Raw genomic sequence first — 115343 nt, forward strand, 5'->3', positions numbered from 1 at the left:
CGACGACGCCCTGCTCGCGGCACGGCTGCGCGGGCTCTCGCAGGTCGAGCTGACCGACCTGGCGGTGTACGTGACGACGATCGCCGCCGGGTGCGCCGACCGCGCCGCCGAGCGTTCGACGCCTGCCGACGACGACCGGCTGCGCGCCTGGGTGACGGCGGCGGATTTCTCCGACGCGGCCGAGGCCAGGCGCAACGCCGGCGGTTTCCTCCTGGAGCTCGCCGTGCTCAGCCAGTCCGCGCGGCTCGTGCGTGAGCAGCTGCGGCTGCAGGCGGAGTTCGGCCCGTTGCTGTGGCTCGGCATGCGCGACCCGGCGCTGCGTGCGGCCACCGCATCCGCCGCTCGGGAGGTCGTGGACGCGGTCGCTGCGCGTGAGGCTGCGACCGCTCGGGCACGGGTCAGCGGGCTGCTGGACGAGGTGGCCCGGTGGCTGCTCGCGGCGAAGGCGCGGATCGAGCGCGGAGGGACGATCGATGGCTGAATCGACGACGGAGGCCGCTGTGGAGGCCGTTACCGCTGCCGCGCGCGTCTCGGACCTGTTCGCGCGCATCCACGACACCCTCGGCGGCTGGCGGGAGGCGATCCTCGCCGCGGAGCCGTCGGGTGCGACCTCCCTCGACGATCGGATCGCCGCGCTGGTGCTGCCGGCCCTCGCCGAGGACGACCCGCTGCTCATCGGCGCCGGCTTCGTCGCCGCGCCCGAGCTGGCCGGCGGCTCCGACGTGCGGTTCTGCTGGTGGCTCGGCCCGCTCGACGAGAACCCGGTGTTCGGCGCGACGCGAGCGCCGTCGAAGCTCGACCTCGCCGCGCGCTCGTACTCGGACTACCTGCGCGACTTCCGGTCGCTGGAGTGGTACTGCGTCCCGCAGTCGACCCACCGCACGCACATCACCGGTCCGTACGTCGACCACCTGTGCGCGTGCGACTACATCGTCACGGTGACGTCGCCGGTCGAGTACGACGGGCGGATGCTCGGCGTCGTCGGCGTGGATGTGTACGTCAAGCGCCTCGAGCGGGAGCTGCTCCCGTCGATGCTCGCGAGCGGCCGGCCGCTGGCGCTCGTCAACGAGCAGGGTCGCGTGACGGTGTCGACGGACCCGGCCGTGCTGGTCGGGACGGTCATCCCCGTCGGCTCCGATGCGGAAGAGTGCGCGGGGACGACGTTCCGGCTGGTGGAGACCGGGGGAGTGTGAGCGGGGCCCGGGCGCATCAGCCTGCAAGCGTTGTGCCGCCGGGCTACACTCGCAACGACCGCGCACATGCGCGACCCGGCCGGCGACAGGCCCGGGACCAGACGACCAGGAGGAGCCGACGATGACTGGCGGCTTCATCCGGTACGCGCCGACGGCCGGTCCGTCGCGGTGGCTGCTCGTCGCGGGTCGCCGGTTCGTGGCCGCCGTCGAGAGCACGGTCTCCGACGAGATCGTCGACGCCGTGTACTGGCTGGCGGATTCCGACCTGGCGACCATCGAGTCCGTCGTCGGAGCCTTCCCGCTCGCCGGGCCGGACAGCGTCCGCTCGTTCGCGGTCGCGGAGATCGCCGAGCCCAATGCTGCGGGCGAGGTCACCGTGACGGCGGTGGTGCGTGGGTCGGCGGCCGTCGACGTCTTCTCGGTCGGCGGTGCGCGCCGGTTCTCGTCCGGCGGAGTCCAGCCATGGGTGCTGGCCGAGTTCCGCACGGTGACGGGCCTGGTGCTGCAGGGTGACGACGCACCGACCGGGCCGGTCGCCCGGCTCTCGATCGGCTCGCTGCCGCTGCGCGTCGGCGTCACCGACGGCGAACTCCTGACCTGGACGCTGCAGCCGATCGAGCGCGCCGAGCGCAGCCGAGAGGCCCCGGCCGCAGCCGAGGCGGTGACCGGTCCGGCAGCGGAAGAGACGATCATCCGCTCCCGCAACCAGAGTTCCAGCCTGTTCGGCGGCGCAGGAGCCGGCGCCGGTGACGCCGGTGCGGCGTCCGAGGTCGTGCCGCCCGCGGCGCATCCCGCCCCGCACGAGCTGCCGGGTGCCGTCGACATCGACGAACCCGCGCCGTCCTCGCCCGGCCTTGCTGCGCTCGCCCCGGCTCGCGACACGCCGGTCTCGCCCGCTGGGCCGCTGACGATCCGCACCGACGAGGTGTTCCCGCCGACCGAGCCGGTGGTGCTGCCGCCGCCCCCCGCGACCTTCGCCGCGCGCCTCCCGTCGGGGGACACGATCGCGCTCGACCTGCCCGTCCTGATCGGTCGACGGCCGGCCCCGCAGCGCGTCGACTCCGGCGTGGAGCCGCGTCTCGTCACCGTCCCGTCGCCCACCCAGGAGGTGTCGTCGACGCACGTCCGCATCGAGCAGTCGGGGGACGCGGTCGTCGTCACCGACCTCCGCTCGACGAACGGGACGGTGGTGACGGGTCCCACCGGCGCGCGGCGGCTGCGTCCGGGGGAGTCGTCCGTCGTGCTCGCCGGAGCGAGGGTGGAGATCGGCGACGGTAATATCATCGAGATCACCGCCCGCAGAGACGAAGGACGCGAGTGACCCAGATCGGTCGCAGCAGCAGACGCCACACCGTGGCTGTCCCCGGCGATCCCGACGCCCGCATCAGCCTCTCCTGGGCCGCCCTCAGCGACACCGGATACCGCCGCAGTGTGAACGAGGACAGCCTCCTCGCGCGGTCCCCGATCTTCGCCGTCGCCGACGGGATGGGCGGGCACACGGCAGGAGACTTCGCCAGCACGGCGGTGGTCACGCGTCTCGCCGAGAAGGTGAAGGCCGACTTCGTCGGAGAACTCGCCCTCACCGAGGCCCTCCGCTCGGCGGTGGACGACATGACCCGCGGCGTGGGCCAGACCGACCTCGGGACGGGCACGACGGTCACCGGCATCGCCCTCACCCTGGTCGACGGCAACCCGTACTGGCTGGTGTTCAACATCGGCGACTCCCGCGTCTACAGCTACCGCGACGGGACGCTGGAGCAGCTCACCGTCGACCACTCGATCGTGCAGGAGCTGCTGGACGCCGGCGCCATCACCCCGGCGGAGGCCGAGGTGCACCCGCACAGCAACGTCATCACACGCGCGGTCGGCTTCAACGAGGACCCGGTCCCCGACTACTTCCTTCTGCCGATCGTCGCCGGCTCCCGGCTGCTGGTGTGCTCGGACGGCCTGACGAAGGAGCTCACCGAGCACGGTATCCGCTACTTCCTCGGCGAGGGCTCCTCTCCGCTCGACGCGGCGCAGCAGCTGATGGATGCGGCACTCGGCAACGGCGGGCGCGACAACGTGACCGTCGTGGTCGTCGACGTGCTGGCGACCCCGGAGTCCGGAGCGCACCGCGAAGGCGTCTCCCGCAGGGCCGCTCGCCGCCACTGATTCTGCCCCCCGACTTGGGGGTAATCGAGTTGTCCCCAGTGCGGGTCCGGGCCGGTCGGCGGCGGTATCCGGCTGCCTACAATTGTCAGACGCCTCGCACCGGCGAAGGCGTGATCGACGAACGGGAGGAGCCGATGGCCCGGCGTTTGCCGTCCCAGCCGCCGAACCTCCCCGGTTTCTCCTACGTCCGGGTGCTGGGTTCCGGCGGCTTCGCCGACGTCTTCCTGTACGAGCAGAACATGCCGCGTCGTCAGGTGGCGGTCAAGGTGATGCTCGCCGAAGTGGTCACCAGCCAGGTCAAGCAGATGTTCCAGGCCGAGGCGAACCTGATGGCGCAGCTGAGCACGCATCCCTCGATCCTCACCGTCTATCAGGCCAGCGTCTCCTCCGACGGGCGGCCGTACCTGGTCATGGAGCTCTGCTCCGCGGCGATCGGCCAGCGGTACCGCACCGAGCCCCTGTCGGTGCCGGAGGCGCTCAGCACCGGCGTGCGCATCGCCAGCGCGGTCGAGACCGCCCACCGCGCCGGAGTGTTGCACCGCGACATCAAGCCGTCGAACATCCTGAGCACGGCGTACGGGCACCCGGTGCTGAGCGACTTCGGCATCGCGGCCACGCTGAGCGAGGCCGACGTCACCGAGGCGATCGGCCTCTCCATCCCGTGGTCGGCTCCCGAGGTGCTGCTCGACGAGACGAGCGGGACGATCGCGAGCGAGGTCTGGTCGCTCGGCGCGACCCTGTACTCGCTGCTCGCCGGGCGTTCGCCGTTCGAGGTGCCCGGCAAGGAGAACACGTCCGCCGAGCTCATCCAGCGCATCACCAAGAGCCGGCCGCTTCCCATCGGTCGGGCCGACGTCCCGCCGCGCCTCGAGCAGGTGCTGATGCGCGCGATGTCTCGCCGCCCCTCGCAGCGTCAGCGGAGCGCGCTGGAGTTCATCCGCGAGCTGCAGGCGGTGGAGAGCGAGCTCGGGCTGCCGCAGACGCCCATCGAGGTCGCCATGGACGACTGGGCCCTGGCGACGGCCGGCGATCCGGAGGACCGGACCCGGGTGAAGGGCGTCGTCGCCGTCGATCCGGGCGCGCGCCGCCGCCGACGCCGAGCGGCACCTGCCTCCGCGACGGTGACCCGCGCGCCGACCCGGACCGTCGTCCGCGAGAGCGGGAGCGCGCAGACGCCGCAGCAGGCCGCCCCGTCGAAGACTTCGCGCGCCCTCGTGCTCTCGCTCGTCGCGTGCGCGGTGCTTGTGGTCGTGCTCGCCGTGACGGCCTCGATCGTGCTCGTCCGGGCCGGGGCCAGCGACGACATCCCGACCGTCCGCGACCTCAGCGGCCGGGTGACCGGCAGCACCATCGTGTTCACCTGGACCGACCCAGGGCTCCAGGAGGGCGACACGTACCAGGTCACGGTTGACGACCAGCCGCCCAGCAGCCAGCACGCGACAGAGTTCCGCGTGGATGCGAAGTCCGGTCAGACCGTCTGCGTCACGGTCACGGTGAACCGCGACGGCAAGACCGGGACGCCGAGCGGGCAGAAGTGCGTCGAAGGGACGGGCGGGACGTGACCCGCCTCGGCGCCATCGGCTCGTGGCTCGCTGCGCACAAGTCCATCGCGGCGACAGCCGTGAGCGGCACGGCGGTGGCCGCCCTGGTGACGACGCTCGCCGTCGTCTCGGGCGGCTACAGCGCGCAGCACCTCCGGCTCGATGACGCCTCGGTCTGGGTCGCGAGCGACGCCAAGAAGTCGCTCGGGCGGGCGAACACCGAGATCGACAAGCTCAACTCGGTGGTGGCCGGCACGGGGGAGGCGCTCGACGTCGTCCAGGACGGCACCGACGTGCTCCTGCTCGACCGGGAGGCGAACACGGTCGCGGTGGTCGACCCGGCAACCGCGGAGGCCGGCAAGTCCGTCGCGCTCCCGCCGCGTGCACCGCAGGTGTCGCTCGCCGGCGGCCACGTCGCCCTGTTGTCCCAGACGACCGGCCAGCTGTGGCTCACCGGGGTCGACCAGCTGGAGGACTTCAACTCCGGCTCGGCGGCCACGATCGACCTCGGCGGCCGCGCGGTGTCGGCGATGGACCCGTCCGGCGTGCTGTTCGCGTACCAGCCGGCGACCCGTGCCCTGGTGCGCGTCGCCCTCGACGGCGCCGAGCCGTCCACGACGACCGAGACGCTGCGCACCCGGGGCGATGGAGCGGACGTGTCGCTCACCTCGGTGGGCGGCCACTGGGCGCTCCTCGACCCGTCGGCCCGCACGCTGTCGATGGAGGGCCGGACGGTCAGCCTCGCGTCCCTCCTTCCCGAAGGCGACGATCCGGTGCTGCAGCAGCCGTCGGCCGACGGGGACGCCGTGTTCGTCGCCTCCACCGCCGGACTGATCCGGGTGCCGCTCGACGGCGGATCGGCGAGCCGCGTGCTCGCGCGGCAGTCGGGTGCTCCGGCCGCGCCGGTCGCGGTCGACGGCTGCACCTACGCCGCCTGGAACGACGGGACGGCGTGGCGGTCGTGCTCGGCGAACGGCTCGGGCGAGAGGTCGACGTTGAAGGATGTGCCGTCGGGCGCCGTGCTCGGATTCCGCGTGAACGGCGACCGCGTCGTCCTGAACGACGGCCGCTCCGGCATCTCCTGGGCGGTGCAGAGCGGAAACGCCCGCATCGACAACTGGGACGAGCTGGTGTCGAAGAAGACCACACAGGAGCTCGTCAACCAGACCAAGCAGGATGACGCCCCGCAGTACGAGAAGCAGGAGCAGCCTCCCGTCGCCGTCGCCGACTCCTTCGGCGCCCGGCCGGGACGCGTGACGCCGCTGCCGGTGCTCCTCAACGACTACGACCCCAACGGCGACGTGCTGACGATCGACTCGTTCACCGCGGTGCCGGCGAACCAGGGCACGATCGAGCTCACCAACGCCGATCAGCAGCTCCAGCTCTCGCTCCCCGACACGGCCACCGGGACGATCGCCTTCGACTACACGATCTCCGACGGCCGCGGCGGGACGGCGAGCGCGCACGTGACTGTGGCAGTGCGGACGTCGGCGGAGAACAGCCCGCCGGTGTGCGTGCGCAACGCGAAGGCCGTGGTGCAGTCCGGCGGTCGTGTGTCGGCTCCCGTGCTGGGCGACTGCTACGACCCCGACGGCGACTCCTTCTACCTCGCCGGCGCCTCCGTCCCCGCTCCGGATACCGTGACCTTCACCCCGCAGGGCCAGGTCGCCTACTCCGACCATGGCGACGGCGAGGGAGTGAAGGATGTCGCCCTCACCCTCTCGGACGGGCGCGCGGAGGCCGCCGGCCTGCTCGCCGTGACTGTGCGCGCGCCGGGGCAGGTGCCGATCATCGCGGACCCCTTCGCCGTCGTGGCCTACCAGGGGCAGGAGGTGACGGTCGCGCCGCTCGACCACGTGCGGGGCGGCAACGGCACGGTGCGCCTGAGCACCGTCCCGACCAAGGCGGACGCGACGATCACGCCGGATTACCAGGGCGGCACCTTCCGCTTCGAGTCCGATCAGGCCGGGACGCACAACATCGAGTACTCGGTCACCGACGGCATCGTGACGGCGACGGGGGTCGTCCGGGTCGAGGTGAAGGCGCCGCCCGGGGCGAAGACCGCCCCGATCGCCGTGCCGCACACCGCATTCATCCGCGAGCAGTCGACGCAGGACGTCGATGTCCTCGCCACCGACATCGACCCGTCCGGCGGCGTGCTGCTCGTCACCGGGGTGACGGAGCCGGAGGCCGCGACCGGCGTCCGCGTGCAGGTGCTGCAGCAGCGCACCCTGCGCGTCACGCTGAGCCGACCGCTCGAGGGTCCCGTCGACTTCCACTACCGGCTCAGCAACGGCCTGGCCGACACGGTCGGCACCGTCACCGTCGTGCAGCTGCCGCCGCTGACCGTGCACCAGCCGCCGATCGCTGCCCCCGACAGCGTCTCGGTCCGGGTGAACGACGTGGTCGACATCCCGGTGCTCGCCAACGACGTGCAGCCAGACGGCGACAAGCTGACCCTCGACCCCACGCTGGCGACGCCGCTTCCGAGCGGCGCCGGACTGCTGTTCGCCAGCGGGGACCACCTGCGGTACCTCGCTCCGGCCAAGCCCGGCAACTACACGGCCGCGTACAAGGTCTACGGCGCCGACGGCCAGTGGGCGACGGCCGAGGTGACCATCGCGGTCCGCGAGCGCGACGCCGCCACCAACAACCCGCCTGTGCCCAAGACCGTCACCGCCCGCGTGCTCGCCGGTGACACGGTCCGCATCACCGTCCCGCTCTCCGGGATCGACCCCGACGGCGACTCGGTGCAGTTCATCGGGCAGGAGACGAACCCGCAGAAGGGCGCCGTGATCGCCTCCGGGCCCGATTGGATGGACTTCCAGGCCGGCGACTACGCGGCCGGCACCGACACCTTCACGTACGCGGTGGTCGACGCGCTCGGCGCCCGCGCCACCGGAACGGTCCGGGTCGGCATCGCGGCCCGGGTGGTGGGCGCGCGCAACCCGATCGCGGTCGAGGACGACGTGACGGCCCGGCCGGGCCGGACGCTCTCGGTGCAGGTGCTCGCCAACGACAGCGACCCCGACGGCAGCCCGCTCAGCGTCACGGCGGTAACCTCCCTCGACGGCAAGGCGAAGGCGAAGATCAGCGGCGATGTGGTGACCGTCACCGCGCCCCAGACCGAGGGCGCCTACGGCTTCCTCTACACGATCCAGAACGAGCGCGGGGGAACCAGCCAGGCGTTCCTGCGGCTCACCGTCGACACGAAGGCGCCGCCCGCGCGTCCCGTCGTGTCCGATACGACCCTGGGCCTCTCGGACATCCTCGGCAAGGACCGGGTGGATGTGAACGTGCTGGCCAACGTCTTCTTCGCCGACGGGCCGGTGTCCAGCCTGAAGCTGTCGCTCGTGCCCGGGTACACCAGCGATGCGCAGGTCACCTCGTCGAAGCGCATCCGGATCGCCATCGGGGCGAAGAGTCAGATCGTGCCCTTCCGGGTGGCGAACCCCGAAGACGAGGACGTCGTCGCCTACGGGTTCGTACGGGTGCCCGGCTACAACGACGCCCTGCCCCAGCTGAAGCGGGGTGCGCCCAAGCTGACGGTCGTGAGCGAAAAGACCCTGACCATCCACCTCAACGACTACATCGTGGCCGTTGGCGACCGGAAGGTGCGGCTGACCGATGCGGCGACCGTCCGTGCGACCCACGCGAACGGAGACGACCTGGTTGCCGGGAGCGACACCCTGCAGTTCACGTCATCGCCGCGGTACTTCGGGCCGGCGTCCATCTCGTTCCAGGTGACGGACGGCTCCAGCGCGACCGACCCGGACGGCAACGTCGCCACCATCGTGCTCCCGATCGAGGTGACGCCGCGCGAGAACCAGCCGCCGGTGTTCACGGGTGCGCTGATCGACTTCGAGCCGGGCCAGACGAAGACGATCGATCTGACCAAGGTGACCAAGTACCCGTACGCCAAGGATGTCGGCGAGCTGGTGTACTCCATCCAGGATCCGCGACCCGCCGGAGTCTCGGCGTCGCTGAACGGGCAGAAACTGACCGTGACCGTCGCCGCCGACGCCGAGAAGGGCACACGCCCGTCCCTCTCCATCGGGGTGAAGGATGCCGTGAACGCCGGGCAGGCCGGGCGCATCGACATCTCGGTCGTGCCATCGACGCGTCCGCTCGCGAGCCCGCAACCCGACCGCGTGATCGCGCCGCGCGGACAGGCGTCGACCGTGGATGTGCTGGCCAACGACGGCGCGACCAACCCGTTCCCGGGAAAGCCGCTGCGCGTCGTCGCTGTGCGCGGCCTCGGCGCCGGGCTGCCGGACGGCGTCAGCATCACGCCGAGCGCCGACAACTCGGAGCTCCAGATCACGGTCTCGCAGACCGCGGCGGCCGCCGACACGACGCTGCAGTACGAGGTCGCCGACGCGACCGGCGACCCGGACCGGTATGTCTGGGGCACGGTGACGGTCTCGGTGCAGGACCGCCCCGCCCCCGTGTCGAACGTCCAGGTCGGCGCCATCGCCGACCGCACCCTCACGCTCTCGTGGATCCCCGGCGCCTTCAACAACTCGCCGATCACCGGATTCGAGGTGACGATGGCGTCGGCGTCGACCGGCGCGGTGCTGTCCACCACACCGTGCGCGACGACGACCTGCGCGCTCACGACGCCGGGCAACGGGCCGTCCAACTCCGTCACCCTCAGCGTGCGGGCGAAGAACGCGCTCGGACTCTCCGACCCGACGACGTACGCCGAACCCGTGTGGTCCGATGTGATCCCGAACGCCCCGGCCGCCCTCTCGTCGACGCCGCTCGATCAGGGACTCCGGGTCACCTGGGCGAAGCCGGCCGACGCTCCGGGGGCGAGCCCGATCACCTCGTACGTGGTGTCGGTGGGCGGAGTGACCAAAGCCCTGCAGGTCATGGGCACGGACCCGGTCGGCACCCGCTACGCGCTGAACGTGACCGACCCGGGCATCGCGAACGGTGCGGCGATCGGCTTCACCGTCGCGTCGCGCAACGAGTTCTACCAGGGCCGGACGACGTGGAACCAGAGCCAGGGGAGCGGCGTGCCGGCCGGGGCGCCGACGACGACGGGAACCGCACCCGTCGCCACCCCGAGCACGACCGACGGCACGAGCGCCACGCTCAGCTGGTCGAACGTCTTCGGCGACAACGGCACGGCGATCACCGCCTACTACGTCGCCGTCTTCCAGGGCGGCAATCCCACATCGTGCCGGGTCGACGGCGTCGAGGACGGCCAGCCCACTCTCAGCACCGCTGGCCTCACCCGGGTCCAGGGCGGAAGCACCACCTTCGACGGGCTGAACCCGAACCGCACCTACAACTTCATCGTCTACGCCTACAACGGCCAGGGCTGCACGCCCGCCGCCGTCGTGAGTGCGACCCCGCGCCAGGCGCCGGGCGATGTCAGCCAGATCGCGGTCAACGGACGCGTGCAGGACGGCGACACGGCCGACTTCGCGGTCACCGTCTCGTACCGCGCGGGCGGCGGGTCCAACCCGGTGTTCGACTACCAGCTGGTCAGCGGCGGCGCCGTCGTCGACTCCGGTCAGCTCGCGGGCACTTCCGGAATCCTCACCGGCTCAGGCGGCAACCACTACGGCGTACCGCTCACTGTGCGGATCACCCGCGTCTGCGAGAGCTACACCGACAGCGCGCCCCTCTGCTCCACGCAGAGCGCGCAGCAGGACCTCGGTGTCGCGGTGAGCGTCGCGATCGGCGGAGCGCGGTTCGACCCGGCCAGCCACGTGTTCACCTGGACCAGCTGGCCGACCGGGCAGTACGACGCGGTCACCTACAGCTGCGACGGCACGACCCAGCTGCCCATGCCGGCCGCCGGCGATACCGCATCCTGCACCGCGCCGGCGAACGATCCGACGCCGACCCTGGTCGTCCGGGTGGTCAGCGGGTCCGACACGTACACCCGGCAGTACCCGGGATCGAGTCTGCAATGAGTGGAGGACGCCATACTGATGGGATGTGCCGCTCGCCGCGGCACGCATCCCCTTCCCAGCGGCCCGACCGGCCGCGCCCCGAACCGAAAGAGGCCGGAGCATGACGATGACCCCCGAGCAGGCAACCTGGTTCTCCGGAGTCTTCGATCGTCTCGTCGGGAACATCGACCGGGTGCTGCTGGGAAAGACCCACGTGATCCGGCTGGCCCTGACCGCGCTGTTCAGCGAGGGCCACCTGCTGCTGGAGGACTTCCCGGGCACCGGCAAGACCTCCCTCGCCCGCGCCATCGCCGAGAGCGTGCGCGGGACGACCAACCGCGTCCAGTTCACCCCCGACCTGCTCCCGGGCGACATCACCGGCGTCAACATCTACGACCAGCGGAGCGGCGCCTTCGAGTTCCACCGCGGTCCGGTCTTCGCGAACATCGTGCTCGCCGACGAGATCAACCGCGCCAGCCCGAAGACGCAGTCCGCCCTCTTGGAGGTAATGGAGGAGCAGCAGGTCACCGTCGACGGCGTCCGGCACTCCGTCGGCGCACCGTTCATGGTGATCGCCACCCAGAACCCGATCGAGCAGGCCGGCACGTACCGGCTGCCGGAGGCACAGCTCGACCGCTTCCTGATGAAGGCGTCGATCGGCTACCCGGATCACGAGGCGACCCTGCGCATCCTCGAAGGGTCCGAGCGGCGCGCGCACGAGGTCGTCGTGCCGGAGGTCATCTCCGCCTCCACGGTCGTCGAGATGGCCACGATGGCGCGAGGCGTCCACGTCGACCCGACGATCAACGACTACGTCTCCCGGCTGGTCGAGGCCAGCCGCACGGCCGACGAGATCCGGCTCGGCGTGAGCGTGCGCGGAGCCCTCGCCCTGCTGCGCGCGGCGAAGACCATGGCGGCCGCCTCCGGCAGGTACTACGTCACGCCGGATGACGTGAAGGCCCTCGCCGAGCCCGTGCTCGCCCACCGGCTCGTGCTCGACCCCGAAGCCGAGTTCGAGGGCGTCAGCGCGTCCAGCCTCATCGGCCAGCTGCTCATCGAGACCCCGCCGCCGAGCGATCGGGCCGCCGTGTGACCACCGTCACCCGTTCGCAGACCGAGCTCACCAACGCGCGCGCCCGCATCGTCGGCGAGCGCGATGGTTTCCTGGCCGACGCGATCGTGTGGGTCGTCCGCACGTCGGCGACGGCCGGACGCGCGGTCGCGACCCTCGCCCGGCGGATCAGCGCGGTGGTCACCGCGCTCGGCTGGTCGATGCTGCTGCTGGCTGTTCTCGCGCTGACCGCGGGCTACGTCTTCGGCTGGGTGGAGGCGGTGGTCGCGGGATGGACGGCGTTGGCGCTGCTCGTCGTCGCCTCGGGCTACCTGATCGGCCGCACGGCGTACGACGTCGGGCTCTCGCTTCCGGCGAACCGGGTCGTCGTGGGCGATCGGGCGCCCGGCGAGGTCGCTGTGCGCAACACTCTGCGCCGCGGGCTCCCCGGTGTCCGTGTCGAGGTGCCCGTCGGGCAGGGACTCGCCGAGTTCGCCGCGCCGCCGCTCGCGTCGGGCGAGGAGCACACCGACGTGTTCGTCGTGCCGACCACCCGGCGCGGGATCGTGCCGATCGGCCCGGTGCGAACGGTCCGTGCCGACCCGATCGGGATGCTCCGTCGCGAGGTCGTCTGGGCCGACTCCCTCGACCTGTTCGTGCATCCACGCACCATCGCCATCCCGAGCATGAGCACAGGCTTCGTCCGCGACCTCGAAGGGTCGCCGACCCGCGATCTCACGGCCAGCGACATCGCCTTCCACGCGCTCCGCGAGTACGTCCCCGGGGACGAGCGCCGCTACATACACTGGAAGTCGACCGCCAAGACCGGCAGCTACATGGTGCGCCAGTTCGAGGAGACCCGGCGGAGCCACCTCCTCGTCGCGCTGAGCCTGTCGGCGGCCGACTACGCCACCGAGGAGGAGTTCGAGCTCGCCGTCAGCGTCACCGGTTCGCTCGGCGTCCGCGCCATGCAGGACTCGCGGACCGTCTCGGTCGTCGCCAGCGCGGAGACACCGGACTTCGCGAAGCGGATGGTGTTCAGCGCCCGGCAACTCAGCACGGTCAATCGCGGGCGGCTCCTCGACGACCTGTCCGGGGTGGAGACCGCTGAGTCCGCACTCCGGCTCCCCGAGCTTGCGCAGGTGGCCTCCGACGGCTCCGCAGGCATCTCGATCGCCTTCCTGATCTGCGGTTCCACGCCGACGGCGGCGCAGCTGCGGGCGGCCGCCGGACACTTCCCGCTCGGCGTCGACGTCGTCGCGATCGTCTGCGACGAGGGGGCGGTGCCGTCGATGCGCCGGGTCGCCGACCTCAGCGTGCTCACCATCGGCTACCTGGAGGACCTCCAGCGCAGCCTCGCGAAAAGGCTGGCGCTCTGATGCCCGCCCGCCGCTCCGCCGCCGTCCTGATCGACGTCCTCTTCGCGCTCGTCGCCGTCACACTCGGCGCGTTGTCGTTCTGGCCGGTCTACCAGTCGCCCGAGTTCGTCCTGATGCTGGCCGTGACGCTGCTGGCGGGAGCCGCGGTGGCGGCGCTGGGATGGGCGTTCCGCCTCCCGAGCATCGCCGTCGCCGGACTGATCGCGGTCGTCTACCTGGGGCTCGGCGTCCAGCTCGCGGTCCCGTCCGAGGCGACCGCCGGGGGGCTGCTGCCGACCGGTGCCGGATTCGTCGACCTGGTGCAGGGCACGTGGCTCAGCTGGAAGCAGCTGGTGACCATCAGCATCCCGGTCGGGTCGTATCAGGCGCTGCTGGTTCCCGCGTTCCTGCTGACGCTGGTGGCCACCGTCCTGACCGTCACCATCGCCCTGCGGTCGTCGCGGCCGGAGCTCGCGGCGCTCCCGCCTGCGCTGCTGTTCGTCGCCGGGATCGTGCTCGGATCCTCGGTGTCGTCACTGCCGCTCCCGCTGCTGTTCGCGCTGTTCGTCGTGCTGCTCTCGTGGCTGATCCGTTTCCGGCTGCAGCGGCGCGCCGCATCCATCCGATCGTTGCGCGAGCAGAGCGGGCTGCTGGTCGAGTCGCGGAGCGAGCGGCGATCGACCGCCCTGCTGACCACCGCGGGCGCGACCGTGATGCTCATCACCGCCGCTGCTGCGGGCATCGCGGCGGCGGCGTTCATCCCGCCGGCGGGCGCACGGCAGGTCGCCCGGACTGCGGTGGAGCAGCCGTTCGACCCGCGCGAGTATCCGAGCCCGCTGAGCGGCTTCCGCTCCTACTTCGAGCCCGACCGCGCGGATCAGGCCATGCTGACCGTGACGGGTCTCCCGGCCGACCGACGCCTGCGGATCGCGACCCTCGACACGTACGACGGCGTCACCTATGCGGTCGGGAGCGGTGACGAGACCAGCGCATCCGGCTCGTTCACCCGCGTCCCGTACCGCATCGACCAGGGCGCGACGAAGGGCAAGCGGACGACGACGAGTGTCGTCGTGCGCGACTACCGCGGGCCGTGGCTCCCGGGCAGCGGCCAGCTGGAGCAGGTCCGGTTCAGCGGCGATGACGCGCAACGCCTCGCCGGTGCGTTCTTCTACAACGACGTGACCGGGACGGGAGCGGTGACCACCGCGCTGCGAAGCGGCGACACCTACACCGAGGAGACGGTCGTCAAGCCGCAGCTGACGGCGGACCAGCTCGAGAAGGTCGAGCCGGGGACCGACTCCGTGCCGCGGCCGCGGGTCATCCCCGACGAGCTCGCGTCCGTGCTGCAGAAGTACACCGCCGGGGTCGACGGCGCCGGCGCCAAGCTGGCGGCGGCCCTGCGCGGGCTCGCGCAGGACGGCTACATCAGCCACGGCGTCGGACCGAAGGAGCCGGCAAGCCGGTCGGGGCACGGTGCCGACCGGATCACCGAGCTTCTGACCGACGTGCCCATGCTCGGCGACCAGGAGCAGTACGCGGTCACGGCCGCGCTCATGGCCCGCCAGCTCGGGTTCCCGGCGCGGGTCGTCGTCGGGTTCGTGGCGCCGAAGGACGCGACCGGCTCCAACGTGACCTTCGTGGGATCGGACATCTCCGCCTGGATCGAAGTGCAGACCACCTCCGGCTGGGTGACCGTCGATCCGACCCCGCCGCTCCGCCCCGTCCCGCCGAAGCAGCCCGATCAGCCGACGCAGATCTCCCGGCCGCAGACCAACGTGCAGCCGCCGGTCGACGAGAACCCGCAGCGCAACGACGAACCGCCGCAGGCCCAGGTCGACCCGTCCAACCAGCCGCAGCCGAACCCAGTTCTGGAGACGCTGCTGGCCGTGCTGATGATCGTCGGCTGGACGCTGCTCATCCTCGCGCTGGTCGCGTCGCCGTTCCTCGCGGTGCTCGCGGCCAAGTGGCGACGGAGGGCGCTGCGCCGATCGGCGCCGACGGCGCGCGAGCGCATCGTCGGCGGATGGCGCGAATTCGCCGACGCGGCCGTCGACCACGGCTACGAACCGCCGCCGGCCGCGACGCGTGTGGAGTTCGCGGACACCATCGGCGGATCGCGCGCGAACGCGCTCGCGAAGGTCGCCGACCGGGCGACGTTCAGCGGCGTCGCGCCGACGCCCGCAGAGGCCGAAACGGTCTGGAAGGCGGTCGACGAGCTCCGCTCGCAGCTCGCGAAGCGCGACACGCGCTGGAAGCGGCTGCTGGCTGCCGTCTCGCTGCGATCGCTCGGCTACCGTGGAAGACGGAACGGGAAGGGACGGGAACGATGAACTGTCGGGTGTGCGGAGCGGAGCTGGCCGAAGGCACGCTGTTCTGCCCGCTGTGCGGCAGCTCGGTCACGTCATCTCGGGTGCGCGCGCCCGAGCTCGCCGATCCGCGGCCGTCCGACACGTCGATCATCTCCGACCGCCTCGCCGAGTCGCGGCCGTCGCCCGCTGTCGCCGGACGCTTCCCGGAGGACGTCCTGCTGGATGAGGACGGCCTCCCGCCGACCCAGGCCATGACGATCGTGCCCGTGGAGGAGGCGCCTCCCGCGCACAAGCCGGCCCAACGGGCGTACACGCTCAGCTTCTCGACCGGCGATGTCGTGGAGGTGTCCGGCTCCGGTCTCATCGGCCGCCGCCCGATCACGCAGCCGGGGGAGCACGTCGACCAGCTCGTGGTCGTCTCGGACCCCGGCCGCAGCGTCTCGAAGACCCACCTCGAGTTCGGGCTCGAGGGCGACGAACTGTGGATCTGCGACCGCTACTCCGGCAACGGCACCATCGCGCATCCTCTCGGCGGCGTCGCGCGCCAGTGCGAGGCCGGCCGCCGCTACCGGGTCACCCGCGGCACCCGCGTCGAAATCGGCGACCACTGGTTCGACGTCTCCTGACCCAAGCCAACAGCTCCGGAGTTTTTCACCCCGACACGCGGTCCGCGGCGGGAAAAACTCCGGAGCTGTTGGCGAGGGAACGTACTCTGCGTCAGGCGAGGGCGTCGGCGACGGGGAGGGAGTCGAGGCCGTGCGCCGAGGCGACGCCCTCGTTCGTGACGCGACCGTCGTGGACGTTGAGGCCGAGCGCGAGGGAGGCATCCGCACGCAGCGCATCCTGCCAGCCGCGGTTCGCGATCGCCCGGGCGTAGGGGAGCGTCGCGTTCGTCAGCGCATACGTGGAGGTGTGGGGGACCGCACCCGGCATGTTCGCGACGCAGTAGAACAGCGACTGGTGCACCGTGAACGTCGGGTCCGCGTGCGTGGTCGGGTGCGAGTCCTCGAAGCAGCCGCCCTGGTCGACCGCGATGTCGACGAGCACGCTGCCCGCCTTCATCCGCGACACCATCTCGTTGGTGACGAGCTTCGGCGCCTTCGCACCGGGCACGAGCACCGAGCCGATGACGAGGTCGGAGGCGACGACCGCCTTGTCGATCTCGAAGCTGTTCGACGCGATCGTCTTGATCCGGCCCGCGTAGAGGGCGTCGAGCTCGCGTAGGCGCTGGATGTTGGTGTCGAGCACCGTGACCTCAGCCCCGAGGCCGACGGCGACCGAGATGGCGTTCGTGCCGGCCACGCCTCCGCCGAGGACGGTCACGATGGCCGGGTGCGTGCCCGGGACGCCGGGGACGAGCAGGCCGGGGCCGCCGTTGGGCTTCAGCATGGTGTTTGCGCCCACAATGGGCGCGAGGCGTCCGGCGACCTCGCTCATCGGGGCGAGCAGCGGCAGCGCGCGCGTCGGCAGCTGCACCGTCTCGTAGGCGATGGCGGTGACTCCGCCGTCGATCAGCGCGCGGGTCAGGGCTTCGTCCGCCGCGAGGTGGAGGTACGTGAAGAGCACGAGTCCCGGCCGGAAGTAGCCGTACTCGCTCTCGATCGGCTCCTTGACCTTGAGGATGAGGTCGCCGGCAGCCCAGGTGGCGGCGGCGTCCGGCAGGATGGTCGCGCCGGCTCCGGCGTACAGCTCGTCCGGGATCGACGACCCGACGCCTGCACCGGTCTCGACGAAGACCTCGTGACCGGCGCCGACCAGGTCGTGCACACCGGCGGGCGTGATCGCCACCCGGAACTCGTTGTTCTTGATCTCGCGGGGGATCGCGACCTTCATGGGGCTCCTTCGACACTTCGACGTGGTGGTTCGCTCTCACCATAGCGGGGTTCACGGAGGATTTCGACTGAATTCTGGATGAAGCGGTGCTGATTTCGCGGAGGGATGGCGTTCTCGCAGACGGTTTCCGCAGCGCGGGCGGGCTTGCCGACGGCTCGGAACATCCCGCTGTCGCGGCAGAACACTCCGTCTGCGGTTTCCCGGGCGATTCGACCGATCCGGCACGGATTTCGTAAAGATTGTGTTTCCGAATGGACCATCCGGCCCTTTTCTGATGCGGATCGCGACGGTTGTGTGTCAGGATCGGGTCCACCGCGACGGCACATCGGTGTGCCGCCGAAGCGCCGTCGCCCGTGGTCCGTGTTCGATCCCCCAAGGAGCACTCCAGTGAAACCGAGCAACCTTCCGCAAGACCCGATGATCCGCCAGCTCGTGCAGTCGGCCCGTGCGTCGCAGCTCACGCGACGCGGCCTCCTCGCCGGTGCGGGAGCCGGTGCTGCGGCCCTCGCCCTCGCCGCCTGCTCCACGGGCGGAGCGAGCGGAAAGCCCACCCCGGCCAAGGACGAGTCGGCCACCGACAAGTCGCTCACCTGGGCGAACTGGCAGGCGTACCTCGACCAGGACGACGCGGGCAAGTACCCGACCCTCGAGGCGTTCGAGAAGCAGAGCGGCCTCAAGGTCAAGTACGACGTGGCCGTCGACGACAACAACACGTACTACGCGAAGGTGAAGGACCAGCTCGCCCTCGGCAAGGACATCGGCGCCGACACCGTCTGTCTCACCGACTGGATGATCGCCCGCTGGATCCGTCTCGGCTACGTCCAGTCGTTCGACGAGTCCGCCATCCCGAACAAGAAGAACCTGGTGGCGAACCTCCAGGACGTCGACTTCGACCCCGGACGCAAGAAGTCCCTCCCGTGGCAGAGCGGCTTCGCCGGCATCTGCTGGAACAAGGAGAAGCTCCCCGCCGGCCTCAAGTCGGTGGACGACCTCTGGAAGTCGGACCTCAAGGGCAAGGTCGGCGTGCTCAGCGAGATGCGCGACACGATGGGCCTCATCCTGATGCAGCAGGGCGTCGACATCTCGAAGGACTTCAGCGACGCGGACTTCGAGAAGGGGATCGACACCATCACCAAGCAGGTGAGCAACGGCCAGATCCGCAACATCAAGGGCAACTCGTACCTCAACGACCTCAAATCCGGCGACACTCTCGCCGCGATCTGCTGGTCGGGCGACATCACCCAGCTGAACGCCGAGGCCGGCGACAACTGGCAGTTCGCCATCCCCGAGGCCGGCGGCACCCTGTGGAGCGACAACTTCGTCATTCCGATCGGATCGTCGCAGAAGGCGAACGCCGAGAAGCTGATCGACTACTACTACCAGCCGGAGGTGGCGGCCGAGGTCGCCGCTTGGGTGAACTACATCACCCCGGTCGAGGGGGCCAAGGAAGCGGCCACCAAGATCGACCCGGAGCTCGCCGACAACCAGCTGATCTTCCCCGATGAGGAGACACTGTCGAAGGTGAAGATCTTCCGGTCGCTCACCCCGGCCGAGGAGCAGAAGTACCAGGCAGCGTTCCAGAAAGTGATCCTGGGGGCCTGATGCCGAAGGGAGTTTTCGCCGAGTCCGGCGCCGACCTGCGCCTGGAGGGCATCAAGAAGAGGTTCCCGGGCTTCACCGCCATCGAGGAGCTCGACCTCACCATCCCCGCCGGCTCGTTCTTCGCACTGCTCGGGCCGAGTGGATGCGGCAAGACGACGACCCTGCGCCTGGTCGCCGGGCTGGAGGAGCCGACCGAGGGACGCATCCTCATCGGCGGTCAGGATGTGACCCGCACCAAGCCGTTCCAGCGCCCGGTGAACACGGTGTTCCAGAGCTACGCGCTGTTCCCGCACATGACGATCCTCGAGAACGTCGCATTCGGGCTGCGCCGCCGCCGCATCGGCGACCCGGTCGCGAAGGCGCACGAGGCGCTGCGGCTGGTCGAGCTCGACCACCTGGCGGCCCGTCGCCCCGCGCAGCTCTCCGGCGGCCAGCAGCAGCGCGTCGCCCTCGCCCGCGCTGTCGTGAACCGGCCGGCGCTGCTCCTGCTCGACGAGCCCCTCGGGGCGCTGGACCTGAAGCTCCGCCGCCAGATGCAGCTCGAGCTGAAGTCGATCCAGACCGAGGTCGGTCTGACCTTCGTGCACGTCACGCACGACCAGGAGGAGGCCATGACCATGGCCGACACGGTCGCGGTGATGAACAAGGGCCGCATCGAGCAGATGGGGTCGCCCGAGATCCTGTACGAGCTCCCGGCGACCGTGTTCGTCGCGAACTTCCTCGGCCAGTCCAACCTGTTCGCGGGTCCGGTGCAGGAGTCCGGCGGCGAGACGATCGGCGTCGACGTGGGCGGGGAGCGCATTCAGGTACCCCGGTCGCGGGCGCAGCGCACGAGCGGTTACGTCACGGTCGGCGTCCGCCCGGAGAAGCTGACGCTGCATGAGACGCCGGAGACCATCCCGTCCGGCGCCAACCGCCTCGGGCCCGGCCGCGTCACCGACGTGTCGTTCAGCGGCGTGAGCACGCAGTACCTCGTCGACGTGCCCGGCATCGGGACGATCGTGGTCTTCGCGCAGAACACCACCAGCGGACCCGTCGCCGCCCTCGGCGCCGAGGTCTGGGTGGCGTGGGACGCCGGACACACGTTCGTGCTCGCGGACGAGCCGCCCGCCGACGGCCGGTTCTCGGACGACGCCGACACGCAGGCGATCGCGGCGCAGGCGCGCGAGCGGATGCTGACGGAGCTGGAGGAGGCGTAGATGGCCCTCGCCGCATTCACGGGGGCGCAGCCGACGAAGGACCAGGAGCCCGCTGTGCGCCGCAAGAGCGGTATCGCGCTCGTCCTGCTCCTCCCCGGCGTCCTCTACCTCGTCCTGTTCTTCCTCACGCCGCTGATCTCGCTGATCATCACGTCGTTCCAGGCGCCGGTGGTCGACGGCGACATCGGGCAGTACCAGACGGCGTTCCAGTGGAGCAACTACACCGACTCGCTCGCCGAGTACTGGCCGCAGGTGCTGCGCTCGTTCGTGTACGCGCTGATCGCGACCGCGGCGGCGCTGCTGATCAGCTACCCGCTGGCGTACTTCATCGGCGTGAAGATGCGCGGTCGTCCGGTGGTGCAGAACCTGCTGATGACCCTCGTCATCGCGCCGTTCTTCATCAGCTTCCTGCTGCGGACGCTCGCCTGGAAAGCCATCCTCAGCGACGACGGCTGGATCGCCAGCTCGCTCAAGGCGGTGTCGATCCTGCCCCCGGATGCGCACATCACGGGCACGCCGTTCTCGGTGATCTTCGGTCTGACCTACAACTTCATCCCGTTCATGTGCCTCCCGCTGTACTCGACGCTCGAGCGGCTGGACATCCGGCTGCTCGAGGCGGGACAGGACCTGTACGCGAGCCCGTGGACGACGTTCCGCAAGGTGACGGTGCCGCTGTCGATGCCGGGCATCGTCTCCGGGACGCTGCTCACGTTCATCCCGGCGGCCGGCGACTACATCAACGCATCGCAGGACTTCCTCGGCGCCGCGGACACCTCGATGATCGGAAACGTCATCGAGAGCAACTTCCTGGTGCTGCAGAACTATCCGACAGCGGCGGCGATGTCCGTCGTGCTGATGGCCGTCATCTTGGTGATCGTCGGCGTGTACGTGCGACGGAGTGGAACGGAGGAGCTGCTGTGACCACGATGGCGACACCCACCGACACGAGCACCCCGCCCAGCGCCACCAAGGGCCGCCGACGGTACAAGGGGATCGGGCTCGGCGTCTACGCGTTCCTCGCGCTCGCGTTCCTGCTCATCCCGATCATCTACACCTTTGTGTTCTCGTTCAACGACGCGATCAAGAACAACATCGCGTGGCGCGGATTCACTCTCCGCAACTGGACGAACGTGTGCGACGCGGCCGGGATCTGCGACGCGTTCATGGCGAGCATCATCATCGGCATCATCTCGACCGTGGTCGCGACAGTGCTCGGCACGATGATCGCCATCGCGCTGATGCGCTACCGGTTCCGCTTCCGGTCGCAGACCAGCCTCCTGCTGTTCCTGCCGATGGCGAGCCCGGAGGTCGTGCTCGGTGCCGGACTCGCGGCGCAGTTCCTCAGCCTCGGCGTCAACAAGGGCTTCATGACGATCATCATCGCGCACGTGATGTTCTGCATCAGCTTCGTCGTGGTGACGGTCAAGGCGCGCGTCGCGTCGCTCGACCCGGCGCTGGAGGAGGCGGGGCGCGACCTGTACGGGTCGCCGAACGCCGTGTTCTGGCGGATCACGTTCCCGCTGCTCCTCCCGGGCATCGCGTCGGCGGCGCTGCTGTCGTTCTCGCTCAGCTTCGACGACTTCATCATCACGAACTTCAACGCCGGTGCGGTGACGACGTTCCCGATGTACATCTACATCGCGGCTTCTCGTGGCATCCCGGCCCAGGCGAACGTGATCGCGAGCGCCGTCTTCATCCTGACGATCCTCGTGGTGCTGATCTCGCAGCTGACCGCCGCCGCCCGAGCCAAGCGCCTGGCCCGCCAATAGCCCGCGATCCAAGCCAACAGCTCCTGAGTTTTTCGCCCGTGCACCGGCGTGTCGGGCGGAAAAACTCAGGAGCTGTTGGCGTGGGGTCAGGCGTAGGAGGCGCGGATGGCGCCGACGGGCTCGCCGCGGCCGAGGACGGCGAGGTCGAGCTTCGGAGCGACGCGGTCGACATCGTCGTGCGAGAGGGCGCCGGCGTCGGCGAGCAGACGCAGGGCGACGATGGATGCGGCCCGCAGGCTCCCGTCGAGCACCTTGAGCGTCACGGTCGTCCCGTCGGGCGCGGCCATGACCATGACGCCCTCCGCCCCACCCTTCGCGAAGACGCCGAGCTCGTCGATGACGACGGTGTTCGCGCGTCCCGGCCCGTCGATCGCCCAGCCGTCCGCGAGCACCGCGTTCTTCAGCAGCGCCGCGTTGCGGAACAGGGCGAACGGGGAGCCGTCCGACGCGGTCGCAATGCGCTGGATGCCGCGGGCGAGCGCGAGCGGCGACATGGCGTGCACCGGAGCCCCGCATCCATCGATCCCGGTCGCGACGACCTTCTCTCCGGTGAACCGCTCGACCGTGTCGCGGATGTGCTGCTGGATGGGATGCTGCGGATCGAGGTAGCTCTCGGTCGGCCAACCGTTCACCCGGCACGCGAGCAGCATCGCGGCGTGCTTGCCGGAGCAGTTCATGTACAGCGGGTGCTTGTGCTCCCCGGCGCGGACCAGTTCGTCGCGGGCGGCCGTGTCGAGCGGCCAGTCGGCGGGGCAGCGGAGCGCGTCCTCGGTGAGCTGCGCCTGCGCGAGCAGCTTGCGCACCACGGACAGGTGCGCCGGAGTGCCCGCGTGGCTGGCGGTGGCGAGCACGGCGCTCGCACCCTCCAGTGGAACACCCGCGCCCATGACGGCGACCGCCTGGAACGGCTTCATGCTCGAGCGCGGGAGGACCGGCCTGTCGGGAGCGCCGAGGGTGCGGACGATGTCGCCCTCAGGCCCGAGCACGACCGCCGATCCGGCATGCCGCGACTCGACGAATCCACTGCGCTCGACGACGGCGAGCTCGACGGCCTCAGCGGTGCTGAAGACCGCCGGCGTTCCTGCGTGCGGCTCGGCGCTCACAGCGTGGCGATGGCGTCGTCGATCACCGACACGGCGTCGGCGATGAGCTCGTCCGAGACGGCGAGGCTGGGCAGGAAGCGGAGGACGTTGCCCCAGGTTCCGGCGTTGAGGAACAGGATGCCCTGCTGCGCCGCCGCCTGGACGATCGCGTTGACGGCCTCGGGGTTGGGCTCCTTGGTCGTCTGCGCGGTGCCGGGCTTGACGAGCTCCACGGCGATCATCGCGCCGATGCCGCGGACGTCGCCGATGATGTCGTACTTCTGCTGCAGCTTCTCGAGCGCCGGCTTGAGCGCGTTCTCGATGCGGCGGCCCTCGGCGAGGAGGTCGTTGCGCTCGATGGTCTCGAAGACGGCGACGGCGGCCGCCGCGGCGACGGGGTTGCCGCCGAAGGTTCCGCCGAGCCCGCCCGGCTGCGCGGAGTCCATGATCTCGGCGCGGCCGGTGACGGCGGCGAGCGGCAGACCACCGGCGATGCCCTTCGCGCTGAGGACCAGGTCAGGGACGACGCCGAAGTGCTCGCTGGCGTAGAAGGCGCCGGTGCGCGCCATCCCGCTCTGGATCTCATCGGCGATGAAGACGACGCCGTTGGCGGTGCACCACTCCTGCAGGGCGGCGAGGTAGCCGTCGGCGGGGACGATGAAGCCGCCCTCGCCCTGGATCGGCTCGGCGACGAGGCAGGCCAGGTCGGACGCGCCGACGACCTTCTCGAGATACGCGATCGTCCGCGCGGCCGCCTCGGCGCCGCTGAGACCATCGCGGTAGGGGTACGAGTTCGGCGCGTGGTAAACGTCGCCGGCGAACGGGCCGAAGCCGGTCGCGTACGGCATGGCCTTGTAGTTCATGGCCATCGTGAGGTTGGTGCGGCCGTGGTACGCGTGGTCGAGGACCGCGACGGCGCGACGACCGGTGAACTTGCGCGCGATCTTCACGCCGTTCTCGACGGCCTCGGCGCCGGAGTTGACCAGCACGGTCTTCTTCGCGTGGTCGCCGGGGGTGTGCTCGGCCAGGAGCTCGGCGACGCGCACGTACTCCTCGTACGGCGTGATCGTGAACAGCGTGTGGATGACATCCTGCAGCTGCCCCGCCGCGGCCTCCACGACCGCGGTCTCGGTGTGGCCCACGGTGGTGACCCCGATGCCGGCGCCGAAGTCGACGAACTGGTTGCCGTCCACGTCCACGAGGATGGCGCCGTTGGCGCGCGCGATGTAGATCGGCAGGGCCGAGGAGACGCCGGTCGGCACGACGGCCAGGCGTCGCTCGTGCAGTTCCTGCGACTTGGGGCCGGGTACGGCCGTGACGATGCGGCGTTCTTGTGGAACGGAGAAGACGGGCGCGGGGGTGCTCACGGTGTCAGTCATGGTCATTCGAGTCTAGCGGCGGTGCGAGAATCGAAGCATGAAGCTCGAGCACGCGTACGCGATCGACCTGCAGTGGACCGGCAACCGCGGGACGGGCACCAGCGGCTACAAGGACTACGGGCGCGACCACGTCGTGAGCGCCGAGGGCAAGCTCCCCATCGAGGGCTCGGCCGACCGCGTGTTCTTCGGCGACCGCGACCGCTGGAACCCGGAGGAACTGCTCCTCGCGGCGCTCGCGCAGTGCCACATGCTGAGCTATCTCGCCGAGGCTGCGGGCGCCGGACTCGTCGTCGTGGGCTACACGGACGCCGCGACGGGCACCATGCAGCAGACGGGAAACGGGGGTGGCCACTTCACCGAGGTCACGCTTCACCCGCGGGTGACGATCGCCGACCCCGCTCAGGCCGAGCTGGCCGCGTCCCTGCACCGCCCCGCCTCCGAGAAGTGCTTCATCGCCGCGAGCGTGAACTTCCCCGTCCACCACGTCCCCGAAACCCTCACCCTCGCCTGACTCGCGCCTGACCCGCCCGCCGTCGAGTCCGCAAATTTTGCACACGACACGCGGGTGTGCCGTGCAAAGTTTGCGGACTCGACGGCGGGGTGAGCGGAGCGATGGAAGGGACGGGGAGGGTCAGGCGCGGCCGAAGCGCGGAGCGGCGGAGGGCGCCGGGACGGGAGGGGTCGGCGTGACGGACTGCGGCGGCTCGGCGGCCGCCCAGCGCTGGATCGCGGCGCGCCAGCGCTCGTCGCGCGTGAGCGGCGGCGGCTGGACGACGCCCGAGTCGCGCTGCGCCCGCAGCAGGGCCTCCTCGCGCTGGCGTTCGGCGAGTTCGGCGACGGAGATGGACCAGAAGAACAGCGGATGCATGATAACCACCTATCTGCGTTGACAGGTTACAGGCTACCGTAACCCTCTATTGAGTTACAATGGTTACATGCGTACGAATGCTCCCGAACTCGGAGCCGACCTGCTGGTCGACTTCCTCAACACGCTCGACGTGGAGGACGACATCGACCACCTGGCCGACGACGAGGGCCACCGCCGCTGGGCGTCCGAGCACGGCCTCGAACCGGGGGACCGCGCGACCACCCAGCAGGTTCGGGATGCCCTGCGCGCGATCGTCGACGGAGACGCATCCCATGCGGCACTTCCGGCTCTCGCGCTTCCCGTCGACGCCGCTCCGGGTTCGGTCGGGCTGAGCCCCCGCACCGCGGCGGACGCGGCCGTCGCCAGCGCGCTGGTCCTCAGCATCCAGGGCAAGCTCGGCCGCGTGAAGCTGTGCGGGGGAGAGGACTGCCGCTGGGCGTTCTACGACGCGTCCAGGAACGGCTCGCGGCAGTGGTGCAGCATGGAGGTGTGTGGCAACCGCCAGAAGGCGCGCACGTATCGCTCGAAGGAGCGCGACGGCACCTGACCGTCGCTACAGCCGCTCAGGACGCAGCGCCCGCTTGACCCGCTCGACCGTGTTCGCGGGCGGCGCCTCGTTGTAGGCGTTGGCGAGCTCCTGCCCGGTCAGCTCGTGGATGGCCGCCATGATCGCATCCGTCGCCTGACGTCGTGCCCGCCCCGACTCCGCCGGACCGAAGTGCGACACGTCGATGGGCGTGCCGAAGGTGACGGTGATGCGGTGCGGCTTGGGGAACCGGGCCCCGACCGGCTGCATCTGATCCGTGCCGATCAGCCCGACCGGAACGACGACGGCGCCTGTGGTCAGGGCCAGCCAGCCGATCCCGGTGCGGCCGCGGTACAGCCGGCCGTCGAGCGACCGGGTGCCCTCGGGATAGAGCGCGAACGCCGCACCCGTGTCGATGATCTTGCGGGACTGGTCGAGCGCCTCCTGGGCGGCCGCACCGGCGCCGCGTTTGACGCCGACCGCGCCGATCGCCGTGAAGAAGGCGCGGGAGACCCGTCCCTTCAGCCCGGTGCCCTCGAAGTAGCTGGACTTCGCCAAGAATTGCACGCGCCGTGGAGCCGTCATCGGGATGACGACCGAGTCGATGAACGAGAGATGGTTGCTGGCCAGGATCACCGGTCCCTGCTTGGGGACGTTGCGCTTGCCGATCACGCGCGGCCGGTAGACCAGCTTCAGCAGCGGCGCCATCAGGACGCGGCCGAGGAAGTACAGTGCGCCGGGCCTCTTCACCTCGGCGGCACCATCGTCGGGCTCGTCGATGCTCACCTATCGAGGTTAAGCGCGGTCGTATGCCGATGACGGCATGCGGTCGTGCGCAGACGCTGCGGCATGCCGCTCACGGCTCGAGAGGGTTCTTCTCGGGGCAGCCGAAGCCGGCGGTGTACACCAGGCACGCCTCGACGATGCCGGTGTAGCGCACGGCCAGTGGGCTTCCGAACCACGCCGTGTAGATCCGCGAGAAGTTGAGGTTGCCGTAGGCGGCGCACGCCCCGCCGTCGCCGCCGAACTTCGTCTCCAGCGTCTGCGCGTTCGGCTGGTAGGGCGTGTAGTTGTACAGGTTCGCGGTGGCCTGGTTGAGGATGTTGACGCTGCCGGCGCCGCACGTCGCATCCGGGTGGTACTGGATGCGGTTGCCGCCGACCTTGTACCGCCAGTCGCCGGGGTGAACCGTGTACTCCCGGAACTGCCACGCCGCCCGGTAGACCTGGTTGAAGAACCCGAAGTAGCGGGCGTCGCACTCGGCGGTGTCGGGGCAGGCGTACCCGGTGGCCTTCTGGTAGCCGGATGCGCTGGGTGCCGTGAGCAGCGACTGCTCCTTCTGCAGCAGCACGAGGAGCACGCGGGGGCTGATCGTGCAGGCCTTCGCGACCCGGGCGATGATGCTGCTGGCCCGCTCGTTCGAGCGTGCGGGCATCGCCGTGCACCGGTCCTTCGAGGCCTTCTGCGCGGGCGCATCCATCCGGAAGTCCGCGAGGCACGGCGAGTCGTCCTTCGGGCGGCAAGTGCGGTCGTCGAGGAACGACTGGATCTGCCCGGCCGTCATGGCGTCCGGGTTGTAGAAGCTGTCGTCGCTGATGATGTAGCCCGGATAGAACGGCGTCGGCGGCTCGGCGACCGCGGCCGCCGGCACGAGCGCGAGCGCCGCCGCGGCGGCGGACGCCGCGGCGATCAGACGCAGGCGAGGGAGCCGCAACGCTTGTTCCTAGCGCGAGGTGGAGAGGATGTCGATGACGAAGACGATCGTGTCGGTGCCGGTGATGTCGCCGTTTCCCGCGGCACCGTAGCCGTCGGCGGGCGGGATCACTGCGAGCACCTGGGAGCCGACCTTCTGGCCCTCCAGCGCCTTCGTGAAGCCGGCGATCACTCCCGTGGTCTGGAACGAGGCGGGTTCTCCGCGGCTCCAGCTGGAGTCGAACATCTGGCCGTTGCGCCACAGGACGCCCTTGTACTGCACGGAGACCGTGTCGCCCTTCTGCACAGTCTCTCCGTCGCCCTCCTTGAGCAGGGCGATTTTCGTCTCCTTCGGCGGGTCGGACTTCGGGATGGTGATGCTCGGCTCGCCGGTCTTGGCGTTCAGCTTGACCGTGGGGAGGCCCGGGGTCGGCGCCACGGGCTTGCCGGTCGCGCGCGTGGCGGGCGCGGGCGGGACGCTGCGGACGTCGGTGACGATGACGACCGGGTCCTTCTGCTTGACCCCCAGCTGTTCGTATGCCTGGCCGAAGGCCCCCTCTGCGGTTGTGGTGAGCACCGCGCGGGATCCGACCGGGAGGCATTCAGCCGCCCGCACGAAGCCGGGCAGGAACGCCTTCTCGTCGATTTTGGCGGTCACGGGTGCGCTTGTGCCGTAGCCCTCGGACGGTGCGATCGGCTTGCCCGTCGTGCCGTTGTACGCGGCGAGGCCCAGTCCGACGGTCTGACCGGCCGTGGTCTTCTCGCCCTTCCCGGTGATAACCACGCTGCGCTCGGTGTCTGTGACCTTCAGCGGCGTCGAGAACTCGACCTTCGGGTCCGCCCCGAACTCGCCGCTCACTTTCACCGACTTCGACGTCGCCCCCGACTTCACGTTCTGACAGGTGTTCGCCGCCGGGGTCGCGCTCGAGGTCGGTTCGGACGAGCTGCTGCATGCCGCGAGTCCGGCGACGAGGAGGGCCGCGGTCGCGGACGCGGTCAGGGCCTTGAGAGAGGTACGCACGGTCGTCCATCCTGCCCTATCCGCCTCCGCCGTACCTGACAGCAGGTCATGGGTCCGCTGGATGCGCCACCTACGATGGAGGACATGACCCGCGAATTCTCCGTGCCCCAGTCCCGCCATCTCGTCACCGAGCTGCCCGGCCCGCGGTCGGTCGAACTGCAGCAGCGCCGGGTCGCCGCGGTGAGCCGCGGCGCGGGGACTCTCGCGAACATCTACATGGAGTCCGGCTCCGGCGCGATCCTGGTGGACGTCGACGGCAACCGGCTCATCGACCTCGGTTGCGGCATCGGTGTGACCACGATCGGCCACGCGCATCCCGCCGTCGCCGCTGCCGCGGCCGAGCAGGCCGCGAAGCTCACTCACACGCTCTTCACTGTGACGCCGTACGAGAACTACGTCGCCGTCGCCGAGAAGCTGGCCGAGATCACCCCCGGAGACTTCGAGAAGCACAGCATCCTCGTCAACTCGGGCGCGGAGGCGGTCGAGAACGCCGTGAAGATCGCCCGCAAGTACACGGGCCGTCGCGCCATCGCGACCCTCGACCACGCCTTCCACGGCCGCACCAACCTCACGATGGCGATGACGTACCGCCCCTGGCCGGAGCGCGCGGGGATGGGGCCGTTCCCCGGCGAGATCTACAGCCTCCCGATCAGCTACCCGTTCCGCGACCCCGAGGGGATGACGGGCGAGGAGGCTGCGGAGCGCACGATCGACTACATCCGAACCCACATCGGTGCGACCGAGCTGGCCGCCCTGTTCGTGGAGCCCATCCAGGGCGACGGCGGCATCATCATCCCGGCGCCGGGCTACTTCGCCCGCTTGGCCGAGTTCTGTGCCGAGAACGGCATCGTCTTCGTCGCGGACGAGATCCAGGCCGGCATCGGCCGCACCGGCACGTGGTACTCGATCGAGCACCACGGCGTCGTGCCCGACCTGGTCACCAGCGCCAAAGGCATCGCCGGCGGCTTCCCGCTGGCCGCTGTCACCGGCCGTGCCGAGATCATGGATGCGGTCCAGCCCGGCGGAATCGGCGGCACCTTCGGCGGCAACCCGGTGTCGACCGCTGCGGCCCTCGCGGTGTTCCAGGCGTTCGAGGACGAAGACCTCCTCGGCGAGGCCCGCCGCGTGGAGAAGGCGCTGTTGGCGCGGATCGGCGATTGGGCCGAGCGCTTCCCCGTTGTGGGCGAGGTACGCGGGAAGGGCGCGATGTTCGGCGTCGAGCTCGTCATCCCCGGGACGAAGAAGCCCAACCCGGAGGCCCTGACCTCGGTGCTGGGTCACGCCACCCGCAACGGCGTGATCCCGCTCGACGCGGGCAGCTGGGACAGCGTGCTGCGTCTGCTCCCGTCGGTCGTCATCAGCGAGGAGCTCATCGACGACGCCGCGACGGTTCTCGAGGAGGCGCTCGGCCGCCTCGGCTGAGTTCGCGGGACGTCTCCGCTCGTCTCGACGCCGGGGAGGACATCTGCGCGCCGAGCGCCCACGGAACCTCCGTCCGGTGCATTCGTGCGGAGTGTCGCGCGTCCCATCCTCCCTTTCGCACGCCGTCGGGTGCGGCGACACCCGGCGGCGTCGCCCTCCGGCGGTGGACGAAAAGGGAGGCGGATCGACGCGACACGCCGGTCGCGTGCGAAGAACGGAGGAGTTCGAGCCGTCGCGGCAGCGTGCATCCTCCGTTCGCACGAGCGGTGGAGGGGCGGACGCGCCGCGCGGGCGTCGCGTGCGTACGATGTCCCTCGTGCGCAGAGTCATCATCCTCGGGTCCACCGGTTCGATCGGGACGCAGGCGCTCGACGTCGTCGCGGCCAACCCGGACCGGTTCCGCGTCGTCGGGCTGAGCGCCGGTCGCAACGCTGACGAGCTGGCGGCGCAGGCGGAGCGGTTCGGCGTCGCGGACACCGCCCTGGGCGCCGAGGACTCCGAGCTGCTGGTGCGCTCGGTGGAGGCGGATGTGGTGCTCAACGGCATCACCGGATCCGTCGGGCTCGGGCCGACTCTCGCGGCGCTGGAGGTCGGCGCGATGCTGGCGCTCGCCAACAAGGAGTCGCTGATCGTCGGCGGGGGACTGGTCAAGCGCGCGGCAGCGCCCGGCCAGATCGTCCCGGTCGACTCCGAGCACTCCGCCATCGCGCAGGCGCTGCGCTCCGGCACCCGCGAGGAGGTGCGGCGGCTCGTGCTCACCGCTTCCGGCGGTCCGTTCCGGGGACGGTCGCGCGACTCGCTGCGCGACGTCACTCCGCAGCAGGCGCTCGCGCATCCCACCTGGGACATGGGGCTCGTCGTCACGACGAACTCCTCGACGCTCGTCAACAAGGGACTCGAAGTGATCGAGGCGCACCTGCTGTTCGACGTGCCCTACGACCGGATCGACGTGACGGTGCACCCGCAGTCCGTCATCCACTCGATGGTGGAGTTCGTCGACGGCTCGACGATCGCGCAGGCGTCGCCGCCCGACATGCGCCTCCCCATCTCGCTCGGCCTCGGCTGGCCCGACCGGGTGCCCGACGTCGGCGCGCCGCTCGACTGGACCACGGCGCACACCTGGACGTTCGAGCCGCTCGACGACGACGCCTTCCCCGCCGTGTCGCTGGCGAAGCGTGTCGGACTGCAGGGCGGGACGTATCCCGCTGTGTTCAACGCAGCGAACGAGCAGGCGGTCGCCGCGTTCCACGCCGGCGCGATCGGTTACCTCGACATCCTCAACACGGTGGAGCGGGTCGTCGACGCGCACGTGCGGTCCGGCGAGCTGACGCGCGAGTCCCTCGTCGAGGCGGAGGGATGGGCGCGCCGCAAGGCGGACCAGCTCATCGACCGGAGATAATCGTTCGACCGCACGTCGTCTCCGGGGGGAATCCATGCGCAGGTTGGCCACGCTCATCGTCAGTATCGGCGTCCTGCTGAGCACGGCCGCGTGCGCCGGAGCGCCGGGTTCCGGCTCGGCCGCGACCGGCGGCCCCGCCGCCTCCACCGCAGGTTCGACGGCGCCGACGGTGGAGCCGATCACCGCCATCGTCATCCTTGCCGACGGCGTTCGCTTTCAGGCGGGCGCGACCGTGCGTGAGACGGTCGCCTACGACGCCCCCGCAGACGTGGCCCTCGCCGCGTTCGCCGACGCGCTGGGACCTCAGAGCGGCTTGCAGGAACACGCGGCGACCAATCACACCCCTCCCACGACGGAGCACCAGTTCGGCGAGGGTGTGGCCGTCCTGGAACCGCACTATGTGGCGGGCGTGGAGAACGACCCGATGATCCGGCCTGTGTGGTCTGTCCGCGCGGGTACCGCGGCCATCGGCGAGGTGCGCATCGGCACGGAAGGCGGAATCGCCGTCGGCTCCCCGGTCGAGGACATCCCGGGCTGGAACGACCCCGATCGGATGGGGACGCTGACGACGAGCACGGGCACCCTGGCCGAGCTGCTGGTCGTCGCGGCGCCCGGGTCGCAGCTCGTCCCTTCCGCATCGTCGGGGGCGTACGGTGTGCTCGCCGTCGCAGACCCGTATCCCGGTCCGATCACGACCCTGATCGCGCCCTCGCAGCACGGCGGCGCCTGAGCGGACATAGCGGTCACCGAGGCGCCTCGCGGCCACTTCCAAGGCGCACCCCAGTACCCTGAACCCGTGGATTCCGTGCTCCTGTTCGTGCTGGGCGTCGTCATCATCCTGATCGGCGTCGCTCTGTCGATCGCTCTGCACGAGATCGGCCACCTCGTTCCGGCCAAGCTGTTCGGCGTCAAGGTGACGCAGTACATGATCGGCTTCGGCAAGACGCTGTTCTCGTTCCGCCGCGGCGAGACGGAGTACGGCGTGAAGGCCATCCCGCTCGGCGGCTACATCTCGATGATCGGGATGTTCCCTCCGGGCAAGGAGGGCGGCCGTGGCCGCAATGCGACCACCGGGTTCATGCAGCAGATGGTCCAGGATGCGCGCGTCGCAAGCTCGGAGACCGTCGCCGTCGGCGAGGAGGAGCGCACCTTCTACCGCCTTCCGGTCTGGAAGCGCATCGTCATCATGTTCGGCGGTCCGTTCATGAACCTCGTGATCGGCGTCGTGCTGTTCGGCGTGCTGCTGATGGGGTTCGGCGCGCCGCAGAGTTCGACGACGCTCGCGACCGTCAGCCAGTGCGTGCTGCCCGCCGGGAGCACCGCCAAGACGTGCCCGGATGACGCACCGCAGGGTCCGGCCGCCGCTGCGGGACTCAAGCCCGGCGACACGATCGTCAGCATCGACGGCCAGAAGATCAGCAGCTGGGACCAGTCCACGGCGATCATCCGCGAGTCGGCGGGCCGCACCCTCACCGTCGTGCTCAGCCGCGATGGTGAGGAGCGGACGGTCCAGCTGACGCCGGTCGTGAACAAGGTGGCCAAGACGGATGCGAACGGCGCGGTCGTGAAGGACGCCGCCGGCGGCATCGAGACGCTGACCGTGGGGTTCGTCGGAATCGGGCCGGTGGCGAAGCTCGTGCCACAGCCGATCACGGCCGTGCTCCCGGCGGTCGGAGCGCAGACCGGCGCCGTCTTCAACGTCTTCCTGCACCTGCCGCAGCGCATGGTCGACGTCTGGAATGCCGCCTTCGGCTCCGCCGAGCGTGACCCCAACGGCCCCATCAGCGTGGTCGGGATCGGCCGGGCGGCGGGCGAGCTGACGGCCCTGGACGGCGTCCCCGTGGTCGACAAGGTCTACACGATGATCGGGATGCTGGCGTCGCTGAACATCGCGCTGTTCGTCTTCAACCTGGTGCCGCTGCTGCCGCTCGACGGCGGTCACATCGCCGGAGCGCTCTGGGAGGGCCTGCGGCGCACGTTCGCGAAGATCTTCCGCCGCCGCGATCCCGGACCGGTGGACATGGCGAAGCTCATGCCGCTCACCTTCGCGGTCGTCATCGTGCTCGGCGGGATGAGCGTGCTGCTGATGTACGCGGACATCGTGAAGCCCGTGAACCTCTTCGGCTGACGTCCAGCCGCCTCCCACCGTGCCGCGTAGGATTGAGCCCGTGGCAGCAATCAATCTGGGGATGCCCAAGGTCCCCGAAACCCTCGCACCCCGTCGCAAGTCCCGTCAGATCCGCGTCGGCAAAGTCCTGGTCGGCGGTGACGCCCCGATCAGCGTCCAGTCGATGACCACGACGCCGACGACGAACATCAACGCCACTCTGCAGCAGATCGCCGAGCTCACGGCATCCGGCTGCGACATCGTCCGCGTCGCGGTGCCCAGCCGCGACGACGCCGAGGCGCTGCCGATCATCGCCAAGAAGAGCCAGATCCCGGTCATCGCCGACATCCACTTCCAGCCGAACTACGTCTACGCGGCCATCGACGCCGGATGCGCGGCCGTCCGTGTCAACCCGGGCAACATCCGCAAGTTCGACGACCAGGTGGGCGAGATCGCCCGCCGCGCGAAGGCCGCGGGCGTCTCGCTCCGCATCGGCGTCAACGCCGGGTCGCTCGACCGCCGCCTGCTCGAGAAGTACGGGAAGGCGACCCCCGAGGCCTTGGTCGAGTCGGCCGTCTGGGAGGCGAGCCTGTTCGAGGAGCACGACTTCCACGACTTCAAGATCTCGGTCAAGCACAACGACCCCATCGTCATGGTGAAGGCGTACCGGATGCTCGCAGAGCGCGGCGACTGGCCCCTTCACCTCGGTGTGACCGAGGCCGGCCCCGCGTTCCAGGGCACCATCAAGTCGGCGACCGCGTTCGGCATCCTGCTCGGCGAGGGCATCGGCGACACGATCCGCGTCTCGCTCTCCGCGCCTCCGGCCGAGGAGGTTAAGGTGGGCCTGCAGATCCTGCAGTCGCTCAACCTCCGTGAGCGGAAGCTCGAGATCGTGTCGTGCCCCAGCTGCGGTCGCGCCCAGGTCGACGTCTACTCGCTCGCCGACAGCGTCACCGAGGGCCTGCAGGGCATGAGCGTTCCGCTCCGCGTCGCCGTCATGGGCTGCGTCGTGAACGGTCCGGGCGAGGCCCGCGAGGCCGACCTCGGCGTCGCCAGCGGCAACGGCAAGGGCCAGATCTTCGTCAAGGGCGAGGTCATCAAGACCGTCCCCGAGTCGGAGATCGTCGCCACGCTCATCGCCGAGGCGAACCGCCTCGCCGAGGAGATGGAGGACCGCCCGTCGGGCGAGCCCACCGTGAGCGTCGGCGCGCACTGACCTCCGCGGGCCGGTTGCCCGTCACCCGGCGGGCGTCGCATCCGGCTGCTCAGCACCCGGCTGTGCCGCATCCACCGGCTCGAAGTGGATGCGGCCGCTCGGGATGTCTGCGGCGACCACCCGCAGACGTACGCGGTCACCGGGCTGTACGCCGTCCCAGCGCGGGACGGACGCGGTGACGGCCGGGTCGTCGAGCTGCACCAGCACGGTGCCGTTGCGGACGGCGAGCACGGTGGTGTCGAGCACCGCTCCGATGCGCGAGCTGAGGAGCGCCGCCTCCACGCGATCCACGGCCCCCGCGTCGAGTTGCGCTGCGAGGCGGTTCGATGCGCCCATGATCGACGGCAGCTCGCCGAGCGACGACCGCGCCCAGTCGGGCACCGGCCGCCCCGCACAGAGCGCCTCGCAGACCACGAGCCCCCAGCGGTCGACCAGCCGGCGCAGCGGCGCCGTGACATGGGCGTACGGGGCGGCGATCGCCGACTGCTGCGGGTCGGCCGGTGGCTCGCCGTCGAGCACGACGTAGCCCGCTCCGCGGAACAGAGCCGTCGCGGCCTGAAGGACGGCGGCCGCGTGCGGCTGCGCCCGGTCGAGCGAGCGCAGGTACTCGCCGTACGGCACGTCCTCCGCCCACGGCAGCCCGAGGGCGATCGTCTGGGCGCGGAACGCCGCGAACGCCTCGGGCGACGGCGCGGGCATCATGCGCAGGATGCCGACCCGGCCCTCCAGCATCAGCGCAGCGGCCGCCATCCCGGTCAGCAGCGAGAGCTGGGCGTTCCACTCCTCGACCGGGAGCGTGGCGCGCCGCTGGAGGGTGTAGGCGCCGTCGCGGAAGACGATCTCCTCGTCCGGTGTGTTCAGGCTCGCGCCGCCGCGCTCCCGCTCGCAGGCGATGCGGAGGGGCCCGACCTCGCTGAGCAGCGCCAGCTCCTCCGGTGCCGAGCCGTCGTCGATGGCCGCCTGCGCCTCTTCGTAGCTCCACTGGCGGCGCGACCGGATGCGGGCGCGCGACACGTGCGCCGAGGCCTCGTGTCCGCTCGCATCGAGGGCGATGTCCCAGACGTAGGCGCCGCGCACGACGTCCGGGAGCAGCGACCCGGCGTCCTCGCCGATCGCGGCGGGGTGCAGCGGCACCCGTCCGTCCGGCGCGTACAGGGTCTGACCGCGGCGACGCGCCTCGGCATCCACCTCGCCGTCCGGCCGCACCAGGGCCGGCACGTCGGCGATCGCGTAGAGCACGCGGAAGCCGTCGGCGGTGCGGGCGAGGTGGAGCGCCTGGTCGAGGTCGGTGGATCCGGCCGGATCGATGGTGAGGAACGGCACGTCGGTGAGGTCGGCGTCCGGGAGGGGGTGCGCGGCGGCGACGGATCGTGCTTCGGCCTCGACCGGCGCGGGGAAGCCGTCCGGGAGGCCGAGCTCGTGCCGGAAGGCCGCGAGCGAGGCGGCGAGGGGAGCGGCGGAGGCGGAATCGACGACGCGGGTCCGGCGGTCGGGCATGCCCCCACCGTAGTCTCCACGCGCGTGCGGGCTGTCGCGTGCCCTCTAACATGGAACGGTGCCTACACGCTTGAGCAACTACTTCCTCCGCACCCTCCGAGAAGACCCCTCCGACGCCGAGGTCACCAGCCATCGCCTGCTGGTCCGCGCCGGGTACATCCGCCGCCAGGCGCCGGGAATCTTCGCGTGGCTGCCGCTGGGGTTGCGCGTGAAGGAGAAGATCGAGCGGATCATCCGCGAGGAGATGGCGGCCGCCGGGGCGCACGAGGTGCACTTCCCCGCGCTGCTGCCCCGTGAGCCCTACGAGGCCACCGGCCGCTGGGAGGAGTACGGCGACGGCATCTTCCGGCTCAAAGACCGGAAGGACGCCGACTACCTGCTGGCTCCGACCCACGAAGAGGTCTTCACGCTGCTGGTGAAGGACCTCTACTCGTCCTACAAGGACCTCCCGCTCACGATCTTCCAGATCCAGGACAAGTACCGCGACGAGGCACGTCCGCGGGCCGGCCTCCTGCGCGGGCGCGAGTTCACGATGAAGGACGCCTACTCGTTCGACTACACCGACGCGGGCCTCGACACGAGCTACATGGCGCAGCGCGACGCCTACGAGCGCATCTTCACGCGGCTCGGGCTCTCGTACGTCATCGTCCAGGCGGATGCCGGGGCGATGGGCGGCTCACGGTCGGAGGAGTTCCTGCACCCGACCGTCGTCGGAGAAGACACGTTCGTGCGCTCGCCCGGCGGCTACGCGGCGAATGTCGAGGCGTTCACCACGCTCGCGCCGCCCACGCGTTCGTACGAGAAGCTGACGCCGCAGGAGGTGCTGGACACCCCCGGGACGCCGACCATCCAGTCGCTGGTCGAGCTCGCCAACGAGAAGCACCCGCGGCCCGACGGCCGTTCGTGGACGGCCGCTGACACCCTGAAGAACGTCGTGCTCGCGCTGACGCACCTCGACGGCACGCGCGACCTGGTGGTCGTCGGACTCCCCGGCGACCGCGAGGTCGACATGAAGCGCGCGGAGGTGGCTTTCGCGCCCGCCGAGGTCGAGGCCGCGACGGACGAGGACTTCGCCAAGCACCCCGGCCTCGTGAAGGGGTACATCGGACCCTGGTCGGCCGACGGCCCTGTTCTGGGTGAGGAGTCCGCGACAGGGATCCGCTACGTCGTCGATCCGCGCGTGGTCGACGGCTCCGGCTGGATCACGGGCGCGAACATCGAGGGCAAGCACGTCTTCGGTCTGGTCGCCGGCCGCGACTTCGGCTGGGACGGCGTCGTCGAGGCCGCCGAGGTCAAGGCGGGCGATCCCGCACCGGACGGATCCGGGCCGGTCGAGCTCGCCCGCGGCATGGAGATCGGCCACGTCTTCCAGCTCGGCCGCAAATACGCGGATGCCCTCGGGCTCAAGGTGCTCGACGAGAACGGCAAGCTCGTCACGGTCACCATGGGCTCCTACGGCATCGGCGTGACGCGCATCCTCGCGATCATCGCGGAGGAGAACAACGACGACCGCGGTCTCGTCTGGCCGGAGTCGGTCTCGCCGTTCGACGTGCACGTCGTGGCGGCCGGACGTGAGCAGGTCGCCTACGACGTGGCGGAGGAGGTCGTCGCCCAGCTGGAGGACGCCCGCCTCGACGTGCTGTACGACGACCGGCCCAAGGTCTCGCCCGGTGTGAAGTTCGGCGACGCCGAGCTGATCGGCATCCCGCGCGTCCTCGTCGTCGGCCGCGGCGCCGCCGAGGGCCAGGTCGAGCTGTGGGACCGCCGCAACGGCGACCGCCGGACGTTGTCCATCGCGGAGGCCGTGGCGGAGCTCACGGCGTAGCCGGCGTGGAGCTCAGCCGGTCGACGCGTCGTCGCCGGCGATCTCCACGTGGATGCGGCGGAGATCCTCCACCAGGGAGCCGATGAGCACCCAGTGCCGCGGGTCGGGGGTCGCGACCGTGAGGGGAGCGGTGAGCACCGGGATGCCGGCCGTCTCCGTCCCCGGCTCGACGACGGGCTCGTCCGGGTCGCGCGCCAGCAGCCGGAGGTCGTGGGCCGCGCGATCGAGCTCGTCGGCGATCGCGCGGATGGTCGGCTCGACGGCGAGGCTGTCGTCGTAGTGGTCGTGGTAGGCGCGCGTCATGCCGAGCGTCCGGTTGATCAACGGCCGCAGCCTGTCGAAGAGCTCCTGGTCGTGCTGCAGGAAGACGCGGTGCTTCCGCTGCCGCGGGTTCAGCGACAGGCTCTCGTCGGCCGCGGTCAACGCCGCCTGCGCCTTGGTCTCCATCGGGCGGAGCAGCCGCGCCTCGATGAGCAGCGCATCCAGCTCGCCGCGGGTGTGCCTGGTGGTCAGCGCGTTCGCAAGCCGGTCGAGCGTCGAAGCGGTCTCGCGACCCAGGGCGATCACGGCCTGACGCGCGGGCGCCGTCAGCACCGGCGGCACGATCGCGACGTTGACGACGACGCCGATGACGGCGCCGATCACGGTCTCCACGATCCGGGCGAGCGCGTACTCCGGGTCCGAGGCGCCGATCGCGAGCACCAGCATCGCCGTGATCGGCACCTGGTTCGCCGTCCCCGGCGTCAGGCGCAGCGCCCAGGCCAGGAGGACCGACACCACGACCGCGAGCAGCACGATCCAGCTGTTCGTCCCGAAGGCCAGACCGATCAGGTAGGCGATCACGACGCCGACGATCACCCCGATGGAGCGCTCGATGGCGCGCCCGACGGACTGGTTGACGCTCGGCTGCACGACCAGCAGCGCGGCTATGGTCGCGAAGATCGGCAGCTCGCCGTGCACGAAGATGCTCGCCACCGCCCAGGCGAGGATCATGGCGACGGCGGTCTTCACCACCTGCAGGAACGGCGCGCGGGTCGAGGTGCGGATGGTGGCGGGAATCGCGATCCCCGCCGGGAGCCGGCTTCCGGATGATCTGGTGCGTGCCACCCCTCAACGCTACCCGGCGGCGTACGACGCGTACGCGCGTGCAGACCGCTGGAGCTGGGCCTCGCGGGCGGCGCTCAGCGCGGCGAACGGCAGAGGAGTGACACGGCCGCCTTCCCGACGCCAGGTCCCGACGACCCGGCCTCCGGCCACGATGATCGGCTGGAAGATGCCGTTGTTGCCCGGCACGATCAGCTCCCAGTGCTCGTCGTCGAGGATAGGCGAGCGGTCCTGATAGCCGAGCAGGTACTCGTCGAAGCCGGGCAGCAGGTGCACGGCATCCTTCTCGCCTCGGGTCGGGGGAGTGGACGCTGCGCGGTCGGCCAGCTCGGCGGTCAGCAGGTACTCCACCCCGTCGACCTCAAGGGTCGTCAGGGCATCCCCCAGCACCGCACGCGCGGTCTTGGCGCCCGCGACCGTCCCCTTCGTCCACCACACGAAGTCCTTCACCGTCGCCGGACCGTGGCCCTGCAGGTAGCGGAGGAGGAACTGCGCGATGGCTTCGTCGGGTTCGAGCGCCCGAGGTGCCGGCGCCCATTCGTCGAGCAGCACCAGCGCCTGCGTCGGGTTGCCGTTGCCTGCGCGGACGACGGGACCCCAGCACAGCAGCCCGGTCTGGGCGAGGTAGTAGATCAGGTGGTAGCCGCGCTGGCCCGTGGTCGCGATGCCCGCCTCCTCCCACAGCTGCATCACCTCGGCTCGGCCGATGCTCCTGCCGCCCGTCAACGCGCCGGTGACGACGTCGGCCGCTCGGGCGAAGTCGGCTGCGGTCAGGTCGAGCTGCTGCTGACGCCGCGCGAGACCGGCCACGATGCGGTCCATGGTGACCGAGAGCATCCAGCGCAGGTCCTCCGGCGGGAGGAAGTGCAGTGTTCCGCGCATGGGCCACGAACGGATGACGCTGCCGGCATCGAGCGCGGCCAGCACGTCACTCTGGGTCGCGCCGGTGGTCCGGAGCGCGAGCGCCCAGCAGCCCGCGGCGAAGTCCTGACCTTGGAGGGCCAGCATTCGCCGTGCGACGGAGGTCACGTCCGGCTCGCGCGGACCGTCGATCGCCTGGGCGAGCCGGCGGAGGCGGAGCAGGTCGGAGCGGCTGGCAGGCATGGCAGTCAGCTTGCCAGGGACCGCCGACGCGCGCATCCCGAGCGGGGCGTCTCGGGCGAGCCGGCCGGCCCGGGACGGTTAACGCAGGAGGCCGAGCTCGGTCAGCTGCTCGCTGAGACCGGCGCCGTCCGGGGAGTACACCCAGGGCGTGCCGGACAGCTCCGCGTGCTTGTCTGCCTTGGAACGGCCACCGGCGAGCACCGCCTCGCCGCTGGAGAGCTGCCGGATGGCGACCGCGGCGACGTTCTCCGGATGCTCGGTCGTGAAGTCGCCGTAGAGGTCCTCGTCGTGCTGGCCGTCGTCGCCGATGAGCAGCCACTTGAGCCCCGGGAACTCCTCGGCCAGGCGGTCGAGGCTCGTCCGCTTGTGCTCGCGACCGCTGCGGAACCAGCGGTCGTGCGTCGGGCCCCAGTCCGTCAGGAGCAGCGGACCGGCGGGGAAGAGGTTGCGGTTCAGGAACCGGGTGAGGGTCGGCGCGACGTTCCAGGCTCCCGTCGAAAGGTAGATGACGGGCGCGCCCGGGTGGGATGCGGAGAGCCGCTCCAGGAGGACCGCCATGCCCGGCGTGGGAACGCGCGCGTGCTCATCCAGCACGAAGGTGTTCCAGGCCGCGAGCAGCGGGCGGGGGAGTGCCGTCACCATCACCGTGTCGTCGACGTCGGAGATGATGCCGAAGGTCGCCTTCGGGTCGACGATGAACACCGGGGCCTCGAACACGCGCGCCGACTCGGAGGTCGAGAGTTTGATCGTGTGCCAGCCCGGTGCGAGCTGTACGGGGACCACCGTGTCGATGACCCCGCCGCGATCGGTGACGACCTCGTGCCGGTCGCCCTCGATCTCGACCGTCACCGTCGTCTCCGCCAGGGGGACGCTGATGAACGACCGCCAGCCGCGGACCGACTCCTCGCGCTTGCGGTGCAGCCGCTCGGCGCGGCTTCCGGGCCGCGGGTCTTTGGCGAGGACGACGCGGCCGAGGATGCGCACCCAGCTGGGCGAGCCGTAGCCGGTGTACGGGACGACGGTCGCGAGGAATCCGCGTTTGCGGGCGCGCCGAGCACGGAACTCGTGGAACGCGTCCTCGATGCGCGCGGCACGGTGCATGATCGGCTCGACCGCGGCGCCGCGACGGGCGACGGAGTCGCCGGAGACGTGCTCGGGGCGCGATTCGGGGGAGGGCATCTGAGTCATTTTCTCATGGAGTGAACGTGCACACGAATGCATCCCCCAGATCTGGGGGACATTTCTGCGGCGCGTCGAAGGGTATTCCCCAGCGGAAGTGAGGTTTCCCCGAATATGATCCCGGTAGTGCGACGGTGATCCCGTCGCCGGGCTGGGGACCCGCACCACCACCTTGTTCGAGAGAAAGAAGGAGCCGCCCTCGTGCCCATCAACGATCTGGTCGCCGGTCAGAACACCGTCGGAGCGCCGCTCGTGCGCACGGAACCGATCCAGGAGCGCAGCGCAGCGCGCATCGACGCCCTCCTGGACGCCGCCGCCGAAGTGGTCGACGAGATCGGCTTCGATCGGCTCACCACTGCGATGGTGGCCGAACGCGCCGGCGCGTCCATCGGGACCGTGTACCGCTATTTCCCTGACCGCATCGTCCTGCTGCAGGCGCTGCGCGACCGCGCCCTGCTCCGCTACCGCCGCTCCGTCGTCGAGGCGATCGACGCGCAGTCGCCCGAGCACTGGTGGAACGCCGTGGAGTGCGCCATCGACGCCTTCGTCGACATGTTCCGCACCGAGAGCGGCTTCCGCATCATCCGCTTCTCGGGAGCCGAGCGCGCGGGCGCAGGCGAGGAGGACGTCGCCCAGGACACCGGCTTCGCCAACCAGTTCGCGCAGATCCTCGCCGACGAGTACGGGCTGCCGGCCGGAGAAGACCTGGCGTTCCGCCTGCAGGTCGTCGTCGAGATCATGGACTCCCTGATCACGCGCGCTTTCGTGGAAGATCCGAACGGCGATGAGCGCTACATCGCCGAGGCGAGGACGGTCGCACGCGAGTACCTGGAGCGCCGGTTCGGCCCCGAGTCCTGACTCCGTAGCGGTTCCGCCGGATTCCCGTCCGGTGGGAATGTCGGTGGTCGGTGGCAAGTTGCCATCCACACGGGCGCGCGTTCCGAACAAGGAACGAGCGCGCCGGACGGCCGTGACACCGACAGAAGGGGGGCCGGCAGTGCGACCGACCCTGAATGCCACAATTCGACGCATTCCATTGCGTAATCGGCCAGACGCTGTTTGGCTGGGTGAGATGGCCGCACCAGCTTACGCATCCCGCGACACCGATATCGCAGCGACCCCGGCGACGGGAGCCCGCTCGTGATCGAGTTCCGTGATGTCACGAAGCGCTTCCCGGACGGGACGCTGGCCGTCGACGACTTCTCCCTGGTGATCCCGTCGCGCAAGATCACCGTCCTCGTCGGTTCGTCCGGCAGCGGTAAGACGACGATCCTCCGTATGATCAACCGGATGGTCGATCCGACCTCCGGGCAGATCGAGATCGACGGCGAGGATGTGCTCTCGCTCAAGCCCGTCGCCCTGCGTCGCTCGATCGGCTACGTGATGCAGAACTCGGGGCTGCTGCCGCACCGCAAGGTCGTCGACAACATCGCCACCGTCCCGCTGCTCAAGGGCGTGAAGAAGAAGGATGCGCGGGAGCGTGCACTCGAGCTGATGGACACCGTAGGGCTCGAGCGTTCGCTCGCCGATCGGTACCCGAGCCAGTTGTCGGGCGGCCAGCAGCAGCGTGTGGGCGTCGCCCGCGGCCTCGCGGTCGACCCGAACATCCTGCTGATGGACGAGCCGTTCGGCGCCGTCGACCCGATCGTCCGCGACGATCTGCAGAACGAGCTGCTCCGCTTGCAGCGCGATCTCGACAAGACGGTCGTGTTCGTCACCCACGACATCGACGAGGCCTTCAAGCTCGGCGACCAGGTCGTCATCTTCCGGAAGGGCGGCATCGTCGCGCAGAAGGGGACGCCCGCCGAAATCCTGGCCGACCCGGCCGACGAATTCGTCGCGTCCTTCGTCGGCGCCGACCGCGGACGCCGGGCACTCCACGTCGAGGAGACAGCGACCGGTTCGGTGCTCGTCGACAGCGACGGCCGTGCAGCGGGCGTCCTCTCCGGCTCGCCGCGTGGCGCAGCCGTTCCCTCCGAGGCAAAGGCCGCGACCGTCTCGGTCGCGGGTGCTCCGGCGCAGGGTGAGGACGCGTCGTGAGCTTCTTGTGGTCGAATCTCGGCCAGGTCTGGAATCTCACGGTCACCCACGTGTGGCTCGCCGCTCTCCCGATCGTCATCGGGTTCGTGGTGTCGCTGCCCATCGGCTGGGTCGCGAACCGCTATCGGTGGAGCCGCGGCGTGCTGCTGACGATCGGCGGCATCCTCTACACGATCCCGTCGCTACCGCTGTTCTTCGCGATGCCGGCGCTGATCGGAACCCAGATCCTGTCGCCGCTCAACGTCGTGGTGGCGTTGAGCATCTACGCGCTCGCGCTGATGGTCCGCACGACGGCCGACGCGCTGGGCTCCGTGCCCGGTGACGTGCTGCAGTCGGCGACCGCCGTCGGGTTCTCGGCCTGGCGACGCTTCTGGTCCGTCGAACTCCCGCTGGCCGGACCGGTACTGCTCGCGGGCCTCCGGGTGGTGTCGGTCAGCACGGTCAGCCTCGTGAGCGTCGGAGCGCTTCTCGGCGTCCCGAACCTCGGCTACCTGTTCACCGACGGCCTCAACCGGTCGTACACCGAGGAGGTCCTGGTCGGCATCATCCTGATCATGGTCGTGGCGCTCGTCTTCGACCTGATCCTCGTGGGACTCGGGCGCCTGCTGCTGCCCTGGACGAGATCCGACCGGAGGGCCGCCCGGCTCAGCCGGCGCGCGGCGATGAAGGCGGTGACCGGCGCATGACCGACATCCTCGCCGCCTTCGGGTGGATCGGCGACCCGGCCAACTGGGCCGGACCGAGCGGCATTCCCGCGCGCCTGGGCGAGCACATCGTCTACTCGCTGCTCACGCTCCTGCTCGCGGCGATCATCGCCCTGCCGATCGGGTTCGCCATCGGTCACTCCGGCCGCTTCCGCGGGCTCGCGGTGGGCGTGTCGGGTGCGCTTCGTGCGCTTCCGACGCTGGGCCTGGTCATCTACCTGGCGCTGCTGACGACCAACCTGACCATCGTCCCCCCGCTGATCGCGCTGACGATCCTCGCGATCCCGCCGATCCTGGCCGGCGCGTACTCCGGCCTCGAATCGGTCGACCGCGCCCCCATCGACGCCGCGCGCGCGATCGGGATGACCGGCTGGCAGGTGTTCACGAAGGTCGAGCTCCCGCTGTCCCTGCCGCTCGTGATCGGCGGCATCCGCTCCGGCGGACTGCAGGTGATCGCCACCTGGACCGTCGCGGCGATCCTGCCGGTCGGCGGCCTCGGCCGATTCCTGTTCGACGGCATCGCGGTGCAGAACTATCCGGAGATCCTGGGCGGCTCCATCATCGTGGTCGCCCTCGCCCTCGTCTCGGACGGCCTGTTCGCCATCGTCCAGCGTCTCGTCGTGCCCCGCGGCGTCACCGCCGGTCGCGTCCGCGACAGCGCCGAAGGGGGCCGCTCCACCGCCCGCCCGGTGCCGGAAGGCGCCCCCACGACCTGAACCCGTCCTGTCCCACCCAGCACACCAGCCTCCCGACCGGGAGCACCCAAGAGAAGAGAAGATCATGTTCGCATCGAAGAAGAGCCGCCTCGCGGCCGGCGTGCTCGCCGCCGGGGCGCTGCTCGCCCTCAGCGCCTGCTCGTCCGGTGGCGGCGCGTTCAGCAGCGACTCCGCCTCGTCCTCCAGCGACACCGTCACGGTCGGCTCGGCCGCGTTCGGCGAGTCCGAGATCCTCATGCAGATCTACGGCCAGGCGCTCGAGGCCAACGGCGTCAAGGTCGCGTACAAGCCGAGCATCGGCCAGCGCGACGTCTACCTGAAGGCGCTGCAGGACGGCTCCATCGACCTCATCCCCGAGTACAGCGGCAACCTGCTCCAGTTCTACGACAAGAACAGCACCGCGACCTCGAGCGACGACGTCTACGCCGGCCTCAACGACGCCCTGCCGAAGGGCTTCGAGGTGCTCGACCAGTCGGAGGCCCAGGACGCCGACTCGTACAACGTCACCAAGGAGTTCTCCGAGAAGTGGGACGTGAAGAGCCTTGACGACCTCAAGAAGGTCACCGACCCGCTCACCGTCGGCGCCAACCCGGAGTTCCAGACCCGCCCCTACGGCATCCCGGGGCTGAAGTCGGCGTACGGCGTCACCGCGACGCTCAAGCCGATCAGCGACTCCGGCGGACCGCTGACCGTCGCCGCGCTCAAGAACGGTGACGTCCAGCTGGCCGACATCTACACGACGACGCCGGCCATCAAGGACAACGGATTCGTCACCCTGAAGGACCCGAAGAACCTGATCGCCGCACAGAACATCGTGCCGCTGATCAACAGCAAGAAGGCGTCCGACAAGGTCAAGGACGTGCTGAACAAGGTGTCGAAGGAACTCACCACCGAGGACCTCATCGACATGAACGGCGAGAACCAGGGGTCGAGCAAGACCCAGCCGGATGCCGTCGCCAAGAAGTGGCTCCAGGACCACCCGATCAAGTAACGGTTCGGTCGGCTCCATCAAGCGGCGGCTCGGGTTCCCGGGCCGCCGCTTCCATGTGTCGGCTCTCGCGCTTGCCGAGCACCTTCTTGACCACGAACACCGCGACGATGAACAGCGCGATGACGCCGACGAAGGCGTAGCCCGCCCAGTGCAGCTCCCGCGACAGCTCGCGGTAGCCGCCCGCGGCGGCCGAGCCGACGCTCACGTAGGCGAACGCCCAGAGCACGCAAGCGGGGGCCGTCCAGGCCATGAAGGTCCGGTAGCGCATCGGGCTCATCCCCACCGTGAGCGGTATGAGCGAGTGCAGCACCGGGAGGAACCGCGACAGGAATACGGCGATCCCGCCGCGGCGCGCCAGGTACGCTTCGGCGCGGTCGAAGTTGCGGGTGCCGACGCGGTTGCCGAGCCGGCTGGTGCGGATGCGCGGGCCGAACCAGCGACCGAGCGCGAATCCCAGCGATTCGCCGCAGAGCGCACCGACGATGACGACGGCGACCAGCGCGACGTACTCGACCGGGTTCGCCACGCCGGTGCTGGCGACCAGCACGATCGTGTCGCCCGGGACGATGAGCCCGATCAGAATGGATGTCTCGAGCAGGATGCCGAACCCGGCCAGCAGCGTCCGGAGCACCGGGTCGACGCTCTGTACGAGGTCGAGCACCCAGGTCAGCGCGTCGTTCATGTCGTCCCTCCGGGCAGCGGCATAGCGGAAGCGTAGCGGCGCGGCCTGACCCGTTGCTGGATCGAGCGGATGCGCTCAGCTGACGAGCACGACCACCGGCGGCACGACGACGAGCAGCACCGTCGCCACCACCACGGTCGCGCGCAGCACGGGCCCGACGGTCCGGCGGCCGTCGGCAAGGCGCTCCTCGCGGGCGACGAGGGCGGCCCGCCGCTGCTCCGGCGTCCGGCGGTCCTTCGGGGCGCCGAGCACGGCGCCCGCCTGCCCCGTCTCGTCGACGAGCCGGATCGCCCCCGCGAGCACGCGGTCTCCCGCCTCATGGCGAGCGGTGTCGTCGGCGAGCATCTCCAGGAGCAGCGCGACGGCGTCCTGCGCCCGGGTGGCGATGGGGAACCAGGGGAGGGCGCGCTTCCAGGAGCGGAACGCATCCAGCAGCAGGTGGTGCTTCTGCCGCAGGTGCGCGCGCTCGTGGGCGACCACCGCATCCAGCTGGTCGGGGGAGAGCAGCGCGATCATGCCCTCGGAGAGCACGGTGACGCTGCGCGCACCCGGCAGGCAGTACGCGGCGGGCGCCGGATGGTCGATCACCCGGGTGGTCGGGGCGTCCGGCAGGGGAGAGGAGAGCAGCCGCAGCAGCTCCATGTGCCGGTGGCGCTGGTTGCGGCTGCGCACCGCGGTGAGTGCGAGGTTCAGCAGGAGGTGGGCTGTCAGCAGCACGGCCGCGCTCAGCAGGAACGCGTTGAGGAGGCTGGCGTCCGGCGGCAGCGGTCCGTGGAACAGCGAGGAGGCCGCTCCACCGATGCGCGACCACAGGTTGTCGCCGAACGGCTGCAGCCCCGCCAGGAGCAGCGAGCCGATCATCGAGATGCCTCCCGCGAGGGCGACCGACTGCCAGAGGGCGACGGCCAGCACGGGGGCGGCGGAGGGCCACTTGGCGCGCGCGAGCAGCAGCGGCACGGGCCACGCGAGCGCTATGGCGAGCGCGCCCAGGAAGATCGCGCCGGTGAGCCCGGCGGCGGGGTCGCTGCTCACACGCTGCGGGCGTCGAGCAGGCGGCGCAGCACCTCGGCTTCGGACTCGTCGACCGAGCCGACGAAGTAGGCGAGCGCCTCGGTGCGGTCGGAGGACGACTCCAGCACTTCGCGCATCAGATCGGCGACGTGACCGGCTCGCGTCAGGGCCGCGTAGTACAGGTGCGGTCGGGCGTCGCGGTCGCGGGCGACGAATCCTTTGGCCTCGAGGCGGGAGAGGACGGTGAGGATCGTCGTGAGCGCCGGTGCCTTGCCGGTCTCGCGGGCCGCCGCTAGCTTGTCGCGTAGCTCGCCCGCGGTGATGGGGGCGTCGCCGTCCCACAGGGCGTCCATGACGGCCCGTTCGAGTTCTCCGAGATTGGCCACGAATCCAGAGTAGCGCGATCAGGCTGAGAATGTTCTACAGTTCGTAGAAGTTCTGTTCTACAATGTGTAGAAGAAGAGGCGAAGGGAACTCACGTGAACGAACTGCTGGACCCGCTCCTGCTATCCCGGTGGCAGTTCGGGCTCACCACGATCTACCATTTCCTGTTCGTGCCGCTGACGATCGGCCTGGTCACCTGCACCGCGATCTTCCAGACGGCCTGGTACCGCACGGGGAAGCCGCACTACCTCCAGCTGACCCACTTCTTCGGCAAGATCTTCCTCATCAACTTCGCGATGGGCGTGGTGACCGGCATCGTGCAGGAGTTCCAGTTCGGCATGAACTGGTCGGACTACTCCCGCTTCGTCGGCGACATCTTCGGTGCGCCGCTCGCCCTGGAGGGGCTGCTCGCGTTCTTCCTGGAGGCGACGTTCATCGGGCTGTGGATCTTCGGATGGGACCGCCTCCCGAAAGGGCTGCACCTGGCGACCATCTGGATCGTGTCGGTGGGCAGCATCCTCTCGGCGTACTTCATCCTCGCCGCGAACGCCTTCATGCAGAACCCGGTCGGCTACCACCTGAACGCCGCCAAGGGCCGGGCGGAGCTCACGGATCTCTGGGCCGTGCTCACGAACAAGGTCGCCCTCGCCGCCTTCCCGCACACGATCTTCGGCTGCTTCATGGTCTCGGCCGGCCTTATCATCGCCGTCGCCGCGTGGCACCTCTCGCGCAACAACCACCTCGAGACGATGCGGCCCGCGCTGAAGTTCGGCCTCTGGCTGATGGTCGGCGCGGGGATCGGCACGGTCTTGAGCGGCGACCAGCTCGGTCTCGCGATGGTCGAGACGCAGCCGATGAAGATGGCCGCGGCGGAGGCGCTCTACAAGACCTCGACCGGAGCGGACGCCTCCTTCTCGATCTTCACCCTCGGCACCCCGGACGGCGTCCACGAACTGTTCTCGATCCGCGTGCCGTACCTGCTGTCGTTCCTGTCGACGCACAGCCTGAACGGCACCGTCGAGGGTATCAACGACCTGCAGGCGCAGTACACGCAGCTCTACGGCCCCGGCGACTACACGCCGACCATCTGGATCACCTACTGGGCGTTCCGCTGGATGATCGGGCTCGGGATGCTCCACGTCGCCATCGCCGTCGTCGGCCTCTGGCTGACCCGGAAGGGCCGCACACCCACCCGCGCCTGGCAGTGGAAGATCGCGATCTGGGCCATGCCGCTCTCGCTGCTGGCGATGATCGTCGGCTGGGTCTTCACCGAGATGGGGCGGCAGCCGTGGATCGTGTTCAGCCTCATGAAGACGGCCGACGGCGTCTCGCCCGGCACGACCGGACTCGAGGTGCTGATCTCGCTCGTCGCCTTCACCGCCATCTACGGCACCCTCGCGGTCGTCGAGTTCAAGCTCATCAAGCGCGCCGCCCAGAAGGGGCCCGAGGCGATCGAGAAGCACCTCGACGACGCCGGCGAGCCCATCCCCGTCGCCACGGTCTACTAGGAGGAGCACGACAATGGATCTCGCAGTTCTCTGGTTCGGCATCGTCGCCTTCTTCTTCGTGGGCTACTTCGTGCTCGACGGCTTCGACTTCGGGGTGGGGATGGCGCTGCCGTTCCTCGGCCGCGACGACGTCGACCGCCGCGTGATGATCAACACCATCGGCCCGGTCTGGGACCTCAACGAGACGTGGGTGATCGTCGGAGGCGCCGCGCTGTTCGCGGCCTTCCCCGAGTGGTACGCGACGCTCTTCAGCGGCTTCTACCTGGCGCTGCTGCTCATCCTGCTCGCCCTGATCGTGCGCGGCGTGTCGTTCGAGTACCGGCACCAGCGCTCCGGCGCCCGGTGGAAGAAGTGGTTCGACGGCATGATCATCGTCGGCTCCGCAGTTCCCGCGTTCCTCTGGGGCGTCGCGTTCGCGAACATCGTGCAGGGCGTCGCGCTCAACGCCAATCACGACTACACGGGGACGCTGTTCGACCTCCTGAACGGCTACGCCATCGTCGGCGGCCTGACGACCCTGCTGCTGTTCTTCACCCACGGCGTCGTCTTCATCTCGCTGAAGACGGATGGCGACCTCCGCGTCCGGGCACGGCGGCTCGCCGCGCGCTCGGGGGCCGTGGCCATCGTGGTCGCCGCGGTGTTCCTCGGCTGGACGGCCATCTCGCACTTCTCGCCGGTGTTCCTCGCGCTCGCGATCTTCGCCGCGGTGGCGCTGATCGCCTCCTGGATCGCCAACCTACGCGGGGCCGAGGGATGGTCGTTCGGGTTCATGGCGGCCACGATCGCCCTCGCCGTCGTGTCGTTGTTCGCTGCGCTGTTCCCCGACGTGATGCCCTCGTCGCCGAACCCGGAGAACAGCCTCACCATCGCGAACGCGTCGAGCTCGCAGACCACGTTGACGATCATGACGTGGGTCGCGGCGATCTTCCTCCCGCTGATCCTCGTCTACCAGGGCTTCACCTATTGGATCTTCCGCAAGCGGGTGACGCGGGACCACATCCCGCAGGAGGCTCCCGAGCCCGGCGGTGCGGACGACGCCCAGCAGCCCGTGACGGCCTGACGTGCGCCCGCTCGACCCCCGCCTCCTGCGGTACGCCTCGGCGACCCGCGGCACCCTCGCCGCGGGAGCCGGGCTCGCGGTGCTGCAGACCGCATCCATCATCGCCTTCGCCTGGCTGCTGACGGATGTCGTGGTGCGCGCGATCGCGGGGGAGCCGCTCGCCAGCTTGAGCCCGACCATCGGCCTGCTGGGTCTCGTCGTGGTCGTGCGCGCGGGTCTGCTGTGGGCGGTCGAGTCGGTGTCGTCCCGCGGCGGAGCGCGCGTCGTCGGGCAGCTGCGGGAGCGCCTGGTCGCGGCGGTCGGACGGCTCGGCCCGGGATGGGTCGCCCGCCGGAGCACCGCCGACGTCACGCTCGTCGCCGGTCACGGCATGGATGCGCTGGACGGCTATTTCGCGAAGTACCTGCCGCAGCTTATCGGCACCGCCATCGCGACGCCGCTCCTGGTGCTGACGATCGGCTGGCGCGACCTCACCAGCGGAATCATCCTCGTGATCACGCTCCCGCTCATCCCGGTGTTCATGGTGCTGGTCGGCTGGGCGACCCAGACGGCGCAGAAACGGCAGTGGCGGGCGCTCTCCACCCTGTCGAGCGGGTTCCTGGATGTGGTCGCCGGGCTCTCGACGCTGAAGCTGTTCGGGCGGCAGCACCGCCAGGAGGCGCGGATCCGCCAGGTGAGCGAGCAGTACCGCGTTCACACCATGCGGGTGCTGCGCATGTCGTTCCTCTCCGGATTCGTGCTGGAACTGGCCGCGAGCCTGTCGGTGGCGGTGATCGCGGTGACAATAGGCCTACGCCTGCTGGGCGGCTCGCTCGACCTCTCGGTGGGACTGTTCGTGCTGCTGCTGGCGCCCGAGGCGTTCCTCCCGTTGCGCAATGTGGGCGCGAGCTACCACGCGGCAGCGGAGGGCATCGAGGCCGCGTCGAACGCGTTCGAGGTGATCGAGGCGGCGGAGGGCCTGGACGTCGTGACGCCGGATGCGGATGTCGCCGCAGGGACGGGACTGGTGTTCGAGGATGTACGGATCGCATACGACGGACGGACGGTCGTCGACGGCTTCAGTGCTGCGGTGCCGCCGGGGACGTTCGCGGTGCTCCGGGGGCCGAGCGGGGCCGGCAAGTCGAGCCTGGTGAGCGCGGTGCTGGGCTTCACTGCGTTCGAGGGCCGCATCCACGCGGGCGGCCGGACCGATGCGGTTGGGCGGCGCGAGGCGGTCGCGTGGGCCGGCCAGCGGCCGGGGCTGCTCGCCGGCAGCATTGCGTCGAACGTCGCACTGGGCGACGAGGGCTCCGCACTCGACAGGGACGCGCGCGTCGCCGAGGCGTTGTGGGATGCCGCGGCCATCGAGCTCGACCCGACGCTGGCGCTCGGCCCCGGCGGCTCGGGGCTGTCTGGCGGCCAGGCCCAGCGCGTCGCCGTCGCGCGGGCGCTGTACCGCCTGCGGTCGCGTCGGTGCCCTGTGCTGATCCTGGACGAGCCGACCTCGGCGCTCGACGCGGAGACGGAGTCCCGCCTGCTGCGTGCGGTGCGGCGTGCGGCGGACGACGGCGCAGCGGTGCTCGTGGTGAGCCACCGGCCGGCCGTGGCGGAGGCGGCGGATGTCGTGCTCACGCTGCCTGTGCGCGACGCGTCGGACGGTGTCGCGAGGAGCACGCAGTCCGAGGAGAGCGAGGTGTCCGGTGTCCGGTGAGACGATGGCGCGAGAGTCGCGCATCCAGGGTGCCGCGGACCCCGTCGAGGTGCGCCGCATCCTTCGCCTGGCCATTCCCTCCCCGGGCCGGCTGTGGGCCGCCATCGGGTTCGGGTTCCTGAGCGGCGGGAGCGCCGTCGCACTGCTGGGCGTCTCGGCGTGGTTGATCACGCGGGCGTCGGAGCAGCCCGCCCTGATGTACCTCTCGGCGGCCGTCGTCGGCGTCCGGGCGTTCGCCCTCGGGCGCGCGTTCTTCCGTTACCTGGAGCGGCTGGCCGGACATGACGCGGCTTTCCGGCAGCTCGGGACGGTGCGCTCGCGCCTGTACGCACGACTGGAGCCGCTTGCGCCGGACGGACTGCGAGGGGTGCGCTCGGGCGACCTGCTGGCGCGGCTGGCGGACGACGTGGACGAGCTCCAGAACCTCGCGCTGCGCGTCATCCAACCGCTGGTGAGTGCGGGTCTGGTCGCGGTCGGCAGCATCGTCGCCGCGTTCCTGATCCTCCCGGCGGCGGGCGTCGCGCTGCTGATCACGCTGGCGGTCGCAGTGGTCGCGGGGATGCTGGTGAACCGGTGGGTGGCGGGGACCGCCGAACGTCGCATCGCGCCGCTCCGGGCCGACCTCAACGACGCTCTGCACGACCTGGTCGCGAACCTCGACGTCCTGACCGCCTACGGTGCGCTTCCCGCGGCCCAGGAGCGCGTGCGCGCGGCCGGGGAGCGGCTGACGGCCGCGTCGCGCACGCGGGCGGTGGGTCTCGGCCTGACCGCGGGCGTGGTGTCGCTCCTCGCGGGCGCGGCGACCGTCCTCGCGCTCTCGGGCGGCATCCCCGCGGTGATCGACGGCTCGCTCGACGCACCGGGACTCGCCGTCGTGGCGCTGCTCCCGCTCGCGGTGTTCGAGGTCTTCGGCACCGTCCCGCTGGCGTTCGGCGCCTGGCGGCGAGTGCGGGCGAGCGCGGAGCGGATCGCGTCGGCGGCCCCGATCGAGGTGCCGGACGGCATCCCGGTGGATGCGCCGGACGCCCGTGCGCTCGACGTGAACCGCGCCGGTGGGGCCCCGGAGGTGCTGCTCGACGGTGTGTCGGCGCACTGGCCGGACGACGATCACGACGCGCTGCGCGAGCTCGACCTGCGGCTGCGGCCGGGGGAGCGCGTGCTGCTCACCGGCCCGACCGGTGCAGGCAAGACGGCACTCGCCCACGTCCTCACGCGCCTGATCGACCACACCGGCGACTTCTCCATCGACGGCGTCCCGGCTCGCGACCTGCGCCAGGACGACGTGCGGCGCGTGATCGGGCTGGTCGAGCAGCGTCCCTACCTGTTCGACTCCGACCTGCGCCAGAACCTGCTGTTCGCACGCGACACGGCGACGGATGACGAACTGCTGGATGCGCTCGACCGGGTGGGACTGCGCGACTGGGCTCTCGCCCGCGGCGGACTGTCCGAGCCTGTCGGCGAGCGCGGTGCCCTGGTGTCGGGCGGTCAGGCCCAGCGGATCGCGCTCGCCCGCGTGCTCCTCGCCGACTTCCCGGTGCTCGTGGTCGACGAGCCCACCGCGAACGTCGACAGCGCGGTCGCCGATGCGATCGTCCGGGATGTGCTGCGGACCGCGGCGGAGGACGGCCGGACGGTGCTCCTCATCTCGCACACGGACGTTCCGACCGAGCTGGTGGATCGGGTGGTGCGGCTGGAGGACGGCGCGCTGGTCGGGTAGCGGGGTCGTTGCCGGGCCGAGCGGATCAGGGCAGCGGTCGCGCCAGCGCGGCGAACCGCGCGCGCCAGGCGTCGGTCCGCGCGGGATCCTGCGCGAGAGCCGGCCCGCCCACCCATGCGGTGACGGCGCGGATGCCGTGCAGCGCGTTCACGGCCCACAGCACCGCGCCCTCCAACTCCGACGGCCGGACGGCCACATCCTCGACCGGGACGCTGAGCGCAGCGGCCACACCCCGTACCGTGCGCGCGGCGACGCTGTCGACCCGAGGGAGCGAGAAGGGCGGCGCGAACAGTGCATCACCGCGCCACCAGAGCAGCGCGGTCGTCGTGCCGTCCGACACGCGGCCGTGGTCGAGGATGATCGCCTCCTGCGCCCCTCGGCGCTGCACCCGCTGACGGAGCGCGCTGAGCCGATCGAGGTCCGGCCCCTTCAGGTGCGGAACGACACGCGGGTCGGCGGCGGCGGTCGCGACCACCAGTTCGGAGGTGAGTTCCGGTGCCGTCCGCAGCCGGAAGCGCAGGCGCAGGGCGTCCCGCGCGCGCACGAGCTCCAGCCGCGGAAACCAGTCGCCCTCGCGCGGCAGCGAGCCGATCGCGGCATCCCAGAAGGCGTCCACCTCGGCGCGGTCGGCGAGGCCCTGCTCGCGCACGGTCTCGGCGAACCGGGTGCGGTGCAGCCCGAGCGCCAGCACGCGGCCGTCGCGGACCAGGAACGAGTCGGCGCCGAGCAGCTCGGTCTCCGTCACCTCGCAGTCGTCGCGCACGCGGAGCTCACCGCCCGCCCAGTCGGCGAGGGAGCTGACCGGTCCGGTGCTGTGCGTGTCCACTCGCCTAGGCTAGTCCGGTGCTCACCCCGCTCCGCGTGCAGCCGCTCGACACCTGGGTCGACCCGGCCGACGCGTTCGCGACGCTGTTCGGCGGCGCGGACGGTGTGGACGCGGTCTGGCTCGACAGCGGGCCCGAGGCCCTCAGCGGGCGGTCCTACATCGGGACGGGCCGTGTGCGGATGACCGCGTCCGTCGCCGACGGCACGGTCACCGTCGACGGCGTGACGCAGCCAGGGGACGTGCTGGATGCCCTGGGCGCCGACCTGGGGCTGTGGCACGGCGAGCAGGCCGAGCGCCTCGCCGCTCCGATCGGCTGGTGGGGGCGTCTCGGCTACGAGGCCGGTGCGTCGGCAGCCGGTGCGCCGGTCGCGGTGCCGGAGCACGGCCGCACGACCGACGCATCCCTTCTGTTCGTCGACCGTGTTGTCGTCTTCGACCACGCCGACCGGAAGATCGAGATCGTCGCCCCGGACGACGCCGACGGAACGGCCTGGATCGACGCGACCGTGCGCGCGCTGGCGACCGCCGCCGGTGCCACTGACGCCTACCTGGCCGCGCATCCCATCCCGCCGGCCGTCGCTCACTGGCGCCACGACGACGACGCCTATCTCGCCGCGATCGAGGCGTGTCAGGAGGCGATCAGGGCGGGCGATGCCTACCAGCTCTGCCTCACCAACCGCATCACGGCGAGCAGCGCGGCCGACCCGCTCGCCGTGCACCTGCGCCTCCGGCGGGCGAGCCCGGCGCCGTTCGGCGGCTTCGTCCGGATCGGCGAGGAGACGCTCGTCAGCTCGTCGCCGGAGGAGTTCCTCCGCGTCGACGCCGGCCGCGTCCGCACGCGCCCGATCAAGGGCACGCGCCCGCGCGGAGCCACCGTCGCCGCCGATGTCGAACTGCGCGCGGAGCTGGAGGCGAGCGAGAAGGAACGCGCCGAGAACGTGATGATCGTCGACCTGATGCGCAACGACCTCGGGCGGGTGTGCGAGGTCGGCTCCGTCGAGGTCAGCCACCTGCTGGCGGTGGAGAGCTACGCACAGGTCCACCAGCTGGTCTCGACGGTCGAGGGCCGGCTCCGCCCCGGGCTCGGCGCGGTGGATGCGGTGGGCGCGTGCTTCCCGGCCGGCTCGATGACCGGGGCGCCCAAGCTGAGCGCCATGCGCATCCTGAACCGGTTGGAGGGCGGCCCGCGCGGGGCGTTCGCCGGGTGCTTCGGCTATCTGGGCGTGGACGGCAGCGCGCATCTCGCGATGGTGATCCGCAGCATCCACTTCAGCGGCGAGGGCGTCGTGATCGGCGCGGGAGGCGGCATCACCGCGCTCTCGGTCCCCGCGGAGGAGCTGGCGGAGGTGCGCGTGAAGGCGGCCGCGCTGCTGGCGGCGGCCGGACTCAGTGGCGGGAGCACGCCCACGGCGAACTGAGGGCGCGCTGGGAACGGACTGTACGTCGCCGACGTTTAGTAGTCTGGAGTACCGGGCGCGCGCCGCCCGTCCTCTTCCGTGCCGCCAGAAATCCCGACGCGGCACGACGGAACCGAGATTGAGAGTCACGTGGCACACGAGCACGACGCAGCCGGCACCACGGCAGCGAGCACCCCCCAGCAGACCGGTCGCGCCCACGACGAGCGCGCCGCCTACGATTTCGCCGCCATCCAGGACAAGTGGCTCCCGGTCTGGGAAGAACTGCGGCCGTTCGCGACCGACGACCCCGCCGACAGCCGCCCGCGCAAGTACATCCTCGACATGTTCCCCTACCCGTCTGGCGACCTGCACATGGGTCACGCTGAGGCGTACGCCCTGGGCGACGTGATCGCGCGCTACTGGCGCCAGCAGGGCTTCAACGTGCTGCACCCCATCGGCTGGGACTCGTTCGGCCTGCCCGCCGAGAACGCCGCCATCAAGCGCGGCCTCGACCCGGCCGGCTGGACCAACGACAACATCGCCCAGCAGAAGGCGAGCATGCGCCGCTACGCGCCCAGCTTCGACTGGGACCGCGTGCTGCAGACCTCCGACCCGGCGTACTACCGCTGGAACCAGTGGCTGTTCCTGAAGCTGTACGAGAAGGGCCTGGCGTACCGCAAGGCGAGCCAGGTCAACTGGTGCCCGTTCGACCAGACGGTTCTGGCGAACGAGCAGGTCGTCGGCGGTCGCTGTGAGCGGTGCGACAACCTGGTCACCAAGAAGAAGCTGACCCAGTGGTACTTCCGGATCACGGACTACGCCGACCGCCTGCTGGACGACCTGAACCAGCTGGAGGGCGCCTGGCCGTCCAAGGTCATCTCGATGCAGCGCAACTGGATCGGGCGCTCCACGGGCGCGGACGTCACGTTCCGCATCGAGGGCCGTGACGAGCCGGTGACCGTCTACACGACGCGTCCGGACACGCTGTACGGCGTGACCTTCATGGTGGTCGCACCCGACTCCGACCTGGCCACCGAGCTGGTCGAGGGCGCGCGCCCAGAGGTGCGCAAGCGCTTCGACGACTATTTGGAGGTCGTGCGCGGCACCACCGAGATGGACCGCCTGAGCACGGAGCGCGAGAAGACCGGCGTGTTCCTGGAGCGTCACGCGATCAACCCGCTGACCGGGGAGCGCATCCCGATCTGGGCCGCCGACTACGTGCTGAGCGACTACGGTCACGGCGCGATCATGGCCGTGCCCGCGCACGACCAGCGCGACCTCGACTTCGCGCGCGCCTTCGATCTGCCCGTGCGGGTGGTGGTCGACACGACGCAGCCGGTCACCGGTGCCATCCCGGTCATCCACACGGACCCGGAGACCGGGGAGCCGATCCTGCCCGAGGAGGCAGCGCTCGAGAACCCGTCCGAGACGGGCGTCGCGCTGACCGGGGAGGGACGCCTGATCAACTCCGGGCCGTTCGACGGGCTGAGCAAGTCCAACGCGATCCGTCGCGTGACCGAGGCACTGCAGGCGTCGAACCTGGGCGCACCGGCGAAGAACTTCCGCCTGCGCGACTGGCTGATCTCGCGACAGCGCTACTGGGGCACGCCCATCCCGATCATCCACTGCGAGCAGTGCGGCGAGGTGCCGGTGCCCGAGTCGGAGCTGCCCGTGCTGCTGCCTCCGGCCGAGGGTCTCGACCTGCAGCCGAAGGGCACCAGCCCGCTGGGCGGGGCGACCGACTGGGTCAACGTCTCCTGCCCGAACTGCGGTGGACCGGCCACGCGCGACACGGACACGATGGACACATTCGTGGACAGCTCCTGGTACTTCCTGCGCTTCCTGTCGGCGAACGACGACACCCAGGCGTTCGACCCGCGCGAGGCGGAGAAGTGGGCGCCGGTCGACCAGTACGTCGGCGGCGTGACCCACGCCATCCTGCACCTGCTGTACGCCCGGTTCATCACGAAGGTGCTGTTCGACCTGGGCTACATCAGCTTCACGGAGCCGTTCACGGCGCTGCTGAACCAGGGCCTGGTGCTGATGGACGGGTCGGCGATGTCGAAGTCGCGCGGCAACCTGGTGAAGCTGTCCGAGCAGCTGGACGAGCACGGCGTGGATGCGGTGCGCCTGACGATGGCGTTCGCCGGCCCGCCGGAGGACGACATCGACTGGGCGGACGTCTCGCCGTCGGGGAGCGCGAAGTTCCTGGCACGCGCCTGGCGGATCGCCGACGATGTCACCAGCGCGCCCGATGTGGTCTGGAAGACGGGCGACCCGGCGCTGCGCCGCGTCACCCACCGGTTCCTGGCCGACGCACCAGGACTGGTCGAGTCGTTCAAGTTCAACGTGGTCGTCGCCCGCCTGATGGAGCTGGTCAACGCAACGCGCAAGGCGATCGACTCCGGTCCGGGCGCGGGAGACGCCGCCGTCCGCGAGGCCGCCGAGGTCATCGCGATGGCGCTGAACCTGTTCTCCCCGTACACCGCGGAGGACATGTGGGCGAAGCTCGGCTACGAGCCGTCCGTGGCGCTGGCGCAGTGGCGCAAGCCCGACCCGACCCTGCTCATCGAGGAGGCGGTGACCGCCGTCGTGCAGGTGGACGGCAAGGTGCGCGATCGCCTGGAGGTGTCGCCGAAGATCGCGTCCGACGAGCTCGAGGCCCTGGCCCGCGGCTCCGAGGCGGTGGTGCGCTCGGTCGGCGACCGCGAGATCGTCAACGTGATCGTGCGCGCACCGCGACTGGTCAACATCGCGACGAAGCCGCGCGGCTGAGCGCATCGCCCGCTTGAGTGCAGCGCCCGCCTGAGCGGGCACGTCGTCGGGAGCGCCGGGTTGTTCACAGCCCGGCGCTTCTGCCGTCTCTCCACGGATGCGGTGGTAATCGGGTTCCGCGCCTGCGGTGCTTCGTAGCGTGAGGGCATGCGACACCGTGCCGAGCCCTCAGCCGTCGGTTTCGGCGTGCCTGAGCGGTCCGGTTCGGAGCCGGTTCCGGACGTCCGTGCCGAGGGCTCGGAGCTCACGGATACGGCCATTGGTCCCGCTTCGCGGCGGGTTCGTATCGGTGTGGGCGCGGCGATCGTGCTGGCGATCGTCGCGGCGGTCGTTGCCGTGCTGCTGTCGTCCACGGCGCAGCAGGGGACGTCGGTCGACCTCGGTGCGACGGACCCGCCGTCCGCCGGCGCGAGCGGCGGAGCGTCCTCCGGCACGCCTGCCGGCGGCGGCCGGCTGCTCCTGCACGTCACCGGTGCGGTGCGGGAGCCGGGCCTCGTCGACCTCCCGGCGGGGTCCCGGGTGGTGGATGCGGTCGCCGCCGCCGGGGGAGCGGCGGACGATGCCGACATCGCCGCGGTCAACCTCGCGCGGCCCGTCGCCGACGGAGAGCAGTTGGTGGTGCCGCGGATCGGTGACCCGCCTCCGGTGGGTGGGCCGGCGTCCAGTGGGTCGTCCGCCGGGACCGGCGGAGCAGGAGGCGCGACGGGCGCGCCGGTGAATCTCAACACGGCGACGCCGACGGAGTTGGAGACGCTGCCGAGGATCGGCCCGACGCTCGCTCAGCGGATCGTCGACTGGCGAGCAGCCAACGGTCGGTTCGGCGCCGTCACCGACCTCCTGAAGGTCTCCGGCATCGGTCAGAAGCTCTTCGACGGCCTCATGGATCGGGTCGTCGTCTGATGCCCGACCTGCGTCTCGCGCTGCCCGCCTGCGCGCTCTGGATCGCCGCCGCCGCGCTGATCGGCGTGCCGGACGCCGCGTGGGCTGTTGCGGCGGCGTGCGGCGCGGGTGCCGGAGCCACCCTGGCGTGGTGCGTGGGCGCGGCGGTGCTCCGTCGCCGCGGACCGGCGATGCGGGCGTCACGTCCGGTATTGCCGGTCGTCGCAGTCGTGCTCGTCGCTGTCGCAGTCGGGTCCGTTGCGGTCGCGGTGCAGGCGGCGGCCCGCGAGTCACAGGGACTCGAAGCTGCGGTGGAACGATCAGAGACCGTCTCCCTCCTCGTGCGTGTCGAGCGGTCACCACAACGGATCGCCCCGGGATTCGACGGTGGCGCACGCTGGAGCCTGCGTGGCCGGACCGAGGGCGACGCGCGGTCCGTTCCGGTCTCTGTGCTGTTCGGCGCGAGCGAGCAGGATGCCCGCGCGTGCGCGTTCGGAGCCGTCGTCCGCATCCACGGCACCGTCCAGCGGGACGAGCCGGGCGAGCCGACGACCTACACGGTCAGCGCTCGGGACGACGTGACCGTGGCCGCTGGACCGCCGCCGTGGCTCGGCTGGGCGGCGTCCGCACGCGAGACGTTCGCGCGAGCCGCGGCGACCACTCCGGGAGACGGTGGCGCGCTGCTCCCCGGGCTCGCGATCGGTGATGAGACCGCTGTGTCGGTCGACCTCGAAGAGGCGATGAAGGCGGCATCGCTCAGCCACCTCACGGCGGTCTCCGGGGCGAACTGCGCTCTCGTGATCGCCCTGGTGTTCGGACTCGCGCGTCTGGCGGGACTCGGACGCCGCTCGCGCATCCTGACCGCCGCCGCAGCCCTGGCGGCCTTCGTGGCGCTGGTCGGGCCGGGGGCGAGTGTCATCCGGGCGGCCGTCATGGCGGCGGTGCTGCTGGTCGGACTTGCGCGCGGGCGGCCCGCGGACGGCGTTCCGGCCCTGGTTCTCGCGATGATCGTGCTGCTGGTGCACGATCCCTGGCTGGCGCGTGATTACGGTTTCGTGCTGTCGGTGCTCGCCACAGCCGGGCTGCTCGTCCTCGCGGGACCGCTGAGCCGGCTCCTCAGCCGGTGGATGCCGCGGTCGCTGGCGATAGCCGTGGCCGTTCCCACGGCCGCCCAGCTCGCCTGCCAGCCGGTGCTGCTCCTGCTCGCACCGACCCTGCCGCTGTACGGCGTTCCCGCGAACCTGCTCGCCGAGCCGGCCGCACCGGTGGCCACGATGCTCGGCTGCATCGCGTGCGCGCTGCTTCCGCTGGCGCCTGGGCTCGGTCAGGCGGTGGTCTGGGTGGCGTGGCTGCCGTCGGCCTGGATCGCCCAGGTCGCGGTGTTCACGAGCCGGCTGCCTGGCGTCGCGGCGCCGTGGGCGCCCGGGCTGGTGGGCGTCCTGTTGAGTGCGGCCGTCCTCGTCGCGGTCGCCGTGATCGTCCTCGGGCGGAACTCTTCGCGGGTCGTCTCGATCGTCGCCATCGTCGCCCTGTGCGGGGGAGCGGTCGTCTACCTCGCGACGCTGGGCGGCGGGCTGGTCGGGCGCGCGCTGGCGCTTCCGCCCGATTGGCAGCTGGCCGCATGCGACGTCGGGCAGGGAGACGCCCTGCTGATCCGCGACGGCGGCGCCGTCGCCATGATCGACGTCGGGCGGGAGCCGGAGCCCGCGGCGGCCTGCCTCGGCCGCCTGGGCATCGACCGGATCGACCTCCTCGTGCTGAGCCACTTCGACGCCGACCATGTCGGCGGGCTGTCCGCTGTAGCCGGTCGCGTCGAGCACGCGCTCGTCCAGCGCCCGGTGCGCGATGCCGACGAGCGCACGCTCGCGATCCTCCGGGCCGCCGGAGTGCCGACTGAACGAGGCCACGCAGGGCTGTCGGGACGGCTGGGAAGTGTCAGCTGGCGAGTGCTCTGGCCGCCGGCGCAGCCCACGGGCGCCCAGGAGGACACGGGGAATGCGGGCAGCATCACGCTGGAGACCGACGGTCGAGGCCTCCGTGCGCTGTTCCTGGGCGACGTGGGCGAGGAAGCCCAGAATGCACTCGTCGCCGCCGGCGAGGCGCGCCCGGTGGATGTCGTGAAGGTCGCCCATCACGGGTCCGCCGATCAGAGTGCGGACCTGTACGGTCGGCTGCACGCCAGGCTCGGGCTGGTGTCGGTGGGCGTGCGCAACGGCTACGGGCATCCGACGGCGTCGGCGCTCCGGATGCTGGCGGACAGCGGAACGGCCGTCGGTCGCACCGACGAGCAGGGGATGCTTCTGGTCTCGCCGTCGCCGCCGGGCGGCACCGGTCCGACGGTGCGGCTCTGGAGCGAGCGCACGCCGGACAGCACTGACAGTGGCCGCCCGTATCCTGGATACGGACGAGGAGGAATGTGGCCACCCGAAGCAGCAGCAGAACCGGTGCCGGCAAGACGCGCGCCGCCGCGAGCGCGATCCCGCAGCTTCCCTGGAACCAGGTGCGCGCCGCGCCGATCGTGCTCGTCACCGGGTCCGAGGGATTCCTCGCCGACCGGGCCGTCCGCACGCTCCGCGACGCGCTCAAGGCCGAAGATCCCAGCCTCGAGATCAGCGACCTCCACGCGGGCGACTACGCCCCCGGCGAGCTGCTCACGCTCGCGAGCCCCTCCTTGTTCGGCGAGCCGCGACTGATCCGCGTGGAGGCCGTCGAGAAGCTCAACGACGCCTTCCTGTCGGACATGCTCGCCTACCTCGAAGAGCCGGCCGACGGCACCGTGGTGACCCTCCGCCACGGTGGAGGCGTCCGAGGCAAGAAGCTGCTCGACGCGATCCGCTCGGGCACCGGCGGCGGAATCGAGATCGTCTGCACAGAACTTAAGAAGGACGCCGAGAAGTACGACTTCGCCCAGGCCGAGTTCGCAGCGGCCGGTCGCAAGGTGACCCCGGGCGCGCTGCGGGCGATCACATCGGCGTTCTCCGACGACCTCGCCGAACTGGCCGCCGCCTGCCAGCAGCTGCTGTCCGACTCGTCCGAGCAGATCACCGAGGCCACCGTCGACAAGTACTACGGCGGTCGGGTCGAGACGAACGCCTTCCAGGTCGCGGATGCCGCGATCGCCGGCCGTCACGGTGAGGCTCTCGTCACCATGCGGCACGCACTGGCGTCAGGTGCCGACCCCGTCCCGATGGTGGCCGCTTTCGCCAGCAAGATCCGGACGATGGCCAAGATCTCCGGCGCGCGCGGCGGCTCCGGTCAACTGGCGCAGCAGTTCGGCCTGGCGCCGTGGCAGGTCGACCGCGCACGACGCGATCTGGCGGGCTGGACGGAGGAGGGGCTCGGTCGCTGCATCGAACTGCTCGCCGAGACCGATGCCAACGTCAAGGGCGGCGGCCGCGACCCGGTGTTCGCGCTCGAGCGGATGATCCGCGTCATCAGCGCGCGCGGTCGCGGCTGACAACACGGTCGCGCACGTCTGAGGCTCGGGCGCGCCCTTCACGGACGCGCCTGAGCCACGGTCGCGCGGGCCAGAAACGCAGAGAGCCCCCGCCCGGACCGAAGTCCAGGAGGGGGCTCTCTCGCGGCGCGGGACAGGTCCCGCTGGCGGTCGTCGCTTAGAGCGCGGCGACCTGCTTGGCGATGGCCGACTTGCGGTTCGCCGCCTGGTTCTTGTGGATGACGCCCTTGCTGGCCGCCTTGTCGATCTTCTTGGCGGCGACGCGCAGCGCCGCGGTCGCCTTCTCCTTGTCGCCCGACGTGACGGCCTCACGGGTGGCGCGGATGGCGGTCTTGAGCTCGCTCTTGACGGCCTTGTTGCGCTCCTGAGCCTTCTTGTTGGTGCGGTTGCGCTTGATCTGCGACTTGATGTTTGCCACGAATGGTCACTTTCGTTCTGGATGAGTTAGGGATGTGCCGCTCAGCGGAGAGGGCGCCTTGCGGCGTTTCGTGCGGACACATCCACACGCAAGCCAACAAACAACATTACCAGCGCAGACCGCCCAGCGGCAAAACGGTGCGGATCGAGGTCAGACGCGAGCGGGCGCGTACGACCCGACGAGCAGCTCCTCGAGCAGGCTCGGACCGTTCGGCTCCCAGCCCAGGTCGATGCGCGGACGGGTTCCGCGCGCCTGCTGGTCGAGCAGCAGCGCGTCCGCGAGCGCCTCGCCCAGGCGGCCGCGCGACTCGTCGACCGACTCGGCGGCGACCCCGCCGGCGATTCCGGCTGCCTGCGCGGCGGCCTCCCCGAGCTCCCGGACGGTCGGGTTCTGCCCGCCCGCTCCGATGTACGTGGCACCGGCCGCGCCCCGCTCGAGCGCGAGCACGTAGAGGGCGGCGAGGTCGTCGACGTGCACCGTGGCCCAGTGCTGCGATCCATCGCCGATGAGCCGGAGCGCGGGCACCGTGCCGGAGCCGCGGGGCGCATCCACGATGACGTTGGCGAGGCCCTTGCCGTGGCCGTAGACGATCGACGGGACGACGAGGGTGGCCCGCACGCCCTCGGCCTCGCGGACGAGCTTCTCGGCCGATGCGCGCCACGCCGTGAGCGCCGGCGGCTGCGCGGGCGACTCCTCGGTGATGTCGTCGTTGTCGCCGTACGTCCAGATCCCTCCGGTGTGCACGAACGGCTTGCCGGTGCCGGCGAGCCCGGCGAGGACGGCCGGCACGAGCACCGCGTCGACGTCCTTCGACGACGCCAGGTGGATCACGCCGTCGCTCTCGCGCGCCGCACCCTCCACGAGCGCGGCGTCGGCCGCATCGCCGACGAGGGGAGTCGCGCCCGCCGCGCGAACGGCTTCCGCCTTCTGGTCGTCGCGGACCAGCGCGGTGACGCTGTGGCCCTCGTCGAGGAGCCGGGGGAGGACAGAGGATCCGATGAAGCCGGTCGCGCCGGTGAGCAGGATGTTCATATCGTCCACAACACGACCGTCCCGCGAACATTCCCCAGGTCCGCTGTCCGGGGGTGCCCGGCGCAGGGGCGCGCGTAGGCTCGTTCCATGACCACCTCCAGCATCGCCATCGTCAACGGTTACGTCGTCCCCGTCTCCCAGGAGCCGATCGAGAACGGCGTCGTCCTCGTCAAGGACGGGGTCATCGAAGCGGTCGGAAGCGCCGACGACGTGTCTGTGCCGAAGGGTGCGACGGTGGTGGATGCGGCGGGAAAATGGGTTCTGCCCGGGTTCATCGAGTCGCACGGACACGTGGGCATCCATGAGGAGGCGAACGGCCCCGCGGGTGACGACACCAACGAGATGACCACACCGAACACCGCAGCAGTTCGCGCCATCGACGCCATCAACATCGACGATGAGGGCTTCCGGGACGCGCTGTCCGGTGGCGTGACCTCGGTGGTCGTGAAGCCCGGTTCCGGCAACCCGATCGGCGGTCAGACCGTCGCGATCAAGACCTGGGGCGGCCGGATCATCGACGAGCAGGTCATCCACGAGGCGGTGAGCGTGAAGTCGGCGCTCGGCGAGAACCCGAAGCGCGTATACGGTGCGAAGAACACGACCCCGAGCACCCGTCTCGGGGTCGCGATGATCATTCGCGAGGCGTTCATCGCCGCTCAGAACTACCGGGTGCAGCGCGAGAACGCCGAGCTCGAGGGCAAGCCGTTCGAGCGAGACCTGGCCAAGGAGACCCTGGCGCGCGTGCTGGACGGCGAGCTCGCCTGGGATCAGCACACCCACCGCCACGACGACATCGCCACGGCGCTGCGCCTCGCCGACGAGTTCGGCTACCGCCTGGTGGTCAACCACGGCACAGAGGCGCACAAGATCGCCGACGTGCTGGCCGAGCGCGACATCCCGGTCATCTTCGGTCCGATGTTCACCTCGCGATCCAAGGTCGAGCTGCGCGACCGGGCGATCGCCAACCTGGCGACCCTGGCCCAGGCGGGAGTCCGCGTCGCGATCACCACGGACCACCCGGTCGTCCCGATCAACTTCCTCGTCTATCAGGCGGCCCTCGCGGTCAAGGACGGCCTGCCGCGCCAGACGGCTCTCGAGGCGCTGACGGTCAACCCGGCCGCTTTCCTCCGCCTCGACGACCGCGTCGGCTCGCTCACGCCGGGTCTCGACGGCGACGTCGTCGTCTGGTCGGGCGACCCGCTCGACGTGAACTCGCGCGCCGAGCGCGTGTACATCAGCGGCGCCGAGGTCTACCGGTTCGAAGACGGCCGCGGTCACGTGGTGGAGCGCTCCGAGCGCTTCGCCTGAGCAGCCGGCCTGCCTGGCGTCCGGTCGTCGGTGCGTCCGGTGGCCGGACGTTCATGGGAGAATGGCCGGACGATGTCACCACGAGCTCTTCAGGCCCTCGAGCCCGCCGCGACCGACCCGGCCTCCATCCGCAATTTCTGCATCATCGCGCACATCGACCACGGCAAGTCGACCCTGGCCGACCGGATGCTGCAGATCACCGGCGTGGTGTCCGACCGGGATATGCGCGCCCAGTACCTCGACCGCATGGACATCGAGCGTGAGCGCGGCATCACGATCAAGAGCCAGGCCGTGCGCATGCCGTGGCAGGTCGACGGCGACACGTTCGCGCTCAACATGATCGACACCCCGGGCCACGTCGACTTCACCTACGAGGTCTCCCGGTCCCTCGCCGCGTGCGAGGGCGCCATCCTGCTCGTCGACGCCGCCCAGGGCATCGAGGCGCAGACCCTCGCGAACCTCTACCTGGCGCTGGAGAACGACCTCACCATCGTCCCCGTGCTCAACAAGATCGACCTGCCCGCGGCCGACCCGGACAAGTACGCCCAGGAGCTGGCGAGCCTCATCGGCGGGAAGCCGGAGGACGTGCTCCGCGTCTCCGGCAAGACCGGGATGGGCGTCGAGGCCCTCCTCGACCGCGTCGTCGCCGAGATCCCGGCCCCGGTGGGCAACGCCGACGCCCCGGCCCGCGCGATGATCTTCGACTCCGTCTACGACAGCTACCGCGGCGTCGTGACCTACGTCCGCATGGTCGACGGCAAGCTGCAGCCGCGCGAGCGCATCCAGATGATGTCCACCCGCGCCACCCACGAGATCCTCGAGATCGGCGTGTCCGCCCCGGAGCCCACCCCGTCGAAGGGTCTCGGCGTCGGCGAGGTCGGCTACCTGATCACCGGTGTGAAGGACGTCCGCCAGTCGAAGGTCGGCGACACGATCACGACCGCGGCGAAGCCCGCCACCGATGCGCTCCCCGGCTACACCGAGCCGAAGCCCATGGTGTTCTCGGGCCTCTACCCGATCGACGGCAGCGACTACCCGGAGCTGCGCGAGGCCCTCGACAAGCTGAAGCTGTCGGATGCCGCACTCGTCTATGAGCCCGAGACCTCTGTCGCGCTCGGTTTCGGCTTCCGCTGCGGCTTCCTCGGCCTCCTGCACCTGGAGATCATCACCGAGCGGCTGTCGCGCGAGTTCGGCCTCGACCTCATCACCACCGCCCCGAGCGTGATCTACGAGGTCACGACCGAGGACAAGAAGACCGTCACCGTGACCAACCCGAGCGAGTTCCCGGGCGGCAAGATCGAGAAGGTCGAGGAGCCTGTCGTCAAGGCGGCCATCCTCGCGCCGAAGGACTACGTCGGCGTCATCATGGAGCTCTGCCAGAGCCGCCGCGGCTCCCTGCTCGGCATGGAGTACCTCGGTGAGGACCGCGTCGAGATCCGCTACACGATGCCCCTCGGCGAGATCGTCTTCGACTTCTTCGACCAGCTGAAGTCGAAGACCGCCGGCTACGCCTCCCTCGACTACGAGCCGTTCGGCGAGCAGGAGTCCGACCTCGTCAAGGTCGACATCCTGCTGCAGGGCGAGACGGTGGATGCCTTCAGCGCCATCGTGCACCGCGACAAGGCCTACGCCTACGGCACGATGATGGCGTCCCGTCTGCGCGAGCTCATCCCGCGCCAGCAGTTCGAGGTCCCCATCCAGGCCGCCATCGGCGCCCGCATCATCGCGCGCGAGAACATCCGCGCGATGCGCAAGGATGTTCTGGCCAAGTGCTACGGCGGTGACATCACCCGCAAGCGCAAGCTCCTCGAGAAGCAGAAGGAGGGCAAGAAGCGCATGAAGATGGTGGGTCGCGTCGAGGTCCCCCAGGAGGCCTTCATCGCGGCGCTCTCCGGCGACACGGAGAAGAAGGACAAGAAGTAGCTTTCGTCACCGGCCGGCCTGCGAACCCCCGTTTCGCGAACCCGCTCGACATGGCGGATGATGAATATATGCGCCGCTCGACGTTCACCGACCAACCCGTCACGTACGGGGCGGTCGGCGGCACCCAGGCGGCCGATCTGCTGTACTACCCGCCGAAGGGCTACAAGCCGCTGGAGCGCAGCATCCGGCTGGGCAGCGGGGACGAGCGGTTCGAGACCGCGGCGACCGCGCTCATGGCGTGGGGCGTGCAGAAGGGCAGCGGCATCCAGGTGACGGATGTGCGCGAGGGCACCGGCGTGCAGTACGAGGGCGTCGAGTTCGGCCCGGACGGCACGCCCGTCCGCATGCGCGAGAACCGTCCGGAGGAGGACGTGTTCGCCGACGACGGCACCCCGTTCGTCCGCAACGGCATGACTGCCGTGCTCAAAATCCCGTTCGGCCCGTTCCGCGTGTCCGCTCCGATCCGCGTCGTCTACGTCGTCGACGAGCCTCACCGGCGCGGGTTCGCCTACGGGACGCTGCACGGGCATCCCGAGAGCGGCGAAGAGCTGTTCCTGGTCGAACAGCGCGACGACGGCACGGTCTGGTTCGTGCTCCGCGCGCTGTCGCGGCCCTCCAACGCGTTCTACCGTCTGGTCGCGCCGGTGCTGGCGATGGTCCAGCGCCGCTACACGGCGAAGTACCTGCGCGCGCTCCACCCCGTCCGGTCCGCCTGATGCCGAGCGTCCTCCCGATCGGCGACCCCGCGCCGGCCGACGGCCTGCTGCCCGCGAGCGCCGCCGACGGTGCGCACGAACGCGACTTCGGCGTCTACCTTCACGTGCCGTTCTGCCGCGTGCGGTGCGGCTACTGCGATTTCAACACGTACACGGCGACCGAGCTCCGCGGCGTCTCGCAGTCGGACTACGCGGGTCATGCAGTGCGTGAGGTCGGATTCGCCGCCGATGCCCTGCGCGCGAGCGGCGTGTCCGACCGCACGGTGTCGACGGTGTTCTTCGGCGGCGGGACGCCGACGTTGCTTCCGCCCGGCGACCTCGCCGCGATGCTCGGCGCCGTGCGAGACGCGTGGGGTCTCGCCGACGGCGCCGAGGTCACCACCGAGGCGAATCCGGACTCCGTGGATGCGGACGACCTGCAGCGACTCGCCGACGCCGGGTTCACCCGGGTGTCGTTCGGGATGCAGTCCGCCGTCCCGCATGTGCTGGAGACGCTGGAGCGCACGCACGACCCTGCTCGCATCCCGCTGGTGGTCGGCTGGGCGCGTGAAGCCGGCCTGCAGGTCAGTCTCGACCTGATCTACGGGACGCCGGGGGAGTCGCTCGACGACTGGTCGCGCAGCCTCGACACCGCCCTCGCCTGTGAGCCGGACCACCTGTCCGCCTACGCGCTGATCGTCGAGCAGGGCACCAAGCTGGCTCGACAGATCCGCTCCGGGCAGGTGCCGGAGCCCGACGACGACCTCGAAGCCGACATGTACGAGCTGGCGGACACGCGCCTCTCCGACGCCGGCTACGAGTGGTACGAGGTCAGCAATTGGGCGACCGACGCATCCCACCGGTCCCGCCACAATCTCGCCTACTGGCTCGGCCACGACTGGTGGGGCATCGGACCGGGGGCGCACAGCCACGTCGGCGGCGTCCGCTGGTGGAACGTGAAGCACCCCGCGGCCTACGCACAGCGCGTGCTGGCGGGGGAGTCGCCCGCAGCGGGCCGGGAGACGCTCGACGCCGAGACCCGGCGGGTGGAGCGGGTGCTGCTGCTCTCGCGCATCCGCGACGGGCTGCGCACGGCCGAACTGGGAGAGGCGGGCCGGCACGAGGTGCCCGGTCTGATCGCCGACGGTCTGGTGGACGGAAGAGCCGCCCTCCGCGGATCGATCGTTCTGACCCTGCGGGGGCGGCTCCTGGCCGACGCGGTGGTGCGGCGGCTGCTGGCGGACGAGGCCGCCTGAGAGATGCGTCGCGTCTAGCTGACGAACCGGATGGCGATCGGGTACGTGTAGTACTCGCCCTGGTTGGCCTTCACGGCCGCGATGATGCTGAACACGATGTTGAGCACCCAGGCGGCGAGGATCACGAAGATCCCGATGAAGACGATCGAGAGCAGACCGCCGACGACGTACGCGATGAAGATGGTGATCTGGAAGTTCAGCGCGGTGGCGGTGTGGGCGCGGACGAACGGCCCGCGGTCCTTCAGCACCAGGTAGCCGATGAGCGCGGGGATCCAGTTGAACAGGATGCCGCCGATCTGGACGAGCGTCGCCCAGAGCTTCTCATCGGCGGGGCTGAGCTGCTGCGCGCCGCCTCCGTAAGGCTGCTGTGGTGGCGGCGGCGGGGGTGTCGCGGACATGGCGCGGTTCTCCTCAAGAGCTGGGGATGGACGTGTTCGGCCCCCAGCCTAGGGCGCGGGAGCGCAGGCTGAAAAGAGCCTGAACGCGCCGACGCCCGGCTGGGGGCCGAGTGCTGCGTGACGGGAGCTACTTGATGAAGCGGAAGTTCACCGGGTAGCGGTAGGTGCCTCCGCTGTTCACGCGGACGAAGCCGAGGATCGAGAACACCAGGTTGACGATGTACAGCGCCCACGGGATGAGCAGGCCGAAGAGCAGGTAGCCGATCCCGTAGGTGAAGCTGCCGATGATCACGCCGATGATCTGCGAGGCCACCCAGGCGATGATCCACGTGATCTGCCAGTTGAGGGCCTCCTTGGCCTCCTGGTTGGTGAGGCGGCCGCGGTCCTTGAACACGAGCCAGATGATCAGCGACGGGAGGATCCAGAGGATGCCGCCGAGATGGGCGAATGCGGCCCACTGCTTGTCCTGCGCGGCGTCGAGCGGGGCGGCGGGTGCGGCGGCGTACGGCTGCTGCCCGGCGGGCTGGCCGTACGGCTGCTGGGGAGGGACGTTGGAGTAGGGCTGCTGGGGCGGAACGCCGCCGGGCTGCTGCGGGGGGACCCCACCCGCAGGGTCGGTCGGCTGGTTCGGGTCGGTCATTCGGCGGAACCCTTTCGTGATCGGCTGCGACGGTGCGTCGAACCGGTGAGCATACGGTACTGCGGCCGTGTCACAGGCAGCAATCATCCGCGCCGCGTTTCGACGCGGTAGGATTGGCACTCAGGAAGAGCGAGTGCTAAACGGTCGACGGGAGGCGGAGATGGTCTCGGAACGCAGCCTCGAAGTGTTGCGCGTCATCGTCCAGGACTACGTGGCGTCGCGCGAGCCGGTCGGTTCGAAGAGCATCGTCGAGCGCCACTCCTTCGGAGTGTCCGCCGCGACGATCCGCAACGACATGGCGCTGCTGGAGGAAGAGGAGCTGATCGCGGCCCCGCACACGTCCTCCGGGCGCGTCCCCACCGACAAGGGCTACCGGCTGTTCGTCGATCACCTGGCGGAGATGCGTCCGCTCACCTCGGCCCAGCGCACCGCGATCGAGACGTTCCTCGGCCAGTCGGTCGACCTCGATGATGTGCTTTCGCGCACCGTCCGGCTGCTCTCCCAGCTGACCAACCAGGTCGCGCTGGTGCAGTATCCGTCGGTCGCGCGCTCCCGTATCCGCCACATCGAGCTGGTCGCTCTTGCCTCGCACCGCCTGCTGAGCGTGCTCATCACCGATTCCGGCGCCGTCGAGCAGCGCGTGATCGAGCTTCCCGCCGATCTGAGCGATGAGGATGTGGCCGAGATCCGCGGCGCGATCAACGGCGCGGCGGCGGGCCTGACCCTGGCGGAGGCCGCCACCCGGCTGCGCGAACTGCCCGACGCTCTCACCGAGCGCACGCGCGCCCTGGTAGAGCCCGTGGCGAGCGCACTCCTCGACCAGATCGCGGCCAACCGGCAGGAGAAGCTGGTCATGGCAGGCGCGGCGAACCTGGTGCGCACCGAGCTCGACTTCCCCGGAACCATCACCCCGGTCCTCGAGGCGATCGAGGAGCAGGTCGTCCTGCTCCGGCTGTTCGACGAGATGGCCACCGACCAGCACGGCGTCGCCGTCAGCATCGGCCGCGAGAACGCCGGCTTCGGGCTGACGGAAGCATCCGTGCTCTCCAGCGGTTACAGTGCGGCGGGATCGGATGTGGCCCGCGTCGGGCTCCTCGGACCGCTCCGCATGGACTACTCGGGCAACATGGCCGCCGTCCGCGCGGTCGCCCGCTACCTCTCCCGGCTGCTCGGCGACCAGTAGGCCGCACCAGCATCCGGCGATCACCACACGCGACGAAAGAAGAAGGAACAGCCCCACGTGGCCGACCACTACGAAGTCCTCGGCGTCGAGCGCGACGCCAGCCCCGACGAGATCAAGAAGGCGTACCGCCGGCTGGCGCGCGAGCTCCACCCGGACGTCAACCCCAGCGCCGAGGCGCAGGAGCGCTTCAAGCTCGTCACGCACGCCTACGACGTGCTCAGCGATCCGCAGCAGCGCCAGCAGTACGACCTGGGCGGCTCCGGCGGCTTCGGCGGAGGTGCAGGCGGCGCCGACTTCGCCGGCTTCAGCGACATCTTCGAGACGTTCTTCGGCGGAGGCGGCGGGGCGACCCGCGGACCGCGGTCCCGTCGGGAGCGCGGACAGGACGCCCTGCTGCGGGTCGAGGTCGACCTCGACGAGGTCATCTTCGGCACGCACCGCGACCTGGAGGTCGACACGGCGGTGGTCTGCGAGACCTGCAACGGCTCGTGCTGCCAGCCGGGCACGCAGCCGGTGACCTGCGACATCTGTCACGGCACCGGCAGCATCCAGCGCTCCGTCCGCTCGCTGCTCGGCAACGTGATGACGTCGAGCCCCTGCGGCACCTGCCGCGGCTACGGCACCGTCATCGCGACGCCGTGTGTGACCTGCCAGGGTCAGGGCCGCGTGCGCGCCCGCCGCACCGTGCCGGTCGACATCCCCGCGGGCGTCGACACGGGGCTGCGCCTGCAGATGCCGGGCAGCGGCGAGGCCGGCCCCGCCGGCGGCCCCAACGGCGACCTCTACCTCGAGATCAAGGTCAAGCACCACGACGTGTTCAGCCGCGACGGTGACGACCTGCTCTGCACGCTGGAGCTGTCGATGACGGATGCGATCCTCGGCACGACCGCGACCGTGAAGGCGCTTGACGGCGACATCCGGCTCGAGCTCAAGGCCGGGACGCAGTCCGCCGACATCATCACGGTCAAGGACCGCGGCATCACGCACCTCCGCGGCACCGGCCGCGGCGACCTCCGGGTCGGCATCCAGGTGGTCACTCCGACGAAGCTGGACCACAAGGAGAAGGACCTGATCAAGAAGTTCGCCGCAGCCCACAAGGGTCCGGAGCCGTCGCTGGCCCGTTTCCAGCAGGGGCTGTTCGCGAAGCTGCGCGACCGGTTCCTCAACCTCTAGCGGGCTATGGCGTCCCTCTACCTGCGCGAAGACCTCGACGACGTCGAGGTCGGCTCCCGGCTGTCGCTGACCGGCTCCGAGGCGAAGCACGCCGCGACCGTGAACCGCACGCGCCCGGGGGAGTCGGTGCTCATCGGCAACGGGCGGGGGCTCGTCGCGTCGGGCGAGGTGCTGGTCTCGACGAACACCGAGCTGACGATCGACGTCGAGTCGGTGTCGCGCGTCGAGCGCGGGGCCCCGACGATCACGCTGGTGCAGGCGCTCGCCAAGGGCGACCGGGATGAGCTCGCGATCCAGGCCGCGACGGAGTTGGGTGTGGATGCGGTGGTGCCGTGGGCGGCATCCCGCTCGGTGTCGCGCTGGGAGGGTGCGAAGGTCGCGAAGGGCCGGGAGCGCTGGGCGACGATCGTGCGGGAGGCGGCCAAGCAGTCCATCCGCGCCTGGACGCCCCAGGTCGGCGAGCTGGCGACGACCAAGCAGATCGCCGCGCTGGCGGCTTCGGCGCGGGTGCTCGTCCTCGAGCCGGATGCGACCGAGCCGCTGACCGCCGTCGAGCCCGACGGCCGCGACCTGGTCCTCGTTGTCGGTCCGGAGGGCGGGATCGCGCCGCAGGAACTCTCCGCTTTCCGCGACGCGGGCGCCGAACTCGTGCGCCTGGGCGACACGGTGCTCCGCACCTCCACGGCCGGCCCCGCCGCCCTCGCCGTCCTCAACGCCTCCCTCCACCGCTGGTGACGCGCCCCTCACCCTCACCCGCCACCGTCGAGTCCGCAAACTTTGCACGCTCTGAGAGGGTTTCGTGTACAAAGTTCGCGGACTCGACGGTGGGCGGACGGCCGGCGGGAGCGACTCGGCCGAGCGTCGGAGGGGGCGAATAGGATAGGGGTATGGCAGAGACGGAGCGTTCGATCTTCTCCCGCATCATCGCGGGCGAGATCCCGGCCGACGTGGTGTACGACTCGGAGCGCCTGATCGCGTTCCGCGACATCGCCCCGAAGGCGCCCGTGCACCTCCTCGTCGTGCCTAAGACGGAGCAGTACCGCAATGTCGCCGAGCTCGCTGACGGCGATCCGGAGCTGCTGGCCGAACTGGTCGCGACGGCGAAGCGCCTCGCCGACGAGCTCGGCGACGGCGATTTCCGTCTGGTCTTCAACACGGGCGAGCGCGCGGGTCAGACCGTGTTCCACGTCCACGCACACGTATTGAGCGCACCGGGTGACGGCCCGGGCCTCGAGGAAGGAAGCCTTGCCCTCTAGCGAATCCACCGCCTCCGGAGCGACTCCGGGCGACGGCGCCGAGGTGCGCCTGAGCGTCGACGGCGTGCAGATGGTCCGCCTTCTCGGACCCCAGGATCGCCTGCTCACCACGCTGGAACGGCAGTATCCGCTCGTCAGCGTCCACGTGCGCGGCAACGAGATCGCCCTGAGCGGCGACGCCGGCCAGGTGGCCGAGGCGCAACGGCTCGTGGAGGAGCTGCTCCAGATGGTGCGGAACGGGCAAGACCTGTCGCCCGCCGAGGTGACGAGCTCCGCCCGGATGCTCGGCACCGACCTCAACCTGAGCCCGTCGGACGTGCTCGGCCAGGCCATCCTCACGGCGCGCGGCAAGAGCATCCGCCCGAAGACGCTCGGTCAGAGCCAGTACGTCGACGCGATCGACCACAACACGATCGTCTTCGGCATCGGCCCCGCCGGAACCGGCAAGACGTACCTCGCGATGGCGAAGGCCGTCCAGGCGCTGCAGCGTAAAGAGGTCAACCGGATCATTCTGACGCGTCCGGCGGTCGAGGCGGGCGAGCGGCTCGGCTACCTGCCCGGCACGCTGACCGACAAGATCGACCCGTACCTGCGCCCGCTGTACGACGCGCTCAACGAGATGATGGATCCGGAGCTCGTCCCGAAGCTGCTGGCGGCCGGGACCATCGAGGTCGCCCCGCTCGCCTACATGCGCGGCCGCACCCTCAACGACTCCTTCATCGTGCTCGACGAGGCCCAGAACACCACGCCCGAGCAGATGAAGATGTTCCTGACCCGTCTCGGCTTCAACTCCAAGATGGTCGTCACCGGCGACATCACCCAGATCGACCTGCCGAACTCGGCCAGCGGCCTGCGGCTCGTCACTCGCGTGCTCAACGACATCGACGACATCCACTTCGCGCGGCTGACGAGCGAAGACGTCGTTCGACACAGCCTGGTCGGGCGCATCGTCGACGCCTACACCGAATACGACGCGCGCCAGCAGGCGCGGCACTACGAGCGCGAGCAGGCAGCCGAGTTCGCCAATCGCGCCGAGCGCCGCTCCGGCGGACCGCGCGACCACCTCCCGAAGCGACGATAGGGCCGCAGTGAGCATCGAGATCAACAACGAGTCGACCATCGAGGTCGACGAGGCCGCCCTGCAGCGCCTCGCCGGCTACGCCTTCGACATCCTGCACGTGCACCCCGACGCGGAGCTCGCGATCGTGCTTGTCGACGAGGCCGCCATGGAGCAGCTGCACGTGCAGTGGATGGACGAGCCGGGCCCGACCGATGTCCTCAGCTTCCCGATGGACGAGCTGCGCCCGGGAACCGAGGAGGAGCCGTCGCCCGCGGGTCTGCTCGGCGACGTCGTGCTGTGCCCGCAGGTCGCCCAGGTGCAGGCGGAGACGGCCGGCCACTCGCTGATGGATGAACTGTTGCTGCTCACCACGCACGGCATCCTGCACCTGCTCGGCTTCGATCACGCGGAGCCGGCCGAGGAGCGCGAGATGTTCGCCATCCAGCGCGACATCCTCGTCGGCTTCTCGCGCTACGACCGACAGCGGTAGGGGGCGGGATGCTGCAGGCGCTGTTCTTCATCGTCGCGTTCCTGCTGGTGGCTTTCGGCGGTCTGATGGCCGCCGTCGACTCGGCCCTCGCGGTGCAGTCGCGCGCCGACATCGCCGATCTCGCCGAGACCTCCCGGGCGAAGAAGTCGCTGCGCGCGATCGCGGAGGACCCGGGCGCCTACTTCAACGCCATCAGCTTCACCCGCATCATCGCGGAGACGACAGCGGCGGTCCTGGTCACCCTCGCCTTCGAGCAGATCTTCGAGCAGTGGTGGGTCTCGTTGATCCTGGCCGCGCTCATCATGACGGCGGTGTCGTTCGTTCTCGTCGGCGTCAGTCCGCGCAGTGTCGGCCGGGCCAACTCCACGCTGCTGCTCCGCCTCACCGCGCCGATCGTGCGCTTCGTGCGTGTCGTGCTCGGCCCCATCCCGGGCGGACTGGTCGCCCTCGGCAATCGCGTCACGCCGTCACGCGCTCGTTCGGCGCCGGTGACGAGCGAGGAGCAGCTGCTGTCGATCGTCGACGAGGCGACCGAGTTCGATGTGCTCGAGGAGGACGACCGCGAGCTCATCCACTCGATCTTCGAGTTCAACGCGACCGTGGTGCGCGAGGTGATGATCCCGCGCACGGACATGATCACCGTCGACTCCACCGCCGGTCTCGGCACGGCCATGGGGCTGTTCTTCAGCACCGGCGTCTCGCGCATGCCCGTCATCGACGGCGGCGACCCGGACGAGGTGGTGGGCATCCTCTACCTGAGGGATGCGGCGAAGCTGAGCTTCGAGCGTCCCCTCGGCGCGGACGAGCTCACCGTGCGCGACCTGGCCCGCCCCGCCCTGTTCGTGCCGGAGTCGCAGAAGGCCGACGCCCTGCTCGCCCAGATGCAGCGCGAGTCCAACCACCTCGCGATGGTCGTCGACGAGTACGGCGGCATCGCCGGACTGGTCACCCTCGAAGACCTCATCGAGGAGCTGGTCGGCGACATCTCGGACGAATACGACCACGAGGTCGCGCTGATCCAGGCGATCGGGGAGGGCCGCTACCGCATCGCGACCCGGCTGCCGATCGACGACCTGGCCGAGCTGTTCGACACCGAGATCGAGGAGGAGGACGTCGACAGTGTCGGCGGTCTCGTCACGAAGGCGCTCGGGCGTCTGCCCGAGGTCGGCTCGGCGGTCACGGTGCACGGGCTGCGCTTCACGGTCGACCGTATCGAGGGCCGGCACAAGCACGTCGCGACGGTCATCGTCGAGCGGGATGCCGCCCTGCTTCCGGAGGCGGACGGCGAGACCGCCGGCTCGCGCGACTCCCGCGACTCCCGCGACGACGACCGCCGCGCGGCACGGCATGACCGGCACGGCGACACGCGACACGGCGACAACCGCCACGGTGACCTCGGCGATTCCCGCCGCGACACCAGACACACCCAGGAGAGCAGATCGTGACCGACTACCACGCCGGATTCGTCTCGTTCGTCGGCCGCCCCAATGTGGGCAAGTCGACGCTGACCAATGCCCTCGTCGGCGAGAAGGTCGCCATCACGAGCTCGAAGCCGCAGACCACCCGGCGCGCGATCCGCGGGATCGTCCACCAGAAGGACGGCCAGCTCATCCTGGTCGACACCCCGGGCATCCACCGGCCGCGCACGCTGCTCGGAGAGCGGCTCAACACGCTCGTCCAGTCGACCCTCGGCGATGTCGACGTGATCGGCTTCTGCGTCCCCGCCGACGAGAAGATCGGCCCGGGCGACCGGTTCATCAACGAGCAGCTGGACGAGTACCCGCGCGCCAAGAAGGTTGCGATTGTGACCAAGGTGGATGCGGCGGCCAAGACGCAGGTGGCCGAGCAGCTGCTCGCGGTGTCGGCGCTGCGCGAGTGGGAGGCGATCATCCCGGTGTCGGCGGTCAGCCGCATCCAGCTCGACACCCTGACGTCGGAGCTCATGAAGCTGCTTCCGGAGTCGTCGGCGCCGCTCTACCCGGACGAGGCCATCACCGACGAGGGACTCGAGGACCGCATCTCCGAGTACATCCGCGAGGCCGTCCTGGAGGGTGTCGAGGACGAGCTGCCGCACTCGCTGGCGGTGACGATCGACGACATCATCGAGCGCGACGACAAGGACCTCGTCGAGGTCTACGCCAACCTCTTCGTCGAGCGCGACAGCCAGAAGGCGATCGTGATCGGCAAGGGCGGCAGCCGCATCCGCGACGTCGGCGCCACGGCCCGTGTGCCGATCGAGAGGCTGCTCGGGCGCCACGTGTTCCTGTCGATCCGGGTGAAGGTCGCGAAGGACTGGCAGCGTGACCCGAAGCAGCTGGGGCGGCTCGGGTTCTAGGCGGAGGAGGCCGTACATCCCGAGGATGATTCCGGCCGCTGGATGCGCTGCGGCGCACACCCGGACCGTACGGTAGAAGCATGCCCGACCGCCGCAGACTGCTGAGCGCGCTCGCTCCGCACCGCTGGGTGCTGGAGCCGGCGCTGGCCGTCGTGCTGTTCGCGGCGTGGCTGGTGACCGGTCTGCCGTACGACCTGGCGGCGGGCCTCGCACTCGTGTTCTACTGCGCCGCGGTCGCGCTGTCCCGCATCCTGCCCGGCGTCGCGCTCGGCCTCGTGTGGGTCGCCGTCCTGCTGGAGCTGACCGAGCAGGAGTCGCTGGACGGCGCCTTCCGGGTGATCTCGGCGGTCGCGGTCGTCGCGTCGCTGGTCGGCGTCGCCGCGCACGGCGGGCGGGTGCTCCGCTGGCTGGACTTCTCGTCGGCGATCATGCTCGCCCCGGCCGTCGCCTACCTGTTCACGGTGCGCGGCGACCTGAAGTTCCCGCAGTTCGGTCCGGTGATCGGCGGGTATTACACCAGCCAGGGCATCGGTTTCCTGCTGATGAGCCTGCTGCTGGCGGTGATCTTCGTCGCCGCCTGGCTGCTCGGCTTCCTGGTGGCGCGGCAGCGCGCGGCCAATGTGACCGCCTCCGGCTCGCGCGGCCCGTCCGTCCTGGTCTGGCTGGCGTCCAACGGCGGGATCGAGTCCGGCGAGGACGACCCGTCGCGTCCGGAGCTCGTCCGGCGGCTCACCCGGACGCAGCTGACCACCGACGTCGCCGGCGCCATAGCGCTGGCCGTGTTCTCCCTGCTCATCGCCGGAGCCGACCGGTCGGCGTTCCTGGTGACGATCGTGTTCGCGGTCGCGGTGGCCCTGCGCCGGATGTCGCCCGCCGTCGCCCTCTCGCTCGCGTGGTTGGCGGCGGTGCTGCAGATGACCACCGGGCACAGCATCCTGGTCAGCAATCTCGCCGTGCTCATCGTGCTGTACGCGACCGCCGCCTATGGCGACCGGATCGTCCGCGCCGCCGGCCTCATCTCGGCCGGGATCGGGGCGCTGGTCGCCGCCCTGTACCTGACCGTGACGGCGGCGGTCGCGCAGGGCTACTACGACCTCCTGTCGAGCGCGATCGCGAGCGTCGCGCTGCAGTTCGCGTTCCTGTTCGTCGTGAGCGTCACGGTTCTCGGCCTGTCGTGGGTGCTCGGCCTGCTCATGCGCACTTGGCGCAACGCACGGGTCGCCCGACGAGCCCGGGCGGAGGCCGAACTCGACCGCAATCGGGCGGTCGAGGACGTCGTGGTCGAGCAGGAGCGCACCCGCATCGCCCGGGATATGCACGACGTTGTCGCCCACTCGCTCGCGGTCGTCATCGCCCAGGCGGACGGAGCGCGATACGCCCGGCGCACCGACCCCGACGCGGTGGATGAGGCGCTCGCGACCATCGCATCCACCGCCCGGTCGGCGCTCGGCGACGTGCGCGTGCTGCTCGCCGAGCTGCGGCAGTCGCATCCCGCCGACTCCGCACGCGAACCGGGTGCGCACGACGGGCCGCAGCCGTCGCTGGCCGACCTCGATCAGACGGTCGAGCACATCCGCTCGGCCGGTCTGGCGGTCGAACTGGAACGGCAGGGGAGCGTCGCGGCTCTTGGCTCGGCGCAGCAGCTCGCCGCCTTCCGCATCGTGCAGGAGGCTCTGACCAACGCACTGCGCCACGGCGACACCAGCCGCCCCGCGAGCGTGGTGCTCGCGGAGGCGCCGGCCGAACGCGGACCAGGAATCGTCATCACCGTGAGGAACACCATGAGAGACACGACCCTCGAACCGACCACGACCGGCTCCGTGCCGCGCATCGGCCACGGGCTGCCCGGGATGCGCGAGCGCGCGTCCCTCGCCGGCGGATATCTCACGGCAGGGCCGATGAGCGGGGAGTTCGTGGTCACCGCCTTCCTCCCGGGAGCGGTCGCGTGAGCGGCGCCACGGTCGAGGCGGTGCCCATCCGGGTGCTGCTCGTCGACGACCAGCCGCTGTTCCGCGCGGGCGTGCGGATGCTGCTCAGCTCGCAGGACGACCTGGAGTTCGCGGGGGAGGCCGGCAACGGGCAGGAGGGTGTGCGCCTGGCGGCGGAGACGCGTCCGGACGTCGTGCTGATGGATATCCGGATGCCCGTGATGGACGGCATCGCGGCTACGAGCGCGATCATCGCGGATGCCGAGCGCGCTGGACGCACCGCGCCACGGATCGTGGTGCTGACGACATTCGATCTGGACGAGGCGGCCGCTCGCGCGATCCGCGGCGGCGCGAGCGGGTTCGTACTGAAGGATGCGGAGCCCGAGTTCCTGCTGGCCGCCATCCGCACAGTGCACGCGGGCAGTGCGGTCATCGCGGCCGGGGCGACGCGCGAGCTGTTCGAGTACTTCTCGTCCGCGCAGCCGGTGCGGCCGGAGCCGCCGGAGTTCGCCTCCCTCACCTCCCGCGAGCGGGAGATCTTCGTGCTCGCCGCCCGTGGCCTGAGCAACGCGGAGATCGCGGGGTCGGAGTTCCTCAGCGAGGCGACCGTGAAGACGCACATCTCGCGCATCCTCGCGAAGCTGGGGCTGCGCGACCGCGTGCAGATGGTCGTCTACGCGTTCGAGCACGGCCTGACCGCCGCCGAGTAGCCGCGGCTTCCGTCGGTGAGAACGCCGCGAATCTCTGACGGGCCGCGGTGGGGATGGAGTTTCAGGGCGGGTTCGCCCCGATCTCCGACGGAAGTCTCGGTCGGAGATGGCCGGGCTTCCGTCGGTAGAAGTGCCGCAAATCTCCGACGGGCCGCGGTGGGGATGGAGTTTCGGGCGGTACAGCCCGTATCTCCGACGGAAGGCCCCGGTCGGGGATGGGCGGGCTTGCGTCGGTAGGAGTGCCGCAAATGTCCGACGGACCGCGGTCAGGATGGAGTTTCAGGGCGGGTTCGCCCGGATCTCCGACGGAAGCGGACGGCAAACCGGCAGCGCGGACACGCCGGCCGGTGCCATCCCGCGTCATCCTCAGGGAGGACACAGGATCGCCCCACCGCCCGATTCGGCCGCAGGGGCCGCCTTCCTAGCGTTGAGGGCATGGAGCTGACTCTCACAGAAACGGTGGCGCGCGTCGAAGCGGCCACGAAGACCTACGGCACCGGCGCGGGCCGGGTGAACGCGCTGGACGGCGTCACGCTGGGCATCCCGGCGGGCCGGTTCACGGCCGTCATGGGCCCGAGCGGATCGGGCAAGTCGACCCTGATGCACGTCATGGCGGGGCTCGACTCGGTGACCGGGGGTCGCGTGTTCCTCGGCGACACCGAGATCACCGCGATGGGGGATGCGGAGCTCACGCTGCTGCGCCGCCGCCGCATCGGCTTCGTGTTCCAGTCGTTCAACCTGGTGCCGACGCTCGACGTGCGCGGCAACATCCTGCTCCCGTTCGAGCTGGACGGCCGCCGGCCGACCCGCAAGCAGAACGAGTGGATCGACCACCTCGTCGACACGCTCGGCCTCGGCGGCCGCCTGACCCACCGGCCGCACGAGCTCTCCGGCGGACAGCAGCAGCGCGCCGCGATCGTGCGTGCGCTCGCCACGCGCCCCGACCTCGTCTTCGCGGACGAGCCGACCGGCAACCTCGACTCCCGTACCGGCCGCGAGGTGCTCGGCGTGCTGCAGGAGGCGGCGCGCACGTTCGGCCAGAGCATCGCCATGGTGACCCACGACCCGGTGGCGGCGAGCTACGCCGACCACATCGTCTTCCTCGCCGACGGGCGGGTCGCCGCCGAGCGGCCGCAGTCGTCGGCCGAGGAGATCTCGTCGTTCATGCTCGGGATGGAGGCGCGCGCGTGAGCCGCCCCTTCTCGGCCTTCCGAGCGAACGCGCGCGACCACCGCGCCGGCATCCTCGTCGCGGCCCTCAGCGCGGCCTTCGGCGTCGCCCTGGTCGGAGGGGTGGATGTGATGGCCGCGTTCATCGCCGGATCATCGATGGGGGAGCGCGCCAGTGTCCAGCTCGCTCTCGGGATCGTCGCCGGCATCTTCTTCGTCGTCGCCGTCTACGTCGGCGCGATCGTCACGACCAACACTTTCGCCACCGTCATCGCGGGCCGCACGCGCACGATCGCGCTGCTGCGGCTGATCGGCTCCAGCGCACGGACGCAGCGTCGTTCCGTCGCCGGCGAGGGTCTGGCGGTCGGTCTGATCGGGGCCGCGGTCGGGGGAGCCGCTGCCGCGGCGCTCTCGCTCCTCGCCGTCCGGCTTCTGATGATGGCGGGCGTCCTCCCGGAGGCGCAGTATCCCGTCTTGAGCCTGCTGATGGTTCCGCCGGCGGTCATCGTCGTCCTCACCACCTGGCTCGCGTCCTGGGTGGGCAGCCGACGCGTGCTCACGGTGACGCCGGTGCAGGCGCTGGGCGCTGCGCAGGAGCGCCCCGCCGCCGCGGTGCGTAGCCGCGGTCGGCTGGCGGTATCGCTCGTCCTGATCCTGTCGGGCGCGGCGCTGCTGGTCTTCGGGCTCCTCCTCGGCACCGGCGTGTTCGTGCGCGTCAGCGCGACTCTCGCCCAGCTGTCGTCCTACGGCGTGCTCGTCGCGCTGCCGGGCGGGATCCTCTCGTTCACCGGGATCGTGCTGGCCGCGCCGTTCTTCCTCCCCTCCGTGCTGCGGGCGGTCGGCCTGCTGTTCGGCCGGGGAGCCGCGGGCCGTCTGGCCGCGGCCAATGCCGTGCGCAACCCGGAGCGCAGCTCCCGCACCGCGATCGGCCTGGTCATCGGGGTCACGCTGATCACGATGTTCGTGGTGGCGGCATCCACCTGGCAGGCGCTGATCCGGGATGCCGAGGCGCGCGAGCCGGGAATGTACGAAGGCAGCGACGGCATCATCGGGGTCACGATGGCGGTGTTCACGGTGCTCGTCGGGTTCTCGGCGATGATCGCGGCATGCGGTGTCGTCAACACGCTGTCGCTCAGCGTGCTGCAGCGGAGCCGCGAGCTCGGACTCCTGCGCGCGCTCGGCTTCACGGCCGGGCAGGTGCGGAGGATGGTCCTCGCCGAGAGCGCTCAGCTGACCGTCGCCTCTGTGCTGACTGGGCTTGCGCTGGGGACGCTCTACGGCTGGATCGGCGCGCAGTCGCTGCTCGGGATGATCCCCGGCGGAGGCGTCCTCGCCCCCGTCCTTCCCTGGCCGTTCCTGGGCGCGATCGTCCTGGGCGCCGCCGTTCTCGCCGTCGTCGCCGCCCTCGCGCCGACCCGCAGGGCCACGCGTGTCTCGCCCGTTGCGGCCCTCGCCGTGGAGTGACGGACTCTGGATGTTGGCTGAACTCTCACGGAGCTTCAGCTATCGATGAACTGAGGCCGGAATAATGAGGCGTCCGCCCCGTCCCGTCCACCGGGTCGCCCGCGAGAGGATCCATCCCTGAACTGGCTGAACACGCTGAGGATCGACAAGCCGCCGTTCCTCATCACGCTGGATGTCGTGGCCGCGATCCTCGCGCTCTACCTGCTCGTGCGTCCCACCTGGCGCCGGACCCTCGCCGGCCTGATCGCCGCCCTCGCCGGCGGTCTGGTCGGCTGGTTCGTGGTCTGGCTGGTGACCGACGTCTTCGACGTGTTCGGCGTCGCCCTGACCCCGGTGACCACCCTCTGGACGGCCCTCGGCTTCGGCGGTGTCAGCCTGGCGGTGGCGAACCTGTTCCGCTCCCGCTGGTGGCGGAAGGTCGTGGCGATCGTGAGCATCCCGGTGTTCCTGGCGGCGGCGTTCTGCGGCATCAACGCCGACTTCGGCGCCTACCGCAACCTGAACGACGTGCTCGGCGTGGTGCCCTACGGGGCGCTCCAGCTGCACTCCGAGCGCGGGGAGGTCGTGGCCGGCACCGACTGGAAGGCGACGACGACGCCGGTGGTCGCGGCGGAGCTCCCGGCGAAGGGCGAGGTCGGCACCGTCCGCATCCCGGCCACGCAGTCCCGGTTCCCGGCGCGCGAGGCTGTCGTCTACCTCCCGCCGGTCGCGCTGACGGCGAATCCTCCCGCGCTTCCGGTGATGTACGCGCTCTCGGGTCAGCCGGGGGCGCCGGCCGACATGTTCACCGCCGGGGGAGTCGCCACGGCGATGGATGCGTTCGCTGCTCAGCACGACGGCTACGCTCCCATCGTGGTCGCCGCCGACCAGCTGGGCGGCCCCGGGCGCAACCCGATGTGCGTCGATTCCCGCGATTACGGCGACTCGGCGACGTATCTGTTGACGGATGTGCGGAATTGGGTGCGTTCTCACCTGCGAGTGAGCAGCGACCCGGCAGGATGGAGCGTGTTCGGCTACTCGCAGGGGGCGACCTGCGCTGTGCAGTTCGCGAGCGGGCGGCCGGACCTGTTCGGCTCCGCGCTCGCGTCGTCGAGCGAACTCGGGCCGACGTTGGGGGATGAGGAGCTGACCATCAGCACGGGATTCGGCGGGTCCAAGCAGGCCTACGACAAGGCGCAGCCGGCCGCGATGATGAAGGCGAACGCGCCGTACCGCGACTCGGTGATGGTGTTCGGGGCCGGCGCCGACGACGCGAAGTACTCCGGTTTCGCCCGCACGCTGTTCGCCGACGCCGAGCGTGCCGGCATCCACGCAGAGCTGCTCAGCTCGCCCGGCACCGCGCACGACTGGAAGACCGTGCGCTACGTGCTCGCGCACGGCTTCCCGACGATCGCGCGGCAGTTGGGGCTCGGGTCGTGAAACCGGCCGCTCTCGCGCAGCGGACCGGGCGGCTCATCGCGAGCCACCCGTTCACGACCGGGGTGACGCTGCTCATCCTGGTGCTCGCGCTCATCACCGGGCCGATCCGCGGGCCGCACCGGCCGCTCCGCGGATGGCTGGGCGCGGGCGCCGTCCAGCTGCTGGACGGGCACTGGTGGTCGCCGTTCACGGCCGTGCTCTTCACCGACGATCTGCTCGAACTGATCGTCGTGCTGGTCCTCACCGTCGTGCTGGTGGGCGCCTCCGAACGCCTGATGGGCACCTGGCGCACCGCGCTGGCGTTCTTCGGCACGGCCGTCGTCGGCATCGTCGTGGGCGCTGTCATCCAGGTGGCGGCGAACGACATCGGCGAGCTCTGGGCGCGGAATGTCCACGGGCTGCTCGTGCTCGACGCGTTCACCGCGATCGGCGGCACGATCATGACGGCGAGCGCCTTCGCCGGAACGCTCTGGCGGCGCCGCATCCGCGTGATCACGCTGCTCGTCGCGATCATGTACCTGCTGTACTCGGGCCTGCCGTCCGACTTCTACCGGCTGCTCGCCGTGCTGACCGGACTGGCACTCGGTCCGCTGCTGCGGCAGGCGAAGGTGTCGGGCGGATGGCTGCGCAGCTCGCACCACGAGGTCCGGGTGCTGCTCGCCTCGGCGCTGACCATCACCGCCGTCGGCCCGGTCATCGGACTCCTCGGCTCGACGCGGTACGGCCTGCTCTCGCCGGTCGGCCTGCTGTTCAGCAACGAGGCGCCGAGCGCGACCTCGGTCATCCAGCGCTGCCAGGCGTTCGCCGTGACGCGCGACTGCTTCCGCGAGCTGACGCTGGAGCGGATCAACGGCCTCGGCCCGGTGCTCCTCTCGGTGCTCCCGCTGCTCCTGCTCCTCGTCGCTGCCTACGGGCTCCTGCGGGGGCGACGGTTCGCGGTGTGGCTGGCTGTGGCCGTGAACGGGCTGCTGGCGCTGCTCTCGGCGCTGTACTACGGCATCCTTCCGATCGCATCCGCCCGGCCGTCGGTCTCTCCGCGGTACTGGGAGGTCACCTTCATCCTCGCGCTGTCGACGCTCGTGCCGCTGGCGATGGCCATCCTGCTCGTCGTGTTCCGGCGTCACTTCACCGTCATGCCGTCGGCCAAGGCGGTGCGGAGGTACGTCTACCTGGTGCTCGGGACCGGGGTCGGACTCGTGGCGGTCTACGTGCTCGTCGGCTGGTTGCAGCGCGACACCGGCTTCACGCGCCCCATCGACGTCGGCGACCTGTTCGCGGATGTGCTCGAGCGGTTCGTGCCGGTCAGCTTCCTGCGGCGTGAGCCCCTGCAGTACCTGCCGACAACGCCGCTTGCGACGATCGTTTACCACAACATCGGAACGGTGTTCTGGCTCGTCGCGATCATCGGCGCGATCCCGCCGATGCTGGGCCGCGGGCTGCGGCGCCGCGGGAACACGGAGGATGCGCACGTGCGCGAGCTGCTGCACCGCGGCGGCGGCGACGCGATCTCCTTCATGGCGACCTGGCCGGGCAACTCGTACTGGTTCGACCCGATCGGCGGCGGCGCGATCGCCTACCGCGTGGAGGGGCGCGTCGCGCTGACGACCGGCGGACCGTTCGGGGCGCTCGGTCCGCACGACGGAGCCATCCAGGGGTTCGCCCGGTTCTGCGACGACAACGGCTGGATCCCGGTGTTCTACAGCGTGGAGGCGCGGTACACGTCGCTGTTCGAGCGTCTCGGCTGGTCGACCATGACCGTGGCGGAGGAGACCGTCATCCGTCCGCAGCTGTGGGCGACGACGGGCAAGAAGTGGCAGGACGTCCGCTCGTCGATCAACCGAGCGCAGCGCGCCGGCATCCGCTCGGAGTGGACGACGTATGCCGCCCTCCCGCTCACCTCGGCAGTGCAGTTGTCCGACATCTCGGAGCAGTGGGTCGCCGAGAAGGACCTCCCGGAGATGGGCTTCACCCTCGGCGGCCTCGACGAGCTCCGCGACCCCGAAGTGCGCCTGATGCTGGCGGTGGACGAGGACGGTCGGATCGAGGCCGTCACCAGCTGGCTGCCGACCTACCGCGCCGGGATCGTCGTCGGCTGGACGCTCGACTTCATGCGGCGGCGCCCCGACAGCATCAACGGCGTCATGGAGTTCCTCATCGCCGAGGCCGCGACCCGGATGAAGGACGACGGCATCGAGTTCATGTCGCTCTCCGCCGCGCCGCTCGCCCACACGGCGGCGGCCCAGGAGGGCGGCAAGGACACTATGGACCGCCTGCTCGGCTACCTCAGCTCGTCGCTCGAGCCGGTGTACGGATTCCGCTCGCTGCTCAAGTTCAAGCAGAAGTTCCAGCCGGAGCTGCACCCGCTGATCATGGCCTACCCGGACCCCGTCGCCCTGCCCGCGATCGGCATCGCGCTGGTCCGCGCGTACCTGCCTGGGCTGTCCATGCGGCAGGCGGCGACGTTCGTGCGGGGGCGCGGCTGACGCCGAGGTGGTACTCTCGGTGCTGTGTACGGTCTGCTCCTCCTTAGCTGCCGCGACGAGTCCTAGTTCTGGGCCTCACTCGTCGCGGAGTTCGTCGTCGGCTCTCCACACCACACGAGCAGAGGATTCCTGAAGACCATGAAGAACACACAGGCGCCGAGCGCCATGCCGATCCACCGTTACCGGCCGTTCCACGAGCAGATCCGCGTCGACCTGCCGGACCGCACCTGGCCGTCCAAGCACATCACCCAGGCGCCCCGTTGGTGCGCCGTCGACCTGCGTGACGGCAACCAGGCGCTCATCGACCCGATGAGCCCCGAGCGCAAGCGCATCATGTTCGACCTGCTGGTGCGTTTGGGCTACAAGGAGATCGAGGTCGGCTTCCCGTCCGCGAGCCAGACCGACTTCGACTTCGTGCGCAGCCTGATCGAAGAGGGCGCCATCCCGGATGACGTCACGATCCAGGTGCTGACCCAGTCGCGCGAGCACCTGATCAAGCGCACGTACGAGTCGCTGGTCGGGGCCAAGCAGGCGATCGTGCACCTCTACAACTCGACCAGCATCCTGCAGCGAGACGTCGTGTTCCGCACCGACCAGCAGGGCATCGTCGACATCGCGCTGAACGGTGCGCGGCTGTGCCGGAAGTTCGAAGAACTGGTCCCCGGCACGACGATCTACTACGAGTACTCGCCCGAGAGCTACACCGGCACCGAGCTGGAGTTCGCGGCCGACATCTGCAACCAGGTGCTCGAGGTGTTCGAGCCCACGCCGGAGCGGAAGGTCATCATCAACCTGCCCGCGACGGTCGAGATGGCGACGCCCAACGTCTACGCCGACTCCATCGAGTGGATGTCGCGGCACCTGAACCACCGCGAGAACGTCATCCTGTCGCTGCACCCGCACAACGACCGCGGGACCGCCGTCGCCGCCGCCGAACTCGGCTACATGGCCGGGGCCGACCGCATCGAGGGCTGCCTGTTCGGCAACGGCGAGCGCACCGGCAACGTCGACCTGGTCACGCTGGGCGTCAACCTGTTCACGCAGGGCATCGACCCGCAGATCGACTTCAGCGACATCGATCAGATCAAGCGGACCGTCGAGCACTGCAACCAGCTGCCCGTCGGCGAGCGCAGCCCGTGGGGCGGCGACCTGGTGTTCACCGCCTTCAGCGGCTCGCACCAGGACGCCATCAAGAAGGGCTTCGAGGCCATGGAGGCCGAGGCCGAGCGCACCGGCGTCCCGGTCGACGACCTGGTCTGGGCGGTTCCCTACCTGCCGGTCGACCCGAAGGACCTGGGCCGCAGCTACGAGGCGGTCATCCGCGTCAACTCGCAGTCGGGCAAGGGCGGCGTCGCCTACCTGTTGAAGACGGACCACTCGCTCGACCTGCCGCGCAAGCTGCAGATCGAGTTCTCCGGGGTTGTGCAGGCCAAGACGGACGCCGAGGGCGGCGAGGTCACCAGCGACCAGATCTGGGCCGTCTTCCAGGACGAGTACCTGCCGGCTCCAGCCTCCGACCCGGACGCCAAGTGGGGCCGCTTCGAGCTGGGGAGCACCACCACCTCCAACGAGACGGGCGAGCACGTCGTGCTCACGGTGACGCTGCGCGACGGGGACGCCGTCTCGAAGGCCACCGGTGAGGGCAACGGTCCGATCGCGGCGTTCTTCGACATCCTGCACCAGCACGGGGTGGACGCCCACCTCTACGACTACTCGCAGCACACGCTGTCGGCGAGCGAGTCGGCCCTGGCGGCGGCGTACGTCGAGGTGGATGTGGACGGCCAGCGCCGCTGGGGCGTCGGCATCGACGCGGACACCACGACCGCGTCGTTCAAGGCTGTCGTGTCGGCGGTGAACCGGGCCGTGCGCTCCGCTGCCGGCCAGTCGGCGCAGGAGCTCGTCTCGGCCTGACGTAGCGCGCGTGCGGAGCCCGACATTCGTGCCGAATGTCGGGCTCCGTTGCGTGCGGGGTGGGCGAGATTTGCGCCAAATCTCGTGAAAGCGCCCGCCATTCCCGCGATTTGCGCAAAATCTCGGCTCCGCTGGGTCTCGGGGGCGGCGTGATTCGTGCCGAATGTGCGGTATCGCCGCGGCATTCCGCACATTCGGCACGAATGTGCGCGGGGTTACTCGGGCTTGTCGATGCGGTAGCGGGGGATCGCGCCGGTGTCGGTGCGCTCGGCGGTGCGGGCGGCGCTGGGCGCGCGTGTGAAGCGCGGCCACCGCGGACGGGGGATGCGGCCCAGCTCCCGCTGCTCCGGCAGGCTCCACCCGAACCGCACGGCGAGAAGCCGGATGACGAGGGTCACCACCACGCAGACAACCGCCGCGACCGTCAAAGGCACCCCGAAGTCGAGCATGACGACGAGGACGATCGTTCCGGCGCCGGCCGCGACCGCGTAGAGCGAGCCGACATGCATGAGCGCGATCGGCAGGTTCAGCAGCACGTCGCGCAGGATCGATCCGCCGACCGCGGCGACCACCCCGACGAACACCGCGGGAACCTCGGGCAGCCCGAGCGCGAGCGCCTTGCTCGCCCCGATCGCACCGAACAGTCCGATTGTCAGCGCGTCGAGGAAGGTGATGACCGGGTCGAGACGGCGGAACAGCCGGATCAGCAGCATCCCGAGCAGTGCGGCGACGACGGTGATCGGCAGGTACCAGTTCGACTGCAGGGCGACCGGCGTGACGTTGAGCAGGAGGTCGCGGAGGAGTCCGCCGCCGACACCCGTTGCGACGCCGATGATCGCGACGCCGAGCAGGTCGAGCCGCCGGTCGCGGAAGCCGGACGCGAACATGGCGCCCTGGAGGCTGCCGACGCCGACAGCGATGAGGTCGCCCCACAGCGGGATCGACAGGGCGCCGATGTCGACGGGGGTCGTGCTCACCCACCATGTGTATCACGCGCGCCCCGCCGCATCCCGCATCCGCCGCACTGTCAGCCGGGCGCGCGATACTGGAGTGTGCCTGTCTACCGTGATGAAGCCGTCGTGCTCCGAACCCACAAGCTGGGCGAGGCCGACCGCATCGTCACGATGCTGAGCAGGCAGCACGGCAAGATCCGCGCGGTCGCCAAGGGCGTGCGGCGGACGGCCTCCCGGTTCGGGTCGCGGCTCGAGCCGTTCATGGTCGCCGACGTCCAGCTCTACGAGGGCCGCAGCCTCGACGTGATCACGCAGGCCGAGACCCTCGGTGCGTACGGTGCGCTCATCGCCGACGACTACGCCAGCTACACGGCCGCCAACGCGATGGTCGAGACGGCCGACCGGCTGACCGATGCCGAGCCGTCCATCCAGCAATACCTCCTGCTCGTCGGTGCGTTGCGCTCCCTGTCGAGGCGGGAGCACGGCGCCGGCCTCACCCTCGACTCGTACCTGCTGCGTGCGCTGTCGCTGGCGGGATGGGCGCCCAGCTTCCAGGACTGCTCGCGCTGCGGCGCACCCGGGCCGCACACGTCCGTCGTAGTGCAGCTCGGCGGTGTCGTCTGCGCTGACTGCGCCCCGCAGGGCGCCCCCAAGGTCGACGCCGACACGATCGCCCTGCTCGGGGCGCTGCTGTCCGGCGACTGGGAGGCGGCCGAGGCCGCACCAGACGGCACGCGGAACCGCGCGAACGGCGTGGTGGCGGCGTACACCCAGTGGCATCTCGAGCGCGGGTTGCGCTCGCTCCAGCACGTTCAGCACGACCAGAAGGCGAGTGGATGAGTCCGAAGCCCTACACGCACAAGGATGCGGTCGAGTACCGCCCGCTCGACTGGACCGGCGTGTATCCGCCCGCGTTCCCGGCGGGGAGCGTCCCGTCGCACGTGGCGATCGTCATGGACGGCAACGGCCGGTGGGCGAACCGCCGGGGGCTGACCCGCATCGAGGGGCATCGGGCGGGGGAGGCCGCGCTTCTCGACGTGGTGGCGGGCGCCATCCAAGCCGGGGTCAAGCACCTCAGCGTGTACGCGTTCTCGACCGAGAACTGGAAGCGGTCGCCGGACGAGGTGCGCTTCCTCATGGGGTTCAACCGGGACGTCCTGCACCGGCGCCGCGACCAGCTCAACGAGTGGGGCGTGCGGGTGCGTTGGGCGGGCCGGAAGCCGCGCCTGTGGTCGTCGGTCATCAAGGAGCTGCAGTACGCCGAGCAGCTCACGGCCGGGAACGACGTGCTGACGCTGACGATGTGCGTCAACTACGGCGGCCGGACGGAGATCGCCGACGCCGTGCGGTCGATCGCCGACGACGTCGCGGCGGGACGGCTGCGCCCGTCCGCGGTGAGCGAGAAGACCATCCAGCGTCACCTCTACCTGCCGGACATGCCGGACGTCGACCTGTTCGTGCGCAGCTCGGGGGAGCAGCGCACCAGCAACTTCCTGCTCTGGCAGAGCGCGTACGCCGAGATGGTGTTCCTCGACACGCTGTGGCCGGACTTCAGCCGCACCGACCTGTGGGATGCGGTGGAGCTGTACCTGCGCCGCAACCGGCGGTTCGGCGGTGCGGTAGACGCGCCGACGGCTGAGGCGGCATCCACCTCGGAATAGACCGCGGCGCGCCTCGCGTTGCCTCTGACGTGAGCGAACCCATCAAGATCGACATCTGGTCCGACATCGCGTGCCCGTGGTGCTACATCGGCAAGCGCAAGTTCGAGGCGGGCAGCGGCCTGTTCGCCGGGGCGGGCGACGGACGCGGGGTCGAGGTCGAGTACCACTCCTTCGAGCTGTCCCCGGACACCCCCGTCGACTTCGACGGCAGCGAGGTCGACTTCCTGGCCGGCCACAAGGGCCTCCCGGCCGAGCAGGTGCAGCAGATGCTGGAGCGCGTGACCGGGATCGCCTCGTCTGTCGGGCTCGACTACGACTTCGACCACCTCAAGCACACCAACACCGTCAAGGCGCACGAGCTTCTGCACTTCGCCAAGGCGAACGGCAAGCAGCTGGAGCTGGCGGAGCGCCTGTTCCGCGCCTACTTCATGGAAGGTCGACATGTCGGCCGGGTCGAGGACCTCGCGGATCTCGCGGCCGAGGTGGGGCTCGACCGAGATGCGGCGCTCCAGGCGCTCGAATCGGAGCAGTACCTCCAGGACGTGCGCGCCGACCAGGCGACCGCCGGAGAATACGGCATCAACGGCGTCCCGTTCTTCGTCATCGACGGCAAGTACGGCGTCTCGGGTGCGCAGGACGCGCAGACCTTCGCGCAGGTGCTGGAGCAGGTCTGGTCGGAGCGCGCGGCGGTGACCGCGTGAGCGGCGCGGAGCCGGCCGCGGCTGCGCCGGCGCCGTCCGCGCCGGTCGTGCCGCTCGTCCAACTCGGCGCCGCCGCTGCCGTCTGCGACGGCGACACCTGCACCTTCTAGCGAACGAGTTGACGCACGCCGTCGCGTTCCGTGACGCGGCGGCGTGTCGCGTCAACTCAACGCCAGTGCCAGACGGACACGTCGAACCGCCTCGTGGGCGTCGCTGACCATGTGTGTGCGGTTGAGGCGGACGACCTCCCAGCCCATGGTCCGGATGCGCCACAAGCGATCGACGTCGATGTAATACTGGCGCGCGTCCGTTCTGTGCTGATCACCGTCGTACTCGACCACGACTTTCGCGGCTGGATAGGCCAGGTCGCCATGTGCGACCACCTCGCCATCGGGACCGACGATCAGATAGTTCACCGCCGGTTCCGGGAGTCCGGCGCGCACCAGAGCGAGGCGAAGCACTGACTCCATCGGGGAGTCGGTGCGGGCCCGGACGCGCGCGAGTGCGGACCTAAGGGAACGTACGCCGGGCCGTCGCGGACTGGACGCGACGGCGGCGGCCAGTTGCTCCACTGTCGCGATCGGCTCCTTGCGACGGATGAGGGCGTCCCCGCAGACGACCAGGTCATCTTCAGCAAGCGTGGTGGCGAGTTGACACCAGGCCTCGACCGCGGACACGACCCGTAGTCCATGGAGTGTCGTGGTCACATCGTCGGCGATCCATCGTCTGATGGCCGTGGATTCCACGGTGACGCGGTGCCCGTCCCGGCGCCCGGGTGGAGACATGCAGGGCCTCGTCAGGTTCCGCCTCCCGTCCGACGGGAAGCCCGTGGAGGCGCGCGGCGGTGATGTGACTGAACAGCATCCCCTCAGCCATCGCGGGGTGGAATGCCCGGCAACGCTCGACGAGGTCCTGCGCGGGACCGGTGCCCCGGACGCCGTGGTGGGGGCGCGTCAGATCCCCGCGCCGCAGGCGAGAGCGTGAGACACCGTGCAGCAGCGCCTCTCTCGTCGTGAAGTGGGGTCCCATCCTGAGCGGTTCCATCGCCACAGGCTGCCAGTCATGTCTGCTGCCTGCCCGCCGTTATCCACAGCTCGCACTTGAGTTGACGCAACACGCCGTTGGGCGGGTGGCGGCGACGGCGTGTTGTGTCAACTCGATGGCGGGCCGGGGAGCGGCGCGCTACTCGGGGTCGGTGATGTCGGCGACGGTCGCGTCGAAGGCGGTGATGAGCGCGTCCGCGTCGACGAACAGGGAGTAGCCGTGCTCGCCGGCGCCCATCGACACGCGGCGGCCGGGGATGGTGGCGTCGGCGACGACCGGCCAGGCGGTGGTGCTGCCGAAGGGCGTGATCGTGCCGCGCTCGTAGCCGGTGGCGGCGAACGCGACCGACGCATCCGGGAGCTGCAGCTTGTTGACCTGCAGCACCGAGCGGAGCTTCGGCCAGGCGATCTTGCGGCCGCCGGGCACGAGGGCGAAGACGAACGTGTCGTCGCTCCGCTTGACCACCAGCGTCTTGACGATGTCGCCGGGCTGGATGCCGAGCAGCGAAGCGGCCTCCTCGAGGCTCCGCGCGGCGGGACGCTCCACGATTTCGACCTCGATGCCGCGGGCCTCCGCGTCGGCGGCGACGCGCTCCCGACCGGTGCTCACAGGTGCGCCAACAGGGGAGTTGTCCACGGATTCCGGGCTCTCGGCCATAGCTCAGCACGCTTTCTGGGAGAATCGAGTGAGATGTCTACCACTGCCACCCTAAGCCACGCGCCTCAGCTGACCATCGGTCCGCTGGGGCTCGACGTGCCGGTCGTCCTCGCACCGATGGCCGGGATCACCAACACCGCGTTCCGGCGGCTCTGCCGCGAGTTCGGCGCCGGTCTCTACGTCAGCGAGATGATCACGTCCCGCGCCCTCGTCGAACGCACGCCCGAGTCGCTGCGCCTCATCACGCACCACGAGTCGGAGACGCCGCGTTCCATCCAGCTCTACGGGGTCGACCCCGTCACCGTGCGCGAGGCGGTGACGATGCTCGTCGCCGAAGACCGCGCCGACCACATCGACCTCAACTTCGGGTGCCCGGTGCCGAAGGTCACGCGCAAGGGCGGGGGAGCGGCGCTTCCGTGGAAGCTCGGGCTGTTCCGTGAGATCGTCGAAGGCGCCGTGCAGGCGGCCGGCGACATCCCGCTCACGATCAAGATGCGCAAGGGCATCGACGGCGACCACTTGACCTACCTCGAGGCCGGGCGCATCGCCGAGGGCGCCGGTGTCGCCTCGATGGCGTTGCACGCACGCACGGCGGCGGAGTTCTACTCGGGTCACGCCGACTGGTCGGCCATCGCCAAGCTGAAGGAGACGGTGACCTCGACTCCCGTGCTCGGCAACGGCGACATCTGGTCGGCCGCCGACGCGATCCGGATGGTGGAGGAGACCGGCTGCGACGGCGTCGTGGTCGGCCGCGGCTGCCTCGGGCGGCCCTGGCTGTTCGGCGACCTGGCCGCCGCCTTCCGCGCGCGGGCGGGCGAGATCTCGGCAGCAGAGGCGGAGGCCGCTCAGGCGCATCCGACGCTCGGGCAGGTGGCGCAGACGTTCCGCCGCCACGCGGAGCTGCTGGTCGAGTTCTTCGACAGCGAGGAGCGCGGCTGCCGCGACATCCGCAAGCATGTGGCCTGGTACTTCAAGGGCTACCCGGTCGGCGGCGACCTGCGCGCGAGCCTCGCGACCGTCGACACGCTCGAGCACCTCGACGAGCTGCTCGCCACGCTCGACCCCGACCAGGAGTACCCGGGCGAGGCGGCGGAGGGTCAGCGCGGTCGTGCCGGCTCGCCGAAGCGGCCGGCGCTGCCGGACCGCTGGCTCGAGAGCCGGGATCTCGACGGCGTACAGCGCGCCGAGGTCGCCGATGCGGAGGTGCACAACAGTGGTGGATGACATCGCGGCGACCACGAGCGCGGGTGCCGGAGCGGTGCAGACGGCCGAAGCGTCCGCCGAGCGCGGGTACTCCGAGCACGACCGGGAGCGCTGGCTCCCGGAGCAGCACTCGAACCGGCGCAGCGACTTCGCACGCGACCGCGCGCGGCTGCTGCACTCCAGTGCGCTCCGCCGTCTCGCGGCGAAGACGCAGGTGCTCAGCCCCACCGCCGGGCTGGACTTCGCCCGCAACCGGCTGACGCACTCGCTCGAGGTCGCGCAGGTCGGCCGCGAGCTCGCCAACAGCCTCGGACTCGACCCGGACATCGTCGACACCGCCTGCCTCGCACACGACATCGGGCATCCGCCGTTCGGCCACAACGGTGAGCGGGCCCTGAACAGCTGGGCCGATGACATCGGCGGCTTCGAGGGCAACGCGCAGACGCTCCGGCTGCTGAGCCGGCTCGAACCGAAGGTCTTCGGACGCGACGGCCGGCCGTACGGGCTCAACCTCACCCGCGCCAGCCTCGACGCGAGCTGCAAGTACCCGTGGCCGGCGGCCTCGTCGGTGGCCGACCCGAGCGGGCGCGCGAAGTTCGGCTTCTACGCCGACGACCGCGCCGTGTTCGAGTGGATGCGGCAGGGCGCCCCCGAGCGCCAGCGGTGCATCGAGGCGCAGGTCATGGACCTGTCCGACGACATCGCCTACTCCGTCCACGACTTCGAGGACGCCGTGGTGAACGGCTACATCGACGTCGCGGCCCTCGGAAGCCGGGTCGACCACGAGGATCTCGTCGAGTCCATGCACGAGTGGATCGGCGGCGAAGTCAGCCACCAAGAGCTCATCGAGGCGTTCGACCGGCTCGACAGCATGGACATCTGGCTCGACGGGTGGGACGGTTCGCGCCGGTCCCAGGCGCGCCTGAAGAACCTCACGAGCCAGCTGATCGGGCGCTTCGCACACGCGGCCGTCCACGCCACGAAGGAGGCCGCGGGACGGGTGGACCTCATCCGCTTCGGCGCCGACGTGGTCGTCCCGGCGGGCATCCAGGCCGAGATTGCCGTGCTGAAGGGCATCGTCGCGACGTTCGTCATGTCGCGGAACACGCGCCAGCCCATCTACGCCCAGCAGCGGCAGATCCTGACCACGCTGGCCGACCTGCTCTACCAGCGCGGTCCGGCCGAACTCGACCCGGGATTCGCGGAGGACTGGCGTGCGGCAGCGACGGACGACGAGCGCCGACGGGTCGTCGTCGACCAGGTCGCCAGCCTCACCGACCAGTCCGCGCTCAGCTGGTACGAGCGTCTCGTGCAGCACTGAACACGGAAAGATCGGGGGCTTCGACGCAGAACCGCTGTGAAGCACCGGATGCTCCGCGCGCCGGGGTTGTATACCGCGGCGCAGTGCAGAATGCTGGGAGTCAGGCTTCGGGAGGAGACGAATGAGCACCGCACTACCACCGTCCGACGGCGACCGCCCCGCAGAGGGGGAGTCGACGGAGACGGCCGGCACCCCACCGGAGGGGACCGGAGCCGCCACGCCGGCGGCGGGCGGCGGTGCGACCGCGGGCTCGGGCATGACCCGGACCCCGCGAACGACCGGCTCCTCGACGACCCGAACGGCCAAGACGACTGCGGCCAAGACGACCGGGGCCAAGACGACCGGGGCCAAGTCCGCCGCGTCGTCCACCGCGGGTGCGCCCGCAGCACGGTCGACCAAGCCACGGGCGACGAAGAGCGCCGCGTCGCAGATCCCTGAGACCGACCCGTCGAACGATGCCGCCGCCCCGACCGGCGAGACGACTGCGCCTGCGGCTGCGCGAAAGCCCGCGGCCAAGAAGCCCGCGACGCCTCGAACCCGCCGGACGACCGCGAAGCCCACCCCGATCGCACCGGAGGGCGAAGCACCCGACATCATGGATGCGACCCTCGGTGCCCGCGAGCCGCTCGCGCCCAGCAGCGGGTCGAGTCGGAGCCGCAGCGCGTCGGCCCGTGACACCTCCACCTCGCCCGCCGAGCCCCTGATCGAGGAGAGCACGGGCACTGCCGAGGCGTCCGACGACACCGGCGCCGCGGCGACCAAGCGTCTCCCGACGGCCGAAGAACTCTACGCGCGACCCACATCCACCGATCAGGGTGCGGCTGCTGTGGCCGCTGCCGCAGCAGCCGTCGATACGACTACCTCCGCGGGCACGGCGCCTTCCGCCGGCGTGCCCGCAGACACTCCGACCGAGCGGCTCGATGCCGACACGACCGACACCGACCAGGAGGCCGCTGTGGACACGACGACGGTGAGCGAGACGGGCGACGAACCCACGAACGCCTCCGAACCGCCCGCAGCCCCCGCCGCGCCTGCGGCAGCCGCGCCGAGTGCCCCCGTCGGAGCCACCGCTGTAGGAGCGAGCGCCACAACCGTCGACGGCGGCACCGCCGACGGCGCGACCGCCGACTCCGCGACGACCGGAGCCCCCGGCGCACACTCCACCCCCGGCCGCACGGTCGGCGACCTCGCCGACCGCCTGGACGACTCGCGGTTCTTCTCCTCCCTGTTCGACTTCACGTTCACGAATTACGTCACGCGCAAGCTCGCCGGTCCGGTGTACGTCGTCGGGCTCGTCCTGATCGCGCTCGGCATCATCGTCGGCTTCGCCAACTCGCTCACCTCGGCGATCGCGACGCACGCGCCGATCGGTGCGTTCGTGTTCCTGTTCGGCGTCCTCATCACCCTCGTCGGGGCGATGCTGAGCGTGCTCCTGCTGCGCGTGGGCATCGAGGTGTTCTGCGCCATCATCGAGATCGCCCAGAACACGCGTCGCCGCCGCCCGCCGGGGGAGTGACCGCGACGGCCGGGCCCTCCGGGTTTCGCCGTCCGGGCCGGAGCGTCGGTCCGGCTCACTAGAATCGAGAGCATGGCAGGCCGGATTCGACAGAGCGACATCGAAGAGGTCAAAGCCCGCACCAACATCGGCGACATCGTCGGCGACTACGTCAGTCTCAAGACCGGCGGCGTCGGCGCACTCAAGGGCCTCTGCCCGTTCCACGACGAGAAGAGCCCCAGCTTTTACGTGCGCCCGGGCGTCGGCCGCTACCACTGCTTCGGCTGCGGCGAAGGCGGCGACGTCTACGAGTTCCTGCTCAAGATGGACCACGTCTCGTTCACGGACGCGGTCGAGCGGCTTGCCGCGCGCATCGGCTACCAGCTCCACTACGAGGAGGGCGGCGGCGGCCCCTCCGAGAGCTCCGGCAACCGCGCCCGCCTGCTCGCGGCGAACGCCGCGGCGGAGGAGTTCTTCCGCGACCGCCTGTCCGCCCCGGATGCCGACCCCGGCCGCCGATTCCTCGGTGAGCGCGGCTTCGACGCAGCGGCGGCGGCTCACTTCGGCGTGGGGTTCGCCCCGAAGAGCTGGGACGAGCTGACCAAGCACCTCCGCGGCAAGGGCTTCAGTCAGGAGGAGCTGCTGACCGCCGGGCTCGTCTCGCAGGGCGATCGCGGTGTCTACGACCGCTTCCGCGGCCGGCTGATCTGGCCCATCCGCGACGTCACCGGCCAGACCATCGGCTTCGGCGCGCGCCGCCTGCTCGACGACGACAAGGGCCCGAAGTACCTCAACACCCCCGAGACCCCCGTCTACAAGAAGGCGCAGGTGCTCTACGGGCTGGATCTGGCCAAGCGTGACATCTCGCGACAGGACCAGGTCGTCGTGGTCGAGGGCTACACGGACGTCATGGCGTGCCACCTCGCCGGGATCACGACCGCGGTCGCCACCTGCGGCACCTCGTTCGGCGTCGACCACATCAAGGTGATCCGCCGCGTGATGGGCGACGACAACAGCCAGGGTTCGGTCATCTTCACGTTCGACCCGGACGCGGCGGGCCAGAAGGCGGCCTCCCGCGCGTTCGGCGAAGAGCAGCGGTTCTCCGCGCAGACCTACGTCGCGGTCGGACCGGACGGCCTCGACCCGTGCGATCTGCGGCTGGCCCAGGGGGATGTGGCGGTGCGCCGCATGATCGACGCACGCAAGCCGATGTTCGAGTTCATGATCCGCCGTACCGTCGAGCGCTTCGACCTCGACTCGGTCGAGGGCCGGGCGGCCGCCTTGCGCGCGGGTGCGCCCATCGTGGCGACGATCCGCGACCCCGCATCGCAGAACGGCTACACCCGCGAACTCGCGCGGCTCTCGGGAGCAGACCTGCAGGACGCCATTCGCGCCGTCCGGGCCGCCCAGCGAGGCTCCGGTTCACGCGACGGCTCGCGCGACGGAACCCGCGACGACGGCCGCAGCCGCTCGTACCCGGGCGGCGACGGCCCGTCCGGCTCCGCCGAGCAGCCGCGTCCTCTCGCGCAGGCCGACCTCACCGATCCGACGCAGCGGACCGAGCGCGAGAGCCTCATGGTGCTGCTGCAGCTGCCCGACGAGGTCGGCCAGGAGCGGGCGGCGCGCGCCGTGCAGGTCCCGTTCGTCAACCCGACCCACGCCGTGGTGCGCGACGCGATCGCGAGTCAGCTCGCCACCCTCGAACAGCCGGGCTGGGTGGATCGGGTGCTCGCCGAGGTGCCGCAGGCGTATGCCCCGACGGTCAACGCGCTGGCTGTTGCGGAGCTCCCGCAGGGTGGCGACCCGGGGCGCTACGCACGATCCATCGTCGATGGCCTCATCGACCGCGACCTGCTCCGCGAGAAGGCGGAACTGACCTCGCGCCTCGGCCGCACCGAAGACCCGGAGCTGCGCCGCCAGATCTCGCTCGCCATGGTCGCGATCGAGAGCGAACGGCGCCGGCTGCGCGGCGAATAGCACGCGGAAACCGCCGCCTGCGGAATCCGCAGACGAATGCCCGCAGCTGCGCTCTTTTGTTGCGTCCGTGTAAAGATCGCGCCCGGATCCGCATCCGAATGCAGGAAGAACGAGCATTCCGTGCTAGGAAAGTTCTCACGCGAACGGCGATCCCGCACGCCCGTGACGACGCCGCTTGCGCATCCCACACCAGGAAGAGGTAATCGGATATGACATCCGCACACAACGGCGGACGGCGCCTGCTCGCCGTATCCGCCGCGTTCGCGGCCGCGGCACTGGTGCTCGCCGGCTGCTCCGGGAACAACAACGGCTCGGGCGGCGGCGGCGGTGGCGCCATCACCGTCGGCACCACCGACAAGATCACGTCGATCGACCCCGCCGGTTCGTACGACAACGGCTCGTTCGCCGTCATGAACCAGGTCTACCCGTTCCTTCTGAACACCCCGTACGGCAGCCCGGACGTCAAGCCGGACATCGCCGAGAGCGCCGACTTCACCTCGCCGACCGAGTACACGGTCAAGCTCAAGCCGGGACTGAAGTTCGCCAACGGACACGACCTCACCTCGTCGGACGTAAAGTTCACCTTCGACCGCCAGATCAAGATCAACGACCCCAACGGCCCGGCATCGCTGCTTGCCAACCTGGACAGCGTCTCGGCGCCGGACAAGACCACGGTCGTCTTCACGCTCAAGGTCCCGAACGACCAGACCTTCCCACAGGTGCTCTCCAGCCCCGCCGGTCCGATCGTGGATGAGCAGGTCTTCTCGGCCGACAAGGTCACGCCCGACAACACCATCGTCAAGGGCCACCCGTTCGCCGGTCAGTACGACATCACGAGCTACGACTTCAACAACCTGATCGCCTACAAGGCGTACTCCGGGTACAAGGGTCTGCTCGGCAAGCCCGCGACCGACAAGGTCAACGTCAAGTACTACGCCGAGTCGTCGAACCTGAAGCTCGACATTCAGAAGGCCGCGATCGACGTCGCCTTCCGCAGCCTCTCGGCCACCGACGTCGCGAGCCTCGAGAACAACAACAAGGTCAAGGTCGTGAAGGGACCGGGTGGCGAGACCCGCTACATCGTGTTCAACTTCAACACCCAGCCGTTCGGTGCGACCACGCCGGAGGCCGACGCGAAGAAGGCCCTCGCCGTGCGTCAGGCGGCGGCCGACCTCGTCGACCGCTCGGCCATCGCCGACCAGGTCTACAAGGGCACCTACACCCCGCTGTACTCGTTCGTCCCGGACGGCCTGACCGGCGCCACCACGGTGCTCAAGGAGCTGTACGGCGACGGCAACGGCGGCCCCAGCCTCGACAAGGCGAAGCAGACCCTCCAGGCGGCCGGCGTCTCGACCCCGGTCTCGCTGAACCTCCAGTACAACCCGGACCACTACGGCCCGTCCTCCGGTGACGAATACGCCCTGGTCAAGGAGCAGCTGGAGAACGGCGGCCTGTTCAAGGTCAACCTGCAGTCGACCGAGTGGGTGCAGTACTCGAAGGACCGCACGAAGGACGTCTACCCGGCGTACCAGCTCGGCTGGTTCCCGGACTACTCGGACGCCGACAACTACCTGTCGCCGTTCTTCATCAAGGAGAACTTCCTGGCGAACCACTACGACAACCCGGAGGTCCAGGACCTCATCGCGAAGCAGGCGGGCACGACCGACAAGGCCGAGCGCACCAAGCTGATCGAGGAGATCCAGGCCAAGGTCGGGGCGGACCTCAGCACGCTTCCGCTGCTGCAGGGTTCGCAGATCGCGGTCGTCGCGAAGGGTGTCTCGGGCGCCGACAAGACGCTCGACCCGTCGTTCAAGTTCCGCTACGCGGCTCTCTCGAAGTAAACCGGTTCTGAGCCACCAGCTCTGAGCCGAACCGGGGGGTGGCTCGCTCACGCAGCGAGCCGCCCCCTTTCCACGAACCATCACGATTGGCTTCCATGACAGCGACTGTCAGCGCCCCGGCGGCCGGGACCGCCCCCGGGCCGGACCGGACGAAGGCGAAGCGACGATCCGGAGGCGGCCTCGGCCGCTACATCCTCGTCCGCGCCCTTCTCATCATCCCGACCATCTTCATCCTGGTCACCGTCGTCTTCTTCCTGATGCGGTCGACCGGAGACCCGATCACCGCGGCGCTCGGCGGGAAGCTGCCCCCGGCGCAGCTCGCCGAGCGCGTGCACGAGGCCGGCTATGACCGGCCGATCATCGTCCAGTACTTCGAGTACCTCGGCCAGCTGCTGCGCGGCGACTTCGGGACGACGTTCACCGACAACCAGCCGGTCACCCAGGTGCTGCTGACGTACGGCGCAGCAACGCTGGAGCTCGCGTTCTACGCGCTGATCGTCGCCTTCATCGTCGGCATCCCGCTCGGCCTGATCGCCGCCTACTTCCGTGACAAGGCCCCGGACGCGGGCCTGCGGATCATGGCGATCCTCTTCTACGCCACCCCGGTCTTCTTCGTCGGGCTCGTGCTGAAGCTCATCTTCTCCATCTGGCTGGGCTGGCTCCCGGTCGCCGGACGCGCATCGACGAGCTCCGAGCTGGAGATGCAGACGCTCGACAACAAGACCGGCATCTACCTGATCGACGCGTTCCAGACCGGCGACCCGGCCGTGGTCGGCGACGTGCTGATGCACGCCATCCTCCCGGGACTCGCCCTCGGTCTGCTGACCGCCGGCATCTTCCTCCGGCTGGTCCGCACCAACGTGATCGGGACGCTGTCGACCGACTACGTCGACGCGGCGCGATCGCGCGGTGTCGGCGAATCGCGGCTCCTGCGCAAGCACGCCTACCGCCCGGCGCTCATCCCGATCATCACGGTCATCGGCCTGCAGATCGCCCTGCTCCTCGGCGGTGCCGTGCTGACGGAGTCGACGTTCGAGTGGAAGGGCCTCGGCTTCCAGCTCGTCCACTACCTGCAGGCGCGCGACTTCGTGGCCGTGCAGGGCATGGTCGTGCTGCTCGCCGTCATCGTGACCCTCACCAACTTCGTGGTCGACGTCATCTCGGCCCTCATCGACCCGAGAGTGAGGTACTGAGATGTCGACCGCATCAGTGACCTCCCGCAAGCGTTCCCTCTGGGACCGCCTGCCCGTCGTCCACCAGCTCCGCCAGAGCGTCGGCCTGCAGCGCGGAATGCTCGTGGTGGGCCTCGTGCTCACCGCGCTGTTCATCCTGACGGCGATCTTCGCCTCCGTGATCGCGCCGTACGGGTTCGCGCAGTCGAAGGCGGACGGGAAGTCGTTCGGCGCGCAGCAGCCGCCGAGCGCCGCGCACATCTGGGGCACCACGTCCGGCGGCTACGACGTGTTCTCGCGGGTGATCTGGGGAGCGCAGACCGCGATCCTCGTCATCATCATCGCCGTGCTCCTGTCGATCTTCCTCGGCGTGCTGCTCGGACTCGTCTCCGGCTACTTCGGCGGCTGGCTCGACCGCGTGCTCGTCGTCATCTGCGATGCGATCTACGCCTTCCCGTCGCTGCTGCTCGCGATCGTCATGGCCATCGCGATCAGCGGCGGGCAGTCGAGCCTGTGGGGCGGCATCCTGGCGGCGGCGATCTCGATCACCGTCGTCTACATCCCGCAGTACTTCCGAGTGATCCGCTCGGAGGTCGTCCGGATCAAGGCGGAGGCGTACGTCGAGTCGGCGCGGGTCGTCGGCGCGAGCAACAGCCGGATCATGTTCCGGCACGTGCTGCGCAATTCGACCAGGACGCTCCCGCTGATCTTCACCCTGAACTCGTCGGAGGCCATCCTCACGCTCGCCGGCCTCGGCTTCCTCGGCTTCGGCATCGAGCCGACCGCCGCCGCCGAGTGGGGCTACGACCTCAACAAGGCCGTGGATGACGTGACCAGCGGGATCTGGTGGACCTCCATCTACCCGGGTCTCGCCATCGTGCTGGTCGTGCTGGGCATCACCCTGGTGGGCGAGAGCCTCAACGACCTGGCCGACCCGCGTCTCCGCGGCCGCCGCCGCGCCGCTGCGGCCTCCGGAGAGGTCGCCGAGACCTCGGTCGTCCCCGGCGGCACTCTGACGGCCGGCCCCGGAGGGGTCGACGGACTCGAGGGCGGCGAATCGTTCGACGAGCACGGAATCGAGGTGCGTCCATGAGCGACGTCGTACAGATCAAGGACTTGTCGGTCTCCTTCTCCACCGACGCCGGCGCCGTGAAGGCGGTCGACGGGGTGAGCCTCAACGTCGCCCCCGGCGAGGTGCTCGCCATCGTCGGCGAGTCGGGCTCGGGCAAGACGGTCACCGCCAAGACCATCCTCGGACTGCTGCCCGAGACGGCGACGGCATCGGGTGCGGTCATCCTGCGCAGCCGCGATGGCAAGACGGAGGCGGACATCGTCTCCATCGGCAAGAGCAAGCTGCGCGAGGTGCGCGGCACCGACGTGGCCATGGTGTTCCAGGAGCCGTCGACGGCGCTGAACCCGGTCTATCCCGTCGGCTGGCAGATCGCGGAAGGTCTGCGGGCACACGGCAAGCTGTCGAAGAAGGAGGCGCGGGAGCGCGCCGTCGAGATCCTCGGCCGGGTCGGCATCCCGGAGCCGGAGAAGCGGGTCAAGTACTACCCGCACCAGTTCTCCGGCGGCCAGAAGCAGCGCATCGTCATCGCGATGGCGCTCGTGCTGAACCCCGGGCTGATCGTGGCGGACGAGCCGACGACCGCTCTGGATGTGACGGTCCAGGCCGAGATCCTCGACCTGCTGCGACGTTGTCGCGACGAGTTCGGGGCCGCCATCGTGCTCATCACCCACAACATGGGCGTCGTCGCCGACCTGGCGGACCGCGTCGCGGTCATGTACCAGGGCAAGCTGGTCGAGCAGGCGGATGTGCGGACGCTGTTCTCCTCCCCGCAGGCCGACTACACGCGCAAGCTGCTCGCCGCTGTGCCGAAGATCGGACAGGGCCTGATCGCCACGCAGGACCGCGCCATCGCCCGGGCCGAGCGCCCGATCGAGGCGCCGGTCGTCCAGGCGCGCGATCTGCGCATCCAGTACCCCGGGCGGCTCGGCCGCCCCGGGTTCGTGGCCGTCGACGGGGTCTCGTTCGAGATCCGTCCGGGCGAGGTGCTCGGCCTTGTCGGCGAGTCCGGCTCGGGCAAGACGACCATCGGGCGGGCCATCGCGGGCCTCAACAAGGTCACCGGCGGGTCGCTCGAAGTGCTCGGGATCGAGATGAACGGCGTCCGCGAGCGGCGGTTCCGCAAGGTGCGGAGCGACATCGGGTTCGTGTTCCAGGACCCGGCGTCGAGCTTCAATCCGCTGCTCACGATCGCCGAGTGCGTCGCCGAGCCGCTCGTCGTCCACGGTCGCGCGAGCTCGGCCACCGAGGCCCGTCGCCGCGTCGACGAGCTGTTGGAGGCGGTCCAGCTGCCGCGCGCGTACGGCGACCGGTATCCGCACGAGCTGTCCGGCGGTCAGCGGCAGCGCGCCAGCCTGGCGCGTGCGCTCGCGCTGGAGCCGAGCCTCCTGATCGCCGACGAGCCGACCTCCGCACTCGACGTCTCGGTGCAGGCGCGCGTGCTGGAGCTCTTCGCCGACCTGCAGCGGGAGTTCGGGTTCGCGTCGCTGTTCATCAGCCACGACCTCGCCGTCGTCGACATTCTCGCCGACCGGATCGCGGTACTGCACCGCGGAAAGCTCGTCGAGGAGGGGACCGGCGCCGAGGTGCTCGGCAACCCGCGCGAGGCGTACACCCAGCGGCTTCTCGCCTCCCTGCCCGTCCCGGACCCGGTCGAACAGGCCGACCGGCGCGAGGCGCTGCGGGAGTTGCAGGCGGAGAGCGCCTAGGGTCGAAGATGTGAGTTCCGACCCCGCCATCGTCGTCAGCGACCTGTCCGTCGAATACCCTGCGCGGGGCCCGAGCGCGTCATGCGTGGCCCTGCGCGGGGTGAGCTTCCGCCTCGAGCAGGGGCAGGTGCTCGGCGTGCTGGGGGAGACCGGCTCCGGTAAGAGCACGCTCGCGCAGGTGCTGTCCGGACGAGTCCTCCCTCCGCGCGCATCCGATCCGGGCCCGAGGATCAGCGGGGGAGAGGCGTCCGTCCTCGGTCACCCGCTGCGGAAGGCGCGCAAGCGCGACCTGGCCGAGGTGACCTTCCACGTCGGCTACCTGCCGCAGGAGGCCGCCGCGACCCTGGAGCCGTCGCTCAGCGTGCAGGACAACGTCACGCTCCCGATCTTCGAGCGCGACGAGCGGTATCCGCGGCGGACGGCGGGCGCCCGGGCGGCGACCATGCTCGACACCGTGCACCTGCCGCTCAGTGTGCTCAACAAGTACCCGTACGAGCTGAGCTCGGGGCAGCGGCAGCGCGTCGCCCTGGCGCGGGCGCTCGTGCTCGGGCCGACCATCCTGGTCGCCGACGAGCCGACCGCCGGGATCGACGCGACCGTGCGCGACGCGGTCATCGACCTGCTCGGGCAGCTGCGCGGGCATCCCGACTTCTCGGCGGTCGTGGTGAGTCACGATCTTGCCGTGCTGCGGCGGGCGACGGATGTGTCGCTCGTGCTGCAGGGCGGCCGGCCGGTGGGCTACGGACCGATTGAGCAGGTGCTCGCCGACCCGACGCATCCCTTCGTCGCCGGTCTCGCACGCGCGCTGAAGCCGCCGGCGCAGCGGACGGAGCGGCGACCCCAGCGCGGGGCGACCCGGCGCGCGACGGCGGAGAGCACGGGAGCGGTCGAACAGCACGGAGTGGAGACGCGATGAGCGCAGAGGGAATGGACGAGACCGAGCAGACCGGGACGCCGTCGCATCACCGGGCCGTGCTGGCCGTCGAGACGACTGCGCTTCCGGAGGATCAGCGGCCGGAGTCCGGACCGATCGCCGTGCTGCCGCAGCCGTCGCAGCGGTTCGTGGATGCCGTCGAGTCGGCCGGCGGGACGGTCGAGCCGCTCTCCGAACGGACACGCGGTGTGGTCTGGCTGTCCAACACGCAGGCGGCCGAGTTCCCGGCGGTGCTGCACGCGCATCCCGGCATCGGCTGGGTGCAGCTGCCCTGGGCCGGTGTGGATGCGTTCGCCGACGTCCTCGCGACCGAGGACCGCCCGGGGCTGATCTGGACCAGCGCGAAGGGCGCCTACGCGCAGCCCGTGGCCGAGCACGCCCTGGTGCTGAGCCTCGCGCTGCTGCGGGTGATCCCGAAGCGCGTTCGTGCCCGGTCGTGGGCGACGGAGCAGGAGGGACGGTCGCTGTACGGCCTCGACGTCGTCATCGTCGGCGCCGGCGGCATCGCCCTGGAGCTGATGCGGCTGCTCGAGCCGTTCGGTGTGCGCGTCACCATCGTCCGGCGCACCGCATCACCGGTGGAGGGTGCCGTCCGCACCGTGACCGCCGACCGGCTCAGCGAGGTGCTGCCCTCGGCCGACCTCGTGGTCGTCGCCGCCGCGCTCACCGGTGGAACGCGGCACCTGTTCGGCGCGGACGAGTTCGCGGCGATGAAGGACACCGCGTACCTGGTGAACATAGCGCGCGGCGGACTCGTCGACACGGATGCCCTGTTGGAGGCGCTGCGCTCCGGCACGATCGCGGGCGTGGGCATCGATGTGACGGACCCGGAACCGCTGCCGGACGGCCATCCCCTCTGGGACGAGCCGAACGTGATCATCACGCCGCACCAGGCGGACACCCCCGAGATGACGGCCCCGCTGCTCGCCGAGCGCATCCGTCTGAACGTCCACGCCTTCCTCGACGACGGCCGGTTCGTGGGGGTGGTCGACCCGTCGGCAGGGTACTGAGGCTGGACGCGCGCGGGATGCACGCCCGATTTCTCCCGTGGCCGCGAACCTTGCTAGAGTAGCTTCGCTGATCAAGCATTCCTCGATAGCTCAATTGGCAGAGCAGCCGGCTGTTAACCGGCAGGTTCTTGGTTCGAGTCCAAGTCGGGGAGCGTTGTGAAACCCCCGGTCTTCTTCGGAAGGCCGGGGGTTTTCGTTATGCACCCTTCGAGCCTGCGATGTGCGCCAAATCACGGTTATGGCGCGCGCAGAACGACGATTTGGCGCAAATCTGCGGGCCGCCGCTACTGCCAGCCGGGCTGGACGAGGCCGGTCTCGTAGGCCAGGACGACGAGGTGGACGCGGTCGCGCGCATCCAGCTTCGTCATGATCCGCGACACGTGGGTCTTCGCGGTGAGCGGGCTGAGGAAGAGCCGTTCGCCGATCTCGGTGTTGGTCAGACCGTGTGCGACCAGGGTCAGCACCTCGCGTTCGCGGTCGGTGAGATGTTGAAGAGCCGCCGCATCCGGTGCCGGCCGCAGCCCGCCCGACACACGCTCGATGAGCCGCCGGGTCACGCCCGGGGAGAGCAGTGCGTCGCCGTCGGCCACGACGTGCACGGCGCGGATGAGCTCCACCGGCTCGGTGTCCTTCACCAGGAAACCGCTGGCGCCGGCGATGATCGCCTGGGCGACGTACTCATCGAGCTCGAACGTCGTCACGATGACGATGCGGGTACCGGCGAGGGCCGGGTCTGCGACGATCTCACCGGTCGCCCACAGTCCGTCGCCGTCCGGCATCCGGATGTCCATCAGCACGACGTCGGGATGCGTCTCGCGAACGAGATCCACCGCCGCGCGCCCGGTTCCGGCCTCACCGACGATCTCGACGTCGTCCTCGGCCTCCAGGAGCGCGCGGAAACCGGCGCGGACCAGGAGCTGGTCGTCGGCGAGCAGGACCCGGATCACGATGCGGCCTCTCTCTGCGCCGACCGCGGTGCCGTGGAGGGGATACGCGCCTCGACGAGGAGCCCTCCGCCGTCGGCGGGGCGGACGTCGAAGCGGCCGCCGAGCAGCTCGGCGCGCTCGCGCATCCCGACCATGCCCCGTCCGCCCCGTCCGACGCCCGCGGCGGCGGATTGGGCCGACGTGCGGCCATCTCCACTCGCGGCTGTGGGCAGGCCCCGGCCGTCGTCGCGCACGGTCAGCACGTACCAGCCGTCGATCTCGGTGAGCCGGATCGCGACGCTGGACGCCTGCGCGTGCCGGCCGATGTTGGTCAGTGACTCCTGGACGATCCGGTACAGCGCCAGCTGCGTCGCGGCGGACGGGGTCGATGTCAGGTCGGTGTCGTACGTGACGCGCAGGCCGGCCTTCTGGTACGTCTCCACGAGGACCGGGATGCGCGTGAGATCAGGCTCGGGGGAGCGGGCGGCCTGCTCCTCGGTACCCCGGAGGAAGCCGAGGACGCCGCGCACCTCCTCGAGCGCCTGGCTGCTGGTGGTCTTGATCGCCTCCAGACTCTCGCGGGCCTTCTCGGGCCGGGAGTCGAACAGGTGGAGGCCGACGCCGGCCTGGACGCTGATCTGCGAGAGCGAGTGCGCGAGTACGTCGTGCAGTTCGCGGGCGATGCGGAGCCGCTCGGCCTCCGCTGCGGCCTCCCGTCGCGCCGCGACTTGGCGGGCGACCTCGCGGAACCGCTCACGACGATTGCGCAGCGCCTCGCCGACACCGAGCAGGAGGCAGAGGATGAGCGCGATGATCAGGGGCCGCAGCATGGCGGCCGGCTGGCCGCGCAGCAGGTAGGCGGCGACCGGAGCGGCGATCGCGAAGCCGGCGAGCGTCCACCAGGCCCACACACGCGCTCCGCGGACAACCGCGCTGACGACGGCGAAGGCGAGCGGGACTGCCGAGAACGGCGGTCCCGTGGTCACCGCGATGGCCGGTGCGCACAGCACGGCGATGGCGACCACAGTGGGGCCGGGATGCCGCGGGGAGGCGAGAAGGACGAACGAGGCCGCGAAGGCGAGCAGCGAGAAGGCGAGGGTCAGCGGATCGTGCGACGCATCCCGTGCGGCGATGACGATGAAGGGCAGCTGGATGAGGGCGGCGACGATGACCGCGAACCAGCGTGCGCCGCGCGGGCGGCCGCGCTCCGTCCAGGGCGTGCGCTCCCAGCCGGGCGGTTCGGTCGGAGTGTCTCCGAAGCGCGCGTTCGCTCCCTGATCGGGGGGCGCGTTCCAGGGCATCTCCTCATGCTAGCCAGGGCACCTGGGCGTCGCGTCCGCCGGCGGGTGTCCGGGATCTACTCCCCGGGGAGTACGCAGACGGCGTGGGGTGAGTTCACGGGTTGTGCTCGGCGTCGAATCCGCCGTCGTCGGGCTGCTGGTCGAACAGGTGCCCGAACGTCGGGCCGCCGAAGGCCGTCAATCCCGCCTCGCGCTCCAGGGACTCGCGGTTCTCCGCCTGGTCGTTCTCGTACTCGGTGACCGCGTCATCCGGCTGTTCGTCGTCGGCCTCGTGCCGGCCGTCCTCGTGCTCCATGCGGGCATCGTACGACCGCGCGCCGCCCGCGCGACAGTGCGCGCTTCTCGTGCGGGGGCCTCGAGATTCGTGCCGAATGTGCGTTTTGGGCGGCGCTGAGCGCACATTCGGCACAAATGTGCTCCCGGGGGAGTAGGGCGGAACGCACCCGAGGGGGGATTCGGCGAGGGGGCCGGGCGTCGAGGCTGAGGGTGTCGGTCCGCGAGAGGCGCGGACCACTCACGATTGGACACGCATCATGCTCAGCTCACTGGCCACCGTCGTCGCCGCCGCGCCCTGCGCCGTCGCCTACGGCCCGCCGTTCGTCGGCTGGTGGTGGATCTTCATCCCGATCTTCTGGATCCTCGTCTTCGTCGCCATCTTCGGATTCGCCGGTCGACGCTGGCGCCGTGCTGCCGCTGCGCGCGGTGGATACGACGGCTGGGGGCCGAACGGCGGCGTCCGCTCCGCAGAGAAGACGCTCGCGCAGCGGTACGCCAACGGCGACATCGACGAGCAGGAGTACCGGGCGCGCCTGGAGGTGCTGCGGGCAAACCGCGACAGCGCCTGAGCGGTTTCTCCACAGGGCGCCCGGACGCGGAGTCATCCACAGCCGCGTCCGGTCCCGTCCCCACCGTTGTGCGGCCCGGTAGTGTTGACCGGGCCGCACAGCCATGCGGCGGAAGGAGACGGGAGATGGACGTCATGGTGATCGCGGCCGTCGCGCTCGGCATCGCCGCGCTCGTCTTCCTGGGCCTCTGGCTGTGGGAGCGCAGCCGCCGCATCCGACTCCGCGATACGCGTCAAGAATCGGAGTGGGACCGCATCGACCGCGAGCTCGACCTCGCCGAGCAGGCGGGCCGGTTCCGGATCATCGGCGACCTGGGCGATGTGGCCATCCAATCCGTCTCTCGGCTGGTCACGCAGGCCGAGGGCGTCCGCTATGCAGCCTCCGCCGACCCCGCAGCGGCCGTCCGGTCCGCCGGTGTGCTCGAAACGTCCGCTCGGGATGCGCTTGCCGACCTCCGCCGGCTGCAGGCTGTCGCGCGCGAGGCGCAGGACGCCTCCTCGCCCCAGCCCAGCCTCCACTCGGCACGCGACCTCTTCCGGGTCATGCGCGACGCCGGGCTGGCGGTCACCTTCACGGAGAGCGGGGAGCGCTTCGAGCTGCGACCGGGCGCCGAGCTGGCTGTGTTCCGCATCCTGCAGACGAGTCTCGAGAACGCCCTCAAGCACGGCGGACCCGGCACGAACGCCGCCGTCGCGTTCGCCTGGACGCCGGAGGGTCTGGCCGTCAGCGTCGAGGACGACGGCATCCGCGCTGCCGCGCGCCGGCTGGGTCTCGACCGCGAGGGCGTCGACCAGGCCACGGCGTACTCGATCGCGGACGACGTCCGCGCGCTCACCGAGCACTACGAGGGAGCCGGCATCATCGAGATGCGCGATCGTGCCGCCCTGTTCGGAGGGACGCTCAACGCGCAGACCGTCGCTGGGGTCGGCTTCACCCTGTCAGCGGTGTTCCCCGCCCTGCGCCATCACAACGGCATCCACGGGGTCGACCTGCGGCGCTGACCGCGATCCGCCACACCAGCGGCGGCCTCGGCCGCGTCAGTCCTCGAGGTGGTCGCGTCCGGGCAGCCAGCTCAGCCCAGGCACGCCCCAGCTGTTCTTCCGCTGGGTCTTCAGCGCCGCCTTCCCGAAGGGATGCGTCAGCCGGTCCACGTACAGCACGCCGTCGAGGTGGTCGTACTCGTGCTGGAAGATGCGTGCGAGCCAGCCCGTGGCGCGCACCTCGTACTCGGCGCCGCCGAGGTCGGTGGCCTGCAGGATGGCGTGCTCGGCCCGCCGCAGAGGGAACCGCTCGCCGGGGAACGACAGGCACCCCTCCGACTCGGTGTCCTCGTCCAGTTCGCCGACGGGCAGAGGGCTCAACCACAGCGTCGGGTTGATCGCGACACCGCGGTGCGAGACGCCGTCGTCGTCGGTCCAGCCGTAGACGAACAGGCGGAGCGGCACGCCCACCTGGGGTGCGGCGAGCCCGACGCCCGGGGCCTCATCCATCGTCTCGAACATGTCGGCGACCAGGGTGCGCAGCTCGTCGTCGATCTCGGCGACGGGGAGGGCGGGGGAGTGGAGAACGGGGTCACCGGTGATTCGGATGGGGATGACGGCCATTCAGCAAGACTATCCGGATCATTCCCGGTAGGGTCGGTGGGGTGGGCACGGAACTGATGGACGCGTTCGACCTGTCGTATCAGCCCAGCCAGCTCCTGGGCATCCCGGTCGCGCTCGTCGGTGCCTGCTTCCTCTCCGTCGGCGCCCAGCTGCAGCACCACGGCGTGGCCAAGGTCGAGGCGACAGCGGGCCACGCGGACGGCGGACTCAGCGGCCGCCAGATGGGTCGCCTGCTCGCGCGGCCGTCCTGGGTGATCGGGACACTGCTCCTCGGTCTCGCCATCGTCTTCCAGCTGGTCAGCCTGAAGCTGTCGCCGATCATCCTGGTGCAGCCGCTCGGTGTGGTCGGTCTCGTGATCACGAGCATCCTCAACGCGCGGGTCAGCGGGGTGAAGCTCAACCATCAATCCGTGATCGCGGTCACCCTCTGCGTCAGCGGCGTCGGCGCATTCGTACTGCTGGCCGCCGTGTTCGCTCGGGATCTGCCGGTCACCAGCCGGGCGCTGATCGTCATCCTGATCATCCTCGCGGTCGTGCTGATCGCGTTCGGCACGCTGTTCTGGTTCCTGCGTCACAAGTTCAAGGCGATCATCTACATCGTCGGCGCGGGTGTGCTCTACGGCTTCGTCGCCACCCTCGCCAAGGTCGCCATCGACCGCATCTCGAATCAGGAGTGGGACTGGCTGCTCGTCGCCTGCATCGTCGCGTTGCTGCTCGCCGCCGTGCTCGGCGCCTACTTCGTGCAGAACGCCTACTCGTCCGGCCCGCCGGACCTGGTCATCGCCGGCCTCACGGTCATCGACCCGCTGGTCGCCGTCACGATCGGGATCCTGGTGCTGAACGAGGCGGCCGGGGCTCCCTGGTGGGCCATGGTCGGGTTCGCGCTGACGGGCGCCGTCGCCATCCTCGGCGTGTTCCAGCTGGCGAAGTACCATCCGCAGAGCGCGTCGGACGCGCCGGTAGCTGACCGCATTGCCGACGCCGCGGAGGAAAGCCGCTTAGACTAGGCCGTTGAACGACCGGGCGCGACCACCCGCCCGGGCCGCGAACGCCGTCGCCGGATTCGCCATCCGAAGCCCACGACCGAGGGAACGAACCACGTGCCTGACTCGAGCGGACCGCATCCCACCCCTGCCGCCCCGGCTGAGAAGAAGCCGCTGACCATCGTGATGGGCTGCGACACCTTCGCCCCCGACGTCAACGGCGCGGCACGTTTCGCCGAGCGCCTCGCCGCCGGCCTCGTCGAGCACGGCCACGACGTGCACATCGTCGCGCCGGCCGCGAGCCGCAAGCACGGCACCTGGATCGAGGAGCACGAGGGCCAGAAGATGACGGCCCACCGGCTCCGCAGCTGGCGCTGGTACCCGCACGACTGGCTGCGATTCGCCCTCCCGTGGATGAGCAAGGCGAACGCGCGCCGCGTCCTCGACGAGGTGAAGCCGGATGTCGTGCACTTCCAGTCGCACATCGTGGTCGGCCGCGGTCTCGCCGCGGAGGCCGAGAAGCGCGGGATCCGCATCGTCGCGACGAACCATGTCATGGCGGACAACATCGTCGAGTTCACGCTGCTGCCGAAGTTTCTGCGCAAGACGTTCGTCAGGCTCGCCTGGGCGGACGCCCGCAAGAGCTTCGACCGCGCAGAGTCGGTCACGACGCCCACCCGCAAGGCGGCCGAGTTCCTCGAGGCGTCCACCGGCCTCCGTGGCGTCCACGCGGTGTCGTGCGGCATCGACGCCCACAACTACACCCCCGACTTCACCCCGCGCAGCGGTAACCGCATCCTGTTCGTCGGCCGGGTCACCGGCGAGAAGCACATCGACGTGCTGCTCAACGCGGTCAAGCTACTGCCCGAGGACCTGGACGCGCGCCTGCAGATCGTCGGCGGCGGCGATCAGCTCAAGAACCTGCAGTCGATGGCCGAGACGCTCGGCATCGCCGACCGCGTCGAGTTCCTCGGCTACGTGAGCGACGAGGAGCTGCGTCACGCGTACACGCGGGCGACGGTCTTCGCCATGCCGTCCATCGCCGAGCTGCAGTCGATCGCGACCATGGAGGCCATGGCCTCCGCCCTTCCGGTCGTCGCCGCCGACGCCATGGCCCTCCCGCACCTGGTGCACGAGGGTGAGAACGGGCACCTGTTCCGTCCGGGCGATGCGCAGGACCTCGCGGACAAGCTGGAGAGCGTGCTGCGGCTGCCGCAGGAGGAGCTGGATGTGCTCAAGCGCGCGTCCCTCCGCATCGTTGCCGCGCACGACATCCAGACCACGATCAGCACCTTCGAAAGCCTGTATCGTGGGGAGCCGGTGGCCGAGCCGGTGACGGACGCGGCCCCCAGCGTGCCCGCTCCCGAGTGACCGGAGCCGGCGCACGATCGGGGCGGTAGCTCAGCTGGTCAGAGCAGGGAACTCATAATTCCTCGGTCACGGGTTCAAGTCCCGTCCGCCCTACTTCGTTGAGAGCGCGGAACGCGCCTGACTGGGTCGCAAACCAGCG

Annotated in this window: 97 protein-coding genes, 2 tRNA genes and 1 pseudogene (1 of these 100 only partly in view); 74 read left to right on the top strand and 26 right to left on the bottom strand. The window is 70.3% G+C overall.

All coding sequences use genetic code 11. The features are described 5' to 3' along the window. From J2Y42_RS12900 to J2Y42_RS12945, 10 genes are all read left to right on the top strand, one after another. Positions 1 to 481 carry the 3' portion of a GntR family transcriptional regulator gene (locus J2Y42_RS12900; RefSeq protein ID WP_309859230.1) on the top strand. 305 nt of this gene lie to the left of the window's left edge, so only the last 481 of its 786 coding nucleotides appear in the window; its start codon lies off the left edge, out of view; the stop codon is at positions 479 to 481. Further along, positions 474 to 1193, top strand: coding sequence for a cache domain-containing protein (locus J2Y42_RS12905; RefSeq protein ID WP_309859233.1), 720 nt, complete (start codon positions 474 to 476; stop codon positions 1191 to 1193). The genes J2Y42_RS12900 and J2Y42_RS12905 overlap by 8 nt, the downstream gene beginning before the upstream one ends. A 121-nt stretch (positions 1194 to 1314) precedes the next feature. Further along, complete coding sequence (locus J2Y42_RS12910) at positions 1315 to 2514, top strand: FHA domain-containing protein (RefSeq protein WP_309859236.1); 1200 nt, start codon at positions 1315 to 1317, stop codon at positions 2512 to 2514. After that, on the top strand, positions 2511 to 3347 hold the full coding sequence (locus tag J2Y42_RS12915) for a PP2C family serine/threonine-protein phosphatase (protein ID WP_018190853.1): 837 nt from the start codon (positions 2511 to 2513) through the stop codon (positions 3345 to 3347). Before J2Y42_RS12910 ends, J2Y42_RS12915 begins: the two co-directional genes overlap by 4 nt. Positions 3348 to 3457: 110 nt before the next feature. Further along, positions 3458 to 4909, top strand: coding sequence for a serine/threonine-protein kinase (locus J2Y42_RS12920; RefSeq protein ID WP_018190854.1), 1452 nt, complete (start codon positions 3458 to 3460; stop codon positions 4907 to 4909). Next, on the top strand, positions 4906 to 10818 hold the full coding sequence (locus tag J2Y42_RS12925; RefSeq protein ID WP_309859244.1) for an Ig-like domain-containing protein: 5913 nt from the start codon (positions 4906 to 4908) through the stop codon (positions 10816 to 10818). Before J2Y42_RS12920 ends, J2Y42_RS12925 begins: the two co-directional genes overlap by 4 nt. A gap of 100 nt (positions 10819 to 10918) precedes the next feature. Then, the gene (locus J2Y42_RS12930; protein ID WP_309859247.1) at positions 10919 to 11890 is read left to right on the top strand and encodes a MoxR family ATPase; all 972 of its coding nucleotides are present in this window, start codon (positions 10919 to 10921) and stop codon (positions 11888 to 11890) included. After that, complete coding sequence (locus J2Y42_RS12935) at positions 11887 to 13227, top strand: DUF58 domain-containing protein (RefSeq protein ID WP_309859250.1); 1341 nt, start codon at positions 11887 to 11889, stop codon at positions 13225 to 13227. Before J2Y42_RS12930 ends, J2Y42_RS12935 begins: the two co-directional genes overlap by 4 nt. Then, entirely contained in the window at positions 13227 to 15536 is a 2310-nt protein-coding gene (locus tag J2Y42_RS12940) for a transglutaminase-like domain-containing protein (RefSeq protein ID WP_309859253.1), read from the top strand. The genes J2Y42_RS12935 and J2Y42_RS12940 overlap by 1 nt, the downstream gene beginning before the upstream one ends. Beyond that, positions 15533 to 16141: a zinc-ribbon domain-containing protein gene (locus tag J2Y42_RS12945; RefSeq protein WP_309859256.1), complete on the top strand. Its 609-nt coding sequence runs from the start codon at positions 15533 to 15535 to the stop codon at positions 16139 to 16141. Before J2Y42_RS12940 ends, J2Y42_RS12945 begins: the two co-directional genes overlap by 4 nt. A gap of 91 nt (positions 16142 to 16232) precedes the next feature. On the opposite strand, the gene ald is transcribed toward J2Y42_RS12945, so the two are convergent. Then, a complete protein-coding gene (gene ald, locus J2Y42_RS12950) occupies positions 16233 to 17348 on the bottom strand; it encodes an alanine dehydrogenase (RefSeq protein WP_309859258.1) in 1116 nt (371 codons plus the stop codon). 387 nt (positions 17349 to 17735) lie between these two features. On the opposite strand from ald, the gene J2Y42_RS12955 reads away from it, so the two are divergent. From J2Y42_RS12955 to J2Y42_RS12970, 4 genes are read left to right on the top strand one after another with little or no spacing between them, the layout of a single operon-like run. Next, complete coding sequence (locus tag J2Y42_RS12955) at positions 17736 to 18950, top strand: spermidine/putrescine ABC transporter substrate-binding protein (protein WP_309859260.1); 1215 nt, start codon at positions 17736 to 17738, stop codon at positions 18948 to 18950. After that, on the top strand, positions 18950 to 20149 hold the full coding sequence (locus J2Y42_RS12960; protein WP_309859262.1) for an ABC transporter ATP-binding protein: 1200 nt from the start codon (positions 18950 to 18952) through the stop codon (positions 20147 to 20149). The genes J2Y42_RS12955 and J2Y42_RS12960 overlap by 1 nt, the downstream gene beginning before the upstream one ends. Next, complete coding sequence (locus J2Y42_RS12965; RefSeq protein WP_309859265.1) at positions 20150 to 21070, top strand: ABC transporter permease; 921 nt, start codon at positions 20150 to 20152, stop codon at positions 21068 to 21070. After that, the gene (locus tag J2Y42_RS12970) at positions 21067 to 21918 is read left to right on the top strand and encodes an ABC transporter permease (RefSeq protein ID WP_018190863.1); all 852 of its coding nucleotides are present in this window, start codon (positions 21067 to 21069) and stop codon (positions 21916 to 21918) included. Before J2Y42_RS12965 ends, J2Y42_RS12970 begins: the two co-directional genes overlap by 4 nt. An 86-nt stretch (positions 21919 to 22004) precedes the next feature. Here J2Y42_RS12970 and J2Y42_RS12975 read toward each other — a convergent pair whose 3' ends face one another. Both J2Y42_RS12975 and gabT read right to left on the bottom strand, forming a co-directional pair. Further along, positions 22005 to 23021, bottom strand: coding sequence for an asparaginase (locus tag J2Y42_RS12975; protein ID WP_309859269.1), 1017 nt, complete (start codon positions 23019 to 23021; stop codon positions 22005 to 22007). After that, positions 23018 to 24379, bottom strand: a complete 1362-nt coding sequence (gene gabT, locus J2Y42_RS12980) for a 4-aminobutyrate--2-oxoglutarate transaminase (RefSeq protein ID WP_309859272.1) — start codon at positions 24377 to 24379, stop codon at positions 23018 to 23020. The genes J2Y42_RS12975 and gabT overlap by 4 nt, the downstream gene beginning before the upstream one ends. A 37-nt stretch (positions 24380 to 24416) precedes the next feature. Between gabT and J2Y42_RS12985 the strand changes: the two genes are divergently transcribed. After that, complete coding sequence (locus J2Y42_RS12985; protein WP_309859275.1) at positions 24417 to 24890, top strand: OsmC family protein; 474 nt, start codon at positions 24417 to 24419, stop codon at positions 24888 to 24890. Between the two features lie 120 nt (positions 24891 to 25010). Here J2Y42_RS12985 and J2Y42_RS12990 read toward each other — a convergent pair whose 3' ends face one another. Continuing rightward, positions 25011 to 25247, bottom strand: a complete 237-nt coding sequence (locus tag J2Y42_RS12990; RefSeq protein ID WP_309859278.1) for a hypothetical protein — start codon at positions 25245 to 25247, stop codon at positions 25011 to 25013. Between the two features lie 67 nt (positions 25248 to 25314). Here J2Y42_RS12990 and J2Y42_RS12995 point away from each other — a divergent pair, with 67 nt between their 5' ends. Further along, on the top strand, positions 25315 to 25794 hold the full coding sequence (locus tag J2Y42_RS12995; protein WP_309859280.1) for a CGNR zinc finger domain-containing protein: 480 nt from the start codon (positions 25315 to 25317) through the stop codon (positions 25792 to 25794). A 6-nt stretch (positions 25795 to 25800) separates the two neighbouring features. Here J2Y42_RS12995 and J2Y42_RS13000 read toward each other — a convergent pair whose 3' ends face one another. The 3 genes from J2Y42_RS13000 to J2Y42_RS13010 all read right to left on the bottom strand — a co-directional run bounded on the left by J2Y42_RS13000 (position 25801) and on the right by J2Y42_RS13010 (position 28486). After that, positions 25801 to 26559: a 1-acyl-sn-glycerol-3-phosphate acyltransferase gene (locus tag J2Y42_RS13000; RefSeq protein WP_018190869.1), complete on the bottom strand. Its 759-nt coding sequence runs from the start codon at positions 26557 to 26559 to the stop codon at positions 25801 to 25803. A 70-nt stretch (positions 26560 to 26629) separates the two neighbouring features. After that, a complete protein-coding gene (locus J2Y42_RS13005; RefSeq protein WP_309859281.1) occupies positions 26630 to 27487 on the bottom strand; it encodes a hypothetical protein in 858 nt (285 codons plus the stop codon). A 9-nt stretch (positions 27488 to 27496) separates the two neighbouring features. After that, positions 27497 to 28486 (bottom strand): FKBP-type peptidyl-prolyl cis-trans isomerase, encoded by a 990-nt coding sequence (locus J2Y42_RS13010; protein ID WP_309859283.1) that lies wholly within the window; start codon positions 28484 to 28486, stop codon positions 27497 to 27499. Between the two features lie 75 nt (positions 28487 to 28561). Between J2Y42_RS13010 and J2Y42_RS13015 the strand changes: the two genes are divergently transcribed. From J2Y42_RS13015 to ispG, 5 genes are all read left to right on the top strand, one after another. Then, positions 28562 to 29908, top strand: a complete 1347-nt coding sequence (locus J2Y42_RS13015) for an aminotransferase class III-fold pyridoxal phosphate-dependent enzyme (protein WP_309859285.1) — start codon at positions 28562 to 28564, stop codon at positions 29906 to 29908. Between the two features lie 307 nt (positions 29909 to 30215). Beyond that, positions 30216 to 31307 carry a 1-deoxy-D-xylulose-5-phosphate reductoisomerase gene (locus tag J2Y42_RS13020; protein WP_309859287.1) on the top strand — a complete coding sequence of 364 codons (1092 nt, stop codon included), beginning with the start codon at positions 30216 to 30218 and terminating at the stop codon, positions 31305 to 31307. A 34-nt stretch (positions 31308 to 31341) separates the two neighbouring features. Next, positions 31342 to 32037: a hypothetical protein gene (locus J2Y42_RS13025; RefSeq protein ID WP_309859289.1), complete on the top strand. Its 696-nt coding sequence runs from the start codon at positions 31342 to 31344 to the stop codon at positions 32035 to 32037. 75 nt (positions 32038 to 32112) lie between these two features. Beyond that, on the top strand, positions 32113 to 33435 hold the full coding sequence (locus tag J2Y42_RS13030) for an RIP metalloprotease (protein WP_018190874.1): 1323 nt from the start codon (positions 32113 to 32115) through the stop codon (positions 33433 to 33435). Positions 33436 to 33496: 61 nt separating this feature from the next. Continuing rightward, complete coding sequence (gene ispG / locus J2Y42_RS13035) at positions 33497 to 34630, top strand: flavodoxin-dependent (E)-4-hydroxy-3-methylbut-2-enyl-diphosphate synthase (RefSeq protein ID WP_309859546.1); 1134 nt, start codon at positions 33497 to 33499, stop codon at positions 34628 to 34630. Positions 34631 to 34651: 21 nt separating this feature from the next. On the opposite strand, the gene J2Y42_RS13040 is transcribed toward ispG, so the two are convergent. Next, positions 34652 to 36127: an RNB domain-containing ribonuclease gene (locus J2Y42_RS13040; RefSeq protein WP_309859291.1), complete on the bottom strand. Its 1476-nt coding sequence runs from the start codon at positions 36125 to 36127 to the stop codon at positions 34652 to 34654. A gap of 58 nt (positions 36128 to 36185) precedes the next feature. On the opposite strand from J2Y42_RS13040, the gene J2Y42_RS13045 reads away from it, so the two are divergent. After that, positions 36186 to 37952, top strand: a complete 1767-nt coding sequence (locus J2Y42_RS13045; RefSeq protein WP_309859293.1) for a proline--tRNA ligase — start codon at positions 36186 to 36188, stop codon at positions 37950 to 37952. 12 nt (positions 37953 to 37964) lie between these two features. Here the strand turns inward: J2Y42_RS13045 and J2Y42_RS13050 are convergent, their stop codons facing one another. From J2Y42_RS13050 to J2Y42_RS13060, 3 genes are all read right to left on the bottom strand, one after another. Next, a complete protein-coding gene (locus J2Y42_RS13050) occupies positions 37965 to 39059 on the bottom strand; it encodes an FUSC family protein (protein WP_309859296.1) in 1095 nt (364 codons plus the stop codon). A gap of 9 nt (positions 39060 to 39068) precedes the next feature. Continuing rightward, positions 39069 to 40160, bottom strand: a complete 1092-nt coding sequence (locus tag J2Y42_RS13055; RefSeq protein WP_309859298.1) for a winged helix DNA-binding domain-containing protein — start codon at positions 40158 to 40160, stop codon at positions 39069 to 39071. A 78-nt stretch (positions 40161 to 40238) separates the two neighbouring features. Continuing rightward, positions 40239 to 41339: a phosphatase domain-containing protein gene (locus J2Y42_RS13060; RefSeq protein WP_309859300.1), complete on the bottom strand. Its 1101-nt coding sequence runs from the start codon at positions 41337 to 41339 to the stop codon at positions 40239 to 40241. A gap of 201 nt (positions 41340 to 41540) precedes the next feature. Here J2Y42_RS13060 and J2Y42_RS13065 point away from each other — a divergent pair, with 201 nt between their 5' ends. The 5 genes from J2Y42_RS13065 (at position 41541) to J2Y42_RS13085 (ending at position 45790) form a co-directional block, all read left to right on the top strand. Next, a complete protein-coding gene (locus J2Y42_RS13065; protein ID WP_309859301.1) occupies positions 41541 to 42197 on the top strand; it encodes a TetR/AcrR family transcriptional regulator in 657 nt (218 codons plus the stop codon). A 282-nt stretch (positions 42198 to 42479) separates the two neighbouring features. Next, positions 42480 to 43379, top strand: coding sequence for an ATP-binding cassette domain-containing protein (locus tag J2Y42_RS13070; RefSeq protein WP_309859303.1), 900 nt, complete (start codon positions 42480 to 42482; stop codon positions 43377 to 43379). Then, the gene (locus J2Y42_RS13075; RefSeq protein WP_309859305.1) at positions 43376 to 44065 is read left to right on the top strand and encodes an ABC transporter permease; all 690 of its coding nucleotides are present in this window, start codon (positions 43376 to 43378) and stop codon (positions 44063 to 44065) included. Before J2Y42_RS13070 ends, J2Y42_RS13075 begins: the two co-directional genes overlap by 4 nt. Beyond that, positions 44062 to 44799 carry an ABC transporter permease gene (locus J2Y42_RS13080; protein ID WP_309859307.1) on the top strand — a complete coding sequence of 246 codons (738 nt, stop codon included), beginning with the start codon at positions 44062 to 44064 and terminating at the stop codon, positions 44797 to 44799. Before J2Y42_RS13075 ends, J2Y42_RS13080 begins: the two co-directional genes overlap by 4 nt. A 64-nt stretch (positions 44800 to 44863) precedes the next feature. Next, positions 44864 to 45790 (top strand): ABC transporter substrate-binding protein, encoded by a 927-nt coding sequence (locus tag J2Y42_RS13085; protein WP_018190885.1) that lies wholly within the window; start codon positions 44864 to 44866, stop codon positions 45788 to 45790. Here the strand turns inward: J2Y42_RS13085 and J2Y42_RS13090 are convergent. The 3 genes from J2Y42_RS13090 to J2Y42_RS13100 all read right to left on the bottom strand — a co-directional run bounded on the left by J2Y42_RS13090 (position 45783) and on the right by J2Y42_RS13100 (position 47869). After that, positions 45783 to 46472, bottom strand: coding sequence for a DedA family protein (locus J2Y42_RS13090; protein ID WP_309859310.1), 690 nt, complete (start codon positions 46470 to 46472; stop codon positions 45783 to 45785). The two genes, J2Y42_RS13085 and J2Y42_RS13090, sit on opposite strands and share 8 nt — an antisense overlap. Positions 46473 to 46547: 75 nt before the next feature. Next, entirely contained in the window at positions 46548 to 47504 is a 957-nt protein-coding gene (locus J2Y42_RS13095; protein WP_309859312.1) for a M56 family metallopeptidase, read from the bottom strand. Beyond that, entirely contained in the window at positions 47501 to 47869 is a 369-nt protein-coding gene (locus tag J2Y42_RS13100; protein WP_018190888.1) for a BlaI/MecI/CopY family transcriptional regulator, read from the bottom strand. The genes J2Y42_RS13095 and J2Y42_RS13100 overlap by 4 nt, the downstream gene beginning before the upstream one ends. 93 nt (positions 47870 to 47962) lie before the next feature. On the opposite strand from J2Y42_RS13100, the gene J2Y42_RS13105 reads away from it, so the two are divergent. Genes J2Y42_RS13105 through cydC form a run of 4 tightly spaced genes read left to right on the top strand, consistent with a single transcriptional unit; the run spans position 47963 to position 53842 of the window. After that, positions 47963 to 49375, top strand: a complete 1413-nt coding sequence (locus J2Y42_RS13105) for a cytochrome ubiquinol oxidase subunit I (protein ID WP_309859317.1) — start codon at positions 47963 to 47965, stop codon at positions 49373 to 49375. A 13-nt stretch (positions 49376 to 49388) separates the two neighbouring features. Next, the gene (cydB, locus tag J2Y42_RS13110; protein ID WP_309859320.1) at positions 49389 to 50435 is read left to right on the top strand and encodes a cytochrome d ubiquinol oxidase subunit II; all 1047 of its coding nucleotides are present in this window, start codon (positions 49389 to 49391) and stop codon (positions 50433 to 50435) included. A 1-nt stretch (position 50436) separates the two neighbouring features. Continuing rightward, a complete protein-coding gene (gene cydD / locus J2Y42_RS13115; RefSeq protein WP_309859323.1) occupies positions 50437 to 52125 on the top strand; it encodes a thiol reductant ABC exporter subunit CydD in 1689 nt (562 codons plus the stop codon). A 4-nt stretch (positions 52126 to 52129) separates the two neighbouring features. Continuing rightward, entirely contained in the window at positions 52130 to 53842 is a 1713-nt protein-coding gene (cydC, locus tag J2Y42_RS13120) for a thiol reductant ABC exporter subunit CydC (protein ID WP_309859327.1), read from the top strand. Between the two features lie 25 nt (positions 53843 to 53867). Here the strand turns inward: cydC and J2Y42_RS13125 are convergent, their stop codons facing one another. Next, positions 53868 to 54668, bottom strand: a complete 801-nt coding sequence (locus tag J2Y42_RS13125) for an aminotransferase class IV (RefSeq protein ID WP_309859329.1) — start codon at positions 54666 to 54668, stop codon at positions 53868 to 53870. Positions 54669 to 54685: 17 nt separating this feature from the next. On the opposite strand from J2Y42_RS13125, the gene pabB reads away from it, so the two are divergent. The 5 genes and pseudogenes from pabB (at position 54686) to holA (ending at position 63176) form a co-directional block, all read left to right on the top strand. Further along, entirely contained in the window at positions 54686 to 56086 is a 1401-nt protein-coding gene (pabB, locus tag J2Y42_RS13130) for an aminodeoxychorismate synthase component I (RefSeq protein WP_309859331.1), read from the top strand. A gap of 129 nt (positions 56087 to 56215) precedes the next feature. After that, a complete protein-coding gene (gene leuS, locus J2Y42_RS13135; RefSeq protein ID WP_309859333.1) occupies positions 56216 to 58840 on the top strand; it encodes a leucine--tRNA ligase in 2625 nt (874 codons plus the stop codon). A 147-nt stretch (positions 58841 to 58987) separates the two neighbouring features. Continuing rightward, complete coding sequence (locus J2Y42_RS13140) at positions 58988 to 59740, top strand: ComEA family DNA-binding protein (RefSeq protein WP_309859336.1); 753 nt, start codon at positions 58988 to 58990, stop codon at positions 59738 to 59740. A 170-nt stretch (positions 59741 to 59910) separates the two neighbouring features. Beyond that, a pseudogene (locus J2Y42_RS13145) lies at positions 59911 to 61518 on the top strand (ComEC/Rec2 family competence protein); the annotation flags it as partial. A 617-nt stretch (positions 61519 to 62135) separates the two neighbouring features. Then, positions 62136 to 63176, top strand: coding sequence for a DNA polymerase III subunit delta (gene holA / locus J2Y42_RS13150; RefSeq protein ID WP_309859339.1), 1041 nt, complete (start codon positions 62136 to 62138; stop codon positions 63174 to 63176). A 157-nt stretch (positions 63177 to 63333) separates the two neighbouring features. Here the strand turns inward: holA and rpsT are convergent, their stop codons facing one another. Next, a complete protein-coding gene (gene rpsT / locus J2Y42_RS13155) occupies positions 63334 to 63594 on the bottom strand; it encodes a 30S ribosomal protein S20 (protein WP_309859342.1) in 261 nt (86 codons plus the stop codon). 150 nt (positions 63595 to 63744) lie between these two features. Continuing rightward, positions 63745 to 64626, bottom strand: coding sequence for an NAD-dependent epimerase/dehydratase family protein (locus tag J2Y42_RS13160; protein ID WP_309859549.1), 882 nt, complete (start codon positions 64624 to 64626; stop codon positions 63745 to 63747). 87 nt (positions 64627 to 64713) lie between these two features. Between J2Y42_RS13160 and J2Y42_RS13165 the strand changes: the two genes are divergently transcribed. The 4 genes from J2Y42_RS13165 (at position 64714) to hemW (ending at position 69808) form a co-directional block, all read left to right on the top strand. Next, on the top strand, positions 64714 to 65934 hold the full coding sequence (locus J2Y42_RS13165) for an amidohydrolase (RefSeq protein WP_309859344.1): 1221 nt from the start codon (positions 64714 to 64716) through the stop codon (positions 65932 to 65934). A 72-nt stretch (positions 65935 to 66006) separates the two neighbouring features. Then, a complete protein-coding gene (gene lepA / locus J2Y42_RS13170) occupies positions 66007 to 67857 on the top strand; it encodes a translation elongation factor 4 (RefSeq protein WP_018190904.1) in 1851 nt (616 codons plus the stop codon). Between the two features lie 50 nt (positions 67858 to 67907). Then, on the top strand, positions 67908 to 68573 hold the full coding sequence (locus J2Y42_RS13175; protein ID WP_231371035.1) for a DUF1990 family protein: 666 nt from the start codon (positions 67908 to 67910) through the stop codon (positions 68571 to 68573). Beyond that, positions 68573 to 69808, top strand: coding sequence for a radical SAM family heme chaperone HemW (hemW, locus tag J2Y42_RS13180; protein WP_309859346.1), 1236 nt, complete (start codon positions 68573 to 68575; stop codon positions 69806 to 69808). Before J2Y42_RS13175 ends, hemW begins: the two co-directional genes overlap by 1 nt. Positions 69809 to 69822: 14 nt before the next feature. Here hemW and J2Y42_RS13185 read toward each other — a convergent pair whose 3' ends face one another. Together J2Y42_RS13185 and J2Y42_RS13190 are read right to left on the bottom strand one after the other, a co-directional pair. Next, positions 69823 to 70206 (bottom strand): DUF4870 domain-containing protein, encoded by a 384-nt coding sequence (locus tag J2Y42_RS13185; RefSeq protein ID WP_018190907.1) that lies wholly within the window; start codon positions 70204 to 70206, stop codon positions 69823 to 69825. A gap of 127 nt (positions 70207 to 70333) precedes the next feature. Then, on the bottom strand, positions 70334 to 70846 hold the full coding sequence (locus J2Y42_RS13190) for a DUF4870 domain-containing protein (RefSeq protein ID WP_309859349.1): 513 nt from the start codon (positions 70844 to 70846) through the stop codon (positions 70334 to 70336). A gap of 160 nt (positions 70847 to 71006) precedes the next feature. Here J2Y42_RS13190 and hrcA point away from each other — a divergent pair, with 160 nt between their 5' ends. The 15 genes from hrcA to leuA all read left to right on the top strand — a co-directional run bounded on the left by hrcA (position 71007) and on the right by leuA (position 89427). Beyond that, positions 71007 to 72029: a heat-inducible transcriptional repressor HrcA gene (hrcA, locus tag J2Y42_RS13195; RefSeq protein WP_018190909.1), complete on the top strand. Its 1023-nt coding sequence runs from the start codon at positions 71007 to 71009 to the stop codon at positions 72027 to 72029. A gap of 57 nt (positions 72030 to 72086) precedes the next feature. Further along, positions 72087 to 73202: a molecular chaperone DnaJ gene (gene dnaJ, locus J2Y42_RS13200; protein WP_309859351.1), complete on the top strand. Its 1116-nt coding sequence runs from the start codon at positions 72087 to 72089 to the stop codon at positions 73200 to 73202. A gap of 6 nt (positions 73203 to 73208) precedes the next feature. Further along, the gene (locus J2Y42_RS13205) at positions 73209 to 73937 is read left to right on the top strand and encodes a 16S rRNA (uracil(1498)-N(3))-methyltransferase (protein WP_309859353.1); all 729 of its coding nucleotides are present in this window, start codon (positions 73209 to 73211) and stop codon (positions 73935 to 73937) included. 152 nt (positions 73938 to 74089) lie between these two features. Continuing rightward, complete coding sequence (locus J2Y42_RS13210; protein ID WP_309859356.1) at positions 74090 to 74458, top strand: histidine triad nucleotide-binding protein; 369 nt, start codon at positions 74090 to 74092, stop codon at positions 74456 to 74458. Beyond that, positions 74448 to 75539 (top strand): PhoH family protein, encoded by a 1092-nt coding sequence (locus J2Y42_RS13215; protein ID WP_020074831.1) that lies wholly within the window; start codon positions 74448 to 74450, stop codon positions 75537 to 75539. The genes J2Y42_RS13210 and J2Y42_RS13215 overlap by 11 nt, the downstream gene beginning before the upstream one ends. 7 nt (positions 75540 to 75546) lie before the next feature. Beyond that, the gene (gene ybeY, locus J2Y42_RS13220) at positions 75547 to 76008 is read left to right on the top strand and encodes an rRNA maturation RNase YbeY (RefSeq protein ID WP_018190914.1); all 462 of its coding nucleotides are present in this window, start codon (positions 75547 to 75549) and stop codon (positions 76006 to 76008) included. An 8-nt stretch (positions 76009 to 76016) separates the two neighbouring features. Continuing rightward, positions 76017 to 77453 carry a hemolysin family protein gene (locus tag J2Y42_RS13225; protein ID WP_309859358.1) on the top strand — a complete coding sequence of 479 codons (1437 nt, stop codon included), beginning with the start codon at positions 76017 to 76019 and terminating at the stop codon, positions 77451 to 77453. Next, on the top strand, positions 77450 to 78343 hold the full coding sequence (gene era, locus J2Y42_RS13230; protein WP_309859360.1) for a GTPase Era: 894 nt from the start codon (positions 77450 to 77452) through the stop codon (positions 78341 to 78343). Before J2Y42_RS13225 ends, era begins: the two co-directional genes overlap by 4 nt. 80 nt (positions 78344 to 78423) lie before the next feature. Next, a complete protein-coding gene (locus tag J2Y42_RS13235; RefSeq protein ID WP_309859361.1) occupies positions 78424 to 80292 on the top strand; it encodes a histidine kinase in 1869 nt (622 codons plus the stop codon). Then, positions 80289 to 80981 carry a response regulator transcription factor gene (locus tag J2Y42_RS13240; RefSeq protein WP_309859363.1) on the top strand — a complete coding sequence of 231 codons (693 nt, stop codon included), beginning with the start codon at positions 80289 to 80291 and terminating at the stop codon, positions 80979 to 80981. The genes J2Y42_RS13235 and J2Y42_RS13240 overlap by 4 nt, the downstream gene beginning before the upstream one ends. Positions 80982 to 81416: 435 nt before the next feature. Further along, positions 81417 to 82172, top strand: a complete 756-nt coding sequence (locus tag J2Y42_RS13245) for an ABC transporter ATP-binding protein (protein ID WP_309859364.1) — start codon at positions 81417 to 81419, stop codon at positions 82170 to 82172. After that, complete coding sequence (locus tag J2Y42_RS13250) at positions 82169 to 83614, top strand: ABC transporter permease (protein ID WP_309859366.1); 1446 nt, start codon at positions 82169 to 82171, stop codon at positions 83612 to 83614. Before J2Y42_RS13245 ends, J2Y42_RS13250 begins: the two co-directional genes overlap by 4 nt. 177 nt (positions 83615 to 83791) lie before the next feature. Further along, on the top strand, positions 83792 to 85033 hold the full coding sequence (locus J2Y42_RS13255) for an alpha/beta hydrolase-fold protein (protein WP_309859369.1): 1242 nt from the start codon (positions 83792 to 83794) through the stop codon (positions 85031 to 85033). After that, positions 85030 to 87516 carry a DUF2156 domain-containing protein gene (locus tag J2Y42_RS13260; RefSeq protein ID WP_309859370.1) on the top strand — a complete coding sequence of 829 codons (2487 nt, stop codon included), beginning with the start codon at positions 85030 to 85032 and terminating at the stop codon, positions 87514 to 87516. The genes J2Y42_RS13255 and J2Y42_RS13260 overlap by 4 nt, the downstream gene beginning before the upstream one ends. Positions 87517 to 87654: 138 nt before the next feature. Continuing rightward, entirely contained in the window at positions 87655 to 89427 is a 1773-nt protein-coding gene (leuA, locus tag J2Y42_RS13265; RefSeq protein WP_309859372.1) for a 2-isopropylmalate synthase, read from the top strand. 215 nt (positions 89428 to 89642) lie between these two features. On the opposite strand, the gene J2Y42_RS13270 is transcribed toward leuA, so the two are convergent. Beyond that, on the bottom strand, positions 89643 to 90404 hold the full coding sequence (locus tag J2Y42_RS13270; protein WP_018190924.1) for a trimeric intracellular cation channel family protein: 762 nt from the start codon (positions 90402 to 90404) through the stop codon (positions 89643 to 89645). 75 nt (positions 90405 to 90479) lie between these two features. On the opposite strand from J2Y42_RS13270, the gene recO reads away from it, so the two are divergent. The 3 genes from recO to J2Y42_RS13285 are packed head-to-tail and all read left to right on the top strand — an operon-like array spanning position 90480 to position 92742. Further along, the gene (recO, locus tag J2Y42_RS13275; protein ID WP_309859376.1) at positions 90480 to 91220 is read left to right on the top strand and encodes a DNA repair protein RecO; all 741 of its coding nucleotides are present in this window, start codon (positions 90480 to 90482) and stop codon (positions 91218 to 91220) included. Continuing rightward, a complete protein-coding gene (locus J2Y42_RS13280) occupies positions 91217 to 92041 on the top strand; it encodes an isoprenyl transferase (protein WP_309859379.1) in 825 nt (274 codons plus the stop codon). Before recO ends, J2Y42_RS13280 begins: the two co-directional genes overlap by 4 nt. Positions 92042 to 92070: 29 nt before the next feature. Further along, positions 92071 to 92742 carry a DsbA family oxidoreductase gene (locus tag J2Y42_RS13285; RefSeq protein ID WP_309859382.1) on the top strand — a complete coding sequence of 224 codons (672 nt, stop codon included), beginning with the start codon at positions 92071 to 92073 and terminating at the stop codon, positions 92740 to 92742. A gap of 161 nt (positions 92743 to 92903) precedes the next feature. Here J2Y42_RS13285 and J2Y42_RS13290 read toward each other — a convergent pair whose 3' ends face one another. After that, positions 92904 to 93449 carry a DUF559 domain-containing protein gene (locus J2Y42_RS13290; RefSeq protein ID WP_309859385.1) on the bottom strand — a complete coding sequence of 182 codons (546 nt, stop codon included), beginning with the start codon at positions 93447 to 93449 and terminating at the stop codon, positions 92904 to 92906. A gap of 475 nt (positions 93450 to 93924) precedes the next feature. Continuing rightward, complete coding sequence (locus J2Y42_RS13295; protein ID WP_309859387.1) at positions 93925 to 94443, bottom strand: YbaK/EbsC family protein; 519 nt, start codon at positions 94441 to 94443, stop codon at positions 93925 to 93927. Between the two features lie 33 nt (positions 94444 to 94476). Here J2Y42_RS13295 and dusB point away from each other — a divergent pair, with 33 nt between their 5' ends. The 11 genes from dusB (at position 94477) to J2Y42_RS13350 (ending at position 108326) form a co-directional block, all read left to right on the top strand. Next, positions 94477 to 95667: a tRNA dihydrouridine synthase DusB gene (dusB, locus tag J2Y42_RS13300; RefSeq protein ID WP_309859390.1), complete on the top strand. Its 1191-nt coding sequence runs from the start codon at positions 94477 to 94479 to the stop codon at positions 95665 to 95667. Continuing rightward, on the top strand, positions 95657 to 96967 hold the full coding sequence (locus J2Y42_RS13305; RefSeq protein WP_309859393.1) for a deoxyguanosinetriphosphate triphosphohydrolase: 1311 nt from the start codon (positions 95657 to 95659) through the stop codon (positions 96965 to 96967). Before dusB ends, J2Y42_RS13305 begins: the two co-directional genes overlap by 11 nt. A gap of 121 nt (positions 96968 to 97088) precedes the next feature. After that, positions 97089 to 98483 carry a DUF4282 domain-containing protein gene (locus tag J2Y42_RS13310; protein ID WP_309859396.1) on the top strand — a complete coding sequence of 465 codons (1395 nt, stop codon included), beginning with the start codon at positions 97089 to 97091 and terminating at the stop codon, positions 98481 to 98483. Between the two features lie 72 nt (positions 98484 to 98555). Next, positions 98556 to 100439 (top strand): DNA primase, encoded by a 1884-nt coding sequence (dnaG, locus tag J2Y42_RS13315; protein WP_309859399.1) that lies wholly within the window; start codon positions 98556 to 98558, stop codon positions 100437 to 100439. Between the two features lie 209 nt (positions 100440 to 100648). After that, positions 100649 to 102280, top strand: a complete 1632-nt coding sequence (locus J2Y42_RS13320; protein WP_309859402.1) for an ABC transporter substrate-binding protein — start codon at positions 100649 to 100651, stop codon at positions 102278 to 102280. A gap of 95 nt (positions 102281 to 102375) precedes the next feature. After that, on the top strand, positions 102376 to 103473 hold the full coding sequence (locus J2Y42_RS13325; RefSeq protein ID WP_309859405.1) for an ABC transporter permease: 1098 nt from the start codon (positions 102376 to 102378) through the stop codon (positions 103471 to 103473). A 1-nt stretch (position 103474) separates the two neighbouring features. After that, the gene (locus tag J2Y42_RS13330; RefSeq protein ID WP_309859410.1) at positions 103475 to 104545 is read left to right on the top strand and encodes an ABC transporter permease; all 1071 of its coding nucleotides are present in this window, start codon (positions 103475 to 103477) and stop codon (positions 104543 to 104545) included. Further along, positions 104542 to 106230 carry an ABC transporter ATP-binding protein gene (locus J2Y42_RS13335; RefSeq protein ID WP_309859413.1) on the top strand — a complete coding sequence of 563 codons (1689 nt, stop codon included), beginning with the start codon at positions 104542 to 104544 and terminating at the stop codon, positions 106228 to 106230. Before J2Y42_RS13330 ends, J2Y42_RS13335 begins: the two co-directional genes overlap by 4 nt. A 10-nt stretch (positions 106231 to 106240) precedes the next feature. Then, positions 106241 to 107146: an ATP-binding cassette domain-containing protein gene (locus J2Y42_RS13340; RefSeq protein ID WP_309859415.1), complete on the top strand. Its 906-nt coding sequence runs from the start codon at positions 106241 to 106243 to the stop codon at positions 107144 to 107146. An 11-nt stretch (positions 107147 to 107157) separates the two neighbouring features. Next, positions 107158 to 108174, top strand: a complete 1017-nt coding sequence (locus J2Y42_RS13345) for a D-isomer specific 2-hydroxyacid dehydrogenase family protein (protein WP_396427158.1) — start codon at positions 107158 to 107160, stop codon at positions 108172 to 108174. 79 nt (positions 108175 to 108253) lie between these two features. Next, a tRNA-Asn gene (locus J2Y42_RS13350) sits at positions 108254 to 108326 on the top strand. A gap of 132 nt (positions 108327 to 108458) precedes the next feature. On the opposite strand, the gene J2Y42_RS13355 is transcribed toward J2Y42_RS13350, so the two are convergent. From J2Y42_RS13355 to J2Y42_RS13365, 3 genes are all read right to left on the bottom strand, one after another. Then, a complete protein-coding gene (locus J2Y42_RS13355; RefSeq protein WP_309859420.1) occupies positions 108459 to 109121 on the bottom strand; it encodes a response regulator transcription factor in 663 nt (220 codons plus the stop codon). After that, a complete protein-coding gene (locus J2Y42_RS13360; RefSeq protein WP_309859422.1) occupies positions 109118 to 110401 on the bottom strand; it encodes a histidine kinase in 1284 nt (427 codons plus the stop codon). Before J2Y42_RS13360 ends, J2Y42_RS13355 begins: the two co-directional genes overlap by 4 nt. Positions 110402 to 110495: 94 nt before the next feature. After that, positions 110496 to 110696, bottom strand: a complete 201-nt coding sequence (locus tag J2Y42_RS13365) for a hypothetical protein (protein ID WP_018190943.1) — start codon at positions 110694 to 110696, stop codon at positions 110496 to 110498. Between the two features lie 238 nt (positions 110697 to 110934). Here J2Y42_RS13365 and J2Y42_RS13370 point away from each other — a divergent pair, with 238 nt between their 5' ends. Both J2Y42_RS13370 and J2Y42_RS13375 read left to right on the top strand, forming a co-directional pair. Further along, positions 110935 to 111246 carry an SHOCT domain-containing protein gene (locus J2Y42_RS13370; protein ID WP_018190944.1) on the top strand — a complete coding sequence of 104 codons (312 nt, stop codon included), beginning with the start codon at positions 110935 to 110937 and terminating at the stop codon, positions 111244 to 111246. Between the two features lie 125 nt (positions 111247 to 111371). Further along, entirely contained in the window at positions 111372 to 112247 is an 876-nt protein-coding gene (locus J2Y42_RS13375) for an ATP-binding protein (protein ID WP_309859429.1), read from the top strand. A 36-nt stretch (positions 112248 to 112283) separates the two neighbouring features. Here the strand turns inward: J2Y42_RS13375 and def are convergent, their stop codons facing one another. Further along, positions 112284 to 112850: a peptide deformylase gene (gene def / locus J2Y42_RS13380; protein ID WP_309859434.1), complete on the bottom strand. Its 567-nt coding sequence runs from the start codon at positions 112848 to 112850 to the stop codon at positions 112284 to 112286. Between the two features lie 41 nt (positions 112851 to 112891). Between def and J2Y42_RS13385 the strand changes: the two genes are divergently transcribed. The 3 genes from J2Y42_RS13385 to J2Y42_RS13395 all read left to right on the top strand — a co-directional run bounded on the left by J2Y42_RS13385 (position 112892) and on the right by J2Y42_RS13395 (position 115297). Beyond that, a complete protein-coding gene (locus J2Y42_RS13385; protein WP_309859437.1) occupies positions 112892 to 113857 on the top strand; it encodes a multidrug DMT transporter permease in 966 nt (321 codons plus the stop codon). Positions 113858 to 113950: 93 nt separating this feature from the next. Continuing rightward, entirely contained in the window at positions 113951 to 115204 is a 1254-nt protein-coding gene (locus tag J2Y42_RS13390; protein ID WP_309859440.1) for a glycosyltransferase, read from the top strand. Between the two features lie 19 nt (positions 115205 to 115223). Continuing rightward, positions 115224 to 115297, top strand: a tRNA-Ile gene (locus tag J2Y42_RS13395). The last annotated feature ends 46 nt before the right edge of the window (positions 115298 to 115343 follow it).

Source organism: Leifsonia sp. 1010 (assembly GCF_031455295.1).
In the GTDB taxonomy this organism is placed as follows: domain Bacteria; phylum Actinomycetota; class Actinomycetes; order Actinomycetales; family Microbacteriaceae; genus Leifsonia.

What these genes read in the sequence shown, in the direction of transcription:
- J2Y42_RS12930 (WP_309859247.1), top strand. Translation starts at nt 10,919, where the DNA reads ATGACGATGACCCCCGAGCAGGCAACCTGGTTCTCCGGAGTCTTCGAT.
- J2Y42_RS13175 (WP_231371035.1), top strand. Translation starts at nt 67,908, where the DNA reads ATGGCGGATGATGAATATATGCGCCGCTCGACGTTCACCGACCAACCC.
- J2Y42_RS13060 (WP_309859300.1), bottom strand. Translation starts at nt 41,339, where the DNA reads ATGCCCTCCCCCGAATCGCGCCCCGAGCACGTCTCCGGCGACTCCGTC.
- J2Y42_RS12960 (WP_309859262.1), top strand. Translation starts at nt 18,950, where the DNA reads ATGCCGAAGGGAGTTTTCGCCGAGTCCGGCGCCGACCTGCGCCTGGAG.
- gabT (WP_309859272.1), bottom strand. Translation starts at nt 24,379, where the DNA reads ATGACTGACACCGTGAGCACCCCCGCGCCCGTCTTCTCCGTTCCACAA.
- J2Y42_RS13190 (WP_309859349.1), bottom strand. Translation starts at nt 70,846, where the DNA reads ATGACCGACCCGAACCAGCCGACCGACCCTGCGGGTGGGGTCCCCCCG.
- lepA (WP_018190904.1), top strand. Translation starts at nt 66,007, where the DNA reads ATGTCACCACGAGCTCTTCAGGCCCTCGAGCCCGCCGCGACCGACCCG.
- J2Y42_RS12995 (WP_309859280.1), top strand. Translation starts at nt 25,315, where the DNA reads ATGCGTACGAATGCTCCCGAACTCGGAGCCGACCTGCTGGTCGACTTC.
- J2Y42_RS13360 (WP_309859422.1), bottom strand. Translation starts at nt 110,401, where the DNA reads ATGCCCTGGAACGCGCCCCCCGATCAGGGAGCGAACGCGCGCTTCGGA.
- J2Y42_RS13225 (WP_309859358.1), top strand. Translation starts at nt 76,017, where the DNA reads ATGCTGCAGGCGCTGTTCTTCATCGTCGCGTTCCTGCTGGTGGCTTTC.
- J2Y42_RS13280 (WP_309859379.1), top strand. Translation starts at nt 91,217, where the DNA reads ATGAGTCCGAAGCCCTACACGCACAAGGATGCGGTCGAGTACCGCCCG.
- J2Y42_RS13085 (WP_018190885.1), top strand. Translation starts at nt 44,864, where the DNA reads ATGTTCGCATCGAAGAAGAGCCGCCTCGCGGCCGGCGTGCTCGCCGCC.
- J2Y42_RS13345 (WP_396427158.1), top strand. Translation starts at nt 107,158, where the DNA reads ATGGACGAGACCGAGCAGACCGGGACGCCGTCGCATCACCGGGCCGTG.
- J2Y42_RS13320 (WP_309859402.1), top strand. Translation starts at nt 100,649, where the DNA reads ATGACATCCGCACACAACGGCGGACGGCGCCTGCTCGCCGTATCCGCC.
- leuA (WP_309859372.1), top strand. Translation starts at nt 87,655, where the DNA reads ATGAAGAACACACAGGCGCCGAGCGCCATGCCGATCCACCGTTACCGG.
- J2Y42_RS13140 (WP_309859336.1), top strand. Translation starts at nt 58,988, where the DNA reads ATGCGACACCGTGCCGAGCCCTCAGCCGTCGGTTTCGGCGTGCCTGAG.
- J2Y42_RS13025 (WP_309859289.1), top strand. Translation starts at nt 31,342, where the DNA reads ATGCGCAGGTTGGCCACGCTCATCGTCAGTATCGGCGTCCTGCTGAGC.
- dnaG (WP_309859399.1), top strand. Translation starts at nt 98,556, where the DNA reads ATGGCAGGCCGGATTCGACAGAGCGACATCGAAGAGGTCAAAGCCCGC.
- J2Y42_RS13210 (WP_309859356.1), top strand. Translation starts at nt 74,090, where the DNA reads ATGGCAGAGACGGAGCGTTCGATCTTCTCCCGCATCATCGCGGGCGAG.
- def (WP_309859434.1), bottom strand. Translation starts at nt 112,850, where the DNA reads ATGGCCGTCATCCCCATCCGAATCACCGGTGACCCCGTTCTCCACTCC.
- hrcA (WP_018190909.1), top strand. Translation starts at nt 71,007, where the DNA reads ATGGTCTCGGAACGCAGCCTCGAAGTGTTGCGCGTCATCGTCCAGGAC.
- J2Y42_RS13335 (WP_309859413.1), top strand. Translation starts at nt 104,542, where the DNA reads ATGAGCGACGTCGTACAGATCAAGGACTTGTCGGTCTCCTTCTCCACC.
- J2Y42_RS13055 (WP_309859298.1), bottom strand. Translation starts at nt 40,160, where the DNA reads ATGCCTGCCAGCCGCTCCGACCTGCTCCGCCTCCGCCGGCTCGCCCAG.
- J2Y42_RS13310 (WP_309859396.1), top strand. Translation starts at nt 97,089, where the DNA reads ATGAGCACCGCACTACCACCGTCCGACGGCGACCGCCCCGCAGAGGGG.
- J2Y42_RS13080 (WP_309859307.1), top strand. Translation starts at nt 44,062, where the DNA reads ATGACCGACATCCTCGCCGCCTTCGGGTGGATCGGCGACCCGGCCAAC.
- J2Y42_RS13160 (WP_309859549.1), bottom strand. Translation starts at nt 64,626, where the DNA reads ATGAACATCCTGCTCACCGGCGCGACCGGCTTCATCGGATCCTCTGTC.
- J2Y42_RS12965 (WP_309859265.1), top strand. Translation starts at nt 20,150, where the DNA reads ATGGCCCTCGCCGCATTCACGGGGGCGCAGCCGACGAAGGACCAGGAG.
- ispG (WP_309859546.1), top strand. Translation starts at nt 33,497, where the DNA reads ATGCCCAAGGTCCCCGAAACCCTCGCACCCCGTCGCAAGTCCCGTCAG.
- J2Y42_RS13375 (WP_309859429.1), top strand. Translation starts at nt 111,372, where the DNA reads ATGGACGTCATGGTGATCGCGGCCGTCGCGCTCGGCATCGCCGCGCTC.
- J2Y42_RS13235 (WP_309859361.1), top strand. Translation starts at nt 78,424, where the DNA reads ATGCCCGACCGCCGCAGACTGCTGAGCGCGCTCGCTCCGCACCGCTGG.
- J2Y42_RS13090 (WP_309859310.1), bottom strand. Translation starts at nt 46,472, where the DNA reads ATGAACGACGCGCTGACCTGGGTGCTCGACCTCGTACAGAGCGTCGAC.
- J2Y42_RS13365 (WP_018190943.1), bottom strand. Translation starts at nt 110,696, where the DNA reads ATGGAGCACGAGGACGGCCGGCACGAGGCCGACGACGAACAGCCGGAT.
- J2Y42_RS12945 (WP_309859256.1), top strand. Translation starts at nt 15,533, where the DNA reads ATGAACTGTCGGGTGTGCGGAGCGGAGCTGGCCGAAGGCACGCTGTTC.
- J2Y42_RS13020 (WP_309859287.1), top strand. Translation starts at nt 30,216, where the DNA reads ATGTCCCTCGTGCGCAGAGTCATCATCCTCGGGTCCACCGGTTCGATC.
- J2Y42_RS13015 (WP_309859285.1), top strand. Translation starts at nt 28,562, where the DNA reads ATGGAGGACATGACCCGCGAATTCTCCGTGCCCCAGTCCCGCCATCTC.
- J2Y42_RS13185 (WP_018190907.1), bottom strand. Translation starts at nt 70,206, where the DNA reads ATGTCCGCGACACCCCCGCCGCCGCCACCACAGCAGCCTTACGGAGGC.
- J2Y42_RS13165 (WP_309859344.1), top strand. Translation starts at nt 64,714, where the DNA reads ATGACCACCTCCAGCATCGCCATCGTCAACGGTTACGTCGTCCCCGTC.
- J2Y42_RS13325 (WP_309859405.1), top strand. Translation starts at nt 102,376, where the DNA reads ATGACAGCGACTGTCAGCGCCCCGGCGGCCGGGACCGCCCCCGGGCCG.
- J2Y42_RS13205 (WP_309859353.1), top strand. Translation starts at nt 73,209, where the DNA reads ATGGCGTCCCTCTACCTGCGCGAAGACCTCGACGACGTCGAGGTCGGC.
- J2Y42_RS12910 (WP_309859236.1), top strand. Translation starts at nt 1,315, where the DNA reads ATGACTGGCGGCTTCATCCGGTACGCGCCGACGGCCGGTCCGTCGCGG.
- dusB (WP_309859390.1), top strand. Translation starts at nt 94,477, where the DNA reads ATGTCTACCACTGCCACCCTAAGCCACGCGCCTCAGCTGACCATCGGT.
- J2Y42_RS13295 (WP_309859387.1), bottom strand. Translation starts at nt 94,443, where the DNA reads ATGGCCGAGAGCCCGGAATCCGTGGACAACTCCCCTGTTGGCGCACCT.
- J2Y42_RS12905 (WP_309859233.1), top strand. Translation starts at nt 474, where the DNA reads ATGGCTGAATCGACGACGGAGGCCGCTGTGGAGGCCGTTACCGCTGCC.
- J2Y42_RS13245 (WP_309859364.1), top strand. Translation starts at nt 81,417, where the DNA reads ATGGAGCTGACTCTCACAGAAACGGTGGCGCGCGTCGAAGCGGCCACG.
- J2Y42_RS12940 (WP_309859253.1), top strand. Translation starts at nt 13,227, where the DNA reads ATGCCCGCCCGCCGCTCCGCCGCCGTCCTGATCGACGTCCTCTTCGCG.
- J2Y42_RS12990 (WP_309859278.1), bottom strand. Translation starts at nt 25,247, where the DNA reads ATGCATCCGCTGTTCTTCTGGTCCATCTCCGTCGCCGAACTCGCCGAA.
- ald (WP_309859258.1), bottom strand. Translation starts at nt 17,348, where the DNA reads ATGAAGGTCGCGATCCCCCGCGAGATCAAGAACAACGAGTTCCGGGTG.
- J2Y42_RS13040 (WP_309859291.1), bottom strand. Translation starts at nt 36,127, where the DNA reads ATGCCCGACCGCCGGACCCGCGTCGTCGATTCCGCCTCCGCCGCTCCC.
- hemW (WP_309859346.1), top strand. Translation starts at nt 68,573, where the DNA reads ATGCCGAGCGTCCTCCCGATCGGCGACCCCGCGCCGGCCGACGGCCTG.
- J2Y42_RS12985 (WP_309859275.1), top strand. Translation starts at nt 24,417, where the DNA reads ATGAAGCTCGAGCACGCGTACGCGATCGACCTGCAGTGGACCGGCAAC.
- cydC (WP_309859327.1), top strand. Translation starts at nt 52,130, where the DNA reads ATGGCGCGAGAGTCGCGCATCCAGGGTGCCGCGGACCCCGTCGAGGTG.
- J2Y42_RS13330 (WP_309859410.1), top strand. Translation starts at nt 103,475, where the DNA reads ATGTCGACCGCATCAGTGACCTCCCGCAAGCGTTCCCTCTGGGACCGC.
- cydB (WP_309859320.1), top strand. Translation starts at nt 49,389, where the DNA reads ATGGATCTCGCAGTTCTCTGGTTCGGCATCGTCGCCTTCTTCTTCGTG.
- J2Y42_RS13370 (WP_018190944.1), top strand. Translation starts at nt 110,935, where the DNA reads ATGCTCAGCTCACTGGCCACCGTCGTCGCCGCCGCGCCCTGCGCCGTC.